The following is a 115,343-nucleotide window of genomic DNA, read 5'->3' on the forward strand; positions in this document are numbered from 1 at the left end:
AGGCTGGACCGTTTCGCGGCGGTCCGGCCTTGATTTTTTCTGTAATTGTTTTGCCGGCCGGTTAAAGATCCAGCGCCGGCCGGCTGCGTCGCTGTAAAAGAAAAAGCCGGATTGGTTCGCAGTGTTTTATAGGACTCTGCGATCTGAAACAGAAGAGAAAAACCGATTTCCCGCTTTGACGGAATTTCTCTTTTCCCCCGGCGGCCGGGATCCAATAAGTGCTTCTTGGCGACGCCGGTCTGCTTTATTGTGACGAAATTCAAGCTATTCCACAAATTTCTGCAAGAATTTTAGGTGAATCAGATCAATTGACAGACATTGAGACGTGTGTTATAGTAAATCCGATATAAATTTTATATTTAGTTTTTATATTCCATATATGGAACGAGGCGAAAAACAATGCTGACTGAGCAGCAGCAAGAATTTCAAAAAAAGCTCTCTTCTTACAGTTCTCTCAAGGTTCTGCAGACCCTGCTCGCGCTTTCCAGTTCAAATAATTATATGGGGATCAGCGAGCTGACTGAGATCACCGGTCTCAGTGCAAGCACGATGCACAGAATACTCCAGGAGCTTTTGGAGTGCGGCTTCGTGGCCAAGGACGAACAGCAGAAAAAATATCGCATCGGTTTTGAAGCGATGGTTCTGGCGGAGCACATGGAGGCCGCCAATTACCTGTTGGAGGCATCCAAGGAGGAGATGCGGCGCCTGAACGAACTGACTCAGGAGACGATCAATCTAATTGCGCTGGACGGTTTTCAGGGAATTTATATCGGGAAGCTGGAAGCTAGAAACCAAATCGCGATGCGTTCCAAAGTCGGGTGGAAAATCCCCCTTTACTGCACAAGCGGGGGAAAACTTCTCCTTGCTTATCAGAGCGAAGCATGGCTGGAGGATTATTTGGATGCCACGCCTCTGCAGAAACATACCGAATACACGATCACTGACCGGGAAGCCCTGAAGAGGGAACTCAAAAAGGTCCGGCAGGAAAACTTCTCGGTGGATAATCAGGAACATAATTCGGACGTTATCTGCGTTGCCGCGCCGATTTTTTCCAGAAATCATGAAATTACCGCCACAATTGGCGTTGCGGCCCCGAACTACCGCTTTTCCCTGCAAAAAGCCATCTCCTATAAGGATGAGATCATTGCAGCGGGAAAAGCGGTGACCGAGCTGCTTGTAAGATAATGTGCCGCGTCCATGACAGGCCGCCTATCTGTTTTGTTATAAACTGAATTTGAATAATTGGAGGAAAGGAACGAATATGAATCTGGATTACAAAGACCCTAAATACCGCAGTTCGCATGTGGTCAACGGCATCAGCATGGCCGGCCCGCGGGCGCATCTGCGGGGGATGGGGCTTCTCAACGAGGAGCTTTCCAAACCGTTTATCGGCGTCATTAACACTTACAATGAGATGCATCCGGGGCATGTCCACCTCAACCGCATCGGCGAGTTCGTAAAGGCGGGCGTGCGTTCCGCCGGAGGGGTCCCGTTTGAAGTCAACACGATCTCCATCTGCGACGGATTCGCGCAGGGGCATGTTGGCATGTGCAGCGTTCTTCCCAGCAGGGAAGTCATTGCCGATTCGATTGAGGTTTATGCGAACGCCCATCAGCTGGACGGCCTGGTGCTGATCGGCGGATGCGACAAAATCGTTCCCGCCATGCTGATGGCGGCCCTTCGAATCAATATTCCAGCGATTATCGTAACGGGCGGGCCGATGCTCCCTGCCGAATACAAAGGGAAAAGTTACGCCACCTACGAGCTGAAGGAAATGACCGGGCAGCTGATGCGCGGCGAGATCTCCAAGGAAGAGTACGAGTACATGGAGGGCCTGATGTCGCCGGTTCCCGGTTCCTGTGCGATGATGGGGACCGCGAACAGCATGTCGATCGTCGCGGAGGCCATGGGTCTCACCATGCCGGGTTGTGCCTGCGCTCACGCCGTGACGGGAAAAAAGAACCGGATCGCGAAGCAGAGCGGTTATGAGATCGTCCGGCTGGTTGAAAACAATATCTGCCCGCGCGACATCGTCACGCAGAAGATGCTGGACCTTGCCGTGACGGTTGCGATGAGCGTCGGCGGCTCCACGAACCTGAGCCTTCATATGCCGGCAATCGCGCGGGAAGCGCATCTGCATATGACGCTGGAGGACATTGAACGGATCTCCTCGTCGACCCCGTACCTTGCCAAAATCAAACCGTCCGGCAGCCATACATTGCTGGACCTGGACCGCGCGGGCGGAGCCGGCGGCGTGATGCGCGAGCTGGAACCGCTTTTGGATCTGGACCAGATGACGGTGAACGGAAAGACGCACCGCGAAAACGTCTCGCAGGTGATGGAACGGGATAACGGCGTCATTCATACCATCGAAAACGCTTACAGCAAACAGAGCTCTCTTGCCGTTCTCCACGGAAATCTCGCTCCGGACGGCTGCGTCGTCAAGCAGACGGCCGTCAGCCCCAAGATGCGCAGGCACACCGGGCCGGCGCGCTGCTTTGAATCGGAGGAGGCCGCGGTGAAAGCGATCTATGGGCAAAAGATCAGTCACGGGGACGTCATCGTTCTCCGCAACGAAGGGCCTCAGGGAGGACCTGGAATGCGCGAGATGCTGACCGCTACGGCCGCTCTGGTCGGCATGGGCTATTCCGAGTCGGTCGCCCTCGTGACGGACGGGCGTTTTTCCGGGGCGACGCGCGGGCCGTGCATCGGTCATGTTTCGCCCGAAGCTTCCCGCAGGGGGCCGATCGCGGCCGTGCGGGACGGAGACATCGTCGAGATCGATATCGATGCCCGGACCATTCACGTGAAGCTGAGCAAGGAAGAAATCGCGCAGAGGCTGGCACAGCTTCCGCCGTATACGCCAAAGGTCACCGAGGGATATCTTGCGCGCTATTCCCGCGAAGTTTCCTCCGCCAACGAGGGAGCGGTCCTAAAATAATCTGCCGGATCAATTGAAGGAGGAAATACATTGGCAAAATCCGTTACCATGAGGGGAATCACCGCGCCGGTTCTGACGCCGTTTCATCAGGACGGCACCGTCAACTACGAGGAGTACAAAAGGCTGAACCGCTATATCACGGAAAACGGGGTCGGCGGCGTCTTTGTCTGCGGCACGACGGGGGAATTCGTCAATCTCACGATTCAGGAGCGCAAGCTCCTGCTGTCCGCCGCGATGGAAAGTGTGAAGCCGGGGACCAATGTCCTGTTCAACACGACGGCGATGAATCTGGAGGATACGAAGGAACTTCTGGACTGGTCGAAAAAATGCGGGGCGGACGCGGTTTCCTTCACAGCTCCCTATTACCATAAATATGACCAGAAAGCGCTGATCTCCTATTTCCAGAAGACCGCGCAGCTGGCGGGGGAGCAGACCGTTTACTTATATAATATGGTCGGCATGACGCACAACGCGATCACCCCGGCGGTGCTGAAGGCGGTTGTGGAAAACTGCCCCAATGTCAGAGGAATCAAGGACAGCAGCATGGATTTTATGGTTCTGCTCAATTATCAATGCGTGATCGAGGACGATTCCTTTGAGATCATCACCGGGAACGATGCGCAGGTGCTGACCGCCCTGCAGGCGGGCGCGGCCGGCGGCGTGATTGCCGCGGCAAGCGTGTTCCCTGCGCTGTGCGCCGAGATCTGGGACAAGTTCCGGAAAGGGGATCTGGAGGGTTCGCGCGAGGCGCAGACAAAGGTCCTGAAACTGAGGGAACTTTTCCGCGCCGTCATGCCGGTCATGTCCCATAAAAGGGCGCTGGAGCTTCAGGGCTTCCAAATGGGCCCCGCCCGTTTTCCGTTCCGGGATCTGACCGAGGAGGAGAACAAGAAGGTCGAGATGACGATACGCGACCTGGGCCTGCTTTAAGGCCGGATCGCTGCAGGGAGCCTGAACCGCCAGATCCGGGATGGCTTGGAATGAGCAGGGCAGGCGGGTTACGGGCTTTACTGCAGAGCGCTTATTCGGAGGTCTTTGGGAAGCATCTCCAATCAACCGTTTTTATGCCGTTGGAATGGCATAACATAAACAACTTTAGGAGGAAGAGTTATCTATGAAAAAACTGTTATCACTGCTTTTGTGTGCAGGACTGTTGCTCACAACAGCCGCATGTTCCAATTCAGCCTCGTCCGGTTCATCAGCGCCGTCGGCGGGATCTTCCGCAGCCGGGGCGGCATCGGCCCAGAAACCCGCGAATTTCCCCAAAAAGCCGATTACCTTTATCGTTCCGTGGTCGGCGGGCGGAACTTCCGACGGACAGATCCGCGCGCTTTCCAGCCTGGGACAGAAGTATTTCGGCGTTGCCTGCACGGTTGTAAACCGTGACGGGGCGGGCGGGACGATTGCCACGACCGAGTTTGTCAACACAAAGGCCGACGGCTACACCCTCTGCCTGGAAGCCTGCGGCGTATTCACCACCCAGCCGTTTATCAAGGACGATATCAAGTACAGCATGGACGACTTCAAACCCGTGATCGGCACAACCGTCGAACCTATCATCATGGTGGCCAGCAAATCCTCCGGGATCAAATCCCTTGACGACCTGAAGAAAAAGGGGGGCACCATCAGCTACGGTTTCTCCGGCGCGGGCAGCCTGCCCCAGCTTTCCCAGCAGAGGTTCTTTGAAATGGCCGGCCTCAAGTCAAGCGCGGTTCCCTTTGACGGAGGCGCTCCGACCATCACGGCTCTGCTTGGCGCGCATATCGACGTCGCAGCGGCACATCCGGGCGAAATCGCTCAGTACCTCGCGTCCGGCGACGTTGTCCCGCTCGGCATTTTCTCTCCGGAGCGCGACTCCAGAGAAGCTCTGAAGAATATCCCGACGTTTAAGGAACAGGGTTACGATATCGACATGAGCGTCTGGAAATTCCTGATGGTTCCGAAAGACACGCCCGACGACATTGCAAATTATCTGACCGATACCCTGGCTCAGATGGAAAAGGATCCCGAGTTTACAAAGTACTGCGAGAACAATACCCTTGCCATTTCCGGGTACAAGCCGGATGAGATCGTGACAAAGATTAAGGATGAGGCGGCCGTCAACAAGGAACTGCTGAAAAAGTAAGCCGGTCGGGCGGAACCGTTTCCCCCACGGCGGGACTCGGTTCCAATTGCCCGGGTGAGCCGGATGGAAAACGGCGGAACGGTTCGTCCTGACGGCGAAACGGATCATGATGAAAGGAGTAATGGCCGGTGCGGCTTTGCCGCGGGCCATACACAGTCCCAATGAGCGATTATAAAAAGAATTTGGTTTCTTCTCTGATTTTTTTGGTTCTGGGGATCACCCTGATGATTTTTATCCCGATTACGATTCCTCTGAGCGAGGCCACTGAGGTAGGCCCCCGGGCGTTTCCGTATTTCATTGCGGCCGCGATGATTTTGCTGAGCGCGGTGCTTTTGATCTCCACTTTGCTCCAGCGCGGAAAACAGGGTCTGCAGGGGGAAAAACCCGAAGAGAAAGAACCGCAGTACCGGCAGAATGAATTGCGGGCTCTGGCTCTGATCGGAATCACCCTTCTGTACATTTTCCTGTTTGATAAAATCGGATACTTTCTTTCCACCCTGCTGAGCTCGACGCTGGTCCTGCTGCTGTTCCGGGTGAAAAAGATCTGGTATTATCTGGTCGTTTACGCCGTGGGCGCGGGGATTTATTTTGCGTTCACCAAACTGCTGTTCGTCACGTTACCCTAGCTGGGTGCAGAGGGAGGAATAAGTGAGATTATTATGATTTTAACTGTACTGTCCAGCTTGTTTACTTGGGAAAATTTTCTTTTTATGAATATCGGCCTTGCCGCCGGTATTATTGTGGGGGCTCTGCCCGGACTTACCGGGACAATGTGCATCGCGCTTTTACTGCCGATGACCTACGGGCTCAATTCCATTACCGGAATGATTCTGCTTCTGGGTGTTTACTGCGGAGGCATTTACGGCGGTTCCATTACAGCGATTCTGATCAATACCCCGGGAACGCCGGCGTCCGCGGCAACGGTGCTGGACGGTTATCCGATGGCGAAAAAAGGCCAGGCGGGCCGCGCACTAAACCTGGCGCTTTCCGCTTCGGAAGTCGGCGGCCTGTTCAGCGTGGCCGTTTTAATCGTAGCTGCTCCGCAGATCGCGAGAGTCGCGCTGGACTTTGGGCCCGCAGAATATTTCGCGCTTGCGCTGTTTGGACTTACCATTATCGCCAGTGTCGGAGGTTCCTTAATCAAGGGACTGATCATGGGCCTTGCCGGTTTGTTTGTCGCCACCATCGGGATGGACCCGGTCGGAGGAACAAACCGTTTCACATTCAATATCACAGAACTGTCCAGCGGGATCGACATTATTCCGGCTTTGATCGGTTTGTTCGCGATCACTGAGATCATGTACAAGGCGAGAGACATTTACAAGCCTGTCGGCGACGTCATCGAGATCAAGGGGAAAGAAAAGGTTTCCTTCAAGGACGTTCTACAATATAAAGCCACTCTCTTGAAATCATCGATTATCGGCACGTTCATCGGCGTCGTTCCCGGCACCGGCGCGGCAATCGCCTCGTTCCTCAGCTACAATGAAGCCAAGCGTGCCAGCAAGCACCCGGAACTGTTCGGAACGGGCTATGGAGAAGGGGTCGTCGCTTCTGAAGCGGCAAACAATGCCGTTACCGGCGGCGCGCTGGTTCCGCTGCTGACTTTGGGGCTTCCCGGTGACACCAACACCGCGGTTCTGCTCGGCGCGCTGACCATGCAGGGGATTATCCCCGGCCCGCAGCTTTTCGTGCAGCAGAGACAGTGGGTTTACAGCATCATGTTCGCACTGATTATCGTCAATATTTTCATGTACATTCAGGGCAGATTTTTCATTAAGTTCTTTGTAAATGTAACAAAGGTGCCCACACAGGTACTTGTCCCGATTCTGATCACCCTGTGCATCATTGGTTCCTACGCGGTAAACAACACGACGTTCGACGCATTGCTGATGATTTTGATCGGGCTGTTCGGATATTACATGAAGAAGCTGGATTTTCCGCTGACTCCGATGGTCATCGCGATTGTTCTGGGGCCTCTCGCGGAGTCGAATATGCGGCGCGCGCTGATTATTTCGCAGGGAAGCGCTCTGATCTTCTTCCAGAAACCGATCAGCTGCTTCTTCATCCTTCTCGCGGTCTTTATGCTGTTCTTCCCTTTGATCAAAAAGCAAATGGAGAAAAAGAAAGGCGCGGCGGCATGACAAAAAACAAGGCGATACAAATCAGCAGCGGGCGTTATTACCAAAGCAGTGGAGCGCTCGCCGTGTTTCCTGAAGAAGTGCGGGCGCACGGCAATTCCGTCCTGATCGTGACAGATCATACGGTATACCCGAAAGTGCGGGACCGTGTGGAACCCGCGCTCCGGAAGGCGGGAATCCGGTTTGAGATTTTCTGGTTCGAGGGTTTTTGCTCCGCCGGCAATTATGAAGCGGCCGCGCAGGCGGCAAGGCAGATGAAAGCGGCGGTGGTTGCCGGAATCGGCGGAGGCCGTATCATGGATACCGCGAAAATTGCGTCCGATCTGTGCCAGGTCCGGTCCATCACGATCCCTACTTCGGCTGCGACCTGCGCCTCTACCGCGCTGCTGGCGGTTCACTATACCGACGACGGGCACTTCCTCGGAAATTACTGGCCCGCTTATGTTCCATCAACCACGATCGCGGATCTGGACATTATTGTGTCGGACTGCCCCGTGCGCTACAATGCCGCGGGTATTGTCGACGCGATGGCGAAATTTCCTGAAATTACCTACAATATGCGCTATACCAAATTTTGGAGCGGAAATCTGTACTCCAGGCTCGCCTGTGCGGGAGCGGGTGAGACCTACCGTTTCTTATTAGAAAACGGGCCGCAGGTGCTGGATAAAATGCGGTCGAAAACCTGCGACCAGCAGGTCGAAAATGCCGTGTGTGCGGCTCTTTCCGCCACCGGATTGATTTCCTGCCTGGCGAGCGGCGGAAAACAGGCCGCGATCTCGCACTGCCTTTACAGCTTTTTCTGCGACTGCCGGCCGGAATTGGCACGAAGCTTTCTGCACGGCGAACTCGTTGGGGCTTCACTCCCTTATCAGCTCTTAGTTGACGGGAACGGTGAAAAACAGGCGGCGGAGCTGTCTGCGTTTCTAAAAAAGATGAATTTACCTGCGTGCCTCGATGATCTTGGATTTGCCTCCGACTCTTCCGGCATGGAGGAATTATATCAATATCTTCAAATGAAAATGCCGATTGAAAATGCTTCGGAGCTGGAAAAGGTAAAAGCGTTTGAAGAAGTCCTGCTGCATGGATGCTGAAATCAATCCTTTCGCTGAAGTTGCGAAAGATAAGTTTTTTGTGAAAAGATTCACGGGACGCCGATGGACACAACTGCATTAAAAATCCGCGCGAGAAAGCTGCATGCAATGATGTCCATCATCGCATGCAGCTTTCTGAATCTGGAGGGATTGGATGAGCGAAAAATACAGAGACAGTCAGTGGGATGGCAATCGTGTCATTGACAACCTGTTGAAAGAGATTGCATTGCCAAGGATGTTCAGGGTAAAGCAGGAATTCGACGATCATAGCATTAAAAATATTGCCGAAGCTGTCCACAAGGAATTTCAAAAGGAAAAAATCCGCGGCACGATCCGGCCGGGGATGCGAATTGCGATCACGGCGGGCAGCAGGGGCCTTGACCGGATTCAGGAGCTGCTGAAAGCAATTGTTGATGAGGTCAAAGCACTGGGAGGAAGCCCTTATCTGGTTCCCACGATGGGAAGTCATGGCGGGGGGACGGCGAAGGGCCAGAAGGAATTTCTGGCCGGTATGGGGGTCACGGAGGCGGCGATGGGCGTGCCGATCCGGTCAACCATGGAAGTGAAGCTGATCGGGCGCAACGAAGACGGAAACCCGGTCTATATTGACAGGTATGCGGCGGAAGCAGACGGCGTCATTGTTGTCAACCGCGTCAAACCCCATACGAATTTTCACGGTTCCTACGAAAGCGGGCTGATGAAGATGATGACCATCGGCCTGGGCAAGAATACCGGAGCCTCCGTTTGCCACAGTATGGGCTGGGACAATATGACGCATAATGTCGAGGCGTTTGGAACGGGCGTGCTGAAATACGCGAATATCCTGTTCGGCATTGCAACGATTGAGAATGCTTTTGATCAGACCTGTATGATTACAGGCCTTACACCGGAAGAAATTCCTCAAAGGGAACCGGAGCTTCTGAAGATGGCAAAAGAAAAGATGCCGAGGATTCTTTTCCCGGAGTTTGACATTCTCATCGTGGACCAGATCGGCAAGAATTTCAGCGGCAGCGGGATGGACCCCAATATAACCGGGGTATCCGGAAATCCGAAAGTTGGCGGTGATCCCAAAGTCGATCTCCGTCTCGTGCTGGACCTCAGCAACGGAACTCACGGAAATGCGACCGGTTTGGGATTGGCTGATTTTTCAACAAAACGCGTATTTGACAAAATTGACTTCGATGCGGGATATCCCAATTCGCTTACCTCCAGAACGACGGCCGGAGGGAAGATACCAATCATTTTAAAGAACGATCAAACGGCGATCAAAAGCGCGATCTTTACCTGCACCGGGATCGGAGAAAAAGGTCCCCGCATTGTGCGGATTCCGAATACTTCCCACATTCAGTGCATTGATCTTTCGGAAGCGATGCTTGAAGAAGCGCAAAGCAATCCCCGCATTCAGATTTTAGAGCAGCCTCATGAGCTTTGCCTGAATGCGGAAGGCAATCTTTTTTAAAGCTGGACAGCCCGGCGGTTGAAATGACCGCCGGGCTGTTCTTTTTGCGGAGAAGATCGATTTGTTCGGAAACGTCAAATGCCGTTGATGAACTGATCGATGTGCATCAGCGCCGCGCCCACGGCGATTGATTCGAGTTTATACTGACAGACTTCCACATAGCTGCTGTCTTTTTCGAAAGTGTTGCGCTGTTCGACAATATTTTTCAGCAAATCGATGTATTGATCCATGTAGCTGCCGACATAACCGCCGACAATGACTTTGCAGTCGAACAGCATCCTGAGATTGTTGATGGCGATGGAGAGGTAATAGAGATATTCCTGCCAGATGGCCTTGTGCGGTTCACTGCCCGCCCGGACCAGGTCGAAAAATTTGGAGAGGTTCCCGTCGGCGCTGTCCGACAGGATGTGGGCGGAGCAGTAGGCGTCCACGCAGCCTTTTTCCCCGCAGTAGCAGAGCCTTCCGTTCGGGACGATGGTCATGTGCCCGAATTCACCGCTGCGTTCGTTCTCCCCGGAATAAATTTTGTTGTCGATCAGAATGGAGCCGCCCACGCTGTCGCTGAGGGACAGATAGACGACGTTGGAAGCGTTGTTCGATTTCCATAATTCTGCAAATCCGGCCGCGTTTGCGTCGTTGCACAGGGTACAGCGGTAAGAGATATATTGGGAAAAGCAATCCAGCGTACCGCCGGTAAATCCGAGCACGGGGGAGTACACAACCTTCCTCATGTCTTTTGAGATGATCCCCGGCACGGCGATGCCAACGCCGTAGATTTTTTCAGGGTCGATTTTTAAAGAAGAGACCCGGTTGTCAATCAAAGCCCCCAGCTCCCTGAAATATTCCTCCGAGTTGCTGAATTTTTTCCGAAGCCTTTCGTGCAGAATCACTTCGCCGCCCAGATTCACCACGACGATCCCGATATGGTTTCTGGTGATATCCAGTCCGATGGAGAAGGTAGCATCCCGATTGAACGAAATGGCCTTTGCCTTCCTTCCGCCGGTGGAATCGAACAGGCCGTGCTCCACAATCAAATTTTGTTCGCTCAGTTCTTTCAGGTTTTGCGAAACGGTGGGCAGGCTCATTTGCAGGGAATAGGCGATATCCTGCTTGGAAAGCGGCTCATTATGATATAAGAATCGGAAAATCCGATTCTTATTGTGCTTTTTCAGGTCGATATTGTTTGACAGCTCAGTCACGCCGCTGCTCTTTTTCATTTCATTTATTCACATCTTTTATAAAAATATCATTTAAAACTATCTATAGTCTAATCTTATTTTGAGTCACTTTCAATAGGCAGTTCGAAAAAATCCGCCCATTTGTAAATATTTTAACAATTTTACAAAATTCCCAAAATGAAATGTTAAATAATTGCTAAAAACTTTCCGATATATTTTTGTGAATGTATTGACATTATACAGCGCGGGAGTTATACTGAAACTTGTTAAATTAGTTTTGCAAAATATTTTAAAAAAGATTGCGCCATTCGACTTGATTCGGCGCAGCGCGGTACGAAATCCGCAAGTGAGGGGGATTGTATTGGAACAGCCGGTCAAATTGAGAGTCTCCAATATCAATAAGTCTTTTCCCGGGGTAAAAGCGCTCGATCAGATCAATTTCACCGTGCGAAAGGGAACGGTCCACGTATTGTGCGGGGAGAACGGCGCCGGAAAATCTACGCTGATGAAGATCATCAACGGCATTTATCAGCCGGACTCCGGACAGATCTACATTGATGAACAGCCGGTCAAAATCCACAGCCCCATTCAGGCGGGCAGTTACGGCATTTCGATGATCCCCCAGGAGCTGGCCTATGTTCCGGAGATGACGGTCGAGGAAAACATGTTTCTTGGCAAATGGCCGAAGAACAGGATGGGGAGCATAGACTGGGGGAAAATCCGGCAGCAGACGAAGGCGCTTTTGGAACAGGAGAAACTTCCGTTTTCTCCGGCGACCAGGCTGAGGGACCTTTCGGTTTCAAACGTGCAGATGCTTGAGATCCTGAAGGCGGTTTCCAATAACGCTCAGATCATCATCATGGATGAGCCCACCTCCGCCATCACCAACAAGGAAGTCGCCGTTTTATTCGACAAGATCAGAAATCTGAAACGTCAGGGCGTATCGATTATCTACATATCTCACAAACTGGACGAAATTTTCCAGATTGCGGATGACATCACGGTGATGCGCGACGGCGCGGTGGTCCGGTCGGCCCCGAGCGAAGAATGGGATATCGACAGGATCATCACCATGATGGTCGGAAGAAAACTGGACAGCAACTACCCCAAAGAGGAGATCGCTCAGGGTCCGCGCGTTCTGGAAGCGCAAAACCTCAGCGGCGGCATTTTCCGGAATATTTCCTTTCACGTGAACGCGGGAGAGATCGTCGGCTTCGCCGGACTGATGGGAGCCGGGCGGACGGAAGTGATGCGCGCGCTGTACGGCCTGGACCCGCTTTTTTCCGGGACGGTGAAGGTGGACGGAAGGGAAATCCGGATCCGGAGCGTGAAGGACAGCATCCGGAAGGGAATCGTGATGCTGTCGGAGGACCGCAGAAGATACGGCATTATCCCGATGCGGAGCGTCAAGGAAAACACCACGCTGGCAAGGCTGGATTCCATTTTTAAAAATGCCCATCTGCATTCCCGCCTTGAAACAAAAATCGTGTCCGAAATGTTTGAAAAAATGCAGGTGAAGACCCCGACGCTCGATACCCCTCTCGAATCCCTGAGCGGGGGAAACCAGCAAAAGGTCATCCTTGCGAAATGGATCATCTGCGACCCGAAGATTTTGATCCTCGACGAACCCACCAGAGGGATCGACGTCGGCGCGAAGTACGAGATTTACAAGCTGATGACGCAGCTTGTAAAACAGAACCGGGCTATCATTATGATTTCCTCCGAGCTGCCGGAGCTGATCGGCATGTGCGACAGGATCTATGTCATGAACCAGGGAAATATCACGGGAGAAATCCGACGGGATACTTTTTCGCAGGAGCTTATCATGAAGTATGCCACCGGAATATTGAAAGAGGATGTGAACATCAGTGATCACCAAAGCGCGTAATTTTCGGTCCGCCTGGTCGAAAGCGACCAAACAATACAGCATTTTTCTGGTTCTGGCGGTCTTGTTTCTGATTTGTTCCTTTGCCAATGAAAATTTCCTTTCCTCCGGGAACCTGCTCAATATTTCGCGGCAGATATCGGTCACCACGATTCTGGCCTTCGGGCAGACGATTCTGATCATCTGCGGAATGCTGGACCTCTCCGACTCGGCGGTGCTCGCCCTTTCGGGCGTGTTCGCCGTTTCCGCCTATAAGGCGTCGCACTCCCTGCTGCTGGCTTTTGTGGTCGGCCTGCTGACCGGCGTGGCCTGCAACCTTGTCAACGCGGTGATGGTGGCGTCTTTCAGGGCGCCCGCGTTCATCGCGACTCTGGCGATGCAGGCGATGGCCAGGGGGCTGGCGCTGTTTTACACGAAGGGCCAGAATATTCTGAAGATTGACCGTTTCACTGTTTTCGGACAGGGTTCCGTGATGGGAATCCCCATTCCGGTGATCTTTCTCGTGATTACCCTGGCGATCACCTGGTACCTTTTGAACCAGACGGCGTTCGGACGGTCCATGTTCGCCATCGGCGGCAATGAGGAGGCGTCCATCGCCTCCGGGATCAACACGAAAAAGCAGAAATACATCGCGTTCATGGTCAACGGCCTGATGGTCGGCCTTGCGGGCATCCTGTTCATGTCCCGCGTGAACGCCGGCCTTCCGAACGGCGCCGTGAATTACGAAACACAGGCCATCACCGCCACGATCATCGGCGGAACGAGCTTCACGGGCGGCATCGGAACGGCTTCAGGCACCATCGCCGGCGCGTTCATCGTCGGTTTCCTGGACAACATCATGAACCTTTCCGGCGTGGATTCCTACATTCAGCAGATTGTCCGCGGCGCGATCATTGCGGTCGCCGTGATCTACGATATCCAGGCGAAAAACCGCAGGGTAAAAAGCCACCTTGGGAATATTTCCGAAAAATCTGAAAGCTGATCCAATTTATTACATATTAGGAGGAGTTTTTATGAAAAGGCAAGTTTCCCTGATCCTGTCACTGCTGCTGGTTGCAGCTACGCTGGGCGGCTGTTCCAGCGCATCCACCGCCGGCAGCGCGCCTCAGAACGCGCAGTCCGCCGCATCCGGCGCCGCTTCGGCCTCGAGCGCCGCGGCATCCGCCAAATACCGGATCGCCTTTGTGGCGAGGGCCCAATCCGATTCCTTCGCGGCCTGGCTGGCCAATGCCATGAAGAGCGAAGCGGAGAAATATTCCGACGTCCAGCTTGAAATTTTTGACGGCGAAGCAAACGACGACAAGGAAAACACCATGATCGAAAATGCCATCACAAACAAATTCGACTGCATCGTCGTCCAACCGAACAACGGAGAGGCCCAAAGACCTTATGTGGAAAAAGTTGTGGCGGCGGGAATCCAGGCCATCACGACAAATGCGGCGATCACCGGAATCGAAGGTGCGTCTTTCGTGGACGCCGACCCATACAAGCAGGCTTCCGTCAGCGCCGAGAGGGCCGTCAAGGAAGTCCCCAAAAACGCAAACGTCGTGGTCTTAAAAGGACCCTCCGGCAATTTTCACGCCGATCAGAGGCGCGTCGCGTGGAAGGAAGTTTTCTTTGACAAGCGCCCGGACGTCAAGATCGTCGGGGAGCAGATCGCCAACTGGAACAAGGATGAAGCCATGAACTACATGGAGGACTGGATCCAGTCCAACAGCAAGATCGACGCGATCATTTCCATGAACGACAACATGTGCGCGGGCGCGCTGGAAGCCGTCAAGGGCAACTCCAATTTCTCCAAGATCCTTGCCTACGGCGTCGACGGCACGGCAGAGGCCTGCCTGCTGATCCAGGACGGCAAAATGACCTCGACCTGCCTGCAGAACGCTTACACTCTGGCGGAAAAAATAATGTCGACCGCTCATGACCTGCTGACCGGCAAGGAAAAGAAGGTCGAGACAAGAATCGACTGCCCGCTCATTACAAAGGACAATGTCCAGCAGTATATCGATATGTACAAGAAGACGGGAGATATCAAGTAAACCGTTTAAGCCGTTTTTCAGCAGGCGTCTTCAGGAAATGCCGATTGAATCACAGCACGCACAAACCGGGGCGGCTCTTGTCCGGCAGGTTTGGAAAAGTGAAACCTGCCGGGCAAAAATTCGCTGGGCCGGCGTGGAATCCGACACCAATCACGGCCCCTGAAAAGATCTTATTATTGATTTGGAGGATACACTGGAGAAATGGAAAACAAAGCGTTTTACATGACCGGATTGAAAAAGATGGAAATGCGGGAGATTCCCGTTCCGGATCCGGCTGATGACGAAGTTTTGATCAAGCTGGAATATGCCGGGATTTGCGGGTCCGACGTGCATTACTACGAAAATGGCAGAATCGGCGATTTTGTTGTGGAGGGGGACTTTATCCTGGGGCACGAGTGCGCGGGCACGGTGATTGGGACCGGCAGTCAGGTCAATCACCTGAAAGCCGGCGACAGGGTCGCGCTGGAACCGGGCCGCACCTGCGGGAAGTGTATTTTCTGCAAAACCGGCCGATATAATCTCTGTCCCGGCGTCAGATTTTTGGCGACGCCTCCCTATCAGGGCTGCCTTATGAACTACATTGCTTATCCGGCAGACATGTGCTTTCGTCTGCCCGAAAATTTCAGCACGAAAGAGGGAGCGCTGATTGAACCGCTTTCCGTCGGAATTCACGCGGCGAGGCAGGGAAATGTCAGTCTGGGATCGTCGGTCGTGATCCTTGGGGCCGGATGCATCGGGCTGGTGACGCTGCTTGCCTGCAAAGCGCATGGAGCGGCGGATATTACGGTCGTGGATGTCATTCCGAAGCGGCTTGAATTTGCGCAAAAACTGGGTGCGACCCGCGTAATCAACGCAGCCGAAGAAGACGCGCGCGAAGTGATGGAGAAAATCACTGAAGGCGCGGGGACGGAAATTGTGATCGAAACCGCGGGGTCGGCCAAAACCGTTGCCCAGACGCCGTATCTGGTCAGCCGTGGAGGAAGAATCGTCCTGGTCGGCATGGCGCAGGAGGATGTGATTCCCTATAACTTCGCGAAAATCATGGCGAAGGAGGCGGAGATTCATTCCGTTTTTCGCTATCGGAACATCTATCCCCGGGCGATTCAGGCGGTTGAAACGGGGATCATAGATATTTCTCAGATTGTTACGCACGAATTTGAGTTTGAAGAAACAGCAAAAGCGTTTGATTTTGTCATTAGCCATAAGCAGGATGTTGTAAAAGCGGTTATTAAAATCGACTAGTGATTTTCAGGAGCATAAAATGGAGTATTTAATTGGTTCCGATCTGGGCACTTCAGGGGCGAAGACCGTACTGTTTGATTCTTCAGGGACGGCTGTTGCGTCAAAGACGCTGGAATATGCGCTTTACCAGCCGCAGAACGGATGGGCGGAGCAGGACCCGGAAGACTGGTGGAACGCGGTCCGCGACGGGATCCGCTCGGTCCTTTCCGAAAGCGGCGTTCCGGCGGGGAACATCCGCGGCATCGGGCTTTCCGGGCAGATGCACGGCCTGGTCATGCTGGACCGGGACGGGAATCCGCTGAGAAAGGCGATTATCTGGTGCGACCAGCGCACGGACCGGGAATGTGAGAAGATGAACACCCTGATCGGTCCGCGGAAGATGGTGGAGATCACCGCAAACCCCGCCATGACCGGTTTCACAGCGGCTAAAATTCTGTGGGTCAAAGACAACCAGCCGGAAATTTACGAAAAGTGCGCGCACATTCTTCTGCCGAAAGACTATATCCGGTACCGGCTGACGGGGGAGTTCGCCACCGATGTGTCGGACGCGGCCGGAATGCAGCTTATGGACGTCCCGAACCGGTGCTGGTCGGAGGAAATCCTTTCAAAACTTGACATCGACCGGTCGCTGATGGCGACGATTTACGAATCGCCGGAAATAACGGGCAGAGTTCATCGGACGGCGGCGGAACTGACCGGTCTGCCGGAGGGGACTCCTGTGGTCGGCGGGGCGGGGGACAATTCTGCGGCCGCGGTCGGGACCGGTGTGGTGGGGCCCGGAAAAGCGTTTACGACTCTGGGGACTTCGGGTGTGGTTTATACGATAGCCGACCGGGCCTCCATCGACCCCAAAGGACGCATCCACACATTCTGTGCTCCGATTCCCGGCAAGTGGACGCTGATGAGCTGCACTCAGGCGGCGGGGCTTTCGCTCAAATGGTTCCGGGACCAGTTCTGCGCACAGGAAATTTCAGATGCGAAAGGGGAACGGATTGATCCGTATGTTCTCATGGATCGGGAGGCGGAGGCCGTTCCCTGCGGTTCGGACGGACTTCTGTATCTGCCGTATCTGATGGGGGAGCGTTCTCCGCATCCGAACGCGGATTGCAGGGGTGTTTTTTTCGGCCTGTCCGCGATTCATACCCGCGCCCATCTGATCCGCGCCGTCATGGAGGGGGTTGCCTATTCCCAGTTGGAGTGCGTGGATGTTTTCCGCGAACTGAACTGCGAAATTGACAGCATGACGGTGTGCGGCGGCGGAGCAAGGAGCCGTCTGTGGAGGCAGATGCTTGCCGATCTGTATTCCTGCCCCGTGAACACACTGCAAACCGACGAGGGCCCGGCGCTGGGAGCGGCCATTCTTGCCGGAACGGGCTGCGGGGTATTTTCTTCCGTGGAAGAGGGCTGCGGCCGGATTATTCATCAGAAAGCGGTTCAGGAACCTGATCCGCTGCGGCACGCGGCATACGCTCCCTACTATCGGCTCTATCGAAAGATTTATCTTGATCTTTTGGATGATTTCAGCATTCTTCACCACATCCGGGCGAATGGGGAAGAAAGACTCTGAGTCCCGGGCGGTTTGTATCCCAAAACAGGAAAAAGCGGTTTTCTCTCAAACAAAAGGGTCGAAAGACCGGCGTTTGAAAGAAAGCCGCTTTTTTTAAATAAGGCGAGAGCGTTCAGCCGGCATTGACGTCAATCCGCCGCTGTCCCCGCAACCGCGGCGGAAGAGATCATCTCCAGTTCCGTAATCCGAATGCAGTTCGGGGCTTTCCCGTTTTTCACCATGTCGATGCACCTGTCCCAATCCATCCACAGGACGTCATCCACTTCCGATTTCTGCACCGTAAACTCTCCGGCTTCCTGATCTCTCCAGAGCGCGTAAACATTGCTGACCTGATTGTCCCAAAATTCCTGTCCGTGAAACATCTTACGGTACTCGAACTGACGGCGCCCGCAATAGATGAGTTCCTCTTCGGCCGCATCGACTCCGAGTTCTTCCTTCAATTCTCTCAGCGCCGACTCCAGAAAGCCTTGTCCGGAGGGGATATGTCCGGCGCTCGAGATATCGTAGCAGCCCGGATAGGAATCTTTGTCCAGACTCCTTTTCTGCAGCAATACCTGTGTCTGTCCGTTGTGTTTTCTGAGAATCCACACATGGGAGGTCCGGTGACGAATCCCGCACCGGTGTGCGGCTTCGCGCGTCACCGTTTTTCCCGTAGGCGTTCCGTTCTCATCCACGATGTCCAGCAATTCCATTTAATGCATTCTCCCGCCTTGGCCGTATGTGTATTTTCTGCGATTTTTGTTTACGATTGAAATCCGGGCTTGAGGGTTGCTATTTACTGAGCAGACCGTAATTCTTGAGCCAGCGGTAAAGCGTTTTTCTTGATATCCCCAAATATTTGGCCGTATTGGTTTTGTTGTACAGATTCTGACGGTTTGCCTCACTGATCTTTTCCTTTGAAGCCGCCGGCGTTTCGGGGGGATCATCGGCGGAAACAATCCGGGCTTCCTCAGCCTCCGCCTGGGTTTTATTGCTTGCCGTAGGACTGGAGTCAAAGCTGAAATCGTCCGAGAGGCCGAGATACTCTTTGATATGCATCGGTTCGATGACGTCGATCGGATACAGTTGCACAATCCCTTCTATCAGATTTTGCAGCTCCCTTACATTTCCTTTCAAAGGAAGCCTGCAGAGAAGGGCTTTGGCTTCGTCGGATAACGTCATGATGTTCGGCTTTTGCGTTCGCCTTGACACGGCATGGATAAAATGTTCCGCCAGCAGAATAATATCATTTCCTCTTTCGCGAAGAGGAGGAATATTTAAACGCAGTGTGCTCAGCCTGTAATACAGATCGGCCCGGAATTTTTTCTGGTCGATCAATTGCTGCAGATTTGCATTTGTCGCTGCGATAATTCTGACATTGACATTTGTCACCACATTGCTGCCGATGCGCATAAAGCTTTTCTGCTCGATGACCCGAAGGAGAGTGGCCTGCAGCTCAAGCGGCATGTCGCCGATTTCATCCAGAAAAATAGTGCCGTTGTTGGCAAGCTCGAATTTGCCGATGTTTCCGGATTTTTTCGCGCCGGTAAAAGCGCCTTCTTCGTAACCGAAAAGTTCGCTGGTGATGAGGTCGTGCGGAAACGCGGCGCAGTTGACAACGATGAAGGGCTTATTCCTTCTTTCGCTGGCGTTATGGATGGCCTGAGCGAACATGTCTTTTCCGACGCCGCTTTCGCCCAAAATCAGAACGTTGCTGTCACTCTTCGCGATCATCTTTGCCATCCGGATAGAGTTCTTGAATTTTCCGTCGTTGCCGAAAATGTTGTCGAAAGAAATAAAGGCGTTGTCGCCGACAGGTTTTGATATGCCGGAGGAAATTTTCTTTGAGGTGGAGATGAAAAATCGGATCCCGCGGAATCTCAGATGCTCCTGCCAGTATGTCTCCGTTGAGACGGTGTAGTTGCTCTCCCTGCCCCGGATGCCTCGGAGCTTATTTTTTTATTCTGCGCTATAATCTCCCAGAATTCTTTGTTTTTCGGCGGCGGATCAAAAAGCGTGTCAACGTCCCTGAAATACAGGTTTGAGTACGCAGTGTCGAGGACGCTGAAAATCTGTGAATTGTGATAGAGAATGTGGGGCTTTCCGTTTAAAGTATCTATATCGATGGATATGAGTCCTTTTGATTCGGTATAATGAAGCTCGTAAAAGCTGTTTCCCATATATAAATGCAGAGCGACGTCGTTTGCCGCCGCGACGGGCATCATCAGGTAATCCGGGTTGCTTTTTTCACGGGGGGCGATGAGCGCGATGCCTCCCATCAGGATGGCTTCGTGCGTTTTGTCGTCGTCCAGGATGAAAGGGGCGAAATAGACCGCGGTGCCGCAAAGGGCGCGGCAGTAATTTTCACTGCCGGCGACGGACACCGCTTTTCTCGTTTCAATGCCGATCGATACCGCGTTCGCGCCGATCGAATCCTCGTTCCAGCTGCTTTTCACCCTGATCTTCTGGTTGGAACACCAGTCCAGAAAATGGCTTCCTCCGTAGAGTTTCAGAAGGCAGCCCTTGCTGTCGAAAAGGGCGAATCCGATTTCCGAACTGACAAGGTATTGGGTGATCTGCAGAAGGAAGCGGTTCGAATAGGCATAAATTTTGATGGATTCGTCTTTGATTTTTTTAAAATCCTCATCGGAATAGATTTTGAAAGTATCGGTTTCCGGGTCGATTCCTTTTTCCAGACATCTTTTCCAGAAGAAAAGCAATGGCTCGGGAAGGCGGTTGACTAAATTGAAATCATGATGAAGGTTTTCCCATCTTTCCTGTTTCTTTTCCAATACAAAACACCCCCAATCGAAGCTTGGGTTCAGTATAGCACGGCAAACCTTTAATTTCAAACAGATCTCCATGTATCGATGTAACATCTCATGAGATACAGTTTGTATCATCCCAAACCATGCTACAATGACGGCTCTGACTTGATGCAGATTACTTAACAAAGAGACGGGCTGTGGATTGTACAATATCCACTAAGCGCAAAGAGGAATACTTGTGAAAGGACGATTTTTTCTTTCAAACCTTGTTTGGCATACAGATTGCTGTAAACTGAAGTGGTTAGCAGCATCAGCAATAATCCTTATCAGAGAAAGGGTGAGAACAGTGGAATACGAAGACATTCTTTTTGAGGCAAAGGACCGCGTTGCGTATATCACGGTTAACAGGCCGGCGGTGCTCAATGCTCTCAGAATGAAAACAAAACTGGAGCTCGAGGACGCGATCGACAAAATTGCGGCGGACAGCGATATTCTCGGGGTCATCATTACGGGAACAGGCAGGTCTTTCATCTCCGGAAACGATATCTCCGAGATCAGGGTGGACGTAAAAGGGGAAGAAACGGTCGCCATGTCTACACAGGCGCACCGGCTCTTCGACAAATTTGAAGCCGCCGGCAAACCGATTATCGCGGCTGTCAACGGTTTCGCAATGGGAGGGGGAACCGAGCTGGCTCTTGCCTGCGACATCAGGATCGCGAGTTCGAAGGCTGTCTTTGCTCTCCCCGAGGTTCATTTGGGAGTAGCCCCATGTTACGGCGGAACCCAGAGACTCCCAAGACTGATCGGAACGGGCATGGCGAAAGAAGTGCTGTTTACCGGAAGAAAGGTAAAAGCGGACGAAGCAAAGGCCATCGGACTTGTCAATAAAGTCGTCGAACCCGAAGAACTGATGAATGAAGCGGAGAGGATGATGCGCTCTATTTTGAGCAATGCGCCGATCGCGGTAAGAACCTGCAAAGAGCTTGTTAACAAAGGCATGACGATGAGTCTTGCCGACGGTCTTGTCTATGAAGCGGAATTAAACGGAAAGCTGGCCGAAACGCAGGACGCCAAAGAGGGGGTTCGATCGTTCTTTGAGAAAAGGGCCCCCGTATTTAAAAACAGATAATATTCCGATGCATCTGTCTTTCTTTTAAAAAAGAAACGAGGAGGATTTTTATATGTTTGATCAGCCATTGAAAGGAATCAGAGTAGTGGATTTCTGCACGCATGGAGCCGGTCCGGCTGCCTGCAAGATGCTTGCCGACTGGGGGGCGGACGTCGTCAAGATCGAGCCCCTCGAAGGCGAGGCCGGACGCTACACCAGCAAAGTCCTGGGAATGCGCGCCGATGAGGGCGACAATCCGCACTGTGAGCTTATCAACGCGAATAAGCGCTCGCTGCCCCTGAACCTTAAAACGGAGGGCGGCAGGGAGGCGATGGATCGGCTTCTGGCAACGGCGAATGTCTTTGTCTCAAATTACCGCATCAAAGCATTGTATAAGCTCGGCCTGGGCTATGAGGAAATGTCGGCGAAATATCCGAAGATCATCTGGGCGGTGCTGACTGGGTTTGGCCTGAACGGGGCCGCGGCGAATAACGCCGGGTTCGACACGGTGGCATTCTGGGCTCGCTCCGGGGCCATGATCGACCTGACGGAAAACGGTGAAATGCCGCTGACGCCTCCGTTTGCTCTCGGTGACTTCACAACCGCCTGTTCGCTCGCGGCTGGTGTCGCGGCGGCCTGTTACCAACAGGCTGTAACCGGAAAGGGGGAGAAGGTGATAACCTCTCTTTACGGACAGGGAATGTGGGTCAATTCCGCAATTCTTCAGGCGGTCTGCCACGGCAATCCGTGGCCGAAATCCCGCAAAAGACCCGACAGCCCCCTGCGCAACACCTATCAGTGCAAAGACGGCACCTGGGTCATGCTCGGGACCGTTATCTACGACCGCTATTTCCCTGTCATGTGCAGGATGATCGGACGGGAAGACCTGATCGACGATCCGCGTTTCAACACGGAAACGGCGGGAAAGGAAAATGCGGAGGCGTTCGTCGATATTCTAGACGCGGCTTTTGCCGCCAGGAATTTTGACGAATGGGACAAACTTCTGACGGAAAATGACATCGCTCACGACAGGGTTAATCATATTAAGGATACGGCAAACGATCCGCAGGCCTGGGACAACGGCTTTATTTACAAATATACCACGCGCGAAGGGAAGGAAGACCTCGTGGTCGGAACGCCCGTCAAGTTCGGCGCCTGCGAACCCGCTCCCCATAAAAACGCTCCGCTCCTGGGCGAACATACGGTGGAGATTCTGACGGAATTAGGTTACGGGAAGGATCAGATTGAGGAACTTGTCGATGCCGGTGCAACCGAAGTCCTGAATCATGGAGGAATCTGATGGAAGCGTTAAGTATTATCGGTATCATTGCCGCCTTGATATTAATGTGCTTTCTCATCTATAAGGGCACAAACATATTTGTTTCGGCAATCATAGCAGCAGTCATCATGGCGCTGACCGGCGGCGTCGGACTCAGCACCGCCTTAAGAACAAATTATATGGAAGGCTTTGTGGGTTTTGTGAAAAGCAACTTCCTCGTCTTTGTGTCGGGGGCCCTTCTCGGCAAGGTTTATGAGTCGACAAACGGAGCAAAGTCCATTGCGAGGATGATCGTTAAAGGAGCCGGGCCCAAGTTTGCCGCGGTTTCGATCCCGCTTGCGGTCGGCCTTATGACATACGGCGGCATTCAGGGATTTGTGCTTTGCTTTGCGATTTTCCCGATTGCGCTTGAGGTTTACAGAGCGGCGGATATCCCGAGAAGATTTATCCCCGCGGCAATCGTCATGGGGACCTGCACATGGTCCAGCTTCGGCCCCTACAACCCTCAGGTGCCAAACGTCGCGCTCGCGAACGCGATCGGCACGCAGCTGTCTGCGGGCGCCGTGATCGGCATGGTCGTGGTTGTGTTTGAAATTTTCATCAGTTTTCTTGTACTGAACTACCTGGTCAAAAAGGCAAAAGGCGCCGGAGAACATTTTGTCGCGAAAGATTTTGACAAGTTTGAGGACGATGCCCGGCTTCCGAACGGCTGGGCCGCGGTGCTTCCCCTGATTTTCATTCTTGTCATCATCAATATCAAAAGCGGCGGAAAGGCGGTCATGCCGGTCGAGTTCGGAGTGTTCCTCGGCGCCGTGCTTGCCTATCTGCTTATGTTTAAGTTCAGAACCGAAAAGAACGGTGAGATGAAGCAGGTGACCGAGGCGATCCAGAATGCCGTTACCGCGGCGGTCGCGACTTCTTCCGTTGTCGCCGTCGGCTCGGTCGCAAAAGGGGTCGCCGGATGGAATACCATCATCAATGGTCTCACAAACATTCCGGGGCCGCCCCTCATCTCTGCGGCGATCGGCTCCGTCCTGATCGGCGCGCTCTGCGCTTCCGCTTCCGGCGGCGCGGCTCTCATCGGACCGGTGTTCGCGCCTATCTATACGGCGCACGGCGTTGCCTTGGGCGCGCTGCACAGAACAATACTTACCGCCGCTCACGCCGGCGGGACTCTGCCGAATAACGGCACGGTCAATCTGAACATTCTTGGAATCGCGAAAGAATCCTATAAAAGCTCTTACGGCCCCATGTTCATAACCGTCACTTGCACGATCCTTGTCTCAACGGTCCTGTCCGTAATTCTGTTTACCCTGTTCCCCGGTCTGGCCTGATTGGGTTGATCCGTTTTCAATTAAAACAAATTCTGCAGCAGCGGTCCGAATCGCCTGGGTCAAAAAGCTGCTGCGGAATTGTGTAATTGACATCTTTGTTTTATAGAACAGAGAGGGGAAAAATATGAGTGTAGTAATTAGCGTGATCGGGATGCTGATTGCTTTGATCTGTCTGGCCCTTCTGGTTATGAAGGGCTACAATATCTACGTCATTGCAATCAGCATGTCGTTATTGGTCGCAATCACGGGCGGGATCGGCCTGTACAGCGCGTTGAAAGAAAATTACATGACCGGTTTCGTTGGATTTGTGAAAAGCAATTTCCTTATTTTCCTGGCGGGCGCCCTGATGGGAAAAGTCTATGAAATCACGGGGGGCGCAAAAGCGGTTGCCAGAGCCATGGTGAGGCTGTTCGGCACCCAGAATGCTCCGCTGGCCGTCGTTCTGGCGACGGGAATCCTGACCTACGGCGGCATTTCCGGGTTCGTCGTCTGCTTCTCGGTATTCCCGATCGCGCTCGAGATCTATCGCGCGGCGGATATTCCGAGGAGATTTACCCCGGGCACAATCATCTATGGCTGCTGCACCTTTTCCGCGATTGCTCCGGGCAATCCGCAGGTGGGCCAGGTGGTGCTGGTCAACGCCCTCGGGACCACGCTGATGTCCGGGGCGGTCATCGGGTTTGTCGCAACCGGCGTGACTCTTCTCATCGGGATTCTATGGCTGAACGCGATGGTGAAAAAAGCGAAGGCGAACGGCGAACACTTTATGGCAAAGCCGATGGACAATTTTCAGGACGACGCCGTTTTGCCCAATGCATGGCTTGCACTGTTTCCGCTGATCCTGACTTTGGTTGCCATCAATATTAAAATCAACGGCAGTTCGCTTGTCCCGGTTGAATACGGCGTCGCGCTCGGCGCCGCTCTGGCTTTTCTCGTGATGCGGAAGTACAGGACCGACTCGCTGCCCATCATGCAGCACGTCGGGGACGGGGTCAAGAATTCAATCACCGCGGTCTGCAATACGTCCAGCGTTGTGGGATTCGGCTCCGTTGTAAAAGCGGCGGTCGGATTTCCCGCCGTCATAAGCGCGATGACCTCAATGCCCGGACCCGATCTGATCGCCGTGGCTCTGGCGACAACGGTGATCGCCGGTGTCTGCGGGTCCGGTTCGGGAGGCCTGGGAATCGCCGCGCCTATTCTGGCGCCGATTTACACCGCGAGAGGCGTGACGCTGGCGGAGCTGCACAGGACGATGCTGGTTGCCTCCTCCGGACTTGACACGCTGCCTCATAACGGCTTTGTCGTAACCGTGATTAACGGTGTTGCGAATGAAACGCATAAAGACGCGTATATGCCGGTATTTTGGCTGACCGTCGTGATTCCTTTAATCTCGACGGCGGTGACGGTCCTGGGGTTCACTTTGTTTCCATACCTGCCGTAACCCTTATTTATTTTCAGCCTTTTGAAAAGCGTCCGCTGTGACGAAAGACAGCGGACGCTTTTATGCGGGAAAAAAACAGAAAGAGCGCATCGGTTTGCCCTATAAAGGCGGAACCAAAGCGCTCTTTTCTCATTTTTTTTCGTTCTTTGAAATCCGGGCTACTCCCAGTCGATTTCACCTTTCTCGAGTACCGGCCTTGAGTTCTGAAGGTCCATCAATCTGAAATAAGCCCTGCCGTCGCCGGCTTTCCAAAGGCTAAGCTCTATTTCTGTTCCCGGGAACAGGGGATTGCGCATCTGTGCTTCAATTGATTTGATGCGCTCCGGCTGGCCAGGAACGAGGTCCCTGACCGCAAGCCGGCAGGCAAAGCCGAAAGAGCAGAGTCCCTGCATGATCGGCCTGTCAAAGCCGCGCTGACGGGCTTCCTCGAGATCCACGTGCAGGCGGTTCGTGTCTCCCGACAGCCTGTAAAGAAGATGCTGGTTTGGGGCGACAAAATCCTTTTCAGTGAAATCTGGCTCCCTTTCAGGGAAGACGACGGTGCTCTTCGGGTAGGGAGGAGCGCTGGGCACGGAATAGGCGCCGAAGATGGTGTCACCGACGTTGGTGAAAACCTTTGCGCCGGACTCATCGTAAGCCGTGAGCTCGCTTCTTACAACCGCGCCCTTGCCGTTTCTGTCATAAACTTCCGTGATGATGTCCTCGATCGTCAGTCTTGCGCCCATGGGGGCGATGGGCTGATGAAGGATCAGCTTATGCGCCATGTGAAAGCTGCCCTCCTGGTCGAGATTCAGGGAGAAGGTGACATTGCGGGGCAGGTCCCTGTGCGGGGTGATGCCGAAGGTGCCCCAGTAGGGGACGACCCCATAGGTAGGCAGGGCTTTCAGCCCGACTTCGTACTGGTATTGCGTCTCGTTGTCCTTTGCGCCGACCCCGGCGGCGTAGAGCGCGATGTCGCGCCAGGCATACTCGAAAGTTTCTTTTCCGGTCGTGGTGCCGATAATGTTTCTGCTGAGTTCCTTCACGGAAAGACCTCCTTACTTATCCGATTTTGAAAGCAGGCCCGCGAGAACAACCTGCTGAATCTGATTGGTGCCTTCGAATATTTCAAAGATCTTTGCGTCGCGCATCAGCTTTTCAACGGGATAGTCCTTTATGTATCCGTAGCCTCCGAGGACCTGCACGGCATGGGAAGCCACCTGGGACGCGCTTTCCGAAATGAATATTTTTGCCGAGGCTCCCATTCCGTTCAGGGGCTGTTTTTCATCCAATAGCCTGGCGATGTACATCAGCGTGCCGTGTGAAACCTGCGTGAGCTTGAGCATGTCGGCAAGCAGAAAGGAAAGTCCCTGAAATTTGATGATGGGCATGTTGAAGGAGGTGCGTTCCTTTGCGAATCTGGTCGCCTCGTCGACGGCCCTCATCATGAGTCCGGCCGCAAAGGTCATCGTCTGGGGACGGACCGCCTCCATGTTTTTCATTACGATGGAAAAGCCCTTTCCCTCCCGGCCGATAATGTGGTCGGCGGGAACCCTGATTTCGTCGAAGATCACTTCGTTGGTGGGGGAGAGCCTGAGCCCCATTTTGTCCTCGTGTTTCCCGATCTGGACACCGCGCTCCTTTTCGACAAGAAAAAGCGTAATTCCTTTGTGCTTCAGGCTTTTGTCGATCGTTGCGGCCACAATGAAGTAATCCGCGATTTCCCCGCAGCTGATAAATGTTTTGTTGCCGTTAATGATGTATTCGTCGCCGTCGCGTTTGGCCGTCGTGGTGATTGCCCCCGCGTCGGACCCGGCCGCCGGCTCCGTCAGACAGAAGGCGAAAACTTTTCCGGCTAGGAGCTGCTCGGACGCCCATCGCTTTTGCTCTTCCGTGCCGCCGATGAAGATCGAGTCGGCGGACATGCTGCCCGCGTGAAAGCTGAACGCAAATCCGGTGTCGTAGTAGCCCAGCGTTTCGTTCAGAAGAAACTGAGTTTCAAAATTCATTCCCAGACCGCCGTATTCCTCCGGAACCTCTACGGCATATAATCCGGCCTTGAACAGACTCTGAAAGACATCCGTCGGGAATCTGCTGGTTTTATCGCATTCTTCAAGCTGCGGGACAAGCTCCTTCTCCAGAATTCCCTTTGCGAGGTCAACAATGTCCCGCTGTTCCTCGTTCATAATTCTATCAACCATTTGAACACCTCAGATCGTTTTTATTGGGTTCGCCTTGGGCTCAGGGCCCGAGGCCGCCGGAAAAATCGGGATAACAGGCTTTGGCCTCATCTCCTTTTTTGGTTTACAGTAGCATCAGCAACTGATATAAGAGCAAGTTGCATGCCACTTTCTAAATCAGGATAAAGAAAGAGAACAACCGGCACATAACATAAACTGATCGACGAAAACATGTTAATGTTGCATAATTCAAGCCTTGTTTCGTGAAGATCAATTTGCAGCAAATGTGACAGATTGTGTCTCAATGTTGCGGGGTTACAAGTATATGCAACAGATTACCCGACCGGGAGCGGGGGTGGCTGCAGTTCTGTGTCGGCGTAGATCTTTCGCAGCAGGACTTTGTCTATCTTGCCGGTGGCGTTCCGGGGAATCGTTCTGAAAAAAATCCTTTTCGGTCTTTTGAACTTCGGCAGTGCTTCGCAGAAATCCATCAGTTCGTCCTCGGAGCAGGCTGCTCCGGGAAGCAGTTCAACCACGGCGACCGCAGCTTCTCCCAGCCTGCAATGGGGAAGGCCGAATACGGCCACATCCTTTACGAGCCGTTGCTGCCGGATAAAATCTTCAATCTGTACGGGGTAAATGTTTTCTCCTCCGCTGATAATGACGTCTTTTTTTCGGTCCACGATATAATAGAAACCGTCCTGATCCTTTGTTGCGATATCTCCCGTATGAAGCCACCCGCCCTTCAGAGCCAGGGCGGTTTCTCGTTCCTCCTTATAGTACCGGCTCATCATTCCGCCGCCGCGCAGCAGAAGTTCCCCGGGTTCCCCAAATTCAGCAGGCTTTCCGTCCTTATCAATGATCTTTGCTTTCCAACCTTCGACCGGACGGCCGATCGAGCCCGCCTTCTGTAGATTCTCCCTGCCAAGATTGATGCAGCCCGGGCCGCCGGATTCCGTGAGTCCGTAGCTGATGTCAAAATCCAGTTTTGGAAAGTAAGCCTCCATTTTTTTCAGTACAATGGGAGGTATGGGCTGTGCGCCCATGTGGATCATACGCAGGTCGTCCAAAAAATAGTCGCCGAGGTTCATCCCGCCCAGTTCCAGCGAGCAGAGGATATCCTGTGCCCAAGGCAGCAGCAGGAATGCGATTGTTACCTTCTCCCTCGAAACGATTTCGAAGAAGGCGGGTACGCTGAAACCCAGCATCAGTACTCCTCTGCCGCCCGTCAGCAGATTGCCCATCCAGTGCATTTTCGCTCCGACATGGTACAGCGGCGGGATGAGAACGAAACAGTCGCCGTGAGTCTGTCCGTGATTCCTGCTTTCCTGTTCACATGCCAATTCCAGAGTGTGGTGGGTATAGACGACCGCCTTCGGGGAGCCGGTCGTTCCGGAAGAAAAATAGATTGCGGCATCGTCGCCGGTGGCGATGGTATTTCCCGGGTCATCTGTGCTGCTGATTCCAAACGTGTCATTGTAATGTTCCGCAAAGGCCGGGCATTCGGTTTTCCGCCCAACAAAAATGAAGGAGCGGATTCTGCGCATGCTGCCCAGTCCCTTTTGGACCTGCTGAACGCATCTTTGGTCCAGTACCATTGCGTCTAGATCGGCAAATTCCGCGCTGCGGACGATTTCCTGCGTTGTATAGCGGAAATTCAGGGGCACGACCATGGCTCCGGAGCGCATGATGCCGAAATAGACGGGAAGCCATTCGATTCTGTTCATCATGATCATGCCGACTTTATTTCCCCTGCCGATCCCCCTGCCGTTATAAAAATTTGCAACCCGGTTTGCATACTCGTCGAACACACGCCACGTGATCTCGCGGCGGCGTTCCGAATAGGAAGCGTCGTCGAAGGGGACAAGACCCTTTGATTCGACGGAGGTCAAAGCGGCTTCCTGTCCGTAAAGCACAGCGTTTTGCCTTAATATCTCTGTAACAAGCATGATACCCCTCCAATAAAATAGGCTGGTTTTTGGAAACTTATCACACCGGTTCCAATATCCAGATGGAATTACCCATTCGATATAATGAAGCAATTGCTGTGCCAATTTTTCGTTCTGCCTGCGCGCAGCGTTAATTTTAGTCGAAACCCGTCTAAAACAGGACAATATTTCACAAGCCCCATATTAATCCCTGTGTATTTCAAAATTCCGTGCGTAAATCAGGCGGTATTTGAGCGGATGAATCACAGATTGTGTCTTGTCAAAAGGAAACAGTCCCAACTTGTGTTGCGGTTGGACAGAGCGGTTTTTAATCAATGCGGATATCGTTTCGCGGAGGAACTCGCCTGAAAAGGGCGCAAAAATGCCGAAAAGCCCGGCAAGGCCGGACTTTTCGGCAGGATGGGATGAACCATTGATGTAATCGGGTTGGTTTGCTACGCCTTTTTCCTGTTCTTCAGCATATCCATGGTGACCGCGAAGATGATGAGCACGCCGCTGGTGATTTCAAGCACATGAGTATTCAGTCCGAACTGGACCCCGGCGTTGTTGATCAGAACCATGAGAATGGTTCCGAGCAGGGTCCCGCTGATCGCCCCGCGGCCTCCCGCCAGGGACGCGCCGCCGATCACGGCCGCCGCGATGGCATTCATATCGTAACCGTCGCCGCCGGTCGGGAGCGCGCTCTGTACGCGGGCCGCCAGCATGATTCCCGCGATGCCGTACAGCAGGCCGGCAAAGGCGTAGACAAAATAAGTCATTTTTCTCACCTTGATGCCGCTCAGCCTGGCGACTTCCATGCCGCTGCCGATCACATACAGATTTCTGCCGAACACCCGGTATCGAAGAATCAAAAACACGATCACGGAGACCACGAGCCAGATAATGGCCAAAAAGGGGAGAAAACCGCCGATGCTGTTGTTCCCCATACTCAGAATCCGCTGATCCAGCCCGCTGACCGTGAGGGCGTTGCTGATGATGAGAACGATTCCGCGGATAATGGTCGAAGTGCCGAGCGTGGCAATCATGGGCGGCACCTTGAAATCGAAAATAATGACGCCGTTTAATAATCCCGCCGCAAGAGAAACGACCAGAGCCACGGCCAGCGTGAGATAAAAGCTGACGTGCGTGTCCCTTTGCAGCAGAGCGAGTACCATGCAGGAGAGGCCGGTGATGGCGCCTCCGCTGATGTCGATGCCCCCGGTAATGATAATCATGGTCTGTGCGACGGCGAGCACGCCGATGATTGCGCATTGCTTCATCAGATTTGTGATATTGTAAAGCGTAAAGAAGTTATCCGTGCAAAAAGACGTAATGACGAACAGAGCGATAATGATGATGCCCAGTGTGAATTCCGTTTTTTGAAAGGTTTTGCTGATTGCGCCGGATCTTTTGGAAATTTCATTGCGCATGGTAATCCTCCTCCACCTAGCTTTCTATGGATGCTTTACGGAGTACGTCTTCTTCTTTCAGAGTTTTCAGTTCCTCGTTGCTGAACTGGGCGGTGATTCTGCCCTGCGCCATGACGATCAGCCGGTCGGACAGTCCCATCACTTCCGGCAGATAGGAGGAAATCAGAATAATGCTTCGCCCCTGTGCCGTCAGCGATTCCATGATTTTATAAACTTCCTCTTTCGCTCCAACGTCGATGCCGACGGTCGGTTCGTCAAAAATCAGGATTTCCGGGTCCCTGCAGAGCAGCTTTGCGATGACGACCTTCTGCTGGTTCCCGCCGGAAAGATTACCTGCCAGCTGCAGGACGCTGGGAGTTTTGACATTGACGCGCTTTGAATAGCTTTCCGCCCGTTCGGTCTCTTTTTTGAGAGAAATCACGCCATGGCTGCTGATCATCTCATAGGAATTCATATTGATGTTGGTTTTGATCGGCAGCTGAAGTGCCAGACCGTCCGCCCGGCGGTCCTCCGTCAGAAAGCAGATCCCGTGTTTCATGGCGTCGCTGGAATTTCGGATCGTGGCCTTTTCGCCGTGGAGATACACGTCTCCGGTCAGTCTTTTCTCCACCCCGAACAAAGCCCGCATGGTTTCGCTGCGTCCGGCGCCGACGAGCCCCATAAACCCGAGAATCTCTCCCCTGTGGAGCGAAAAGGAGACCTCCTTAAAGTGGTCGCTGTCGCTGAAATTTTCGACCCGAAGCACTTCTTCACCGATTTCCTGATGCTTTATATCGTAAATATCGGACATCTTTCTGCCCACCATCATGGTAATCAGGGAATCCTTTGTCACTTCGCCGACAGGCTTTGTGTCGACGTACGAGCCGTCTTTCAGGATTGTAACGCTGTCGCAGATTCCCATAATCTCTTCCAGCCGGTGGGAGATATAAATGATGCTTACCCCGCGGCTTTTCAATTCTTTGATAAACCGGAATAGAATTTCCACTTTTTCGTTTTCGAGCAGCGCGGTCGGTTCATCAAAAATAACAAGCCGGATGTCCTCATTTGTTGAAATCTTGCTGATGGTAACCATCGCCTGCATGGCGATCGGCAGCTTCCGGATCTGGTCTCCGGGATTGATGTTCATTTCAAATTGATCGATGATCTTCCTGCTTTCCTCAGACATTTTCCTCCAGTCGACAGCACCGAATTTTGTCCTCGGCTGTCTTCCCAGGAAGTAATTTTCGGCCACGCTGAGGTCCGGGGCAATCGTTACGCTTTGATAATTCGCATATACGCCGTGGCTCTGGGCTTCCAATGCATTGGAATTGCTGACCCACTGGCCGTTGTAATTCATGGAGATCCTGCCGCGGTCAGGCTTTTCAACGCCCATGATGCATTTGATCAGGGTGGACTTTCCCGCTCCGTTTTCCCCGACAAGCGCCCTGATTTCACCTTTTTCGATTTCAAAGCTCACATCGTCCAGCGCCGTGACGCCGGGATAGAACTTGCTGATGTGTTCGATTTTTAAAATAGCATCCTGCATTGTTTCCCCCACCTAATTAGGAAGGGGAGGGGCTGTGCAGCTTGACGCACGCGGCACAACGGCCTCCCTTTTCATGTTTACGTTCGGCTGAGTTCCCGTTCGTCTCTTATTTTTTCAGCCTGGTTGGGTCCAGCAGATCCTGCATATCGGAGTTGTTCATGTTTTTGCCGGTGATGATGACGGGCGGGCAGTTTACCTGCTTCTTTTTCTCTGGGTTCGAACCGGTGACCAGAGTCTGGATCGCGTTTTCCATGCATTTGTATCCCTGCGCATAAGCGTCCTGAACAATGATCGCGTCGAGAGACCCGTCTTTCAGGGAAGAAATCTCGGTGTCGTCGGAATCGACTGCTACCGACACGATCTTGCTGCCGATGCCGGCCGCTTTCACGGCAAGGCAGACGCCGTCGCCGGTGATGTTGTTGCCGGAGTACATGCCGACCAGCTTGGAGCCGAAGGTGGAGATGATGTTTTCAGCATTGGACTGAGATTTTTCAACCACATTGCCGTTGTAATAGGTATCCGTCAGCGTCAGCTTGGGCGCGTTCTTTGCTATGTAGTCGCGGAAGCTCTGGATTCTGTGGTTCAGGGCCTCGTTTTCGACGTTCATGTTGATGCCGACCGTCCCCTGGGCGATATCCATTCCCTTTGCCTTCATGGCGTCGAGGAAGGCCTGGCCGGCCATTTCGCCTATGGTATCGTTGGAGCAGAAGTAGAATTCATTGTAGGAGTCCTGATGCGCTCCGTCGTCTCCAACCCCCAGACCGCAGTTCACAAAGTTCAGAATAATGCCGTTTTGCGTCGCCTCCGCCGCCTTTGGAACGGTGGCGTCGATCGCCAGGGTCGCCGTGACGATCGCATCCGGTTTCTTTGCGATGGATTCTTCAAAGGCGGTCACATAGTCTTCCGTCTGACTTTCCTCGGCGGGGCCGACCGTGGAAAAGTTGATTTTGATGCCTTCCTTTTGTTCCATGTCCTTCATGGCGTTTTCAATTCCGATGCCCACGTAAGTCCAGAACTGGGAGGCGGTGGACGGGGTCAGGTAAACGATGCTGTAGGTTTTGCCGGACGCTCCGGCCGACGTGCCGCTTCCCGCCTGTGACGAGGCGGACGCCGCGCTGCCCGAGGACGCGGAACCGCTGCTTCCGCAGGCTGTGAGTGAACACACCATGACAAACGCCAGGAATATTGCCGTCAGTCTTTTCATCTTTGATAGCTCCTCCATTTCTATTTAATAAATTTGCCCTTTCGGCAAATCTATTTCTTACAAAACACCCTTTTGCAGAATAAAACAGCCGTACGGCCGCCGCTCGCTTGTGCAGACCGTCACACAGGCCCTGCCCGCCTTCTCATAGAATTTGCTCCGCTCGATCTCTCCGACGAATTTTGCGTCATATCCGTTTTTAACAACCGCGTCAATCGCCTCGTCCCAGACTTCCGGGCGGTCCATGCTCACGCCGGCGTCCTTGTCCGGAACCATATATTCCACCGGATGGGCGCAGTATTCGGTATCGAGCGGCATGAGCTGAAGAATCGCGTCGATCATTTCAGCGGCGCTGTTTCCCTTGGCCTGGATACTGACGCCGCCCGGCGTCTTGGAGAGCGGCGGGTAAAAATCATCCGCCACGATCAGGATATCCCCGTGGCCCATGTCCGCCAGTGCCTTTAACAAATCGGAACCAATTCTTGTCGGAATCCCTTTCAACATTTTGCTACACCCCTTTATTCATGCGCTTTTAAAAAAGCGTCAATTTCTTCCCTGCTCGGCATGGACGGCGTCGTTCCAAGCCGCTGAACCGAGATTGCCGCCAGCGCGCTCGAAAAGCGCACCGCCTCCCAGATGTCTTTTCCTTCGGCCAGAGCCGCCAGCAGACCGCCGCTGAACGCGTCTCCCGCCCCTGTGGTGTCTATGGCGTTCACCGGAAATGCCGGGATGATTTCCTCCCTGCCGTCGGAAGAAACAAACACGCCTTTCGATCCGAGCGTGATAATGACCTTTCCGACTCCTTTTTTGTAGAAAAAGTCCGCCGCCCGTTTGGCGGATGCAAGGTCCGTGACCGGAACGCCGGTCAATTCCTCGGCCTCGACCTCATTGGGGGTCACTATGTATGCTCTGGAAAGAAATTCGTCCGTCAGCGGAGCGTAGGGCGCGGTGTTGACGATTACCCGGCAGCCGTGCCGAACGGCCAGATCGGCGGCCATCTCGTTCGCTTCCTGGTTCACTTCCAGCTGAAGAAGAACGTAATCCGACTCCAGGAGCACGGGCTCGATCGCTTTCACTTCCTCCGGAGTGATCGTGCTGCAGGCGCCCGGGACAATGATGATTTCATTCTGGCTTGTTTTTTCATCGACCAGAATCAGAGCGATACCGGTTTCATTCTCTGCGGAATAAAAGAGATGGTTCTTCGGCATGCCAAGCCGTGACATCGTGTTCAACGCCACGTCCGCGAACACATCTTTCCCGAGCTTCGTGATCATTGCGACATCCGCCCCGGCCTTATGAGCGGCAACGCATTGGTTGAATCCCTTTCCGCCCGGACCCATCCGGAACATGGAACCTTTCACTGTTTCTCCCGCGACGGGAAGATGCGGGCTTCTCGCCATCAGATCGACCACGAAACTGCCGAATACAGCCACCTTGCTCATTGTTCTTCCCCCAAAACTGATTGTTTTTTTTCGGACCCCCGTTTGATCAGCCATGTTTTAACAAGATTTCTGTGGATGACCATGTGCCTGTCTGCCGCCGGGTCTTTTTGCTGAAATCTGCTTTCCAGAAGCCCCATGGCCTCGCAGCCCATTTCATAAACGGGCCTTGTTACAACCGTCAGGCGCACGTCCGTATATTCCAGTTCCTTGATGTCGTCGAAGCCGACCAGGGACACGTCCTTTGTCAGTTCCAGGCCCTTTTCCTTCATGTATCGCAGACAGCCCAGGGTCGTCATATTGTTCGAGGCGAAGACCGCCGTCGGCGGATGGTCCAGCTCCATCAGGGTTTTCATCGCCTGGTAGGACTCTTCTTCGCGAAAAAAGCCGTTCACGATATATTCGGGGTTCAGCTTGATATCATAGGCTTCCAGTGCTTTTTTGTATCCCTTCAGGCGCTCGTGCCCCGGTCTGGAGGTATCCGGACCCGTGATGATTCCGATCTCGCGGTGGCCTTCCTGGATCAGACTCTCAACGGCCAGAAAAACCCCGTTGGCGTCCTCTGAGAAGACGCCGTCAAAGCTGGAACCGGTGATATCGCGGTCGATCAGAACAACGGGGATGCCCTGTTCCTCGAATCGGTCCAGCCTCTTTTTGGTCTCTTCGTCGTGTTCCGAAACGGGAATGATAATTAGACCCTTAACCATTTCGGTCTTAATGGAATCCAGAATCTTGTGCTCCCTTTTGGAGTTTTCATCCGTGCCAAACATGAACACGTTGTAATCAAAGTCCAAGGCTTTGTCTGTAAGCCCGTGCAGGATTTTGCTGAAAAAAGGGTTTTCAATATCCGGGACCAAAAACGCGATATTCTGCGACCCTCCGACGCTGAGGTTCCTTGCAAGCGCGTTGGGAACGTAATTCGTACCCTCAATGACCTTAAGGACCTTTTCCCGCGTCGACCTTTTGACATTCTTATTGCCGTTCAATACCCTGGAAACCGTTGCCGGGGATACGCCGGATTCTTTTGCAACATCGTAAATATTCATATTACACATTACCGCTTAACTTGTATTTTTTGAAACCACTTTCATTACTTCTATGCCTATAAAATAGCACAGAAAAATACGAATGTCAATTAAAAAATTGATTTTTACCGTTAAAAAAATTAAAATTTTTTATCTGGCTTGTACTATTTTGTTTAATATTACAGATAAATTTTTTTATTTTTTTATTCTTTTGGAAGCGGTTTTACTTGAAAAATGTGCGCTGTCATGCTATAATCTGCATGTAATCGGGAGAGTGGTTTTCGTATTAACAGAAAGGGAGCAAGCGAAATGGGAATTGCAGGTAAAATCGATCATACGATGTTAAAAGCGGACGCGACGACGGAGACCGTTAAACGGTATTGCGCGGAAGCCAGAAAATACGGATTTGCCTCCGTCTGTGTCAACAGCTGTCATGTTCCGCTGGTTGCCTCGGAGCTGAAAGGCTCAAAGATCAACACATGCTGCGTGGTGGGCTTTCCTCTGGGCGCCATGCTGACTTCCGCCAAGGCTTTTGAAGCCGCCGAGGCCGTTAAAAACGGTGCCGCCGAGGTGGATATGGTGATTAACATCGGTGGAATCAAAGATCGGAACTGGGATTTCGTCCAAGCCGATATTGCGGCCGTTGTCAAAGCCTCGAAGCCGGCGATCGTGAAGGTGATCATTGAAACCTGCCTGCTGACGGAGGAGGAAAAGGTGAAAGCCTGCGAGCTGGCCGAGGCCGGCGGAGCGGATTTTGTAAAAACCTCCACCGGGTTTTCCGCGGGGGGCGCGACCCTGGAAGATATCAGGCTGATGAGGAAGACCGTTGGAAACCGGCTGCGGATCAAAGCCAGCGGCGGGATCAGAACGCCGGAATTTGCAAAAGAACTGATTGAGGCCGGCGCGGACCGGATCGGTGCCGGCAACGGAATGATACTGCTGTAAAAGCACGTTCCTTTTTGCGGCCGATTTCTGGCGGAAATCTTTTTGCGCTTCGCAGCTCGGAAATCGGCCCGTCTAAAATACGATTGGCATTTTTTATTTGCGCTCCAGGCTTCAGCCTGGGGCGTTGTTTTTTTGCGCCGAGTCCTTCAGGGGGGACGATATTGGCCGTGCCCACACGGTCCTGCCCTTTGCCGCGAGAGGTTGAATGCATCATTCTGAAATTTTTTTAACAATAATTTTAATCTCAGGCTGCATGAAAAAATATTCCTATTGTATCATCAAAAACATTATTAATCAAGAATATTTTCCATACAAAAATACTTGCATATGCAAGAAAAGATGCATAAAATACAAAAACATTATAAAAAATCTATATAAAAAAATAACGAAAATAATTTGACATACGAACAATTTGGTGCTATAGTTCTCTTCAGAACAGGAAGTTGGAAATACTCCCTGGATTTTGGGTAGGAAGAACAGATTATTATTTAAGGAGGATTCTGTATGAACAATCTACTTCTGGAAGTGGAAAACGGCGTTGCCCTGCTTACCATCAACCGGCCCAAAGCGTTGAACGCCCTCAACAGCGAAACTCTGGCGGAACTGAACCAATGTCTGTCTGAGCTTGAAGGGCGTGAGGATGTAAATGCGGTTATCCTGACGGGCTCCGGTGAAAAGTCCTTTGTAGCCGGTGCGGACATCTCCGAGATGGTGAACGCCACCCCGAAGGAAGGCCGCAGGATGGGTCTTCTGGCCCGCGAGGCTTTTGGGCGGCTGGAGAATATGCCTCAGGTCACCGTTGCGGCAGTCAACGGCTACGCTCTGGGCGGCGGCTGCGAAATCTCCATGGCCTGCGATATCCGCGTTGCTTCTGAAAACGCCAAATTCGGCCAGCCCGAATGCGGCCTCGGCATTCTCCCCGGCTTTGGCGGGACCCAGCGTCTGGCCCGCCTGGTGGGCAAGGGCCGCGCCAAGGAACTTATTTTCACCTGCGACATGATCGATGCCCAGGAGGCTTTCCGCATCGGCCTGGCCAACCATGTGGTGCCCCAGGCTGAGCTGATCGACTACTGCAGGAAGATGGTCGGGCGCATCATGAAGAACGGTCCCTTCGCCGTCTCTCTGGCAAAGCAGGCCATCAACACCGGCCTCAACACCGACTTGGACAGCGGCTTGAAGCTGGAGGCCAATCTCTTCGGCCTGTCCTTCTCCACCGAGGATAAAAAAGAGGGCATGACCGCCTTCCTGGAGAAGCGGAAGGAAAAGCACTTTATCGGGAAATGATTCCATTCCGGCAGCGCATAAAATCCGCTCTGATGGATGCTTTACATAATTGATACGCTCCCCCAAAGTGCCCGTCCGGGGTGCTTTCCGGTGTTCGCCTGTTTGAATTGCTTTCTGTAGAACGGGTTTATTTGGCGGATTTTTTTGTAGGGGCTTCCTGAAAGGAAGCCTGGAAAAAGGGGCGGTTCCATCAGCCGCCCCATATGAGACGGAGGTAAGACAATGGCAAAAAAACCGATTATCACGGCCGACGAGGCTGCGGCATTGGTAAAGGATAACGCGACCATCACGAACAGCGGCTTTGTGGCCACCTGCATGCCGGAGGCCCTCACCAAGGCTCTGGAGCGGCGTTTCCTGGAGACTGGATCACCTAAAAATCTGACTCTTTTTTACTCCGCGGCCCAGGGCAACCGGGACGGGAGCGGCGCCGACCACTTTGCCCATGAGGGAATGACCAAACGGGTCGTCGGCGGCCACTGGAATATGGCTCCCAAGCTGGGCGAGTTGGTCCTGCAAAATAAGATCGAAGGTTACAATTTTCCCCAGGGAACTCTGTCCCAGATGTTTCGGGACATCGCGGGCCACAGGGCTGGCACCTTGACCCATGTCGGCCTGAACACCTTTGCGGATCCCCGGATAGAGGGCGGGAAACTCAACCAGATCGCCACGGAGGACCTTGTGCAAGTGGTAAGCATCTTCGGTAAGGAACAGCTTCTTTATAAGACCCCGTCCCTCGACATCGGCTTTATCCGCGGCACCTATGCCGACGAAAACGGAAATGTTACCCTGGAGCATGAGGTTGCCTCCACGGAGGCAACCTCCATGGCCCAGGCGGTGAAAAACAGCGGCGGGAAGGTCGTTGTGCAGGTGGAAAAGGTCGTGCAGAGCGGCGTCCTTGACCCCCGGCTAGTCAAGATCCCGGGCATCTATGTGGACGCCATCGTCGTCTGCGAGGATAAGGCCGACCACACGCAGTGCGTTGGCTGCGAGTACGATGGGGCCATGTCCGGCGAGTTCAGGGTGCCTCTCGCCAGCCTGGAGTTTCCTCCCATGAGCGCCAAAAAGATCATCGGACGCCGGGCGGCTCTGGAACTGGAGCCCGACAAGGTAGTCAATCTGGGCATCGGCATTCCCGAATACATATCCATGGTTGCCAGCGAAGAGGGCATCGGCGACTATATGACGCTCACGGTGGAGGCCGGCCCGGTGGGCGGCGTTCCTCAGGGCGGGCCGAAGTTCGGCGGCTCCGTCAATGTGGAAGCCATCGTGGATGAGCCCTACCAGTTCGACTTTTATGACGGCGGCGGTGTGGATCTCGCTTTTCTGGGGCTGGCTCAGGCCGACAAGGACGGCAATATCAACGTCTCCAAGTTCGGTTCCCGGATCGCCGGCTGCGGCGGTTTCGTCGACATCACCCAGAACGCCAAACGGGTCTTTTTCTGCGGCACCTTTACCGCGGGCGGGCTCAAGACCAAGGTGGAGGACGGCAGGCTGGTCATTACCCAGGAGGGCAGGGAGCAAAAGCTGATCGACACCGTGCAGCAGATCACCTTCTCCGGTTCTTACGCTTCCAAGATCGGCCAGCCCGTCATGTACATTACGGAGCGCGCGGTGTTTGAACTCCGGTCCGACGGCGTCTATCTCACCGAGGTGGCTCCCGGCATCGATGTCCAAACCCAAGTGATCGACCTGATGGGCTTTGTCCCGAAGACGGACGGCAAGCCCAAGCTCATGGACCAGCGCATCTTCTCAGACGGCCTGATGGGACTCAGAAAGGACTGAGTCGCCTTACCCCCCGCGATCGTTAAAAGCTGGAAACAAACAATGAAGGAGTGGTAGCCTTTGAATATGAGCATTCTTATCCTGGTGATTGCCATCATCCTCTTCGGCGTTTTGGCATTCAAACAGTTCAGCGCACTCATCCTGGCACCCCTGGTCACCATTTTTGTGATCGTCGTCTCGGCGCTCCTTGTCGGACATCCGGTTGCCATCCTGACGGGCCTGAAGGAGCAGTTCATGCCGGCAGCTACCAGCTACATCACCCAGTACTTCCTGGTGTTTTTCGTGGGCGCGCTGTTCGGTGCCGTTTATCAGTTCACCGGCGCCGCCAAGTCCATAGCCAGAAGCATCACCGGCCTGTGCAAGGGGAAGCTGGTTGCCCCCATCATCATGACCATTACCGGCATCCTGACCTACGGAGGAATCTCCGGTTTTGTGGTGTTCTTCGTTGTCTATCCCATCGCGCTTCAACTGTTCCGCGAGGCAAACCTGACCCGCCGGCTTATCCCGGCCGCCATCTCAGCCGGCTGCTGGACCTGGTCCATGTACGGCCCCGGCTCCCCCTCCATCCAGAACGTCATCCCGATGACCTCTCTGGGCACCCCGGCCACCGCGGCTTTTCTGCCTTCCCTCATCATCACCATCGCCTCTTATGTGATGATCTTCGTGTGGCTGGAGTGGCGTTCCCGCTCCTTCACCAAAAGGGGTTTCCTGTTTGCCGACGACCGCCTGCAGACCCAGCTTTCCCCTGAGGAGCTCCAGGGCGAGGAGGACGAGGCCCTGCCCAACGTCATCGTGGCCGTCATTCCCATTATCCTGATCCTGTTTTTTTTCAATGCTCCTCTCTTTAACGGAAAGGGCCTGCCGGTTGAGACTTCCGTCATGATCGGCATCATCGTGGCGATGATCCTGATGTTTTCCCGCATCCGGGGCGGCATCAGCGCCTGGGTCAAGATTTTCAACAAAGGTGCCGCCGACTCCGGCGTGGCCATCCTGAACACTGCCATCGTGGTGGGGTTCGGCGGCGTGGTGAAGAACACGCAGGGCTTTACGGATTTGGTGGCCTCGCTGAAGAATCTGCACATGCACCCCCTGTTCTTCGTCATGATCACTGTGGCCGTGTGCGCCGGTGTCTGCGGTTCGGCCTCCGGCGGTATGGGCGTGGCCTTTGACGCGTTGAAAAAAACATACATAGCGCTGGGTGCCCCGCTGCCCTATGTCCACCGGATTGCCGCCATCGCTGCCGGCACTCTGGACAGCCTGCCCCACCAAGGCGCTCAGATTACCCTGCTGGGCATCTGCAAGCTTACCCACAAGGAAGCCTATTTCGATATTTTCATCACCCAGATCGTGGTTCCCTTCATCGCCTGCTTCCTCTTCATTGGTTTGGCTGTCTTGGGACTCTGAGACCCGGCTGTCTGCTCCCTCTTGCTGCGGAGCGCCCTTCATCAGACCCTCTGGAAGGACGCTTCCGCTTCCCTCCGATCTGAGCAAGGCCGGATCGTTGACAAAGAAAGCGGCCAATGGCAATGCGTAGTTTGTATATAAAATTATTTGCATTAGAACATACACCTATTTCATAATTTTACCCGTCAGGGTATCGACAGAAAGGATGAGTTTTCATGAATTTTGAGCTGACGCAAGAGCAAGAACAGATTCAGAAGATGGTGCGCGAATTTACTGAAAAAAAGCTGCTCCCGGGAGTGCGGGAGCGGGACGCCAACAGTGAATTTCCCCTGGAGGCATTTAAGGAACTGGGCAAGACCGGCCTCTACGGCCTGCCTTATCCCGAGAAGTTCGGCGGCCAGGGAGGCAGCTATCTGGCCTATATCCTTGCCGTTGAGGAGGTTTCCAAAGTGGACGCCGCATTCGGCATCTCCTTCTCCGTGGACACTTCCCTTTATGGCGGCAGCATCATGAATTCTTCCGCTCCGGACAATATTAAAAAGAAATTTCTGGAACCCATTGCCAGCGGCCGCTGCATCGGATCCTTCGGCCTCACCGAGCACACCGCCGGCTCCGACGCCGCCGGCCAGAAGACCGTGGCCACAAAAGACGGGGATTCCTACATTCTGAATGGCGGCAAGTGCTTTAATACGAACGGCCCGCTCGCCGACTACTCGGTGATCTACAGCCTTACCGACCCCGAGCTTGGCACAAAAGGGATGGCGGCTTTCGTCGTGGAGAAGGGGACCCCCGGCTTCACCGTCGGCCATATCGAGGACAAAATGGGCATCCGCAGCGCCCAGGTTTCCGACCTGCATCTGGACAACGTCCGTGTCCCGGCGGAAAACATGATCGCCAAACCCGGCGAGGGTTTCAAGCTGGCCATGAAGACGCTGGACGGCGGCCGCATCGGCGTGGGAGCCCAGGCGCTGGGCATTGCCAAAGGCGCCTTTGAAATCGCCCGTCAGTATATGAAGGAGCGTGAACAGTTCGGCAGGCCACTCTTCAAGCAGCAGTATCTGGCTTTCAAGATGGCGGAACTCCAGACCGACATCCAGAAGGCTGAGCTGATCCTCTACAGGGCCGCCATGTTCAAGGAGGAGGAGAAAGCCTACAGCGTCCCCGCCGCCATGGCGAAACTGACCTGCACCGACACCGCGATGAAAGTCACCACCGAGGCGGTCCAGCTCCTGGGCGGCAACGGCTACATGAAGGGCTACGATGTGGAACGCATGATGCGCGACGCCAAGATCACCCAGATCTACGAGGGAACAAACGAAATCCAGAAGCTGGTCATCAGCGGCTCTTTGTTCCGCTGAGAAACTTTGCTTCCATTGCCGTGCCGTTCAGCCGCGTCTCATAAGCCGCAGAAACTCCATTCCAATTTTTCTTCTGAGATGCGGCGGATTTGTTTCTGCGTGATAAAAAAGTGAAATATTTCGTATTCAGTATAGAATTTCACCAATAATTATGTTATAATGCTGCAAACGGTCTTTCCGGTCAGCGGAAGGACCGCTTACAGCTTAATTTTTTGAAACGGCGTTCTGCACAGGGTATCTTGTCTTCGGAAATGGCTGCGAAAACTTGCTTTGCCGGGCGTAAAATATGCCGGAAAACAGAGCGTTCTGAAGCAAGGCCCCGATCTTTGCTGCTCGTATGGCAGGATGGCGTGTTTAATTTCAAAACGGGATTGGTATATTATGGATTTTTCTTTTTGCATCAATTATCTTTTGACAGTCGCTCAGCACGAAATTTTTATGAACTTTGCCGCCGGCCTGGCACCTTATGGCATTACTCCCGGTCAGTATGGCGTACTTAACTGTCTGTGGACCTATGGGCCCTGCACCCCGAAGGAGATCGCCAAGGAACTTCGCCTGGAAAATTCCACGATCTCCGGCGTTCTGGACCGTATGCAGAAGAGGGGAGTGATCGACCGGGAATTGGACCCCAACGACCGGAGAAGTATCCAGGTTGTGCTGACCGAAGAGGGAAAGGCCATGAAGGACGATGTGCTTCGGGTCATCGATGATTTGAATGATGTTGCTCTGAGCCCCTTTACCCAGCAGGAGCGGGATACTCTCATCTATTGTCTGAGAAAAATCGGCAATGTGGAATCTCATGGGTCTCCGCGTTAAAGGGACAATGGAGTTCCGCGTTTCTTTTTGTTTGCCGCGCCGGGGTTCAGCGCGGTCTTTTGTAATCTTTATCTGACGGATTGTTGCGATAGAAAGAAAACCGCCGGCCTAAGCTGGCGGTTTTCTTTCGCAATTCTTAAACCGAAACGGCACGAAAAGGAAGGCTTCCGAATGACCCGTGGGTTACCATGGGGAACGATCCGGTCCAATCCGCCCTGATGGGATATTGTACGGGAAAGACCCTTAAAAATGCGTATAAGGAGCGACTTCATGAAGAAAAGATTGTTTACGTTGATTTTGACTGTGACGTTGGCTTTGGGAATTTCAGGATGCTCTGCCTTTCATGACACCGCCAGTCAGTTGTTCAGCCAAATGGAAAACGTTCCTGCGGCTCCGGTGTCAGCTGCGGTATCCGGATCGTCCGTCTCGGTGTATTTCCCGAGAGCGGGACAGGATGCGGAGGGGAAATTAATAGAGGAAATCGGCTCGGCGGAGAAGAGGCTGGATGTTGCCATCTACAGCTTCACAGACAAAAAAGTTGCGGACGCGATCGCGGGAGACAAAAAGCGCGGCGTGGCGGTCCGCTTGATTTCAGATAAAGAGTGCTCCGGCGCATCCAGCCAGAAAGCATGTTTGAAGATCGTAAAAAACGCGGGCATCCCCGTGAAAGTCAATTCCCATTCCGGTATCATGCATCTGAAAGTATCCATCATCGACGATTCGTCCGTTACAACCGGAAGCTATAATTATACCGCTTCCGCGCAGAAAAAAAACGATGAGAATCTGGTTGTTGTCGCCAACGAAACAATTGCGGGCGAATATGAGAAAGAATTTGACCGGATGTGGAACGATACGAAAAATTACACCTTTTTATCCTGATTTCGATAACAGTTCCGACCCGGTTCTCCCGCCGGCTCCACGGCAACCTGCCGCATAGATACGGGCGTGATTACACGGCGGCTGGTAAACAATGGCCGCCCCGCAAAGGGACGGCCATTCTGAAAGTGAAAATAAAAGACCAGTCCGTAAGGGCCGCTCTGTTCATTTACGGCGATATCTCGGAACGGTGTTCTTTTTTATCGGCCACGTCACGTAGAATGTTTGAGCCGGGCTGATCTCCCATCTGATCGGCAAAATCTCTTAAAATCTGAGAATAGGACTGAGCTTCGCCGTCAGCGCCCGTTCTTTTCGGATTTTTCCCGAAAGGCCGGCGTTCGTCGCTCAAGCGTTCGTGAAACCGGAATTCTCTGTCTTCGTCGCTGTCCTGAGAGGAATTCGGATCAAGTTGACGTTCGCTCTCAACGTCGCCGTTTTGTGCATTTTCAGAAATGGACTGAACTTCAATATGATCAGCGTTTTCTTGCAAACATCTTAAATAATAGGTGCGAGAGCAACTATAACTGCTCATTTTATCCCTCCGAAATACAGAATTGTTATATAATATGATGCAATGCCAATTTACGTCAATTTCGATTTACAGCAAGTTAAACCGTATTGGTTCTATTGACAGCGGCCGCCCCTTTGTGGGGCGGCCGCTGTTTCTTTAAGCTATATCGCCGTGAGAAATAAATTTCAGGTTCCGCTGGAACAGGCGGCGGAATTTCTGATTCGGACTGCAAAGCTGGAATAGTAAACTTGCGAATGCGCCGGAAGAACAGGAAGCCGGGCTTATTCCCAGGTTAAGACTGCCCGGAAACTACGCGGATGGAGGACCCGCCGGTCATGTCTTCGTAATAATTTATGATATGGTGCGCAAATTGCCCCGCGAGGCGCTGATGGGATTCGACCTCTTTTGGAATAACCAGAACAGTGTTGCGGGTAATCGGGGAATCCATCCGGATCGCAACCACGTTGTATTTCGTGGTTGCGATCCGTTTCGAGAGAAGGGATACGCCGAAATTTTCTTCTACCAAACCCAAAATGGTATCCACCTGGTCGCATTCAAAGACGATGTCGGGCCGCAGTCCGCACTGGCGGAAGGTTTCCCGGATTATGGTATTCAAGCTGTAGCTTTCGTTCAGAATCACCAGCCGTTCGGCGGCAAGCTCCTGCCAGGAGATCGTCTCGCGCTTCGCAAATTTGTGCTGGGGACCAATAATCACATGATATTCATCTAACAAAAGAGTGTAGAGACGGTACTGCCCTAACTGATATGCATCGATGTTTGAGGTTTTGGAAATGGGAGAAATGATGTGGGCTATAAAGGCCATGTCGATTTTTCCGGCCATCAGCTGATTCATCAGTCCCACGGTATCTCCTTTTTCAATGTCGATGGAGACGCTTTTGTCAGGATACTGTTTTAGAAACGAGGAAATCGGTGCAGTAAGGCCCACGCGGCCCATGTGTTCTACGCTGCCTATATGCAGGTGGCCGCTCGTGGAGAACCGCTTGACTGCCGAAAGCAAAGCGTCGTAATCGGTCTGAATTTTTCGGGCGTAAGATTCAAATTCATGACCTGCCGGAGTCAGGGTGGCTAACCGTTTGCTGCGGTCGAAAAGCTGGATGCCCAGTTCCTTTTCAAGTTTACTTATATTTTTGGACAGCGCGGACTGGGAGATCGATACTTCAAAAGCTGCCTTGGTAAAGCTCTTTTGATCTACGATATGAATAAAGCATTTTATCTGAAACAAATCCATCAAGCCACGCCCTCCTTGTACGTTATGCTGTAACGATTTAATAATAGCACGTCAAAAAAAGAAAGACAACGGAAGTCCAAAACAAACCTTCCGGAATTGGATATCAAATTGGAAATGTTATTTTCCAATTTGATATCCGATTCCAAAATGGAATCCATATTGCGAGAATCTATGTACTTATTCAATTTTCAAAACACAGGATTCCAAATTGAAATTGCGTTGGCCAGGTTTCTTGGCTAAACTGATAATCATAGGCGGCCTTGAAGCCCGCGAGCAAAAAATCAGGGGCGCCTCCCGGAGGAATACGCCAGGAAATGGGAAAAACACGGCGGATGCCGTGCCAGTCATCAAATCATAATCCTAGGAGGGATTAAGTGGAAATCAAAAATACATTTGACGTGATTGTGGTAGGCGGCGGGACCGCAGGAACCCTCAGCGCCATCGCGGCGGCCCGGGAGGGGCTGAGCGTGGCGGTGGTTGAAAAGGGCACCTGCTTGGGCGGAATGGCAACGAGTTCGGGCCTTACAGAAATGAATGCAGCCGGTTTCCATGGCGCGCCGCTCTATCGGGGGATTGAGCGGGAAATCTTCGAACGGATGATCCGGAGCGGATATGCGGCATACTATTTCGCCGTCCCCATGTCGTCCAATAAGGACGTGAAGGTCGACCGCCTGCGCTATAATCCCGAAATGCTCAAACTGCTTTTGGAGCAAATGGCAGTGGAAGCCGGTATCACCCTGTTTTATGAAACAGAACTGACCGGCGCGCGGGAGAAACAGGAAACATGTACTATCGCCGCCAGGGGCGCTTATCAAACCCTGGAACTAACGAGCCGCTATCTGATCGATGCAAGCGGAAATGCTGCGCTGATCCGTGCCCTGGGGGGTGAAACGGTGGCGGTCCGGGCGGAGAACAGAATGATAGCCACACTGATGTTTCGTATTTCAAACGTGGACCTGGAGGCGGTGGATGCCTTTGTACACAGCGATCGGCTGGATGAGACTATCCGGCGGGGCCGTGAAGAAGGAATTCTGAAGGGCAGCATCCTGGCGTTCACTCCTATCCCGGGAACGAAGGATGTGAGCTTGAATGTCACGCGGACCAAATTCGACTACGAGGACACGGCAGACTCCACACGGGGTATCATTGAAGCCCGCGCTCAGATCGAACCCATTTTTCACTTCGTCCAGCAAAAGGTTTCCGGCATGCAACAAGCGTACATTTCCGGTATTGCCTCCAGTGTGGGGGTGCGGGATGCCCGCAAAATCTGCGGCGTATACACTTTGTCCATCCGGGATCTGGAGCAGATGACCCGTTTTGACGACCGGGTGGCCTGCGGCTGCTATCCCATGGACATCCACGATCCGGCGACCAATTCGGTCGTATGGAAAATGCTGCCGGGCGTGTATTACATCCCCTACCGCTGTTTGCTGCCCAGGGGACTTCACCGGACTATCGTTGCGGGCAGGTGCCTCAGCGCGGACACCAAGGCGTTTGGGGCGATACGCGTAATGCCTATCATGATGAATGTGGGCGAGTCAGCCGGCTACGCGGCGGCTCTGGCCATACGGGAGGGCAAAAACCTGGATGAGCTCGCTGTGGATGCTCTCAGGGACTGCCTGAAAGAAGAATACGGCGAATAAGGCAATCAATAGGGAAGAGGAGTTGCAATGAAAAAGAATCAAAGCAAACTGATCATGATGATCCTGTCTTTGGCGTTTATCCTGCTGTTTCAATTTGTTCCGGCACCGGCCGGCCTGACTTCCACCAGCATGCAGGTAATCGGTATTTTTATCGGTATCATGTTGATGTGGAACTTTATTGGCATTGACTGGCCCAGTTTTCTATGTATGGCGATTCTGGCGGCGTTTCAGATTATGAAACCTGCCGAAATTTTCAAAAGCGGATTTGGCAACGCCACCATTGCATTCCTGATGGTATTCTTCATGATGAGCTACACGCTGTCTCAGGTAGGACTCTCCCGCCGGCTGGCCGTGTGGTTTTTCACCAATAAACTGGCGCAGAAGAGCCCGTGGATGTTTGTGACCATGTTCCTTTTCGGCGCGATGGTTATGGCTTCTTTCATGTCTCAAACAGCTGCTCTGTTGATTTTCCTCCCGATTGCAGAACAGATTTTTAAAGAGCTTGAGTATGAAAAGGGCGACCGTTTCCCCCAGATGTTGGTACTGGGCCTGGGGATTTCCGTGGGTATTGGCTCCGCCAATACCCCTTTGGGCCACGCCATCATCCTGATTCCCATCCAGCTGTTGCAGGAACAAACCGGTTTGAGTGTAAACATCATTGCCTACAGCGCCTTCGGCATAGCAACCGGCCTTCTGATTTTTACGGCACTGATTTTGGTTTACCGCTTTCTGTACCATCCCGATCTGAACAAGCTGGCCAACTATGATGCAACCAAGCTGCGCAATGATTTGCCGCCCATGAGCAAGCAGGAAAAAATAGCGGCCGGCCTGTTTGCCGGCGTTATCGCCGTCTGGATCCTGCAGGGCTTCCTGAAGAACATTATACCTGCGGCGGGGGGCTACCTGGCTGGTTTGGGCAACGCAGTGCCCGTCATGATCGCAATCATCATCATGTGTGTGATAGAAGTGGATGGCAAGCCCATTATGAACTATAAGGACGCCGCTACCCACGGTGTGCCTTGGAGCGCCCTGATCTTCAACTCCGCCGTGCTGGTCCTTAGCGGTGCATTGGTCCTGGACAATGTGGGCATCTCCAAATTCCTGATTAAAAATGTGACTCCTCTGGTTTCCGGCATGAACCAAACCGTATTCATCCTGGCCATTGCTACCCTGTGTATCGTCATGACCAACTTTGCCTCCAATACTGTATGCGCCACTGTTTTCTACACCATTTCCGCCCCAATTGCTCTCGCTATGGGCAACATCAACATGGTTGCTCTGGCCTCCTTAATTGGCGCAGCGGCTTCTTATGCATTCGCTACTCCGCCCTCGACCATGCCGATGGCCGTTGTGGCCAGCAGCGGCTGGGTGGATATGAAAGTCATGTTCAAGTACGGCGGTCTGATAGCCCTGATCAGCATTGCGATGCTGGCCTTTGTAGGTTACCCCATTGCCGCTGCCGTCCTGTAAACTGGTCTGCTTACAGGCCGGAGTTCAGCCGGTGGGGCCTTCGCACAGGCCGGTCGTGCTGCCACAGCCTGTCGGGTTTCTCCCTGTGCCGGCTAGCTTTCGAAGTAGACGGAACATACCTTTTGGGGCGGAAAACCGTCTACCGAGACATAAATGCCGCTTCTCACAGCCGGAGAAATCCTGCCCTGCATGGGATCCGCCCCCCAGCCGCCAACGGTGAAATAAAAGTCATCGCCCGACCGTCCGGTGCCGGCCACTTTAACACGATTTCCTGCGCCCGCCGTGAGATCTACTGTTTTTGCACCCGGCGCGGTGATTTTAAAAGTGTAGGAACAGCCCGCCAACAGGTTGAAATCCTGATTCGTATCCGAAATGAAATAGCCCCGCTGGCAAACGGAGGCGGTACATATTTTCTGTGCGGGCTCTCCCGCAACCGACATGTATAGCCCTGTAACGGAGCCCGGGTTCCCCAACGCCGCTATTTTGTAATAGTAATCGTTGCCGGAACGCTTCGTCAGCAGTGTGCTGAAAACGCCGGAAGTACCTGCGGTGAACCGAACAGGCGCGCCGGTCAGTGATGTGATCCTGAACTGATAGCTGGAACCCTGGAGGATCGCCAAGTCGCGGGTCGTGTCTGACCGGAGGAGCGGGTCGGGCAGCCTTGGTCCTACGGTCACCGTGCAGATTTTCTTCCTGCCCTGCCCGGTCAGATAAGCGTAAATCCCTGCGCTTTGGCCCGCTTCCCCTGTGGCGGCGATACGGAAATAGTAGTCGTCGCCATCGGTGACTTTTGCAATTCTCTGAGTGCTGACAACATTGGGAGAGTCCGTTTCAAACATCAGCGTATTACTCGACGGATTATACGGGGACGTGATTTTAAACTGGTATGTAAGACCTTTCGCCAGAGTGAAATCGCCTGTGGTGTCAGACTGTACTTTGACTTTTGCGCTGTTGGGGTCCTCGGCTACGGTGAGGATACAGAACTCTTGCGCAGGTTTCCCCGGAACTAACAGATAAAGCCCCGTAGTGGAGCCGGGATCCCCGATCGCGCTGAGGCTGTAAGTATGCTTGCTTCCCGTCCAGCTGCTTAGGCAGGAACTGACAACATTGGAAGTCCCCGCCACGAAGGTGGCGTCCCCGGTAATTGTAAACTCAAGGCCTTTGCCCGGATAGACGGCGATATTACCCGATAAGTCGACCGATACATCCCCGCCGGTGGAAATCGAATCTGCAAGAGCCGATTTTCCACCGATGAGGAAGAAAGCGAAAAAAATTAGAAAAAGTCCGGCAAGACAAATCGTTTTTTTCATTCGAAATACCCCTCTGTTACATGGAAATTCTTAGTATCAATGATAGAGAATTTTTGGGTCTTCATTTGTAAAAAAAAGAATATATTCGATTCCAATATATTCCATCGCTCCTACAGGCCGAAGCCGAAAAGGAATATTTTCAGCCGCTGTTACCCGTTTTCCTAATGTAAAGATGATAGCGCCTTTGCTGTACCGATGCGGAAAGACCAGGCGACGGCTTCCGGGGCGGCAACACTCTGTTTGGAAACTGATAACATAATTTTGATTTGAAATGTATATAAAATAATATCCTATATATTATTAAATTTGTGAGTAGACTAAAATTTGAAAACGTGTTATTCTTTATTAAAACTTAAAACTTTTAATTAATTGAGAGAGAAAGTTGAAAACTCTATGGAAGAAAAAGGGTATGGCCTGCTGGAAATCAAAAGGCTGAACCGGGTCCGCATTAAAAAAGTGATCTACAAATACGCTCCGATCACCAGAATCCAGATCGCGGAGGCTTTGGGATTGACGTTGCCGACCATTACAACAAATGTCGCTTCCATGCTTTCGGATGGCTTGCTGAAAGAAGCCCCCCTGTCGGATGAAACGCCGGTCAATCCCCAGAGCGGGCGTAAGCCGTCTGTGCTGAGCTTCAAAGCGGATGCGGCCTATGCGGTGGGTGCAGAACTTGGACCATATTGTACCACGGTCTGCGCAACAGACCTTCTTGGCAAGATTGTCTTTCAGAGAGAATATCCAATTGCTCCCCAGGAATATGACAGGATGCTTCCCGAATTGGCGGGAGAAATCAGAGACATTGCCTCACATTTGCCGCAACACAAATTGTTGGGGGCCGGTGTCGGGCTTCCCGGTTTTATTGAAAGCGAAAAGGGCGTCATTCGGAGCAACTCCAGACAATCCTGGAACGGGAAAAACCTTATGGAAGATTTGAGAAGGGAATTAGGACTGGGAGTCACGATAGACAATAATGTGCGTATGAGGGCGATTGGGGAAGAACTGCTTGTGAGAAAATTGCGCCCTGACATTTTTGCCTATTACTATATATCGAAGGGAATTGCTTGCCCTTTGATGATTCAGGAGAATGTAATTGCCGGTTATACGGCGGGCGCCGGAGAAATAGGACATACGCTTGCGCAGCCAGACGGACCGATCTGCCCAACCTGCGGCCATGCCGGGTGCCTGGATGCGGTGGCGAGCGAAACTGCGATTTTAAATTTTTGCAGAGAAGCCTGCAAAGAGGGGAAGGCTCCTGTTTTAAGGAGCTTGCTTTCCGAAGAAAAGGCAGATGCCCTAGATATAAAAACAGTTTTGCGCGCACAACAGATGGGGGATCTTTCTGTCTGTGAAATTGTGGAACACGCCGTGGAATATCTTGGAATCTCACTGGCGAACCTGATCAATTTAATTAGCCCGGGATTAGTGGTGGTGGATGGGTATCTGATGAAACAGGAGTGCAACCGAAAGAAGCTTCGGGATGTAATCGCCAAGCATTTGTACGGGCTGAATGAGAAGGAAGTCGGCATTGAGTTTCTTTCTTTCGACCTGTACCGCGGCGCGAAGGGCAGTGCGGCGAAGGTACTGCGGAAATTTTTATTGGAGTAGTAATATACGTTTTTCTGTTTGTACCCTATGGAAAGGAAATAGCACGCAATTAATTAAAAGCTTTAATTAATTGGCCGCTTTCCTTCTGTAAATAAAATATTTAGGGGGTTATCAGATGGAGATTTACAAAGACAGCTTGCAGCCGGTGGAAAAACGCGTGGAAGATTTGCTTTCCCGTATGACGCTGGAAGAAAAAGCGGCGCAGCTGTGCGGGGATTTGCCGGGTTCCTTTATTGCTAACGGCGTGGTGGACCGCGCAAGGCTGAGGGAAAAGTTTCCGGACGGATTGGGCCGCTTCACCCAGTATTCTCTGGTTGGGCTGATTGACCCGGCGATGATTGCCCGCGCAACCAACGATATTCAGCACTTTTTTATGGAGGAGACCCGCCTGGGGATTCCGGTCGCGCTGCAGTCGGAAAACCTCTGCGGATATCCGGCTAAAGGCGGAACGATTTTTCCGGCGATGCTCAATGTCGCCTCCACATGGATGCCGGACCTTGCGGAGAAGATGAGCGCCGTGATTGGGAAAGAATCGCACGCGGTTGGAATCAACTCAGCAATGAGCCCCGTTGTGGATGTTTCAAGAGACCCCAGGTGGGGCAGAACTTATGAGACGTTCGGGGAAGACCCCTATCTGATCAGCCAGATGGGAATTCATTATGTGCGCGGAATGCAGAATACCGGAGTCAGCTGCATTGCCAAACATTTCCTCGGTTACGCAGAGACGCAGGCCGGGTTGAACACCGCGGTGACCCGGATAAATCCCCGTGAGCTGTACGAGGTTTTTGCGACCCCCTTTGAGGCTGTTGCCAAGGAGGCCGGTGTGGGCGGAATGATGGCGTCTTATTCTGAAATTGACGGGCTTTGTGTCGGAGCCAACAGGGAAATCGCTCATAAGCTGCTCCGCGACACCATGGGCTTTCAGGGGATGCTGACTTCGGACGGAGGGGCGATCTGGAAGATGTTTGACTGCTTCCATCTTTCCGCCACCTATCAGGAAGCCGGGCTCCTTGCGAAAAGGGCGGGGCTTGACACCGAGATTCCTGTAGGGGAGGCGTTCCGCAGCTTGCCGGACTATGTGCGGGATGGGCAGCTGGAGGAATCTTTGCTGGATGAATCCGTGCGGCGGATCCTGACGATCAAGTTCAACTGCGGCCTGTTTGAACATCCTTATGTAGAGGAAGAGAAAGCCGCCGTTTCCATGACGGCACCGGAAAAGCAAAACATAAGCGAAATAATTGCCGAAAAGTCAATGATTCTGCTAAAGAACGAAACTAGAACTTTGCCGCTGAAAAAGGGTGCAAGACTGGCGGTGATTGGACCGCATGCCGACAGCCTGCGCTATCCGGTTAGCGGATATACATACCCGGCTTATGTCGAGATGATTGAAAACAGTAAAAACACCGAGCGGGCAGAGCAGATCTCTTTTAACGGGATCATGGACGAAAGGAAAAAATCCAAACTGGAAAACAAAGAAAAAGCCGCAGGCCCGTTCGATGCCGTTTTCGCGATGTTCGACAGCAAAGACGTCGCTCGGATAAGCGATATGAATGCCGTTCTCCGTGAAGAGGGAAGCCGTTCCCTTCGGGAGGTTTTGAACAGCCGCTTTGAAGTCCGCTACGCACAGGGCTGCGGGATCATCGATCTTTCTAAGGACGGGTTCCCGGAAGCGGTCGAAGCTGCCCGTCAGAGCGACGTTGTCATCATGGCGCTCGGCGGAAACTGCGGATGGGTCAATGTGACCGGCGGGGAAGGAAAGGACCGTTGTCACCTTGACCTCCCGGGCGTCCAGGAGGAATTACTGGAGACGGTCACTGCCGTCGGCAAACCTGTCGTATTGGTTCTGTATGGGCCCGGGTGCTTCTCGGTCGGATGGGCGCAGAAACATGTGCAGGCCATTGTGCAGGCATGGCTTCCCGGCCCTTATGGAGCGAGAGCGGTTGCCGATGTTCTGGACGGTACGGCCAATCCGGGAGGGAAATTGCCCGTTACCATACCGCGAAGCGTGGGACAGGTGCCCTTATATTACAACCACAGGACGGGCAGCGGCTATGCCGACACCGGTGACGAACAGTTTTGTTCAGATATTTTTTCCGGGGGCTATGTTGATGAAGACAATACTCCCCTTTATCCCTTCGGTTACGGCCTCAGTTATACCGATTTTCATCTGTCGGATTTTTCTGTGGAAGAAAAGCAGATGCCAACGGATGGGGAAATTCATATCAGCTGCAGCGTCTCCAATACGGGCGGGTGCCCAGGGGACGAGGTTGTACAGCTCTATACTCATTTTAACGGTGCGCATATTGTCCGTCCAAATAAACAGCTTGCCGGTTTTGTGAGGGTTTCCCTGAAAGAAGGTGAGAGAAAAACGGTAAGGTTCACGCTCGATACCGCGCAGCTTGGTTATTACAACGAGGACATGGCTTTTGTCGTGGAGCCGGGCGTACTGGACCTTATGGTTGGCACGAATGCGCATGATCTGCCGCTCAGGGGGCAGGTCGCACTGACGGGAAAACCCGCTGACGTCTTGGGAAGGCGCAGCTACACCTGCAAGGTCACAGTCCAATAAACGACATTTGGAGGAGAGTGTAAAATGGATTCTAGCTCAAAGGCTGAAATGATGGAAGCACCCGAAAAAAATATTTGGGAGTACAGTGTCGGGAACCTTGCCAATAACCTTATTTTTCTTTTCGTCGGCACCTATGTAATGTATTTTTACACCAACATCCTGGGGGTCTCCGCGCTCGTGGCGGGCACTATTTTTATGGTGGCCCGTTTAATTGACGCCGTCACCGATCCGCTGATGGGCATGATCGTTGACCGGACCAATACAAAAAGATTTGGAAAATACCGTGGATTTATCATTTTTGGCTCGCCTTTTCTCGGCATAATCTTTGTGCTGATGTTTACGACACCCAACCTCAGCGTCACAGGTAAAGTGATTTACGCTTACATCTGCTACATCATGTACAGCTTGGCATGGACGGTCGTGCAGATCCCGCAGCTTGCGCTGCCGATTATTCTTTCTAATGATGTTGCGAAACGCACGAGAATTCAGGCGATTTTCCAGGCGTTCGGCTCTATCGGCAACCTTGTCATCACTTCTTTTGTCCTTCCGCTTCTCGACCTATTCGGAGGTCAGGACAATTCGCGGTCATGGTTCGTCGTGAGTATCATTATCGCCGTGATTTCTACCGTTCTGTTCATTGTTTCCGCTCAGTCCGCGAAGAGGCTGGACGTTTACAGGCCGTATGTGGCGGTTCAAAAAGAGAAAGAGAAGAAGCACACGCTAAAAGAAACATTTTCCGTCATCACCCAAAACCGCGCCCTGATCTGCGTGCTGATTGCCTATGGCACCGATATGTTTGCCTATCAGATTTCCACGGCCCTCCGTATGTATTTTTTCAAGTACAACATGGGCGGACGGACAGATCTGATCAACTGGCTCGGCTATGTCGGGCTTGTCGTTTCCTTTGTTCTGGTTCCGGTCATCAAACCGATGGTAGCCAAAGCCGGCAAACGGAAGCTGATTATCGGAGTTGAGTCCCTTGCGATTCTTTTTACGCTTCCTCTGCTGTTCGGAAGCCCGAATGTCGCCGCAGTCATGTTTACTTATATCGCCATTACCATTACGTTCAATTTCAATAACCTGGTGAGCCGTTCCGCCGTCCTCGATTCAGCCAACTATGCTCAGTTAAAGACAGGCCGCGACGGTTCCGCGCTTGTCAATTCCACCTTTACTTTTGTCAACAAATGCTGTCAGGCGTTCAGCATGTTTTTTGCCGGTGCGATCCTGAGTTCCACCGGATACAATGCCAAGCTGACGCAGCAGGGAAGCGGGACCCTGCAGGCGATTCTGTATTTGACGACGCTCCTCCCTATTGCGGGTTACATCTGTTCTCTGATCGCCATGAAATACTACCCCATGGACCGGGCGGGAGAATTGAAAATGGAACAGGAAATCAAGGCACTGCGTTTAAAGGAGAAGGAGGTTGAAACGTCCGAATAATTGATTGGTATTTCCATTCCCAAGGTCTGCCGAGTGCAAATTCGTTTGTGCATTCGGCAGTACGGGATTTTTTTCAATGAAGGGGGACTGTATGTATGGATCGGCGACCGGACATCATTATATTCAATCCGGACCAAATGAGGGCCGACGCCCTTGGACATTTGGGAAATCCCGCGGCGATTACTCCGAATCTGGATCGATTCGCTCAAAGGGACGCGGTTTCTTTTCGCAATGCCTTTTGCCAGAATCCGGTCTGTGTTCCAAGCCGCTGCAGTTTTGCGACCGGCCTTTACCCGCATGTGAGGGGCCACAGGACTATGCAGTATCTGCTCCGGGAAGGAGAGCCATCGCTTTTCAGCGAACTGAAGGACGCCGGCTATTATGTCTGGATGAATGCCAGAAACGATCTGGTCGCCGGTCAGATTCCGGGACTTTTGGAACAACACGCAAGTGAAATTTTTTACGGCGGAGACGCGCCCGCGGCTCCGGGACCGGAACAGCCAGACCCGCGAGGAAAACCGGGTGACAAAAATTATTACTCGTTCTACCGAGGCAAATTAAAAAAGGATCGGGACGGCAGAAATTATTCTTCGGATGACGAGGCGGTCGACGGTGCGGCAAAACGAATTCTGTCCTTCCATTCGGACCGCCCCCTCTGCCTGTTTCTCGGCCTGATGGCACCGCATCCGCCCTATGCGGTAGAAGACCCCTATTTTTCGGCAGTCGACAGGACAAAGCTCCCGCCAAGAGCGCGGGTGCTGCCAAAGGCGGGCAAACCACCAATGGAAGAGCGGCTGCGCGAGTACATGGCCTTAGGTCGCTATACGGAACGGGACTGGACGGAACTTCGGGCCTGTTACCTTGGCATGTGCATAAAAGTCGACGAACAGTTTCAGAAAATCTGCGATGCCTTAAAAGCTGCGGGCCGCTATGATAATGCCGCGATCTTTTTCTTCAGTGACCATGGAGATTACACGGGTGATTTCGATCTGCCGGAAAAAGCGCAGAATACGTTTGAAAACTGTCTGACCAACGTACCGCTTCTGATTAAGCCGCCAAAGGGAGTACCCGTCGACCCAGGCGTCACAGAGAGCGTAGCGGAACTGGTGGACTTTTACGCCACGGCGATGGATTTCGCACAGGTGAGTTCCTCTCACGATTCTTTCGGAAAAAGCCTGCGGACGATTTTGGCGGACAGAAGCATTCAAATAAAGCAATATGCCTTCTGCGAGGGTGGGCGCATGCCGTACGAGCGGCAGTGCGACGAATACCATGCCTATGGCGGCGATCCATCGGACAGAACACGTGAATACTGGCCCAGGCAGCAGGCCCAGCTTGACTCTGATGCTCACGAAAAGGGAACAATGATCTGCGACGGGCATTATAAATACGTTCTGAGAACCGGCGGCAGGGATGAATTTTACAATTTGAAGGAAGACACGAAAGAAGAGAGAAATCAGATCGACCGGCTGGAATACAGACCAATTGCGGAGAAAATGCGTTCGGCAATGCTGCTGTGGTATCAGAGCACCTGTGATCTTGTTCCAAGAAATTATGACAAAAGATTCAGCGATGAAATGATATGGCATCGCGTCAAGAATATCTGCCCTCCGCAGCATGAGCAAGCGGTTAAGGAAAAAATTAAGGAAGGCGCCGCTTTTATGGAGGTCATTGCCTTCTGCCGGTCACTCGGCGGCAGATAGACGCCGGCCCTGCTTTCCTGTCATTTATGTTTGTGTGTTTACAGTGATCCCCGATCTTCATTACAGGAGGAAATCATGTTAAGATTCAATTTTGAAAACGCAGTTGATTTTATTGGAAAAGCGAAGGTGGATTCCTATATAGAAAGCAATAAAAATTTGCTTCAGCAACTGTTCAAAGAAAAAGAAGAAGATCCGGAACGGGTATTTGGCTGGTTTGATGTTGAAAAGTGGACCGCGCCGGACCTTGTAAACCAGATAAAACGCAAAGCCGGGGAGATTCAAGAAAAAGCGGACGCGTTTGTGCTTGTAGGTGTCGGAGGCTCCAACAACGGGGCGCGTGCGGTGGTCGAGGCCCTTGCAAAAAACTCCAAAGTGGAAGTGGTCTATGCTGGGAACAACCTTTCCAGCATTCGCGTTCACGAGCTTTTGGAAAAGCTTAAAGGGAAATCCGTTTATATTGATGTGATCGCCAAAAATTTTGAAACGCTGGAGCCGGGTCTTTCTTTCCGAATCCTTCGCAGGTTTCTACGGGAGCAGCACGGAGAAAATTTTTCAGAAAGAATTGTTGCGACCGGAACGCAGGGCAGCAGCCTGAACCGTCTTGCAGATGAAAACGGATATCTGTTTTTGCCGTTCCCCGCAGACATCGGAGGGCGGTATTCCGTGCTGTCACCGGTCGGCCTGCTTCCTGTCGCCGCTGCAGGGATCGATATTGACCAGATGATCCTTGGCGCTAGGGAAATGGAACTGGAGATCAAGAAGGCTCCCTTTCACAACAACCCTGCCGTGACTTATGCGGCAGTGCGCAGCTGTCTGGAAAAACAGGGCTTTGCGATGGAGTTTCTGTCCTTCTTTGAACCGGATCTGGAATGCTTTGCAAAGTGGTGGGTTCAGCTTTTCGCGGAAAGCGAGGGAAAAGATCACGAAGGTCTGTATCCGGTCGCGTGTTCTTTTTCGGAAGACCTTCATTCCGTCGGGCAATATATTCAGAATGGGAAAAGGGACCTTTCGGAGCTTTTCCTTCAGGTTGAAGCAGTAGAGCAGGATTATGTGGTAAAGCCGGATGATAGATTCAAAGACGGTTTTGATTATCTCGACGGAAAAACAGTCAAAGAAATCAACGATATTGCTTTCCGTGCCACAGTGAAAGCTCACATCGATGGAGGAATCCCGTGCAGTGTGATTACACTGCCCAAGCTGACGCCTTATTATTTTGGACAGCTGTTTTATTTCTTCCAGTTTGCCTGCTATCTCTCAGGAACGTTCATCGGCATAAATCCTTTCGATCAGCCGGGTGTGGAAGCCTATAAAAACGAAATGTTCTATAATTTGAAAAGCAGGTGAGTCCGGCGGGAAATACACAAAAGTATAAATAGAGGGCTCTGTTTTGCTTTCGCAAAAGAGAAAGGGTACTCCTGTGCCGGCGGCGGGAGTACCCTCTTTTTAATAGTTTGACTACACGCTTTGTGTTGAGCCCGGGTATAGCAATAGCAGTGATCTTATGCAACCGTTTAAGCCCGGTTGGTATGATGGCCCCAACGGGGCCGTTATTCATACCTCGCGCACTGCACATCAACTGTTTGACGATAAGAAAATGTTTAAGAGCAATCAAAAATCGCACATGTAGGCAATATTATGAACATATTAAGGCGATGTTTAAAAAATATTTAAAAATTATGCCTATAATTTCTGATACGAATCTAAAAAAAGCAATAAATATATATAATTGAATCTGAAATTAATCAATAGTTTATCAAAATTAATTCATATATTCATCATGGGAGGAAATCATTATGTCCGAAGCAAAAACTCTGCAGTGCTTTATTAACGGGGAATTCATCGAATCAAAAACGGACGTTTACAGCGATGCTTATGATCCGAGTACCGGAGAAGTGATCGCAAAGGTCCCGCGCTGCACAAAGGAAGAAGTGGAGCGGGCCATCGCAAGCGCGAAAGCGGCTTTTCCCGCGTGGTCCTCGACTCCGGTTCCAAAACGCGTTCAGATTCTGTACCGCATGCGGGAGCTGATCGTAGAACATATGGATGAACTTACCTATCTTGTCGCGAAAGAAAACGGTAAGAATTGGAAAGAAGCGGAAGGGGACGTTCTAAAAGCTAAGGAAGGAACGGAGCAAGCTCTGTCGGCTCCGTCGCTCATGATGGGAGACAGCCTGATGAATGCCTCCAGCGGGTATGACACGGTGAATTACCGCATCCCGCTCGGCGTTTGCGCCGGTATTATTCCCTGGAATTTTCCCTCCATGATCCCCATGGGATGGATGACGCCAATTTGCATTGCCTGCGGCAATACGATGGTTTTAAAAGCGGCCACCTTTACCCCGCAATCCGCGCTTCGCTTTGCCGAATTATATAAAGAAGCCGGCCTGCCCGACGGAGTCATCAACGTGGTGACCTGCTCGCGCAATGAATCCGAAATCCTTTTGAGACATCCGGACATTAAAGCCGTTACGTTTGTCGGTTCCACCGAAGTCGGGCTGCATATTTACTCCACTGCGGCGGCAAACGGGAAACGCGTGCAGGCCCTGTGCGAAGCGAAAAACCATGCCTTGGTTTTAGGCGACGCACCCATTCAGAGGACGGCTGCCGGAATTATCAACGCATCCTTCGGCTGCGCGGGAGAGCGCTGCATGGCGCTGCCTGTCGTCGCTGTACAGGAAAACGTCGCGGATGCTCTGATTGCCGAGGTTGTCAGGCAGGCAAAAGGCATTAAGGTCGGGCCGGCCTATGAGAAAGCGACGAAGCTCGGACCCGTTGTCAACGAAGGCCACCGCAAATTTATTCTGGACTGGATCCAAAAGGGCATCGACGAAGGCGCCGAGCTGGTTTTGGACGGGCGCAATGTCAAAGTAGAGGGCTATGAGAACGGTTTTTACCTTGGGCCTACTATTTTCGACCGCGTTGAGCCGGGTATGACGATCGGCGACCACGAGGTTTTCGGCCCCGTTCTCTGCTTCAAACGCGTCCGGGACTTTGAAGAGGGACTGGCCGTTATGAACGCGAACCCATTTGCAAACGGCTCCGTTATTTTCACCCAGAGCGGGCATTACGCGCGTGAGTTTGCAGCCCGCACGGACGGCGGAATGGTCGGCGTCAACGTCGGGATTCCCGTCCCCGTCGGATATTTCACTTTCTCCGGACACAAACAGTCCTTCTTTGGTGACCTGCACGTGCTGGGCAAGGACGGTTTTCGCTTCTATACGGATACCAAAACGGTCACGACCCGCTGGTTTGACGAGGAGGAAGGAAAATCGACGAACGTTTCCACCTGGGACGGCACCATTTAATTGCTCCGATCATTCCTCATAGAAGGGCAGCGGCGAAACATTTCTGATCTCCTTATTCTCCTTTTTGCAGCGTGCAATTACATAGTCAAAACGCTGCCCTTTTATTTCGCTGTTTATTTCTATTCTCCGCTTTTCTTATATCCGCGGGAACCTATTTGGGAACTTTAACTTGAATTCCTCAGGAATTCTGCTTCTGTGGCAGACGAATCCGCAGAGAAACGATCTTTGTTCCGAACCGTCAAAGAGGGCCCCATAAGTATTAGAAATAAAAGGAGTGTATTGAAAATGAAGATGAAAAGGTTTTTGGCAGCAATCCTGACCGCCGCAATCTGCATTGCCCTGACGGCGTGCGGAGGAAGCGGTACCGCCTCTCCCACAGCCGGCTCAGCATCGGGCACATCCTCCTCCGCAGGCGGCAAGACGCGGGAACTGACCCTCTCCTGCCACGTTACCGAGGACGACAGCAACATGGTCCTGTTTAAAAAATTTGCAGAACTGGTGAATCAGAAAACCAACAACGAGATCAAGATCACCATTTACCCGAACGGGCAGCTCTATGGACAGAAGGATGCCCTGGAAGCGCTGAAGCTCGGCACGCTCGACCTGGCGATGTCCGACACTTCCCTGTGGGCGAATTATGACGCCTCCTGCGGCCTGCTGGACCTTCCTTACGTTTTTGACACCAGGAAGCAGGCGATCGACGTCAGTTCCTCCGACATTATTCAGCCGCTGAAAGACCGGCTGGTAAAGGCTTCCGGCATCCGTCCCATTACCATAGAATGCCTGAACTTCCGTAACTGCCTGGTCAAAAAAATGAACGTCAATTCCATCGACGGTTTTAAAAATCTGAAGATGAGGACTCCCGAAGCCCCGACGATCATCAAATTCTTTGAGCTGATCGGCGCAAATCCCAGCGTCATTTCTTCCGGAGAAGCCTACACGGCAGTGCAGACCGGCGTCGCCGACGGGTTGGAGGGCCACGCGGAATACATGGTCCTTCAAAAGTTCTATGAGGTTGCGAAAAACTATGTGCAGACGGAGCATGTGATGACCTTCACCGCGCTGAACATGAGCGAAAAAGTCTATGAATCGCTGACCGATTCCCAGAAAACGGCTTTCGAAGAAGCCAGCAAGGAAGCGCTTACTTACTTTTACAAGTACACGGACAAGCTTTTTGACGAGAAATACGCCGAGCTGGAGAAGGACGGAGTGAAAATCACGAAAGTGGACAAAGCGCCCTTCAAAGCGGCGGTGAAGCCCTACGTCGACGATTTCGTCAAGCAGAACAATTGGGAGGATCTTTACAACACGATTCAGAAAACCGCCTGAGAGCGGCATGTTTCCGCCGGTCCGTACTTTTTCCGGGCCGGCCCGGCGGAACAATTTCTGTAAAGGGGAGAGAGCCATAGATGAACACTAGATTTTTCAACGGCATCCGCAAAACGGTGGACGCGTTTGTGACCGTTTTGTTTATTGTGCTGGTTATCATTGTTTTCATTCAGGTATTGTTCCGGTACGTTTTTCAAAATGCTTTGCCCTGGGCGGACGAAGCTTCCCGCTACTGCTTTATCTGGCTGATCTATGTCGGCGGCAGCATTACGGTTCGGAAGGGTATGAATATCACCTTCGACATCCTGCTGGATTCCCTTCCGGAAAAAATATGGAAAATCACTTTTTCGGTCGTGAACCTGTGCTGCATAGCCTTTCTGGCGGTGGTAATTTACCTTGGAATCATTCTGTGCCAGACAAACTTGGTCCAGTCTTCTTCCATTCTGCATTTGAACATGGGCCTGGTGATGCTCGCGATTCCTCTCGGTTCCGTCCTGATGCTGATTGAGCAGGTCTTTTACTGCATCAATAAATTGAAAGAAGGAAAAAACCCGGCTGTTTCCGAGACGGATGAGTAAAGTGAGATTGAAAATTAAACGATCGGGCGGCGCGGTCCAAGGGCCGCGGTTTCTGTTCCGCCCATACCGTGATGGAGAGGAAAAACTATGCTTGCGATTGCATTCATTATCTTTTTCATATTGCTCGTTTTAGGCGTGCCGATCGCCTTTTCGATGGGATTGGGCTCGGTTATTGCCATTTTTAATACCGGCACGATCAATCCCGTTCTGGTCGGCCACAAACTGTTTTCCGGCGTGGATTCCTTCAGCATGATGGCGATTCCGTTTTTCATGCTGTCGGGGGAGCTGATGGAAAGCGGAGGAATCTCCAAAAGAATCGTGGATTTCGCACAGTCCCTGGTTGGCCATATCACAGGCGGCCTCGGCTTGGTGGATGTTCTGACCAGCACGATCTTTGCCGGCATCTCCGGTTCCGCGGCCGCCGATACGGCGGCGGTCGGCAGCATGATGATCGGACCGATGAAAAAAAGGGGTTACCCGGCCGGCCTGGCTGCGGTCATTCAGGCGTCGGCGGGTTCTCTGGGACCGATCATCCCGCCGAGCCTCACCATGATCATTTACTGTTCCCTGACGAACACCTCGATCGGTGAAGTGTTCATGGCCGGTGTGATCCCCGGCATTCTGATCGGGCTGAGCCTGATGTTCATCACCTATCTGTACGCCAAGAAATACAGGATCCGCTCAGAAAGAAGGGCGTCCTTTAAAGAGATCCTGCATGCGTTAAAAAAGGCTTCCCTCGCGCTGATCATGCCGCTTATTATCATCGGCGGCATTGTGGGCGGCGTATTTACGGCGACGGAAGCGGGAGCGGTCGCCTGCGTGTACGCGTTCATTGTAGGCTGGCTTGTCTACAAGGGCTTCAAGCTGAAAGATATCCCCAGAATCGTCCTGAACGCGGCGTCGATGACCGGCATGTCCCTGCTGATCGTGGCGGCGGCCTCCATCTTCAGCTGGCTGGTCGCTTACGCGAAACTTCCGCAAATGGTCATCTCCTTCCTGACCTCCATTACAAGGAATCCACAGATGATCATGATTCTGCTGGTTCTGTTCCTTCTGTTTGTCGGCATGTTCATCGAGACGCTGTCCGCCACGATTATCGTCGCCCCGATTCTGTTTCCGGTCATCGCCCAGTACGGGATCAACCCGATCCAGTTTGCGCTGGTCATGATCGTCGTTCTGGTTTACGCGGGCGTGACCCCTCCGGTCGGCGGTGTCCTGTTCATCACGATGGGCATTTCCAAATGCAAGCTGAAGGATACCCTTCCCTATCTGCTTCCGTATCTGGGAGCGGTGCTGGCGGTTGTCCTGCTGTGCATCTTCATTCCCCAGATCTCGACCGCGCTGCCTGGACTGATTTTCTCAAAATAGCAACGCCGGGCCCAAATTTTCAACAGCTCAACATTTCATTTTAAAGGAAGCTGATTCATGATGAAACAAAATCCCTTTTCCCTTGATCTGGAGGGAAAAACCGCTGTCGTGACGGGCGCGGGCGGCGTTTTATGCGGCGAGTTTTCCCGGGTCATCGCGGCCACGCACGCAAAAGTCGCGCTTCTGGATATTAATCTCGACGCCGCCAGAAAAACCGCAGATGAAATCCGCAGGGACGGCGGCCGGGCAGTCGCCGTGCAGTGCGACGTGCTGGACAAAGCCTCCATTCATTCGGCGCATGAAACCGTGCTGAAGGAGTTCGGAAAATGCAGCATCCTTCTGAACGGCGCGGGCGGAAACAATCCCCGTGCGACGACGACAAGCGAATACTTTGAAAAAAATCTGCCGGAAAGCGACCTGACTTTTTTTGACCTGACGCCGGAAGGTTTCCAGTTCGTCTTTAATCTTAATTTTATGGGGACGCTCCTGCCGACTCAGGAATTCGCCAGGGATATGCTTGACGGCGGGGACAATACCATCGTCAACATTTCCTCCATGAACGCATTCCGCCCGCTTACTAAAATTCCCGCCTACAGCGGTGCGAAGGCGGGGATCAGCAACTTCACGCAGTGGCTGGCGGTCCATTTTTCCAGAATGGGGATTCGTGTCAACGCGCTGGCCCCCGGTTTCTTTGCGACCGGCCAGACGCATGTTCTGTTTTACAACCCGGACGGGACGCCGACTGCAAGATACCAGAAAATACTGGCCCATACCCCGATGGGACGGCTGGGCACTCCGGAAGATCTGGACGGAACGCTTTTATGGCTGTTGAATTCCAAGGCGTCCGGATTCGTCACAGGGGTTGTGGTTCCCATCGACGGGGGGTTCGCCGCTTACAGCGGAGTCTAAGTAACTGTGAAAAGAGTGACATAAAATATGAAAGCAATCCAGATTCGGGAGCCGCACAAAATCGGCGTCATACAGATGGAAGCTCCGGAGCTGAGACCGGGACAGGCAATCATCCGGGTAAGGTCCATGGGGATCTGCGGCTCCGATGTGGCAGCTTACCGCGGAACAAGCCCCAACGTGACTTATCCGCTGATCATCGGGCATGAAACCGCCGGGACCGTATACCGGATCGCGGAGGACAATCCGCAGGGGTTCAAAGCGGGCGACAGGGTCGTTCTGGATCCTTATATGTTCTGCGGCCATTGCTACCCCTGCTCCAAGGGCAGGACAAACTGCTGTGAAACCCTGAAATGCCTTGGAGTCCAGACCGACGGTTCCATGTGCGAATATTTTTCCCATCCGGTCAGCCAGCTCTGCCGGATTCCGGAAGGCATGACCTGGGAGCACGCCGCGATTGCGGAGCCGCTTACCATCGCTCTGCACGCCATCCATACCGTCGAGCTTCAGGCGGGCGAACATTTCGCCATTATCGGTTCCGGCCCGATCGGTTTGCTCGCGGCAATGGCCTGCAGGGAATACGGCGGGATCCCCGTCGTGCTGGATGTCGACGACGGGCGTTTGGAAACCGCAAAGAACTGCGGGGTGGAGCGCGTCGTCAACGTTGCCAGCCAGAACGCGGCCGCAGAGCTGAAAAAGATCACGGGAGGAAGAATGGCCGAGTGCGTCATGGAAGCCTCCGGCTCCATCCCGGCCGTCGCCGCTTCCCTGACCTACGCGGCGCGAACGGGCAGAATCGCTTTGACCGGATGGCCCAAAGGGAAAGTGGAGCTGGACACGGCCACGATTACCCGAAACGAGCTGCAGATCAGAGGCTCCCGCACCAGCGTCGGAGAATTCCCGGAAGCGATCAGGCTGATCCACTCAGGGAAAGTCGACGTCCGCAAGGTTTTAAGCAAGGTCGTCCCGTTCGATGAAATTCCCCAGGCAGTCCGCGATCTTGACGAACATCCCGGAGAATTTATAAAGGTCGTCGGCGTCATGGATTGATTCACGGAGTTAATCCGGACAGATTAATTTCACTTCAAGCCTCTGAAAAAGGGTTCTGAATTTTTCGGAAGGCTGTTTGTTGGTGACAACCGCAGTGAAATCGCCGGCTTGAGCATAGGTCATTAGGGAAACCGCATCGAACTTACTGTCGTCAATCAGCAGAAATCTCATCGAGCTTTTCTTCATAGCCATCTTTTTGATGCCGCACTCCAGTTCCGATGAGTTTGTGACACCGGCTTCCAAGGAAATCCCTGCGGTTGCCATAAAAGCTTTTGAGATATTGTAGGTACTTAGAATATCCGCCGCCTCGGAGCCGACCAGCGAGAGAGTCTTTCGGTTCAGAACCCCTGGCAGTATGATCAGGTTGATGTTTTCATTCGGGATCGAGCGGATTGCAATGTCCAGGTTGTGAGTGATGATCGTAACATTTTTGCGGTCCGTCAGATAGTCCACGATGCGTGATGTTGTGGTGCCCGAATCAATAAAAACGATATCTCCGTTGCAGATCTGCTTGGAGGCCAGCCGGGCGATGCAGTCCTTTTCCTCCGGGTTCACGACGTGGCGCTCCGTAAACGAAATCAGGCTGCGTTTTTTGCTGGCGGATACCCCTCCATACACCTTTTTAATGGTACCGCGCCGCAGGACTTCATCTATATCTCTACGAATTGTGCTTTTTGATACATTAAAATGTTCGCAAAGTTCCTCAATGGAGACCACGGTTTTCCCCATGACATACGCTTCTACGGCTTCTATTCTGGATGCTTTCATGTTCAATCTCCCTTAACTGAATCTTGTTGACTTCATTATAAAGGGAACGCTGACAATATACAATACTTTATCAAAATCAAATCAAATATTAATCAAGACCATTTTAAAAGCATTCTAATCTCCTTCCAAGCGTATCATTTTCTGTAATTCCATTGAGAATTTTGGCAAGAACCGAGGAGGTATTTTGTTTGGCTATTGTAAATATGAGGACCCTGCTGACCGACGCGAAACGCGGCCGTTATGGACTCGGCTGCTTTAACGTGGCAAATTTGGAAATGATTCTGGGAACCGTTCGGGCCGCCGAGGCGCTCCATTCCCCAATGATGATGCAGATTGCGGAATCACGGCTCGTCCATTCTCCTCTCGAGGTGATCGGTCCGCCGATGGTGGAGGCCGCGCACAAGGCGGAAGTGCCTGTGGCCGTCCACTTTGACCATGGCAAGACGGAAAGCGTCATACATAGAGCTCTTGACTACGGTTTTACTTCCGTGATGTTTGACGGCTCCAGCCTGCCGTTTGAAGAAAATGTTAAGAAAACACTGCAGGTTAAAAAACTGGCCGAACAATACGGCGCCGCGGTCGAAGCGGAAATCGGCAGCGTAGGGGGAAGCGAAGGCGGGACCGGATCCTCCGGCATCGTGTACAGTGACCCGGAGACGGCCAAACGCTTCTACGAGGAGACCGGCGTGGACGCTTTGGCAATCGCCATCGGGAACGCGCATGGTTTTTATGTTGGAAAGCCAAATCTGAGGTTCGATATTCTGGAGAGGATCCATAACGCGACTCCCGTCCCGCTTGTCCTTCACGGCGGATCGGGGCTGACCGATGAAGATTACCGTGCCTGCATCAGCAAGGGAATGGTCAAGCTCAACATCGCGACCGCAACGTTTCAGAAGGTCTATGAAGCCGTGAAACACGGCATACTAAGCGAAGAAATCGCCAGTTATTACGACCTGCATGAAAGTGAAATTCAGGGTGCTTACGAAAACGTGAAAAGACACATCGAGGTATTCGGAAGCGGGGGAAAGGCTCCAATCGCTTAACCGGCCAAAATGCGTGCACATAAAAATCTTATCAACCACAAAACGAGGAGGATTCTGATGTCATACATTAATTTTGACGCCGACAGGCCGCTGGATCTGATCGCACTCGGCAGAATTGCCGTTGATTTCAACCCTGTTGACATGAACCGGCCGCTTTCGGAAAGCCTGACTTTTAAAAAATATCTGGGCGGATCCCCCGCAAATATTTCCGTCGGCCTGGCGCGTCTGAAAAAGAAAGTCGGTTTTCTGGGGCGAATCTCCGATGACCAGATGGGCGATTTTGTAGAAGGAATTTTTAAGAACGAAGGCATTGATACTTCCCATGTGGTCCGCTGCACCAACGGGGAAAAAATAGGCCTTACTTTTACGGAAATCCTCAGCCCGATGCAAAGCAGCCTTCTCATGTACCGGGATCATGTGGCGGACCTGCAGCTCAATGTCGATGATATTGATGAGGGCTATATTGCTTCCGCCAAGGCGCTTCTGATTTCAGGAACCTCACTTTGCGAAAGCCCTTCCAGGGAGGCTGCCTTGAAAGCGGTTGGGCTGGCAAAGAAAACAAATACAAAAATTATATTCGATATCGATTATAGGCCTTATAACTGGAAAAACAAGGATGAAATCGCCATTTATTATTCGTGCGTGGCGGAAAAAAGCGATATCGTCATCGGTTCCCAGGAGGAATTCGAGCTGACGGAAAAGATCATGGGCGTTTGTGAAAACGATGAGGCCCGGGCAGAGTGCTGGCTCGGCTTCAATAATAAGATTGTGATTATCAAGCACGGCAAACAGGGTTCGACTGCTTACACCATTGACGGGCAAAGCTATTCCGTAAAGCCCTTTCCCGTGCAGGCCATGAAAGGATTCGGCGGCGGGGACGGATATGCCTCCTCGTTCCTGTTCGGTCTTTTTAACGGCTGGGAAATGATTGACTGCCTTGAGTTTGGCAGCGCGTCCGCGTCCATGCTTGTGTCCAAGCACAGCTGCGCGGCGTCCATGCCCACGGAGGAAGAAGTGCGCCGGTTCATTACCGACGAGAAAAAACAATATGGGGAGATGGTGGTCAGGGACTGACAGAGCAGCGGCAATTCAATTCTCACAATTTTACACCCCGAGGCGATAAAGAAAAGGAGGCGCCTCCCGGGCGAGAGGTGCACTCCATGAAGCAGACAGAAGAAATGATATGGAATTCAGAAACGGTTCCTCACGAAAGCGGGGAACCGTTTTTATGGTCATACAGTAGCTTTTCAAGTTCATCGAATAAAATGCTGTTTGGGAAACAGCGCTTTGACGAACCAACGGCTCTCTTCCGGCCAAAGGTCCTTTTCACGCCCTTGAATCCGGCAGGCATCAGCGGTCGAAGTCTTTTCAGATTGCCGTTATGAATGGCTTCCTGTGAGAAGTTCACGGTTGATCGGATTCAGCGGCGGAAGTCCCTGCAAAACGCGGACGACTTCCTCGGCGACTTTTCTCTGCAGCGTTTGAATGGCTTCCTCCGTATACCACGCGGAATGCGCGGTGGCAATTACATTGGGCAGGTTTAGCAGCTCGCTGTCTGCCGGCAGAGGTTCCTTTTCGTACACGTCCAGCGCAGCCCCCGCAATTTGCTTCCGCTTCAGCGCGTCGATCAGGTCGCTCTCGCAGATGATGCCGCCGCGCGCGGTGTTGATCAGACATGCCGTGGGTTTCATTTTCTCTATAGCGGCCGCGTCGACGCAGTGTCGGGTTTGGGCTGTCAGCGGGCAGTGGCACGAAATATAGTCGCTTTCTTTCAGCAGCGTGTCGAAATCGACCTGCTCCGCACCGGCGCCATGGACGGCTTCCTCCTTCTGATAGGGGTCATAGGCCAGCACACGCATGCCGAATGCCTGTGCTTTGTTGCAGACCTGCTGCGGGATGCGGCCGAAGCCGATCAGGCCTAAGGTGCAGAGACTGAGGCGGTTGGCAGGTACAGCCCCGGAATACCCCCACACGCCGTCTTTTAATCCCTGCGTCATCTGCGGCAGCTTTCTTGCAAGGGCAAGCAAAAACGCCATCGTGTGGTTTGAAACTTCTTCCACTCCGTAGTCCGGCACGTTCGCGACAAAAATCTTTTTTTTCGTTGCCGCCCGGACGTCGATGTTGTCCACGCCGATGCCGTATTTGATGATCAGTTTGCAGTGCTCCAGATGACGGATCACGTTTTCCGTCGCGTTGCAGTACTGAACGACCACCGCGTCGGCGTCGTGGGTCGCGTCGATCACTTCATCTTCCGTCCTGCAATGGCAGTCGACCAGTTCGGCGCCGGTTTCCGTAATGAGCTTTCTTTCCGTCTCCACATTTTCATATTGATAATCGGTAATGACCGCTTTCATTTTCCTCATCCTTCATAGTAAATTGCATTTCTGCGCCACAATGTGGCAGCCCATGGCGGAAAGCGGCAAATCCCCTTCCGGCCGGAATGATTGCACCTGAGCGAAATACCCGTCTTTATTCAGGATGTCGGCCATCGCCGTTTCTAGCACGCCGCTGCCGGCGACAATGACGTCCGTTTCATGACTGACTTTCAGAGCGTCCGAATTTTTTACGGCAGTTATGTCGCTCTGCAGCGCCACTCCCAGAATGTAGTTTGCGACTTTCTGCTTGTCGGACAGGACGAATTGGTTCAAAATGCGCCCGGAGAAACAGGCCCTTCCGATTCCGGATTTCTGTGCGGTGGCAAAGCCGAGCAAAACCATGCCGCGGTCGTATTGGCCGGGCCGTACAAATTCGCGCCCGACCGCATCCGCAATGATCGTATGCCGTGTGATCGCGTCCAGGATTTCACCGTTGATGCTGGTCAGGCATCCGGTTATTTTTCCATCGGAGTTAATGGAGACGAATTTTGTGTGAGAGCCGGGGAGAACCAGCAGGTAGTCCTTCTGCGCGGGAAAGCGGCTGAGAACCGCAATGCTCTCCACTTCCTCGCCGCGCATGATATCCATGGCCTCAAAATTCCGGAGATCGATCGGCCCGGCGGAGTTTTTCACTCCCGGGATAAAGTAGATCGGCAGAGGGCATACGTCGTCGAGAAGGACCGCCTTGGTTTTCTCCGCCAGGTCCTGAAGGCCCACGGGGACAACCAGATGAGGAATTTCCAGCAAACCTACGTTGGAGGTGATCATTCCGCTGGCGATCACGCGTTCGATGTCGTCGTAGGTCAGACCGTTCTCTCTCAGAAGATTTTCCAGGCAGTCCTTGACCGCGGCCTTGATCTTCAGATTGTTGCCGTCGATCGCCGTGTCCCGAACGCCGGCCTCCACCTTTTTGCTTCCGACCGTCTGATATTCACTGGTAAACAGAACAACGCGGGTGTTGGTCGTGCCCGTATCGATTGTAAAAAAATATTTCATCATTTTCCCCCTATTTGTCACCACTCGGCGATGGTTCCGTCATAGTTCCGCCAAACCGGATTTTTCCATGCGGAGCTGTTCCGGGAAGCCTCCTTCACCGCCTCTTCGTTGACGGAGATACCGAGTCCCGGTCCGTCCGGAAGTTTCAGAAAGCCTTTCTGGTACTGATAGACCGTCGGATCATTCAGATAATCCAGCAGATCGCTGCCCTGATTGTAATGAATGCCGAGGCTTTGCTCCTGGATAAACACATTTGGCGTGCAGGCGTCCAGCTGAACGCACGCGCCGAGCGCGATGGGGCCGAGCGGGCAGTGGGGAGCTACGGCGACATCGTACGCTTCCGCCATCGAAGCGATTTTTTTACATTCGCTGATTCCTCCCGCGTGGGACAAATCGGGCTGAATGATGTCGGCGTATCCGTCCTGCAGCAGGGATTTAAACTCCCAGCGGCTGAACATCCGTTCTCCCGTCGCGATCGGCGTGGCGGTGACGCGCGCGATTTCCCTGAGCGCTTCGTTGTTCTGCGGAAGGACGGGTTCCTCCAGAAACATCAGATGAAACTGGTCTATTTCTTTTGCCAGGGCTTTTGCCATGCTTTTGTGAACACGCCCGTGAAAATCGACGGCGATGTCAAGCTTCATCCCCAGAGCGTCGCGGATGCTCGCCACGCGGTCGCAGACCGCCTGTATTTTTGCAAAGCTGTCTATGTAATGCATCTCTTCGGTGCCGTTCATTTTCACGGCGGTATACCCTTGACCGTAAGCCTGCAAGGCTGCTTCCCTGACGTCGGACGGGCGGTCTCCGCCGATCCACCGGTACACTTTCAGCGACTGCCGGCATATGCCGCCGAGCAGTTCGTAAACAGGGACGCCGAGCGCCTTTCCCTTGATGTCCCACAGGGCCTGGTCGATCCCGGAGATCGCGCTCATCACCTCCGGGCCGCCCCGGTAAAAGCAGGCGCGGTACATGGTCTGCCAGAGGTCTTCAATTGCGAACGGGTTCTTTCCGGCCAGCATCGGGCGGTATTCCTCTACGGCGGCCCGGACGGTATCGGCGCGGCCTTCCACAATCGGCTCTCCCCAGCCGGCAATCCCTTCGTCCGTGCCTATTTTCAGAAAAAGCCAGCGCGGCGGCACGCGGTAAAGGGTCAGATCCGTGATTTTCATATTTCCCCGCCCGCTTCATCCGGAACCAGCTGCGAGGTATATCGCTTTGCCAGGGCAGTCAGCTCCTGATATTTTCTTTCCTGAATGAGCAGAGGCTTTACGATGGCGGAACCGATCCCCACACATTCCATGTGGGGAAGACTGAGAAATCGGGTCAAATTGTTTTCGTTGATTCCGCCCATCCCCAGAAGCGGGATATGGTCTAACGGCGAAGTGACTGCCCTGACGTATTCCGTGCCCAAAACGCCGCAGGGGAACAGTTTGACCAGCGCGGCGCCGGCTTTCCAGGCCGCGGCGATCTCGCTGGGAGTGAACGCGCCGGGGACGGCGGGCAGGCCGAGCTTCCCGCATTCCGAAAGCACCTCCGGATCCACGTTCGGCGCGAGAATGTATTCCGCGCCGGCTTCCGCGGCGGCCCGTACCTGCGAACGCGTCATCACGGTCCCGGCACCGATTTTCATTTTGTTTCCCATCGCCGCGCGGATGCTCCGGATTCCGCGCACGGCGTCTTCTTCCGCCGTTTCGGAGCTCTGCCGGAATGTGACCTCCAGCATCCGGATCCCTCCGTCGAACAGTGCCGCGGCGGCCGCGGCCATCTGTTCTGCCGGAATCCCGCGCAGAGCCACCACGATTCGGAAACGGCGGACTTCTTCCAATAGATTCATTGCCCCGTCCTCCTTTTTCATCAATGTGCCACCCGTTTCAGAAGCACTGTTCAATCAATTCACGGAACAGTTCCCTGTTTACGGGGCGCGGGTTGGTTTTGATGTGCCCCATGGAAGTCTGAATATTGTCAAGCATCATTTCCATGTCGAATTTGCCGCGGCTCACGTAGGGAGTCAGGCTGACAGGCGCGCCGATATCGCGGCGGATACGGTCCAGGACGTCGATCCCGGCGAGCGCGAGCTCCTCGTCGGTTTTGCCGGAGGGGTTAACACCCAGAACCTTCGCGACGTCGCAGTAACCCTGCGTGCAGTATTTGAGATTCAGCTTCATCGACGGGATCAGAAAAATCGTGCAGGAATCCCCGTGCGGGATATGGTACACGGCACCGAGCGGCTGGCCGACGATATGGGCGAGCGTCGTGCCCGCGGAAATCGCGCAGCCCGCAAAATAGCTGCCCAGCAGCATGTTGGCGCGGGCCTCCAGATTTCCGGGCTCGCGGTAGGCGGTCCTGATGTTATCGGCCAAGAGCTTCAGCGCCTTGAGCGAATACATGCGGGAAATGACGTTGGCATTATTGGAAACGTAGGACTCGACCGCGTGCGTGATCGCGTCCATGCCGGTGGCGGCCGTCACGCGGCCCGGCAGCCCGACTGTTGTCTCCGGGTCCAGAATCGCGACCTCCGCGATCATGGAATTGTGGTAAAGCGCCTTTTTAAAGCCTTTTTTCGCGTTGTAGATGACACTGACTTTTGTCGCCTCCGCACCGGTCCCGGCCGTTGTGGGAACTGCGACGAACAGCAGCGGAATCTGCGTGACCGCTTTGCCGTTCAGTTGGTAGTCCTCCGTGCAGCCGCCGTTTGTCGCCAGCATCGAAATGGTTTTGGAGGTGTCGATCACGCTTCCGCCGCCGATTGCCACCACTGCGTCACAACCGGATCCTTTACAGAGGGAAGCACCCTGGTCGACTACGTCCAGATCGGGTTCGGAAACGATCTTGTCGTAAAGTACAAATTCAAAGCCGGCCTTGCCGAGCAGTTCCGTCACCTTTTTGACACATGCGGCGTTCCGGTCAAAAACAGAAAGAAAAACCTTGGATTTCCGATACCAGCTCAGCACGTCTGGAAGTTCCTGCAATGCACCTTCGCCGACTAAAATCCTGCGATTCGTTACAAAATCAAGCATAAAATTTTCTCCTTTGATTACTTTGCTCTCCATAATCCCATTATCCCGTTCACTCCAAAGTCCCAGTGGAAACTTTTCCGATTCCGGCAAGCCCGGCGGAGATTTCTTCTCCGCCTCTTTTCATCCTCAGCTCCGCCGTTTCCCGCTGAATCGGATAAGCGCCCTCCGCCGTGCAGCCGGGAAAGCCCGTTTCAAAGGGCGGAAGGGCATACCCGTCCCCGGCCGCCCGGACAAGACCCCGGGCGGCGGACTGTATGTCAGCCTGTTCCGTCATTTTGATGACAGCTTTTCGATCTGCTTCCGAATCAGTTCGGCGCGTGCCCTCAGTTCCGTGTCGTCGAAATTGTCCGGATTGCCATTCATATCGAACATCCCGCCCCAGCAGAATTCCCCTTTCCTTTTGGGGACGACGTGGCAATGCAGATGGGGGACGCCGTCTCCGAAAATGCCGTAGTTGATCTTATCCGCATGGAACAGTTCGCAGACGGCCTGGGAAACGACGGCAACGTCGTCCGTAAAATCGTGCCGCTGTTCCGGCGTCAGCTGAAACAGCTCCGTCTTGTGGTCCTGATAGACGACTGCGCACCTGCCGGGAAAATTCTGGTTCCGGACCAGGTAAACGGTCGAAACCTTCAGGTTACAGACCGGCATCATCAGGTCGTTCAGCTTTTGGCCCCTTTCACAATAAAAACAATCCATAAGCAGCTCCTTTCAGAAATCATGTGTTTGCTTCGGCCGGTTTCTTGTTCTTTTCCTTTATTTGCTTGGTGATTGCACTGACCAGAGTAAAGACGGCAAGCAGAATCAGAATGAGAGAAATTGGTTTGGTGAAAAAGATGCCGTAGCCTCCCAGCGGGATCGCGCGGCGGAAGTTCGACTCCGCCATCTCGCCCAACAGCAGTCCCAGAATGATGGGGCCGAGCGGCACGTCCATTTTCCGGAACAGAAATCCGGCCAGTCCGCTGACAGCCATGATGAACAGATCGGTATAGGAAGAATTCATGGCGTACGCGCCGATCGCGCAGAGTATAATCACCGTGATCCAAATAATCTCGTTCGGGATGTTCAGCAGCGCGGTGCTGTATTTCGCGGTGACAAGACCGACGACCAGGATGACGACATAGGCCAGCATCATCAGCGCCATAAAGGTCAGAACGAACTGCCTGTTGTCGGTAAACAGGGTGGGGCCGGGGTTCATGCCGTACATCATCAGAGAGCCGAGCAGGACCGCGGTAATGGATTCACCGGGGACGCCGAGCGTCATCATGGTGACCAGAGCGCCGCCCATGCAGGCGTTGTTTGCAAGACACGAAGCGGCTACGCCCTCAATGGAACCGTGCCCGAACTCTTCCGGATGCTTCGAGATTTTTCTCGACTGATCCCAGCCGATGATGCCCGCGATGTCGCCGCCCGTCCCGGGAATGGCCCCGACAATCACGGAAATCACTGTCGTGATGATGACGGCACCGGGAATGCAGCGCTTAAACTCCTGCCAGGTGGGCACTACCCGCCCCATGGATTTCAGCTTCTCCACCTTTTCACGGTGCTCGCCGTTATAGATCTGCGACAGCACCTCGCCGAGGCCGAACAGGCCGATCATGACCGGAATAAAGGAAATGCCGTCCATCAGGTCGACGAGTCCCATGGTGAACCTTGGAGTGGCGAACATGGGGTCGGAGCCGATCGTGCCGATCAGCATGCCGAGCAGCCCCGTCATTACGCCCTTCAAAATCGACTGCTGTGAAACGCTGACCATCATGGTCAGGCCGAACAAGGCCAGCGCGAAGAATTCCGCCGGACCGAACTGAAGGGCAAAGTGCGCCAGCGGAAAGGCGACGAAAATCAAAATCAGAGTTCCAAGCCAGCCGCCGATGCAGGAGAAAATCGTATTCAGGCCCAGGGCTAACCCCGGCTTGCCCTGCTGCGTCATGGAGTAGCCGTCAAAAGTAGTCGCGATGGAGGCCGGCGTTCCCGGAGTATTGATCAAGACCGCGGAAATGCCGCCGGAAAAGATGCCGGAGTTAAACACGCCGATCAGCATGGCAAAGCCCTGGTCCGCGGGCAGCCAGAAGGTCAGAGGGGTAAGCAGCGCCACCCCCATTGTTGCGGAAAGTCCGGGCAAAACGCCTATGATGTACCCCGCGACGGTTCCGATGATCAGGTATAAAAGGACCATAGGCTGAAAGCAGGAGATAATCGCGTTAATCCAATCCATAGTCTCTGTCCTTTCGTCAGTTCAGGATGATTTTAAATACACTTGCAAACAGGTAGAACAGCCCGACAGAAAGAATCGTGGAATAAATTACTGCGAACTTTTTACCGATTTTCAGCAGCCAGCACATTCCGAGGAGGAAAATCTCGGTGATGATAATGAAATGAACATATTTCCACAGCATGACGTAAACGCCGAACATCAGCACCGTTCCCCAGAACTTTTTCAGGTTTTCCCGATCCGAATTGACGGCAAAATAATTTTTGGGATGTACGGCCGATATTACGATCAGGGCGGCCGCCATGCAGCCGATAATCACAGCGAGCATTCTGGGGAAAAATCCGGCGTCCATACGGCCGGCGACGGCGGCCGTTTCCAATTGCGTTCCCATGATGAAAAACCAGACGCAGATCCCGAGGATGAAGGTCCCGAACAGGATGTCTGCGCTAAAAACCTTTTTGAGCGATTTCATATGTTTGCCCCTTCCTGAAACGGAACGACCTTACTTAATCCCGAGTTTTGGAATCATCTCTTCATATGTCTTGAAGTTTCCATCAACGAATTCCGTGAATTCATCGGCACTGCGGTATTTTACGGTCAGCCCTCTCTCCTTGGCGAATTTTGTGTAAGGCTGAGCTTCCACGCCGGCCTTCACTGCGGTTTCCAGCGCTGATTTTATATCCGCCGGCAGTCCTTTGGGCGCGTAAAAGCCAACCCAGGTGGTGTATGTAACGTCAAAGCCTTGTTCCTTCGCGGTCGGGATGTCAGGATATGCCGTGCTGCGTTCATCGCCCAGAATTGCGAGAACCTTCAGATCTCCGGAGGTAACACCGGCGGACGCCGCCATGACGCCAATCACCGCCACATCCGCATGTCTGCCCATGACCGCTGTCAGCGCCGGGCCCGAGCCGTCATAGGGAGTGTAGGAAAACTGGATGCCCGCTTTTTGAGCAAAGACCTCGGAGCCGACATGCATGGTGGAGCCGGCGCCGGAAGTCGCATCGACAACCTTTCCGGGATTTGCTTTGCAGTATTCGACAAATTCTTTCAGTGTTTTGTAGGGTGCTTTTCCGGAAACAATAATTGCCGACGGCGTCTCGCAGGCCCCGCCCAGGAAATCCATGTCGGAAGGCTGAACGTCGGACAGCCCCAGTGCGTGTACCATGGAAATTTCAGCCGGGCAGATTCCGATGGTGTATCCGTCGGCCTTTTGGGTTCGTACATACTGGAAAGCCACGGCGCCGGACGCGCCGGTTTTGTTGGAGCAGACGACAGGAACGCCAAGTTTTTGTTCCATTGTCTGTGCAATCAGCCTTCCGGTCGAATCGGATTCGCCTCCGGCCGCCGCCTGAATGATCAGATTGATCTGCTTGGATGGGTAATTTCCTTTGGATGCCGGTGCGTTGGAAGAAGCATTGCCGGCCGAAGTTGAGGACCCTCCAGCGGAACTGCATGCAGAAAGCGCAACCATGCCGGCTGCCAAAAGAACGGTCAAAAATCTTTTCATAAACATCCTCCGAATCTGATAATAAAATTTAATTAAGAGCGAAATGCCCATAATTATTGAGATGTGGGTTGGGCCGGTCACGGCCCCGGTGTACTGCTGCGACAAAATAGAACCGGTTATAGTCCTGTTGAAAAACTGATTAAATTCCAGGATAAAAAAATAGACATATTTTATTGATCATTACAAACTATTTAGACAGGTTCTAGACCGGTATAATCATTATAGACATCTTGGCTTAAGTTTGTCAATTAGGACATTATTATGAAACTATACGAATAATTCTGTTGAAATTGAACATTTATCAATTCGGATGAGAAGATTTCCTTTCTGTTTGTTGCGAACCGGCCGGAAGATATAGTATACTATACATATTCTAAACATGTAGTACATTCAAAATAGAGAATGATAAAGAAAGGGATTTGTTCCGTATGGAAAAGGGCGAGCCAGTTTCAACCAGCCAGCCGTTATACCTGCAAATATACACCATTCTGAAAAAAAGGATTTTCGATGAAAATTATGGGGAAGGGGCATTCCTGCCATCAGAGCGGGAGTTAAGCGAAGAATTCCAGGTGGAGCGCGCTACGGTACGCCGCTCCCTGAAGTTGCTGTCCGACGAAAATCTGATTCGGAAGATCCCGGGGACCGGGAGCAAGATCCTTTTCCCTTCCCCAAACAGCTCTTTACCGAAAACGATAGATACAGACTGGATTTCCTTTGTGCTGCCGGGCAACAGCGTGACAAAAATCAGCGAACCGTTTATGGCTCTTCTCTTTAACGACTTGGAGACTGAATGCCGTAAACTGGGGTATTCTCTTTTTTACACCAATGCCACCAGTTACGAAAACCTTCCTGCGCTGATTCGCGAACATGGCGTTAAAACGGTGATTTGGGTGAGTGACGTTGAAAGAAGCATTCTGGACCTTGCTTACAAAAACAAGATCAATTCCATTGTTTTCGGAAATGAGTATAAACATTTTCCCTCGATTGCCGTCGACTATTTCGGAGGCAGCCAGATCGCACTCCGCCATCTCATTGAAAACGGACATCAAAAAATTGCTTTGATTAACGGAATTCCCAATTACTACACAGCCAGGATGAGGCTGGACGGCTACTATACCGCCATGTTAAGAAACAAACAGCCCATTGTCCAGGACTATGTCGTGAACGGCGACTGGGGATTTGAAAGCGGATATAGCTGCATGAGAAGGCTTTTGGCTTTGTCTGCGCCGCCCACCGCAGTGTTTGCCGCGAACGACATGATGGGTTTAGGTGCATTGAAAGCGGCGACCGACCTGGGCTTGTCTGTTCCCGAAGATGTTTCGATCATCGGTGGCGACAATATCAAGCAGTCCCAGTACTCTTCTCCCACTCTTACGACTGTGGGCCCAAGTATTCCTCAGCTTGCGGCCTTGCTTGCCCAGTATGCCGTAGCTTCCGAACAGAACTCACCTGCTGAAAAGGGAGTTCCTCCCTTTAAAATCATTGTTCCAGTGGTTCTCTATCAGCGCGCTTCCGTAAGGACACTTTCCGGTTCGGGCAATTCGTGAATCGGAGCGTAAGCTGGCTAAATTCTCGATACGGATGTCCCATCAATGCCCGATGTTCCCGCTCCGTCTCGCCTCAATACGGTTCGCCTGAGACGAGACCATATCCGGAATCAAATCCGTGGGCCGATTCCGATGTCCCGGGCCGGCTTTGTCCATCGGGTAATTTCTGCGACCGGTTTCCCGCGGATCTCCGGCCGGTACAGGCAGCCTGCGGAGGCGCACAAGCGCAGAACATGCATTCTAATATATCAATGGGAATTTTGGGGAATCCGAACCCTGCAACCCGGCCTTTTTCCAACAGAGGAAGAGCAGAGAAAAACGGTTGCCCGATCCAAGGCGGAGGTAAGTACCCCCGCTTTTCTTTATGCCGAAATAACCGATCGCGTTGTCGCCAGGATTTCAGTGAAGGGGGAAAGTTAGGAGCCGATGACTTGTGCCAACAAAAAACAGGAAGTATTACGAAGCCCTGTTTCGCTCGTATTCAGATTTAGTAACGCTTGGCCAATTTCAAAAGATGAATTCCATTTATTTTACCATTGTTGTTCTGCTTTTCCGGCTATACATCAAAGATAGAAATTACAAACAGCAAATTAATATTTTATCTATAACACATAATAATTTAAAAGTAAATGCAAGTATTATACCAATTTACAATTCCTATGTGACGGGTTATAATTTCTTTGTGAACATGAATTCAATAAGTCAACACCCACATGGAAACAAGAGCGAACGCTGTTTCAGCAATGTGTAATTTAGATTTTCTCGCAGATACGGACCTGATTTATGCGGCGAAGTCGTGAAGCTGAATCATTGTGATTACATAGAAATCGATTGGCGGGGGGCGTCGGGTATTGGAAGCTTTAGAAAATGAACTGTATATTGATATTCAGGAAAAGAGCCGCAAAAAAATTCTTGAGGTTTTTGAATTGGCCAGAGCGATCCAACTGCCGGTGGTCGATCGGAAAAAGGTAGTGGGCATTTTGGATAGTTCTACCCTCAATGCCAGTTTTTACTCCTTCTTTTATAAAGAAAGTGTTTCGTATAGCATAGACAGATTTGTTTACGATTATCGTCAATCGATCAAAATCGATATCTTGCCACGTGAGAGGGATAAGTTCTCCTCTCCTTAATCCTGCAAACATCATAATTATTGCGGACAAGCGAGCTCTGTGAGGGGTTTTAAGAATCCATTGTTGTTCCTCATTTGTTAAGGCTCTCCTGCGCCTTTGAGGAGCTCTGCGAGGGATTTCACGACCTTTAGCTGAATTTTTACATGATACATCGTTCTCGATAGCCATTTCAAAGATAGCAGAGGCAGTGTTTCGAATGTCCTTTAAGGTTTTTTTCGCCATTGGCTTTTTAGTTACTGGATTTTCTTGAGCTAAAGATGTAAGCATTGCATCAATACTACGAGGCTTTATTTCCAATATGCTATCATTCCCGAGAAACTCGTAAATGTGTTTAAGCTGACATCTGAGATTCATTGCTTGACGAATTGATACACGACCTTGCCTGTATAGATACAATTGTTCGCCCCAATAGCGAAATGTTACGGAATCATTTGCGTCATTCATTCAAAAACCTTCTCTAATAATGTGATGTATTCGCTCGCGAGCATTCAATAGTACTAATATAGCACATTGTCAAACAATTGCATACGGAAATTTCAAAGCTATCCTTTAGGGACGGCTTTTATTATGCCTCAAATAAAAAAGGAGCTGAAAAGCATGAAAAAACTTACCATGTCAAGAGCACGCCAACTGATTGAACGGGAGTTAGGAATTAAAGCAAAAGAGCTTACTACTCCGGAGAGCATGAACAGGAACCCGGAGTTTCCCTGGTATGAGTTGCACGCCGGCAGTCAAACAATCACGGTCAGCACTTCCGGTTACGGCTCTAACACAAAAGGCAGCGAATTAATCAATCTTTCCGTTACTCATGACAACAGCCTGTCTTATATTAGCGAATACTTTTACACTGACACGCTGGAGTACTGCGATGAATACACCCAAAAGAGAAAATATGAAGTCCTCTGCGAAAAAATGGGGATCTCCGACAATGACCCGAAATACAAACGTTTAGGTGCTGAAGCATCCGATGCCATATTTCGCCATTATCATCAGCCGAAGCAACATTCCCAGTATAAGCCTCTAGCTTTAACCGCCGGTACTCTGCTGCATATAAATAATAATGCAGCAATATATAACACATACTCCAAGTTTTTCGATTTCAATCCTCACTTTCAGGCATTTGCTTCTCAATTCGTATCTGGTGAATTACCTCCAAGAGGAACAACCTTCAAATATGTTGGTTACGGGAAACATGAAAAGACGTCTGATGCGATCTTTGTTCTTCAAGATATAAAAACAGGCCATGTGTATCTTTATAATGCGGCGGGCTGCGAAAAAGATATAATCATTCTCAATGACGCGGAAACGCATAGTAACAGCACTGATTTAAAGAGCCGATTAAAAGAGGCCAGCAGGGACACAGACGGAAAGTCTGATCATGGATACCGAAAACACCACTCTGATTTAATGTTGTAGGAGGGTCTACAATTATGGAAAAGGAAGAATTTCAGAAAGCGTTTGTTCTTGCCTGCCGTTTTCTTTCTGATACAATCGGCTGCCCCAAAATCTATACCGAAGAAGAGGATATTCAGGGCTGTACTTCCGATGGCGAGAATTGCGAGAAAGAAGATCAATGGGAATGCTGGCAACATTATTTTTTGGAGCGCGTATCCACAGAGGAGGTTTGCCGGATCTGCGGCTGCACTCAGGACAATGCCTGTCCTGGTGGCTGCTGGTGGATCAAAGAGGACCTGTGCAGCTCCTGTTATGAAAAATTGAAATCACAATCAGCTTCTTGATTTATTTGTCATGGAAGATTATAATGAAATGCACACGGGAGGTATGGACATGGGAAACGAAGAAATGCTCGCTGCGATTAAGAAAATGTTTGTTGAAGAGCGCGCGATTACAGATACCAAGCTGGAGGCTATGCAGAAAGCTACGGATTCCAAGCTGGAGTCCATGCAAGCAGATACGGACAGCAAGTTTGAGGCTATGCAGAAAGCCACAGACGCGAAGATCGAGGCCGCTCAGAAAGAAACCATCCAGCAAATTAAGGCCCTCTTGGAAAACGGAGTCGAAAAGCAGATCCAGCTTTTGGCGGAAGGTCATGCGCAGATCCTTGCCCGGCTGCCCGATGCAGAAGAGCAGGGAGAAATCAAAGCCCGCGTCACTACGCTGGAACATGTCGTTTCCGATCATACACGGCAGATTAACGAACTACGTCAGGCCCAATAAGGCTTAAATACATACACCATCAGGGCAGTCGGATATCCCGGCTGCTTTTTTGATGCCATTGACAAACTTTTCCAAAAGAGTTATTTTATGAATGGAGGGAATCTTATGAAAAATTTATCGCCTAAAGTAAAAAGGGCTGTTATGTTCGTAGGCATTGGCCTGGTATGTGTCGGTTGCCTGTCTTTGGTCATGATTCACGCCAATGCCGGGGAAGAGACAGAATCAGCGTCCAGTGAATCCAGCGCGGAAATCATCCTCGGAACGCCGAATCCGGTTTCCATTCCAGAGATCAGTTCGGAAGCCGGAACCGGTTCCGCTTTTGCGCCGTCTTCCGGTGCTCAGGCCAGCGCGCCGCTGACGACCGTCTCAAAGCCGACGTCCACGCCGTCGAAACCGGCGCCGCCCGCAAGCTCGGCTCTAACCGATAAAAGCAAAAAGCCGACCTACTCCAGCAAGCCGACCGCTTCAAAAAGCACCACCACAAAGCAAAAATCAGCTGCTGGATATAGCGACCCTGTGTTCGGGAACCAGGTTGGAACCGGAGGGCAAGCAATCAGCGTACCTGATTACGGCGGCGATATTCACAAGCAGGTCGGAACTATGGATTAATTTTCAGAAGGTAATTGAATATTTTCGGAACACAGTTTGTTGAAAAACAGGCTGTGTTTTTTATGTTTAGGGGGACAGATATGAAACGGTTAATCGCTATGATTCTTTTTGTTTTCACCGTTGCGTTCAGCGTGAACATCATTGCTTATGCAGGCGACGGGGAAGGAAATATGAGTGGCGGGGGAGGCGGAATGGGAAGTGGTTCCGCTCAGAATATCTGGCACAATGGTGACGACGGCGTCAGAGTCACCGTTGTGCGGGCAAGCGATAACAAGCCGGTAACGACGCCGATTGATCTGACAAACAAAAACGAAAGCAATGTCGTTCGGTCATTCAAGAAGAAATGCAAACTACAATATAAAAACGGGGCATCCCTTGAGGGGAATCTGTCAACTTATACTTACATTAATCCAAGTCAATCGCTTCCGACGGTTATTACGGGGAACAGCAGCAATAACATAGCGGCAATCAAGGCCTACTTTTGCGCTGAATGGGCTGCAAAACAGATTGCTGGATGGACTGGCATTTCATACGACAAATTGACTGACGGGACCTACAAGCTCCTTTTGGAGCCTCTCGCTTACTTCACGTTCGAAGGTTTTAAAATGGCCATGACGGCAACTGAGGCGGCGAAATACGATCAAATGTTGAGCGGCGGGCTACGGTCAAAGATGGTGTCCCTTTCGCATCAAAATCTGCCGCTCTCCATGTTCCTGCAAACGGCGGATATGGGATATCCCGCCTATTCCGGTTCGACCAGCAAGCCTCAGTCTGATTCGACGATCATTAAGCAGCTCGGCCTGGGCATTGTCAAGTTCAAGGACGATGGTTCCGATCCGATTCCCCCCGCCAGTTCCACGGCAACCTATCGCACGGATACGGACGTGATCACTTCCGTCACGCTCAGCACGGATGACGAAATTGATCCCGATCATACTGCTAAGGTTACATTCCATATCAGCGGCGGCAGTTTCACCATGTCCAACGTTGTTATTCCTGAAGGGGAAAGTCAACTGGTGTGGTGCAAGTGGCATACGCCGTCCACGCCGCAGACGGTGAGCATTTCCGTGTCGGCCTCAAAAGGATCTCTCGATGTTGACAGCATCACGGCCAATATTGTATCGGTTGACGGCCATGAGCCGCCCGATCCGACAGCCAGCGACCGCAACGACACCTTCTCAACCCCGACCGTTCCTTCCCCTGCAGCGACTACATCCAACACATGGGGAGTGTGGTCCGGCTATTGGGTCCCCAATTGGGTATGGCATGAAGACTGGCATTGGGTTTCCGATTCCAGCTCACCGAACGGGGGCCACTGGAAGGACAAAGGGAAATGGGTCGATGAAGGCTCCTGGCATTACGATTTTACGTCCTATCACGCGAAGCTCTCGGCCAGCATGTCGCTGATGCCCAGCTCACATGATTGGAGCGCCAAAGGGAAAGAAATGAAATCCGGATACGGAGTGACCGTCAGCGTTACCAGCGTCAACGGTTCCAACGCGCCCCTGTCCCATGTCACCGCGCCGCAGACGGGCCTGGCTTACTTCCCGGAGTTCGACTATAAAACGTACTGGCGGCACCTGGACTGTACAATTTCCGGTACATCGGCATCATTGGAATTTGCAAAAAATAAATACTCGACCTATGAAGATCGAGTACAGTTTACACCGCTTTGGTTCCCTGACGGGACGTACACTGTTTACACCTTCCTGGAGGACGCATGGACTCCGGCCGGGATGCTTTCAGAGAATCTGACGGACTATGTAAAGATCAATGGAAACGTTTATCAGGATTGGCATATCGGGCCGAAGCTGGTGGAGTAAGAATATGGTGACAATGTTCAATCAGCAAGCGGTACTAAACCCTATACTGATAGCTTTTCTATTTGCACCAGCCTATAGTTTGTTTTCCTGTTTTTACAGACAAACATTTCAAATCATCTTTTTACTATTACAAATTTCTATTTGGGCGATCTATTGGATCACATTATATCTGGAATTCGGTTGGTTGTCTTGTGCAAGCCTTCTAATTGCAATCATTATAAAGTCAATTGCAATACGAATCATTCACAGGCTTAATTTGTCTGTAGGCGAACGATATATATTTATCTCAAGTAGTATGTTGATTGGATGGACAAGCGAGGCCCTGGCTGCTTCTTTGTCGGAAAAGGGCTGCGTCGATCTAGGATATATGGCGTCCCTGCTGGGCGGATCTGAGCGGATCGAATCCATCAAAACCGATTTGCAGGGAGTCATTTTCAAAGACCCGGAGGCCGGGACAGACCCGTTTTTCGGCTGGAAGCCTGCGGATGAATACTTGTCCGGCAATGTCCGGAAAAAACTCGATGCCGCACGGGAAGCCGCAAAACAGAATCCGGCCTACGCCGGAAACGTTGCAGCGCTGGAAAAAGTCCAGCCGAAGGAGCTGACCGCGACGGAGATCAGCGCCCGCCTCGGCGCGAACTGGATTAAGCCGGAATACATTGACCAATTCCTGTACGAGACCTTCGACACGCCGATTTCTTTACAGAATGAAAAAGGAATCCGGACGCAGTATTCCCCGGTTTCGGGCGTCTGGAACATCAGCGGAAAAGGCTTGGACAGCGCAAATAATGTTCAGGTCTACACCACATACGGAACAGGCCGGGCCAACGCTTATCGGATTCTGGAGGATACGCTAAATTCCAGGACGGTTCAAATTTATGACATCAAAACCGATTTGGACGGAAAAGAGCATCGTGTGCCCAATGTGGAGGAAACGGAGAATGCCCAGCAAAAACAGGAGGCGATCAAGGAAGCTTTCCAGAACTGGATCTGGAAAGATCAGGCTCGGCGGCAGGACCTCTGCCGGACCTATAATATCAGGTTCAACTCCAACAGACCGCGGGAGTACGACGGCAGCCATTTGACTTTCCCCGGCATGAATCCGGAAATCAAGCTGAAGCCCCACCAGCTCAACGCCGTCGCGCGGGGATTGTACGGAAAAAATGCGCTGTTGGCCCACTGTGTCGGTGCTGGAAAGACCTATGAAATGATCGCGATTGCGATGAAATCCAAGCAGATCGGCCTGTGTCAGAAAAGCATTCTCGACGTGCCGAACCACCTCACGGAACAGTGGGGCGGCGATTTCCTGCGGCTTTATCCCGGCGCGAAAATCCTTGTTTCGACCAAAGCGGATTTTGAGCCGGCAAACCGTAAAAAATTCTGCGCCCGGATTGCGACCGGTGATTATGACGCGGTCATCATCGGATTTTCTCAGTTTGAGAAAATCCCGGTATCCAGAGAGCGCCAGATCATGATGATTCAGACACAAATGAATGACATTGAGTTCGGCATCGAACAAGCGAAAGAGGACAACGGCGAAAATTTCACGATCAAACAGATGGAAAAGACCAAAAAATCACTGGAGGCCCGTTTGGAACGGCTGAACGACGACAGCCGGAAGGATGATGTTGTCACATTCGAGGAACTCGGCGTCGACCGGCTGTTTGTGGATGAGGCGGACAACTACAAAAACCTGTTTCTCTACACAAAAATGCGGAATGTGGCCGGCGTCGGCCAGACGGAAGCTCAGAAGTCCAGCGACATGTTTATGAAGTGCCAGTATATGGACGAGCTGACGGACGGGCGCGGCATCACGTTCGCCACCGGGACGCCTGTTTCCAACAGTATGACGGAATTGTATACGATGATGCGCTATCTGCAATACAGAATGCTTCAGGAAACAAGTCTACTGTTCTTTGACAGTTGGGCGTCTACTTTCGGGGAAGTCGTCACAACAAACGAGCTGGCCCCGGAAGGCACCTCATTCCACAGCAAAACGCGGTTCGCGCGGTTTTTCAATTTGCCGGAGCTGCTTAGTCTCTGGAAGGAAGCCGCGGACATTCAAACCGCCGACATGCTTAAGCTTCCCGTGCCGGAAGTGGAATACGTCAACGTAGTCACACAGCCATCGGAATTCCAACGGGAGGCGGTACAAGACTTTGGCGAAAGGGCTGAAGCCGTCCGAAACCGGGAAGTTGACCCTTGGGTGGACAACATGCTCAAAATTACGAGCGACGGGAGAAAGCTGGCGCTGGACCAACGGCTGATGAATCCCCTGCTGCCCGATGATCCGGACAGCAAGGTCAATACGTGTGTAAATAACATCCTGTCTGTTTGGCGCGAGTCCGCTCCGGTGAAAGGAACGCAGCTGGTATTCTGCGATCTCTCCACTCCAAAAGGGACACAGGAAATTCAAATGGAGGTGGTCGACGGCATCGCACAAATGCTACCAAATCAATTTGACGATCTCGCGTTTACCGACGTTTACAACGACATCCACGCAAAACTGATCCGGCAGGGCGTTCCGAAACCGGAAATCGAATTTATCCACAACGCCAAGACGGAAATCCAAAAGATGGAATTATTTACAAAAGTGCGGAGTGGTCAGGTCCGCGTTCTGCTCGGCTCGACCGCAAAAATGGGGGCCGGGACAAACGTACAGGACTGGCTTATTGCGGAACATCATTTAGACTGTCCCTGGAAGCCGCGCGACATTGAGCAGCGCGAGGGACGCATCCTGCGGCAGGGAAACAACAACCCAAAGGTAAAGATTTTCAGGTACATTACTAAAAACACATTTGATTCATATAACTGGCAGATCATCCAGAATAAGCAGAACTTCATCAGCCAAATCATGACCAGCAAGTCACCGGCGCGCAGCTGCGAGGATATTGACGATACCGTCCTCACTTACGCCGAGGTTAAGGCCCTCGCTACCGGCGACCCCCGCATCAAGGAAAAAATGGATCTCGACATTCAGGTAACAAAACTTAAAATGCAGAAGTCCGGATTTCTGTCCCAGCATTATGCGCTGGAGGACAGGTTGACAACCTTTTATCCGGAGGCAATCCAGGAAAAAACGACGCTGATCTCCGCGCTGGAGGCCGACCGGAAATTCCTTCAGGAGCATCCGTTACCGGATGCGGAGCATTTTTCCATCACCGTCCGGGGAATGGGCTATACCGATAAAAAGGAGGCCGGAACGGCGCTGATCAAGGAGTGCGGAAAGCTCAGCTGCAAAAACGACAAAGCCGAAATTGGCGAATACTGCGGATATTCTATACAGATCCGGTATGATTGGCTGAACAATAAATTCCATGCCATTCTCAAGCGTCAAGCGAATCATATGGCGGAGTTGAGTCAGGATCCAATTGGTACGAAAGAGCGCGGAAACGTCTCGGACGGATCGGTGTGGAAAAGATGGCCATGCTGCATAAGATCGGCTCCGGAACCCGGACGCTGGATAAGCTGCAACGTCTATCGCTGCTCCGTGAAATCTATCGTCCGGACGATACCTCTGAAATCAGCTATGAAAAAATGGCTGAAAGCGGAATTTGCGATAAAGATCTGATTGCGCCGTTCTCAATGGATACCAGCCATGACGATTATATTAAGCTGGGCGACTATTATACACAAACGCTGTTCCTGACCGACCTGCCCGAAGAAATGTCCGATACGCTGATCAAAGAGATCACGACCATAGATAAGAGACTGCTGCTGACAATCAACATCGCTCCGCAGAATCCGCGGGAAGCCATAAAGAATGTGATTGCCCGCCTGAAAAGCCTGGATCGTGAGGAAGAGGACAGCCTGGAGCGTCAGGTCAAGCAGGGGATTCAGCATCCCAAAGCTCCCCGCGAGCTGAAACAAACCATTGAAAAGACAGATCAGTTTCAAAAGGATCTTCAGGCGCGGGATGAAAAAATGTTTCTGTTCAATGGCCTGATTTTAGTCAGCGCAAAATCTCTGGAGGAAATGGATGCCATTGTCGACGCCATCGACGACAAGGTTTCAAAAGCCGGCTGCACGATCAGGCCGTTTACGTTTGCCCAGGAGGAAGGGTTGAATTCCGTAGTCCCGCTTGGAAGAAACGACACCTTTGTGAAACGGATCAACACAACGACCGGGCTGGCAGCTTTTATCCCATTCAACGTAGTGGAAATCGTTCAGCGCGGAGGACTGTGCTACGGTCGGAATAAACTTTCCCACAACGTCATTTTCATGGACCGGAAAAGCCATATCAATGCCCATGGTTTCTATTTCGGCGCTTCCGGATCCGGCAAAACGATGGGCGCGGAGCTTGAGATCTGGGAATGTTTTTTCCGGACCCACGACGATATGATTATCATCGACCCGGAGGGCGGCTTTACTAAATTGGTCGAACTTCTCGGCGGTCAGGTCATTGAGGTGTCGAACGCAGCGAAAACCCGGTTTAATCCTTTCGATATCAATGAGTACTATGGAGGCGACGAAGAACCCAATCCGATCCCGTTCAAATCCGATTTCATTATTTCCCTGATCGAGGTCATCATGAATTACCGGGAAGGAATTGACCCGACCGCCCGTTCCGTGATCGACCACTGCGTTCGCGAAGCGTATCGGGAATATGTGAAAAAACCCTGTGAGAAAAACATCCCGACATTCCGCGATTTTTACAACATTCTCAGAAATCGTCCGGAACAGGTTGCAAGATACCTCGCAAGCGGACTCGAAATCTATGTGGAAGGGAGCCTTAACATTTTTGCTGGGAAATCCAACGTCGATATCAGGAACCGCTTGATCTGTTTCAACACTAAAAATCTAGGCAAACAGCTCCAGGTCATGGGGATGTCCATTATTCAGGATTTTTGCTGGAACCTGATCTCGAAAAATCAGGCGTTGCACAAGTACACATGGCTCTGGAACGACGAGGTTCACCTTTCCCTGCGGAATGAACAAACCGCAGAGTGGCTCACAAACAGCTGGAAGCGCGGCAGAAAATACGGACTGATCGCGACGGGCATGACACAGGAGATTCGCGATGCCGCCCGCAGTTCAGGCGGACAGGCCATGATTGCAAACTCCGAATTCATCATGCTTTTCCGGCAGAAGAAAACGGAGATCGATTCCATTTCTCAGCTGATGGGACTTTCCGAGCAACAGATCAGCGACCTTCAGCTCTGTGATTCCGGCGTTGGACTGTTCAAGGCGGGAAACAGCATCGTGGAGTTTGACAACCGGTTCGATGAAAAACTAAAACTGTTTGATTATATCAGGTCGGACCTGAAAGGAAAGAATAAAGATCCGGGTGATGCTGTTGCTGGATAAGGAAGTAATTCAGTTTACCCGGAACGGCGTGGTAAAAAGGAATCTTGCGACCGGACAGTCGCGTCTGGTTGCTCCCAACGAACGCGCCAAGGAACGGCATCTTTCCCTTCATCGGGAGGGAAGATACCGGCCTCTTCCTGAAAAGCTGAATCTGCATGAGGAAACCGACAGGGCCGCGGCCGTACCAAGGAACGTAAATGACGGCCGTCCGCCCGGTAAAACCGAGAGAAAAGAAAATCGGCCGTTAAAGGTAAGGAGTATCCGGAAGGCCAGTCCCACTGAGCAAAATTCTGATTGGACCGACCAGGAATTCGTTTTTCAGCCATCCGAGGTTAACCATTCCGGCCACCGCCCTAATCGCTCGCGCCCTCGTTTTGCATACGGCCGTGAAGACGCCCGTTCCGGTTCCGGTTCTTCTTCCTATTCATGGGAACGGAGAAACATCAGCTGCGAGGCTGGGCGTTTTTCGAAAGGACCTGTCAAATTCAGAGCCAAAAAGCAGTTGTTTCATTTTCCCGGAAGCCGTCTGGCGAACGGGGATGCGCGAAAAGATGATAATCCTGCCGCCCAGCCGGTGAAAGCTGGATTCTGGCTTATCTGGCATCGTGAAGGAATGAAGAAAAAAGTGCTCTCTTTTGCCCGGGACCGTCTTTTAAAAAAGCTCGACGAGGAAGATGATAACCTGGGAACTCAGGCGGTCAGAGGCAGCGTCAAGACCACCTGGCGAGTCCGGTCCGGTATCGAAAACGCGAAAAAAGTCAAAACGATTCTAAGTAAGCCAGCAGTTTCCAGAAGCCTTTTATTAATCATCGGTATTTTTATCGGAATGCTTTTTCTCTCCATACTGATTGGAGGAATTGCCGAAAGTCTGATGGGCAGCACGACGGAGCATCCGGAGCTGACAGCCTATGTCCGGCAACTCGACGATCAATTCACCGAGCAGATTGAAAACCTGCGGAAAAACTATGAAAACAAAAATGATTATGACGTCACCATTCAGGGCAGCGACGAGATCAACACAGACCCGAACGCTTTAGCTATTCTCACGACCGGCAACTGGACAGACATTGAGCTGACTGAGGAAAACAAGAAAAAGCTGAAGGACTGTTATGATGTTCTCAATACATACAAAGAAACAAAAACCGATGAAAAGGTCAAGAGAAGATCCGACACAGGCGAGGAATCCACTGATATCAAACATCATATCACGATCACCATCATTACCTCTTCCGCAAAGGATAAGATAGATGATTTCGGATTTACGGATGCTCAGAGGAAAGACGTTTTGGATCAGCTGGAGCTTCTGGAGCAGATTAGTGGACTCGGAATTAACGATCTTGTCAATCCGGGCGCTGACGGCGAACCGGGTCAGGCGTTCGATGATCCCCAGGTTCAGGCACTATTTACGGAGGCCAATCAGTATCTTGGTTACCCTTACGTTTGGGGAGGTTCCACTCCGGCCACTTCCTTTGACTGCTCCGGCTTCGTCTGCTGGGTATTCACACATTCTCGTGTACACAGCCTTTCCCGGACAACGGCGCAGGGCCTCTTTGACGAATGCACGCCTGTATCCTCTTTGGAGGCAAAGCCGGGGGACTTGGTCTTCTTCACGAAAACTTACCCAACCTCAAGTACGGTTACCCATGTCGGGATTTATGCCGGAAACAATCGGATGATCCACTGCGGCGATCCGATCCAGTACACAACACTGGACAAATCGTATTGGCAGGAGCATTTCTATTCTTTCGGAAGACTATCGGGTTAAAGATTCCGCTATGGTTATGAAGGGCGGTCAATAAAATCAAACGATCGGAGGGAAGGTGTTTTACCTTCCTTTTTGTTTGGAGGAATTTCATGAGTGAACGAACGGAAACATTGAAGCGGTCTTTAAAACGGGATGAACAAAAGGTCATAAAATTGCAGGAGGGAATAAAATTCAAAAAGGAAAAGCTCCGCGATCTGGAAAATACGGAGATCCTGAGCAGCCTCAATTCACTATCCGCGCGGGGGTTTCCAATCAGCGAAATTATCGACGCAATCGGAGACCGGGATACCGACGCCCTGACGCGTCTGATGGCAGAAAACGAATTATCGGAGAAAGAAAGCGGAACGGGTTCCGCTTCTCAAATAATAAAGGAGGCCACAAGAAATGAATAATCTATTGGACATGCTGGCAGAAGCCGGCTATGAGGTCAACAGTATCGGAAACGATGTACTGCCCTGCACGTTAAGAATGGGAGATGAGCCGATTGGATTCCTTTTGGAAGATCTTTCGATCAGGCTTCTTCCGGAGCAGGAAAAAGAACGGGAAAGACTTCAGCCGGTCATCGAATTTGCGGCGGAGAACCAGGGCCTTGAGCAAGACCAGGGAGAATACAAGCTATCCCAATACCGGAACGTCATTCTGACTGCGTCGTTCGACTATGACAGTTGCCGGCCCGTGTATAACATCTATTCGGAAGGTCAGGACAAGGAATGGACCTTATTAAGCTCTTCTGAAGTAAAATCCGAGGCCACACAGGATTTTGCCGCGCGTTCCGGCCTGGTTTCCAATGAAATCCCCGTTTTGACATTCCAATTGACCCACATGCATCAGTTTATGAAAGCAGTCCAGGAAAAAGGCTATCAGTTCCGCGAGAATCGGAGGGAAGCCCACCGCAGTTACGATATTACGGACCGGAACGGCAATGTGGTGGGTTATATCGGGAAGGACAAAAAAGTTTCAATCGTCTCGGATGACAAGCGGATAAAGCGATCTCTGTCCGGCGCCTATTTTGACACGAATCCAGACAACAGAAATTTATTGCCCGGCTTTTTCGAAAAATTAAAGGAGGGGCTAAAGGGAATTGGAATGGCCTTGAAAGTGGTTTTTACGCCAAAGGGACGCCACTATGCCATTCATAACCGGCGTGACCAGGAAATTGCAACAGTCAACGAAAAGCACAGGGTTTTTTACAACAAGTACGCATCCGCGGAGGAGAGGGCCAGGATTGATGAGATGGTGGAAGAATTGAACTCGGCGCTCGGATTCAATGAGCAGCCGGATTTAAAACAACAAAAAGAACCCATTTCAGAGGCGAAAACGTCTGAGGTCCCCAAGCATTCCTTTACCGAGGAAGAAGTCAGTCATGTTGCCGACGAGGTTCTGAATGATCCGGCGATGGCCGAAATGTTTTTTCAAAAGGTCCTGTCAAATCCTGATTTTGCCGCAAGGATGAATGAAAGAATGACGGAAACCTCCAGAGCTTCAAGGCCGGACAAAGAACCTCCCGCCGCAGAGCAGAAAAAGTCTCCGACCCAAGAAGCGAAAAATCCGGAAAAGGAGAAATCCGTTACGCCAAGGGCAAAATTGAAGAAATATCATTTTGACAAGGATTATAGTCGCCTGCAGACCCTGTCCGGGTTTAACCAGGAAAGATACGATAGCTTAAAAGAAATCATGCTCTTTCGGTATGGCACCATCGATCCGAAAGAATTCCAAGCTATGATGGAAGAGGGCAGATATGACAATGACAGGCCAAGCACGCTGCATGAAAGATTGGATTTCTCCCAGCGCGCCGCAGAGTTCAGCAACAGCCGCGCAGCCGGATCGCGGGAAAAAGCGCAGGAAAAGGAGAGAGCGTAATGTTTCAAAAACTGATCGCCTATCTGAGCGGGCTGGGCTATACGGTGGAGGAGCAGGGAAAGCTGGAGAAGTACCTTGTGGTGTTCCGGAGCGGACGTCCCCTCGGATTAATCTTGTCAGATCTTTCCGTTCGGATGATAGCTGATGCCGAAGGGAAAGAGAACATCGCGGAAATGATCCGGTTTATGAAAAAGAATCAGAGTCTTCCGAACGTCGGCGGCAGCGAATTTCAGATCGCCTGTTATCGCGGAAATCAGCTCACGACTTTTTTTGATCCCAAAACGATGCTGATAAAGTACACGACCTATATTCTCGATCCCAAAACCGGAGAAACAGCCAGCACCATCTATGAATCCCCTGAGACGGCGGCGTTTCGGTTCGTGACGCAAACCGGCTTTGTGGATGTGAAAAGGCTGCTGCCTCAGCGCGAAGGGTGGACCGACCGGATGAGAACCAGGCTGATCCGGTATCTGGTGTCGAAATCAAACAGACCGGCGGAACAGTGATGAGCTGCTCCGCCTCCGCCTTTTTCTACACTGTGGAGGAAAACTATGGATAGAATTCACCCGGATATACCCGCCTTGAAGAACTGTGTTCTTGCTTTCTGCATCAACGCAAAAAAGCAAACCGAGAATGTTCTTATCGGAGAATTACAGGAAATCAGACAAGCAGCCAAAGGTTTAGATCCCGCTTCAACAATCATTGATATAGAAAGACCAATAGGTTCTTTTGTAATTGATTGTTGTCATCAAATAGCTCCTGTTACAATGAATCAATTAAATGATCTGTATAAATCTGATAATCTCTGTTTTAAATTTTTTGCACTGAGAATCTGGCAAGAGTATATGTCTTACCAAGGAAGTGAAAAGCATCCCTGTATTAAGAATCAAGACACAGCTTCAGCGCCGTTTTTAAATGGTTTCATTCAGAATTTGACTCTATTAGTTCATTTGTCGTTGGAAAGTATCATCCAAAAAGGACAAAGTGTGTTGAGCGATTCCCCGTTAGATTATTTCGATAATACGCTTCTGAATGGAAGTGCAAAGCTTTTCTATAACAATAAAAATGGTGTTCAAGAATACATTGTTGCAGATGCTGATTTAATGCCGGTTGTGCTTTATTCTCTAAGGTATCTATACGGCAACCATCAATATTTTCAACGCTGCAAGATTTGTAACAGGCTGTTTTTGGCTCATACCGCCAACATACCAACTTTATGCAGCGATGAATGCAGACGTACGCAACGCCGATTAAATAAAAGAAAGTATGACAGCATCAAAAAAGACATTTGGTATGAGAAAGATTATAAAAACAGCTATATGTATTGGTACAACAAGCTGGGAAAGCTCAAGAAAACAGGCGCAGTGAATTATCAGTCTTTTGAAAAAGCGTTTCACATATTTTGCATGGATGCCAGGGCAAAAAAAAGAGCCGTTAAAAATGGCGGCCTTTCTGCCTTGAGTTTTAATGACTGGATGATCACTCAGAAAACCAAGGCAGATCAATTAGTTTCTCAAATATTAGAAGAACAATCCCGCAGTATCGGATCAAAATCAAATAGACCGGCGGAACAGTGATGAGCTGCTCCGCCTTTTTTATGGAAAAGGGGGAATGCGAAAATGTCCGTCAGCCGAAAAACAGGTGAGATCTATTATACGAAGGAAGAACAGCAATCCGCGCTGCAAAACAATAACGCGCTCCGATACGCTCTCTCAAGGCATTATAAACTTATCAAGAGTAGCAGAAATACATACACCATGAAAGAGCATGATAGCATGGTTTTTACTTTGGACGGCAGGTGGTACTGGAATTCTCAGGGAATTACGGACGCGAGCGGCCATGCTCCCCACGCTCTGGATTTTATCCAGAACTATGAAGGCAAAAGCTACAGAGAGGCCGTCTGCATTCTGGCAGGAACCATCGACCTCCCGGCCCTGGCCGGGCCAGTACAAAACATAAAGCTCCCGCCTCCGGAGGAAAAGCAGGAATTCATCCTTCCGGAGCGCGCCGGCAATTTCCGGAACCTGTTTGCCTACCTGGTCAAAGAACGCGGGATCGATTCGGCACTTGTCAAAGCCATGGTTGAGCGTCACCAGGTCTACCAGGGTATTACATACAACAAGCTGAAGATCGTCGGCTACAGCAGGGACAGGACGGCGCGATATAACTTCAAAGAGAAATTCGAGGATGAATTCGCAAAGATGCCCCGGATCAGGGAAAGTATCAATACCGGCGCGGACGGAGCGCCGTACCACACGGAAAAATGTCTGGATCCGGAAACCGTGCTGAAGCTGCTGGGGACCGGTCAGATTCGGATGTATCAAAACCTTGTTATGGTCGGCTACGACGAAAAAAGGACTGCCCGGTATGCTTCCATGCGGTCGATGAATTCTTCCGGAAAACCCGTGAAAGTGGACGTTGCCGGTTCCAACAAAAGTTATCCCTTTACTCTGGAAGGATCTTCCGGCAGCGATACCGTCTGCGTCTTTGAAAGCCCGATTGAAGCCATGAGTTACCAAACGCTGTGCAAAATCACCGATAGTAATCGAATTTCCTGCCAGATGATCTCCCTTGGCGGTGCCGCGGCCATCCAGGCTCTTGACCGGTATCTCCGGGAGCATCCGAAGATTCGCAGTATCGTGTCCGGACTGAACAACGACAGCAATGCATTCGGGCATGACATCAACGCCGGTCGAAACGGCACGGAGAAAATCATCGAAAAGTACGGTCCTACTTACGCCGTCACTGCGCACACGCCGTTTCTCAACGACTGGAACGACGTTTTGAAGAACTACCGGAAGGAGTTGGAAGGAGAGCCGCCTGAACAGGTTCGGCCGGTCCGCAGCCGCCAGAGCGGCCCGAAAGCAAAACAGATGGGAATGGCAATATGACAGATCTGCAGGCGGCCGGGAGAGACCGCAGCCGCCTGCAGCAATTTTGGAAATCAAAAAAGAAAGGACGTGATCAGAATGGCAAACAAAAAGGGATTTCCCACAACTTTGGACAGCCTGACTTACATCGACTCGGCGGAAGGAATGGCCAGGAGGGTCCTTTCAGACCTCCAGAAAAGCGGCCTGTCCAAAGAAGAACTGGCCGCAGCCTATCAGGTCGGCCTGGAAAGGGGAGGATTTCAGTACCCAAATCTGATCCGTCTGGGGAGCCTATTACAGGAAATCAAGAGTCTTTCGGTATCTGTGAAAGCAAAGTAACCAAACAGAATATTGAATTTGCGGCGCAGGAAAGAGGAAGTTCCCTGTGCCGTTTTTTATAGATTAAGGGAGGAAAACAAGATGGAGCCGTTCTATCTGTGCAGCACCGAGCTTTTTGGCCTGTCCAACTCCACGGCCGTCGTATATAGTTTCCTTTGCAGGGTCAACAATGTTTCTTCTGGCAAAAGTTACTATAAACGTTCCAACATTGCCAAGGCCTGCCATGTCAGCGTTTCCACGGTTGTTCGTGCGCTCCGGACTCTATGTTCCAAAGGCTTGCTGGAAATCAAACGGAATTTCGATCACGGCCGCCAGATCCCCAATGACTACATTATAATCGATAATCCGCAAATGAAATTCTCCCAGGACAAGCCATCGACACAGAAGCCAAAGGATATGAGAACTGATGCAAAAGACTTGAATAACGTTTCGGACCGCCCGCACCTTTTCCCGTGCCGTCTGGATCTCGGCCAGTATCATTTGACCGCAAGGGAAGTCAAAGTCTATTCCTATCTGTCGCTGCGCGCCGGAGAGGACGGGTCGTGTATGCCCTCAAAAAAGGAAATAGCCGCCGACTGCGGGATCAGCATGTCCACTGTCGGCCGCGCGATCAAGGCCCTGAAGGAAAGCGGCCTGATTGAGATCTTGCCGCAGACCCGCCTTGATGTGTTTGGAAACAACGGAACCAGCGTGAATCAGTACGTGCTGAAAAAGCCGGAGCAAGGGAAGCCTTCAGGAATCGGCTCAGATGCAGCCGAGAGCGAAAATCAACAACCCCGTGTTGCGACGGAAGCGCCTGAGAAGCCAGCAGAGGCAGCTAGCGAAGCCTTGCAAGAAGAAATGCCATTTATCCATAAGAGAAAACTGCCTGTACCACACAACCCGATTTTCAGTTCCTTTCGTCTGCCCCCGTTCCAAATTCGCTTTTTTGACTGCCTTGATGACACCCTCCCCCATATCAGCCGCGACACCCCAAGAACTAGGTCCAGAAAGAAGGCTACGGTTAACTTTAGGGAATTAAGACCTTTTACCAGGATAACTCAGTGGTATGATAGAGCAGTCTCAAAACTTGCAGGATGGCTGATTCGACCTGCAAAACTGGAATAGAAAATTCGCGAACGCGCTTGAAAGAATAGAAGACCGGACTTATTTCCTCAAGTTAAAACAGTCCGGAAACTACACGAATGGAGTAACTAAATGGAACACAGCAATACAATCATCGGCCTGCCCGTCCTGATTTCCGCACGATACCGAATTGTGCTGGACCAGGGACTTTGCAGAAAACGCGGCATCCCGGAGAACGGGCCGGTTCTGACGAAGATTGAAAAGGAATCCATTTTTATTTATCCTGATGTTTCGGAAATCCCCGAAACGGAGCGGAAATACGTTACGATCGGCCGGTTTAATTTACCGGCGCTTTGGGCGAAACAGAACCGGGCGAGGATTGGGCGGTATGCGTTCCTGACAGTCACCGAATCCGGTCTTCAAGTGCGGATGCTGCCATCAACGCCGCGGCAGTGCCTGCAAAACCGCGTTTACGGAGTCCCAATCCGGATTTACGCAGGAAATTTTATTTATATTCCAAAGGCGTTCTGGTTTCATTATGGCATTCAGCCGGATGGCGGGAACGTTGTTCGGGAGGAAGCCGACGAACTGCTGCTTTTCCGGAAATTCCGGTCGGAGCTGTTCCCGGATATTTTATCCCGACAAATTCACATGGGAAAGATTCATGTCAGGGCGAAATGGATGAGGAAAAGCAATCTTGCCGTTGGGGATGCCCTCTGGCTTTACGGAACTTCCGAAGGTCCTGTCGCATCCGCTCGGCCTGCTTACGAGAATTTGGGAGACCCGTTGACATAAAATTGGGCATGGAGTCCGCTCCTTTTCCTGTCCAACTTACCGTTCCTTCGAGTCTTCCCTGTCCCGACTTCCCTGCTGCCGGTTAGCGTCCATCGCTTTCTGTTCAGCCGTCCGTAATCTTTCCGTCAAGGTTTTGGCATGCTCTGTTTGATTTTGTAGTTCATCCAACATCAGCTTCTCAATTCTGATGACATTCGGCTGCGTCGGCGTAAATTTTATGCCTAAGCGGAGCAGCCTGATCACTTTCTTTGCCGTTTTCTCCAGCGACTCAATAAGTTTCGGGTCAGCGATGCGTACCGGCTGATTCCCGCGTATGTACGGTTCTACAATATACGCTTTTGTTGTGGGGAACATGTCCTGAAAGAGAAGAACGGTTTTTTTATCCTGAATTTTTACAATCCTGATCGTGTCCGTTGGCTTATGCTGGGATTGTTTATATTCGATAATTTTCTCAAACTTCTCCACTTTTGAACTGCACGGAACGAGCCAGAAAAGATCAATCTCCGTATCATGAAAAGCAAAATAGTGAGGACGTTTGGTCTTTTCGTAATTTATCTTGAGAAAAGGATCGTTGACCTTCCTGAAAAAATCATCCGACACAAAATAGAGATGTCCGGTTTCAATCAGCATAAACTCCCTCCTCAAGAAATCAAGCCTCCTGCGTAGCGGCAGGAGGCTCAAAACTTTTTCACGGCGTATTTATTCTCCGCGTTGCCGGGAGCGGACCACGTTTTCACGGCATATTTATTCTCCGCGTTGCCGGAAGCGGACTACTTATTCAGGCAGTTTTCTGCCTTTCAATAGTATTATACTCTTGGCGCTCGATTATGTCAATAAAAACGGAACCAGTTCCGCTTCTTTCCAAAATTCAGTTTTTCACGCCGGTTTCTTCATTAGCTCCGGCGGCACATGGTTCAGCATCTCCATTGCGCCCTGCATGTCCTCGAGCCAGCGACTTTTCCCGTTCGCGTCCAGCACCACCGGCATACGGTCGTGGACGTCCTGCATAGAGAAATTGGCGGCAGTGGTCAGAATCACAAACCGGCGCTCTCCCTGAAATTCATTGTACAACCCAGCCATATATAGGACATCGGTACCGGGTAGGTTGAACCGGTATTTGACTTTGTTGGCGTCGTGCGACCATTCAAAAAAGCCGGTCGATGGAATTACACATCTTCGGGCGGAAAGACAGTTACGGAACATGGGACGCTCTTGTACCGTTTCCACTCGTGCGTTGATGATGACGCCCTTGTTGTAATTATGCGGAAAGCCCCAGGCAACGGCTTCCGGCGTAACGCGGTTCTGTTTTTGGATTAGAATCGGTGCCTTGTCCGTCGGGAAGATCTCTCCGGTCTTGAAGGTTTCGTTTTTTCTTTGGACTTCCTCAATGATTTCCTGGATTTCCTTTAAATCCCAATCTGCAAATAACACATATCTTCCGCACATATTTCTCACCCCACGTTTTGTTTGGCTTCGACGAACCATCGGTCCTCTTCGCGCCAAAGGTATTTTTTATGTCCCTGAATCCGGCAGGTGTAGCGCATTCCCGCGCCTCCGGCCTTGAGCGACGCGGCGGGCCGCGCATCCAGCACACGATCAATTTCATACATTTCCCCGTCTGCCCACCAGATCGCGAGGGGAACCAGCCTTCCGTCCTCATAGAAACGGGCGATCACATCGACATATCGTTTACAGGACATCCCGATTCCCTCCCGTCAAAAGTATCCGACCGGATGAATCGTGTGATCCTTTTTCGGATCGAATCCGGAGAGTTGCCGGTCCGTCAGCAAAACGGCCGGCTGTATCGCATAGGTCCCAAATCGATTTTTTAGCCAGTCTACGGTCTGATCCAGCCGTTCCCGGCGCTCTCTTTCCTTCTCGTCGCAATACAGGTTCGCCTGGGAAGGAACCGCATCCGGAACAAGGTCCGTGATGCTGATTCCGATGCTCCGGATCGGTTTATACCATCGATAATGCCGCCGAAACAGGTCCAGCCCCGCAACTGCAATCTCCGATGTAATGTTAGTATAACTGCCAAGCGTATGCTGCCGAGTAAAGCCAAAGAGCTGGTTATCTCGGACACCGATACATATTGTCCGTCCCTTGAATCCCTGCTCTCTCAGCCTTCTGGCGATACTGTCGGCCAGAACATACAGAATAATCTTGACATCCTCGTTGTTTGCCAGATCGCGCGGTGCCGTCGTGCTGTTGCCGATGGATTTGATAGTCGGCTGGTTGTCGTACTGCGCCACAGGTGACTGATCCAATCCGTTTGCAAAGGTGTACAACACTTCGCCCCATTTGCCGAACCAGCCGCGCAAAGCGCGCTCCGGCGTCCCGGCCAGGTCCCCGATGGTATGAATCCCGTACCGCTCCAGCTTCCGCTTTGTTGCGCTTCCGACGTACAGTAAATCGGAGGCGGGAAGAGGCCAGGCGATTTTCTTGTAGTCGCTCCTGCCGATCCGGGTAACGGCATCCGGTTTTTTGTAGTCGCTGCCGAGCTTTGCAAAAATCTTGTTAAATGAGACTCCAATCGAAACGGTGATCCCTAATTCATATTTGATACGTCCGCTGATCTCCCGCGCGATTTCCATTCCATCTCGCCCATTGGCGTCGCCTGTGACGTCTAACCAGCACTCATCTAAACCAAAAGGCTCGACCAAATCAGTATAATCAAGATAGATCCGCCGGGTAAGTCGGGAAAAGCGCTCGTACTTGGGGAAGTCGGGCGGCACAATGACGAGATCCGGGCACTTCTGCCGCGCTTGCCAGAGAGCTTCCCCGGTCTGAATATGATATCGCTTTGCAATCTGATTTTTCGCTAAAATGATCCCGTGCCGCTGTTCCACATCGCCGCCGACCGCAACCGGCTTGTCGCGAATTTCCAGCCGGTACAGGCATTCCACGCTCGCGTAAAAACTATTGCAATCGCTATGCAGGATTACCCGATCCATTTCATCACCACCGAACTCATGTTCTATCCTATGCAATGATATCACCGAACATGCGTTCTTTTCAATGGTAATTTGTGGCGCGTGAATAAGCCCCTTATTCTTTGGTGGGTTCCTGTTGTCTTCTCTTTACCCTCTCATCTTCCAAGAATCATATTGACGCCAAACCTCATACACGGTTACCCCGTTATTCTTAGCATAATCCCTCCAAATTTTGGTTTGTGTTGAATATCCTGCTCCGAACGGGTCCTGAATTTGCCGCAGTTGCTTATCCAACCTCTTGAGGCCGTCGGCTACCATATCCTCTCCCTCCTGAAATGTAATGTAAATACAATAATTATATTACAGAATCCGGCATGAGTACATGACAATTATCCATAATAAGCGGATCGAACATTATTTGGAACCAGAGCATATTATTTTATTGTGCTCAATCAAATCTCCTGATTATATAAAAGCTACAAGATAGGACCCTCTGAATAAATCGGCCCTGCCATCCTCCGGCGGGGCCTTGCTATATCAATCCGCTTTCCCAACGTCTTGCTTCCTCTTATATCTTCCGCGATCTCCCTGTTATAATTTATAGCCTTTTTCGATACTGAACTGCTTCAGAGCAATCCGGGTGTCCATGTCTTCAATGCGTTTTGTTTCCATACAAGCACCTCTGCGGATATTATACCACGCGAGTTTACAGGATAATAGGAACGCGATATAATAGTGGCCGTGTACGCAATTTGGAGGGAGTTTATGAAAACAATTGATTGGCATAGGCAGGGATATATCCCCATACTGATTGATTTTCAAAATGGTAACACTTTCATTGGGAGCGTGTCTGAAAAAGGCAAAAAAGAATTCCGCTACAGGCTCTCCCCGGCTGAAGAAAAAATCCGTGCCGAAGTCTGGTACGGGCCCTATTGCTATGAGAAAAGCGAAACGCTCGATCAGTCCGAATTTAGCATGGATATGGAAGGGCGAGAAAAAATGGTCGACTGGCTGAAAAGCAAGTATGAAAGTATGATAGAATAAAAATAAGGGCATCCGGAATATTAACCGGATGCCTTCGCCATGCTTGTTCAGTTGTCAAAATCAAGCTGCTTTCGTGATAATTTAACACCAACTTTGATGTAAAATTTTATTTCGCACCTGTGGAGGCCGCTGCGGGTACGTCCGTGCTGACAATTTCACCGGTTGGCATCAACGCCGCATTGCCGTTGGTCGTGACATCGGAACTGGTTCCGCTTTTCATAATATTGCCAATTATCAAATATAGTGATAAAATTGTCACAATATGCATAATAGCGAAAAGGGAGAGCTAATTATGGATTATTATGAAATCTTAGGAATTGATGAACACGCAACACAAGAACAAATAAAGGCGTCATATAGAACATTAGCAAAAAAATATCATCCAGATGTTAATGATGCACCTAATGCTGCGGCTTTTTTTAGATTGATTCAAGAAGCATATGAGACGTTAAGCAATCCGGCTCAGAGAAAAGAATATGATGAAAGCAACTTCAATACTACAAATGCTGAATATTCAGACAGTGAGGAAGATGATGACTATATAGATGAAAATTATAACGAGGATTCAGAAAATTCATATGGTGAGTCTTATTCTGAGAAACTAAAACATATTGAAGAGATGATTCATGAAGGTGGAAAAAATGTAGCAGCATACCAAACGTATGTCAAGCTAAGATTTATGCAGCATAATCTCTTTGTTAGATTGTTATTAATTTTAGTGCGAATAATTTTAGCACCGCTCATTCCAATATTGAAAATCATATTGCTAATTCTAAAATTAATGACTCAAATTTCACGCATTCTATCATGGATTATTATAATAGGGAGCGCTATTTGCATAGGCTATATTATTATTCATGATAAATTTGCTTACAAAGGAGAAGCAGTATTCTGCGCTGGTGTTTTCGTGACCGGCGTGATTGCATTTTGGCTACCCAATATTTTAGATTGGTTATCCGACAACTTTGAAGATAGAATTGATCAATTTGAAGAATTTATCTTTCAGCTCCGCATTATATTTTTTAAAAAGGTTCCCGAAATTAATGCGTAAAATGAACTTGCTTTTTTCCGAAATTTGGTATATACTTTTTGTATGTGGATAAAGAAAATAGCATCCACAGAGGACTAACCATCTTCTAAATGATTAGTCCCCATCCGCCATAAGGGTACACCAGACCCATATGACTTGTGAATGCCGATTGTACGTGGTTCATTTTACCGCGTTTTTCGGATAGATGTCAAGTCTGTACCCTTATTGGCAACTGAGGGGTGCAGACTTTCTTTTTTCTGCAACAATTCTCCCACAGGAATAAGTCCTGTGTATTCCTTATCCAACCATTTTTGGCTCCTCCGAAATTTCTGAAAAGCTTCACCGTTGGGAAACAGGGAATCCAATCAGACTTCAGGGTAAAACCGAATTAATGTTTAAGCATGGCGGTAAGGAATTGGGGTACTTTGAAAATATTTCTACCAATCGTTCTGACCGATTGGGGAAATTACAAAAACGTTTCTTGCTGGGGGCGGACACATCAGAAACCGTGAAGCCGACACAGGCGCTCTTGCGACCAACTGCATGTCGCGCGACGATCCCGGCAAGTGATAATGATACTTCTGCCTTGAACGCATCACCGCATTGGGCAGGCCCCGACGAATGAAGGGCTGGGACTGATTATCCCAATGAAGCTTTGTAATATATTTTTTATGATAGCCCCCGTTGCGATCAAACCTTCGGGGGATTTATCATAAAATCAAATGCTCACATGCTGAACACTTGATTTTATGATAACCGGGGAAGAAAATCTTCCCCGAATTATCCTTGGAGCGGGAAACGGGATTCGAACCCGCGACATTCAGCTTGGGAAGCTGACGCTCTACCACTGAACTACTCCCGCATGCGTTTAATTTTAACATATTCAGCTTCTATTTTCAAGTGCTTTTTTGATTCAGCATATCCAAAAACAATTTTTCCTCGGCCGATGCTGCGCTTCCAACCGATACTAGCACGTAACGGCCTTTATGAGAAATCAAAACATTTTTTAAAGCATTGTATTGGGTCGGATTCAGGTTTCTGAACCCAGTAGCCTTTGCGTTGATGTGAGCGTTAATGGACTGCTCCAGCTGATCGTATTTTGAAGCGTCGGTTAGCAGGAAACAGGCGAGCTCAGATGCGCTTTCAGTGGATTTGCTCATATAAAGGGAGCTTGCTTCCACAATTCCCTCCGGAATATCATAGTGCTTTGAAACCTGCCCTGCTTCCACTTTAACAAGATCCTTCGGTTCCAGGTTTTCCATGATATGCTGGGTAATCTCATCCGGCGAGTAACGCGCATAATTTTCTCGGATATGATGAATCACCAGAAAGGCGCCGATCAGTACGGCGATGGTGCAGATCAAGGTTATAATGGTAAATATCACCCATTTCTTTCCGATCTGCTCCGTCTGGTTCATTCAAGATATCTCCTTCCTTGTATTGTAATAAATACCACTGTATTTTACATTATTTTCTGAATCAAATAATTGCAATTAGGAAATTATGGGGCCGGATGAGACACATGTGGAAAGAATTTCAGAAACAAGTGCCAGTTGGTTACTTATGATTTACATAAACCCTGCCTGCGTTTTCAATAGAGGATTCGACCGGAGGCGATTCAACACTTTCCACACGGTTTTCAACCAAAACAGGTCTGTGCGGATGCCGAAACCGGCGCTTTTCAACAGAGGACGAAAATGTGTTGAAATGACCCGGTTGAAATTCAAAGCGGAGAGCTTGTTGACATAATCTGAAATTATGCGCTTTTCCCCATATTCGGACTGCTGAAAGGAATGTGCCGATCTCAAAACGATTGTCGCGGTCTGCCGCTTTCCGCCATGGGCTGCCGCCTGTGGCCCAACAGCTTTGAGGAAAATTTACAGTATAAATCAAAAACTCCCTGCGGCGGAATCGATGGACTTCCGGCATGGAGTTTTGAAATACATAATGATTCAGGGTGCACCGACGGGAAAGCATTGAAGAAAACAACGGCAAAACGCCCGCGCCCTTATGCGGCCCGGTTCAGCTTTTCATAAAGGAAATGATAGGACGGATTCAGCATGGAAGAGATGGAGCCATAGGGGATCGTGAATTCCTGGATTCCGGCGGCGTAAGGGAAATATTGATATTGCTGAAAATAGAATGCGATTCCCGCGTCGGAAAGGTAAAAATCGGGATTGCTTCCCAGTGTCTTAAACGGACTGTTTGCTATTTCGACAAGAGCCCCGGATTTTTCTCTTTCGTCGATCCCCGATCGGATTTTGGCATCAAACTCCTGTTGGTAGCCGCTCCCGTTTTTCATCAGGCTTCCCAGCGAAAGCTGTTTTCCCGTATTTAGGTCGAATGTATACGCGGTCTGAATGGTTCCGCCGTGCGCTCCGCCCTCGTATTGGTAATTGCTCAGGACGATGCTGAACAGGCCGTTCTGATTGTATTTTACCTCGTAATCGAAATAAGCGGCGCACTGCAGCGACCCGTCGTCTTCCAGACCGGAAGCCTTGCGGAGGCTGGCCGTCTGCTGCATTTCCTGCGCGTTCTGACGGCCTTGGGAAAGCGCGGCGTCGGCCGCCTGTTTCAGGGCGGTGTTGATGGCGTTCAGGCTCTGCCCGCTCCACGGGCCGGACAGGACCGGGTATTGGATCGTCGCGCTCAGCAGGCCATCGGACAGGTCGCTCCGTCTGGTCTGAACCGAAAGAATGTTTTGAATGATCCGCAGGACCGTCACGGTCTTGGCGGTTTCGTCGGTCTGCACATCCAGCCCAAGCAATTGGGACAGCAGGTCCGCGCGCATATAAAGCGTGCCGCTTAGGCGGAGACAGCCACCGCCCAACAGATCCTCCTGCGAGAGGCCTGCAACGCCGATGGTGTGTCCGTTCTGAACGACCTGATTGTCGGCCGGGTCGATTTGGATCACGTCAGATGGTCCCGTCAGACGAATGTCGCTGTCGCTGCCCGCGTTGGAAACCTGATAGCTCAGCGCCCGGCAGACCGGTTCCAGCTCCAGATAGAGAACTCCGTCGTTGACATAGGCGCCGGACGATACCGTGGACTGGCCTATTTTCAGATTCATTGTTCCGTTTGCTGCGGCGAAGCAGTTTGCCGGCGGCAAGACAAGCATTACGGCGGTCAAGGCCGCAAGCAATTTTCGCATCATATCCTGTCCTCCTAACATTTTGTAGCACATAACCTTATTCTATCAGCGGAACAAAGGCTGCGCAAGGGGAAGAGGGAAAAAGATCCATTCTGTTACCTTTTTGCGCGGGGCACCGCATGGATCGCGCCGCCAAGCGCGTCCTCGGCCGCTTCGGTTACGGCTTCCGAGAAGGTGGGGTGGGGGCGGATGACGGAAACAAGCTCCCGCGCCGTCAGGCGCTGATCGATCGCCTGCGTGAGTCCGGCGATCAAATCCGTTGCACGCCCGCACATCAGCTGCGCGCCGAGCAGCATGCCGGACTGCTTTTCAAACACCAGCTTGACGAAGCCGCGCTCCTCCCGCTCGATCAGAGATTTTCCAAGCGCGGCGGTCAGCGCCTTGCCGACGGTCACTTCCAGCCCCTGCTGCTTCGCCTCGTCCGCCGTCAGTCCGGCGCAGGCGATTTCCGGGCTGGTGTAGACGCAGGCGGGAACCGCGCGCGAACGGACTGGCTCCTCGCCCTGCGCCATGAATTCCACCGCCTCGATCCCCTGGGCGGAGGCCGCGTGAGCCAGCTGGATTCCCCCGGCGACGTCCCCGACGGCGAAGACGCCGGGCAGGCTGGTCTCATGGTGCCCGTTGGTCGCAAGGAATCCTTTTTCCATTTTGATATCGAGACCTTCGGCAAACAGTCCCGTAATGTTTGGCTTTCGTCCGACTGAAATCAGGATACAGTCGGCTTCCACGGAACGCTCCGTCCCTTTTTCCGTAAAAGTGCAGGAAAGCGGCGCTCCTTCCGTGATTTTTTCCACGAGGGAAGAAGTATGAATTTGAACCCCGCGCTTTTTCAGAATCATGGAAAGGCTTTGCGAGATTTCGCGGTCCATGGTCGGCAGGATTCGCTGCATGGCCTCGATGACCGTCACTTCGCAGCCGAGATCGGAAAAAGCGGTGGCGAATTCGGCGCCGATGACCCCGCCCCCGACGATGACGAGACGGCGGGGGAAGGCATTCAGTTCGAGCAGCCCGTCGCTGGTCACGACGCCGGGCAGGTCCGCGCCGGGGATCGGGGGAACGGCTGGGACGCAGCCGACTGCCAGCAAAATCCGTGCGGTGTGAATTTCCTGCGATCCGGATTCATCTGTCACGGCGATGACGCCGGCTTTTTGCAGCGTCCCTTTGCCTCGGTAAAGGTCGACGGCGTTTGCGTGCAGAAGCTGTTCGATTCCGCCGCGCAATTCGGCGACCACCGCGTTTTTTCGCTGCATGACGGCGCTGAAATCGAAGGAGAGACCGTCTGCGGAAAGGCCGATTTCCCCAAACCGTTTCGCTTCGCGGTACAGACCGGAAGAGTGAAGGATGCTTTTGGTTGGAATACAGCCCCGGTTCAGACAGGTTCCGCCCACTTCCCTGTTTTCGATCAGTGCGGTCGAAAGCCCGAGCTGCGAGGCGCGGATTGCGGCTTCATAACCGGCGGGACCGCCGCCGATGACCGCCAGGTCATATGCTTTCTCCATGTCTTTCTCCTCTTTCAGGATAAAACCCGCAGGTTTTTACGTGCCTGCGGGCCGTTTTAAAATTGTTGTTCATAAAGCAGCCGCTCAATATCTTGCGCATATTGCTGCCGTTCTTCGCTGTCTGCGGCAAATTCCGCCTGAAGACGTTTTGCCGCTACTTCAGAGGAAAACGGGCATCCGGTCAGGCAGGGGGCGACTCGGCGGATGAATTCCTCGTCCATCGCGTCGGAATCGACCTGTGAGGCGGCGATTAAGCCGCCGCGGACCTGAAGCCCGATCTCAACACCGCCCCAATCGAAGCGGCTGGAAAATTCGCAGTTGAACGGGATATTTTGCCCGTAGATCCAGGCCGGATCGGCAAATTTCCGGCGAAGCTCTTCCACTCGGCTTGCGTCAACCGACTCCGCTGGAAGCAGCTCCGGCTTTATCCCGTACACCCTCCCAAACGCTTCGCACAGTTCCCGCTCCATGCGATCCACCGTCAGGCCGGGGCTGAATTCGTTCAGATTCGCAATGCGCGACCGGACGGAATCGACTCCCTTTGAGCGGATTTTTTCGGCGGAGACGCTCAGGTATTTCCCCGCCTTTTCCTTATCCACGTCAATCAGGATGGTGCCGTGATGGTAAGCGCTTTGCCCGCTGAAATAGAACGCATTCCCGGAAAATTTGCGTCCGTCGACCGTGACGTCGTTGCGTCCCGATTTTTCGGCGTGAATTCCGCAGGCGGAGACGGCGTGCAGAATAACATCCAACTGGCGGGATACGTCGTAATCCGATTTGCGGACCAGAAATGTGAAATTCAGGTTGCCCAGATCGTGGAAGACCGCGCCCCCGCCGGAGAGGCGGCGGACCAGATGCCCGCCGTCGGCTTCCAGCTCTTTGACCCGGCATTCCTTCCAGCAGTTCTGGTTCCGCCCGATCACCACGGTGTTCTGATTTCGCCAAAGGTACAGGATGCAGGTCTTCTCCGGAACGGTGTCCATCAGGTATTCTTCCAAAGCGAGGTTCCGGTAGGGAATCAGATTTTCGGTCGTGCAGATCAGCGCTTTCTCAATCATATTCGTATTTCACCACGGGGTGCCTTGCGGCCTCCACCTCGTCCGGGCGGCCGATCACACGGGTCTCCGGCGCGCGGCGCATGGCTTCCGGGTCGGCGAGCGCTTTCTCGTACAGGGCCAGCAGAACTTCCGCGGCCTGGTCCAGCGTCTCTTTCGACTCCGTTTCAGTCGGCTCGATCATCAGCGCCTCATGGACGATGAGCGGGAAATACATGGTCGGCGGATGCATCTCAAGGTCCTGCATCGACTTTGCGACATCCATCGCGGTGACGCCGCAGGAATTCTTGAGGTCTTCCAGGGAAAGAACGAATTCGTGCATGCAGGGGACGTCGTAAGCCACGTGATAGCGTTTTTTCAGCAGCGCCATCAGGTAGTTGGCGTTCAGCACGGCGTTTTGAGCCACCTGCGGAAGCCCCTCTTTCCCGAGCGTCAGAAGATAGGTCAGAGCCCGGACGATAACGAGGAAGTTGCCGTAGAACGACTTTACGCTTCCGATGCTCTGCGGGCGGTCGTAGTCGAGGGCGAAGGCGCCGTCCCGCTTCACGGCGCGGGGGACGGGCAGGAACGGGACGAGCGGAGCTTTGCATCCGACCGCCGCGCCGCCGGGCCCTCCGCCGCCGTGCGGGGTGGAAAAGGTTTTGTGCAGGTTCAGATGGATGACGTCGAAACCCATGTCCCCGGGCCTTGCGATGCCGACGACCGCGTTGAGGTTCGCGCCGTCGTAGAAGCACAGACCCCCGGCCTCGTGGACGATCTTCGTAATTTCCAGGATGTTTTTATCGAACAGGCCGAGCGTGTTCGGATTCGTCAGCATCAGACCGGCCGTATCATCCCCGACGGCGCTTTTCAGCGCTTCCAGATCGACGCAGCCGTCCGGGCCGGACGGGATATTTACAATCGTGTAGCCCGCCATGGCGGCGCTGGCCGGATTCGTGCCGTGCGCGGAGTCCGGAACGATGATTTTGGTGCGTTTCCGGTCGCCGCGGGAATGATGGTATGCCTTAATCAGGAGCAGTCCGGTGTATTCGCCGTGGGCGCCCGCCGCGGGCTGGAAGACCATGCCGTCCATCCCGGTGATTTCCGTCAGCATTTGTTCGGCAAGATACAGGACCTTCAGGCACCCCTGCGCCGTATGGGCGGGCTGCAGCGGATGGATTTCCGTAAAGCCCGGCAGGGAAGCGATTTCCTCATTGATTTTCGGGTTGTATTTCATCGTGCAGGAACCGAGCGGATAGAATCCGTCGTTCACCCCAAATGAGCGCTTTGCCAGCGCGCTGTAATGCCGGCTCAGATCGTTTTCCGAGAGCTGGGGCAGGCGCGGCGGCGTTTTGCGGGCAAATTGTTCCGGCAGGGAGGCTTCGGGCACGTCGCACGCCGGGAGGATGGAACAGCCGTGTCCCGCGCGGCTTTGTTCAAAAATCAATTTCATTTGAATCCTCCTCCAGCAGACCGGCCAGCCGGTCGATCTCTTCTTTTGTGTTCAGCTCCGTCACGCACCAGAGCAGTCCGCCGTCCGGCAGCGGCAGACCGCCGAGAATGCCCTGCTGTTCCAGCATTTTAAGCGTTTTTTCCGGATTCGGGCAGCCGGTGACGAATTCGTGGAAGAATTCGGATTTGTTTTTCAACTCGAAGCCCTTGACCGCGCTGATCTTTTCGGCGGCGTAATGCGCTTTGGAATAGCACTGCCGCGCCGCGGACTGGAACCCGTCCGGGCCCATCACGCTCAGATAGACGGAGGCGGTGAGCGCGCAAAGCGCCTCGTTGGAGCAGATATTGCTCAGCGCCTTTTCGCGGCGGATGTGCTGTTCACGCGCCTGAAGCGTCAGGACGAACGCACGGTTTCCGGCGGCGTCGGAGGTCTGGCCGACGATCCGGCCGGGCAGGCGGCGCATCATCGCTTTTTTGCAGGCCATAAAGCCGAGGTACGGTCCGCCGAAGCCGAGCGGCATGCCGAGCGGCTGCCCTTCGCCGACCGCGATGTCGGCGCCGCACTCCGCCGGGGTTTTCAAAACGGCAAGGGAGACGGGATTGCAGCCCATCACGAATTTCGCGCCCGACGCGTGGGCGATTTCCCCCAGAGCCTGCGCGTCCTCGATGGTTCCGAAGTAATTCGGCTGCTGTAAAAAGAAGCAGGCAGCGGTTTTGTCCTCCGACAACAGAGTTTTCAAGGCGTCGGCATCGGTCGCGCCGTCTTTTATGGGAACAAGGCGGACTTCCGCGTTTGCGCCGAATGCGTAGGTCCGAACGGTCCGGATGGTGTCTGGATGCGTTGCGGCGGAAAGGTAGACCGTCGTTCTTCCGCGGTCGCGGCACATTGCGGCGGCTTCCGCCGCGGCGTTTGCGCCGTCATAAACCGAGGCGTTGGAAACGTCCATTCCGGTCAGTTCGCAGATCATGGTCTGGTATTCAAAGATCGACTGCAGAATTCCCTGACTGATTTCCGCTTGATAGGGGGTGTAGGCGGTCAGAAAATTTTCTTTTGCCGTAATGCGGGTGACGGCGGCGGGGATGTAATGGCGATACGCGCCCGCGCCCCGGAAGACGGTGGGGAACACCTTGTTTTCCGCAGCGATCCCGCCCATTTTGCGGCGGACCTCCAGTTCGGAAAGGCCCTGGGGCAGATCGAGCAGACGGTTCAGACGGACCGATTCTGGAATTTGGGAGAAAAGACCGTCAAACGAGTCAAACCCTGCGGAGGAAAGCATTTGGTTCTGTTCTTCCTCGGTGGATGGAATATAAGACCCCATGACTCAGTCTCCTTCTTTTCCGGACAGGAAGGTAAGATATTCGGAGGCGGATAGCAATTCTTCCGTGGCGGAGATTTCGCCGACCTGCACCATCCAGGAATCGTAGGGAGCTTTGTTCAGCTGCTCGGGTGCGTCGAGAAGTTCCTCGTTGACCGCCTGAACGGTTCCGGTCACGGGGCTGTAAACGTCGGAAACGGCTTTGACGGATTCCACGTCCGCAAACGCCGCTCCGGAATCCACAGAGTCACCCTCCTGCGGAAGGTTGATAAAAACGATATCGCCGAGTTCCTTTTGAGCGAAGTCGGTCAGGCCGATCCTGGCGCTGCCGTCCGGCTGGTGGGCGACCCATTCGTGGGATTTTGTGTATTTCAGTTCCTCTGGCAGATTCATGACTGTTCCTCCTTAAATTCAACCGTTAAAGTCTCTGGGCTTTAGAAACATAATGTAAGAAAGCTCAATGGATCATTTTGCAAACTGCTTTTCAGGATCTTTTATAAAATGGAAGAGCCGTGATCTTTGCGGCGACACAGCGGCCGCGGATTTCCAGTTCCACTTCGGCTCCAACCTTCGTTTGGGAACTGTCGACCAGGGCCATGGCGACCGCCTCTTTCAGATAAGGGCAGAAGGTGCCGGAGGTGGTTTTTCCGATTTCAGATCCATTGGTCAGCACGGGTTCGCCGCCGCGCGCGATGCCGCGCCCGGTCACCGTCAGGCCGATCCGCACACGGGAAGGGTTCATCTTTTTGGAAAGGACTTCTTTTCCGATAAAATCATGGGAGTCCATTTTGACGCCGAAGGAAAGGCCCGCCTCAAACGGATTGACGGTTTCATCCATTTCATGGCCGTAGAGAGGCATGGCCGCCTCCAGCCGGAGCGTGTCGCGCGCGCCGAGCCCGCAGGGAATCAGGCCATACTCCTTTCCGGCTTCCAGAAGAAGGTCCCAAAGCCGTTCCGCATCCTGCGGCGCGCAGTAAAATTCATAGCCGAGTTCGCCGGTGTAGCCGGTGCGGGAGACCAGACAGGAAACGCCGCCCACGGTCCCTTTTTCCACAAAAGTGTAGTATTTCTGCGGAATGGAGGATTCCTCCGCGAGCTTTTTCAGGATTTCAGGTGCCTTCGGGCCTTGCAGGGCGATCTGGGCGACGCGGTCGGAGACGTCCTCAAAGCGGACTTCTCCTGTCAGGTGGGTTCTGATCCACTCCGCGTCTTTCCTGCGGTTTGCGGCGTTGACGACCAGCAGGTACTTTGTCTCGCTGATCCGGCATACGACCAGATCGTCCACCACTCCGCCGTCCTCGTAACACATCAGGGTGTAGCGCACGCGTCCGTCGTACATGCTGGTAAAATCGTTCGTCAGCAGGTGGTGCAGGTTTGCAAGCGCATCTTTGCCCTCAAGGATGATCTCACCCATGTGGGAGATGTCGAACAGGCCGGCGGCGGTGCGGACCGCCATGTGCTCGGCGATCACGCCGGAGGGGTACTGAACGGGAAGCAGATATCCCGCGAACGGAACGATCTTTCCGCCTGCGGAGACATGTCGGCTGTAAAGAGGGGTTTTGAGTTCCATTAGTCTTCTCTTCTTTCCAAAGTGGAATCATAAAAAATACGGAGGCATACGGCAGATACTTCTGCCGTATGCCTCCGTTTCATAACCTGAAAGATTCTTCCCCAAACAGGGAATTGCCTCTTCGGTGCCCAAAGGGCTTTCCGGAGTTTCGTCGGATCCCGGTTTTTTTGCCTGAGAGTTTTTGCATTCCCCTTCGGCGCCGCCGCGGCGGGCGGTCTCTCCCGGAATCTTCAACCGAATATTCAGTTTCTGAGGGACCGAACATTTCCTTCCCTTTGAAAGCCGGTAAAATGCAGGAAGAAACGAACCCTGATTCAAACATG

The 115,343-nt window shown here is 52.0% G+C and carries 98 protein-coding genes, 1 tRNA gene, 1 pseudogene and 2 riboswitches; of the genes and pseudogenes, 59 read left to right on the top strand and 41 right to left on the bottom strand.

Annotated features, from left to right (window positions below; genetic code table 11):
- Positions 1-399 precede the first annotated feature (399 nt).
- The 8 genes from EQM14_RS04410 to EQM14_RS04445 all read left to right on the top strand — a co-directional run bounded on the left by EQM14_RS04410 (position 400) and on the right by EQM14_RS04445 (position 9,754).
- Complete coding sequence (locus tag EQM14_RS04410; RefSeq protein ID WP_128741812.1) at positions 400-1,185, top strand: IclR family transcriptional regulator; 786 nt, start codon at positions 400-402, stop codon at positions 1,183-1,185.
- A 76-nt stretch (positions 1,186-1,261) separates the two neighbouring features.
- Complete coding sequence (ilvD, locus tag EQM14_RS04415; protein ID WP_128741813.1) at positions 1,262-2,941, top strand: dihydroxy-acid dehydratase; 1,680 nt, start codon at positions 1,262-1,264, stop codon at positions 2,939-2,941.
- A gap of 30 nt (positions 2,942-2,971) precedes the next feature.
- Positions 2,972-3,871 carry a dihydrodipicolinate synthase family protein gene (locus EQM14_RS04420; protein ID WP_128741814.1) on the top strand — a complete coding sequence of 300 codons (900 nt, stop codon included), beginning with the start codon at positions 2,972-2,974 and terminating at the stop codon, positions 3,869-3,871.
- 184 nt (positions 3,872-4,055) lie between these two features.
- Positions 4,056-5,066 (top strand): tripartite tricarboxylate transporter substrate binding protein, encoded by a 1,011-nt coding sequence (locus EQM14_RS04425; protein WP_128741815.1) that lies wholly within the window; start codon positions 4,056-4,058, stop codon positions 5,064-5,066.
- Positions 5,067-5,227: 161 nt separating this feature from the next.
- On the top strand, positions 5,228-5,692 hold the full coding sequence (locus EQM14_RS04430) for a tripartite tricarboxylate transporter TctB family protein (protein WP_128741816.1): 465 nt from the start codon (positions 5,228-5,230) through the stop codon (positions 5,690-5,692).
- Between the two features lie 84 nt (positions 5,693-5,776).
- A complete protein-coding gene (locus tag EQM14_RS04435; RefSeq protein ID WP_243112626.1) occupies positions 5,777-7,207 on the top strand; it encodes a tripartite tricarboxylate transporter permease in 1,431 nt (476 codons plus the stop codon).
- A complete protein-coding gene (locus tag EQM14_RS04440; protein WP_128741818.1) occupies positions 7,204-8,295 on the top strand; it encodes an iron-containing alcohol dehydrogenase in 1,092 nt (363 codons plus the stop codon). The genes EQM14_RS04435 and EQM14_RS04440 overlap by 4 nt, the downstream gene beginning before the upstream one ends.
- 154 nt (positions 8,296-8,449) lie before the next feature.
- Positions 8,450-9,754: a lactate racemase domain-containing protein gene (locus EQM14_RS04445; protein WP_128741819.1), complete on the top strand. Its 1,305-nt coding sequence runs from the start codon at positions 8,450-8,452 to the stop codon at positions 9,752-9,754.
- Between the two features lie 74 nt (positions 9,755-9,828).
- Here EQM14_RS04445 and EQM14_RS04450 read toward each other — a convergent pair whose 3' ends face one another.
- The gene (locus tag EQM14_RS04450) at positions 9,829-10,971 is read right to left on the bottom strand and encodes an ROK family transcriptional regulator (RefSeq protein ID WP_128741820.1); all 1,143 of its coding nucleotides are present in this window, start codon (positions 10,969-10,971) and stop codon (positions 9,829-9,831) included.
- Between the two features lie 322 nt (positions 10,972-11,293).
- Between EQM14_RS04450 and EQM14_RS04455 the strand changes: the two genes are divergently transcribed.
- The 5 genes from EQM14_RS04455 (at position 11,294) to xylB (ending at position 17,668) form a co-directional block, all read left to right on the top strand.
- Positions 11,294-12,820: a sugar ABC transporter ATP-binding protein gene (locus EQM14_RS04455; protein ID WP_128741821.1), complete on the top strand. Its 1,527-nt coding sequence runs from the start codon at positions 11,294-11,296 to the stop codon at positions 12,818-12,820.
- Positions 12,801-13,799, top strand: a complete 999-nt coding sequence (locus EQM14_RS04460) for an ABC transporter permease (protein ID WP_442861473.1) — start codon at positions 12,801-12,803, stop codon at positions 13,797-13,799. The genes EQM14_RS04455 and EQM14_RS04460 overlap by 20 nt, the downstream gene beginning before the upstream one ends.
- A 31-nt stretch (positions 13,800-13,830) precedes the next feature.
- Positions 13,831-14,859: a sugar ABC transporter substrate-binding protein gene (locus EQM14_RS04465; protein ID WP_128741822.1), complete on the top strand. Its 1,029-nt coding sequence runs from the start codon at positions 13,831-13,833 to the stop codon at positions 14,857-14,859.
- A 201-nt stretch (positions 14,860-15,060) separates the two neighbouring features.
- Complete coding sequence (locus tag EQM14_RS04470) at positions 15,061-16,101, top strand: NAD(P)-dependent alcohol dehydrogenase (protein ID WP_128741823.1); 1,041 nt, start codon at positions 15,061-15,063, stop codon at positions 16,099-16,101.
- 19 nt (positions 16,102-16,120) lie between these two features.
- On the top strand, positions 16,121-17,668 hold the full coding sequence (xylB, locus tag EQM14_RS04475) for a xylulokinase (RefSeq protein ID WP_128741824.1): 1,548 nt from the start codon (positions 16,121-16,123) through the stop codon (positions 17,666-17,668).
- A gap of 128 nt (positions 17,669-17,796) precedes the next feature.
- Here the strand turns inward: xylB and EQM14_RS04480 are convergent, their stop codons facing one another.
- The 3 genes from EQM14_RS04480 to EQM14_RS04490 form a co-directional block, all read right to left on the bottom strand.
- On the bottom strand, positions 17,797-18,360 hold the full coding sequence (locus EQM14_RS04480) for an NUDIX hydrolase (protein ID WP_128741825.1): 564 nt from the start codon (positions 18,358-18,360) through the stop codon (positions 17,797-17,799).
- Between the two features lie 79 nt (positions 18,361-18,439).
- Entirely contained in the window at positions 18,440-19,588 is a 1,149-nt protein-coding gene (locus EQM14_RS04485) for a sigma-54 interaction domain-containing protein (RefSeq protein ID WP_442861487.1), read from the bottom strand.
- Complete coding sequence (locus tag EQM14_RS04490; RefSeq protein WP_128741827.1) at positions 19,528-20,439, bottom strand: hypothetical protein; 912 nt, start codon at positions 20,437-20,439, stop codon at positions 19,528-19,530. Before EQM14_RS04490 ends, EQM14_RS04485 begins: the two co-directional genes overlap by 61 nt.
- 322 nt (positions 20,440-20,761) lie before the next feature.
- Here EQM14_RS04490 and EQM14_RS04495 point away from each other — a divergent pair, with 322 nt between their 5' ends.
- From EQM14_RS04495 to EQM14_RS04510, 4 genes are all read left to right on the top strand, one after another.
- Positions 20,762-21,544 (top strand): enoyl-CoA hydratase/isomerase family protein, encoded by a 783-nt coding sequence (locus EQM14_RS04495; protein ID WP_128741828.1) that lies wholly within the window; start codon positions 20,762-20,764, stop codon positions 21,542-21,544.
- Between the two features lie 52 nt (positions 21,545-21,596).
- On the top strand, positions 21,597-22,823 hold the full coding sequence (locus tag EQM14_RS04500) for a CaiB/BaiF CoA transferase family protein (RefSeq protein ID WP_128741829.1): 1,227 nt from the start codon (positions 21,597-21,599) through the stop codon (positions 22,821-22,823).
- The gene (locus EQM14_RS04505) at positions 22,823-24,136 is read left to right on the top strand and encodes a GntP family permease (protein ID WP_128741830.1); all 1,314 of its coding nucleotides are present in this window, start codon (positions 22,823-22,825) and stop codon (positions 24,134-24,136) included. Before EQM14_RS04500 ends, EQM14_RS04505 begins: the two co-directional genes overlap by 1 nt.
- A 124-nt stretch (positions 24,137-24,260) precedes the next feature.
- Positions 24,261-25,577 (top strand): GntP family permease, encoded by a 1,317-nt coding sequence (locus EQM14_RS04510; RefSeq protein WP_128741831.1) that lies wholly within the window; start codon positions 24,261-24,263, stop codon positions 25,575-25,577.
- 158 nt (positions 25,578-25,735) lie between these two features.
- Here EQM14_RS04510 and EQM14_RS04515 read toward each other — a convergent pair whose 3' ends face one another.
- From EQM14_RS04515 to EQM14_RS04555, 9 genes are all read right to left on the bottom strand, one after another.
- Positions 25,736-26,602 carry a MaoC/PaaZ C-terminal domain-containing protein gene (locus EQM14_RS04515; protein WP_128741832.1) on the bottom strand — a complete coding sequence of 289 codons (867 nt, stop codon included), beginning with the start codon at positions 26,600-26,602 and terminating at the stop codon, positions 25,736-25,738.
- A gap of 12 nt (positions 26,603-26,614) precedes the next feature.
- Positions 26,615-27,757, bottom strand: a complete 1,143-nt coding sequence (locus EQM14_RS04520; RefSeq protein ID WP_128741833.1) for an acyl-CoA dehydrogenase family protein — start codon at positions 27,755-27,757, stop codon at positions 26,615-26,617.
- 314 nt (positions 27,758-28,071) lie between these two features.
- On the bottom strand, positions 28,072-29,685 hold the full coding sequence (locus EQM14_RS04525) for a class I adenylate-forming enzyme family protein (RefSeq protein WP_128741834.1): 1,614 nt from the start codon (positions 29,683-29,685) through the stop codon (positions 28,072-28,074).
- A gap of 434 nt (positions 29,686-30,119) precedes the next feature.
- Entirely contained in the window at positions 30,120-31,094 is a 975-nt protein-coding gene (locus tag EQM14_RS04530; RefSeq protein ID WP_128741835.1) for an ABC transporter permease, read from the bottom strand.
- Positions 31,095-31,110: 16 nt separating this feature from the next.
- On the bottom strand, positions 31,111-32,619 hold the full coding sequence (locus tag EQM14_RS04535) for a sugar ABC transporter ATP-binding protein (protein WP_128741836.1): 1,509 nt from the start codon (positions 32,617-32,619) through the stop codon (positions 31,111-31,113).
- 106 nt (positions 32,620-32,725) lie between these two features.
- The gene (locus tag EQM14_RS04540) at positions 32,726-33,823 is read right to left on the bottom strand and encodes a substrate-binding domain-containing protein (RefSeq protein ID WP_128741837.1); all 1,098 of its coding nucleotides are present in this window, start codon (positions 33,821-33,823) and stop codon (positions 32,726-32,728) included.
- 57 nt (positions 33,824-33,880) lie between these two features.
- Positions 33,881-34,324 carry an RbsD/FucU family protein gene (locus EQM14_RS04545; protein ID WP_128741838.1) on the bottom strand — a complete coding sequence of 148 codons (444 nt, stop codon included), beginning with the start codon at positions 34,322-34,324 and terminating at the stop codon, positions 33,881-33,883.
- Between the two features lie 14 nt (positions 34,325-34,338).
- Positions 34,339-35,262 carry a ribokinase gene (gene rbsK, locus EQM14_RS04550; RefSeq protein ID WP_128741839.1) on the bottom strand — a complete coding sequence of 308 codons (924 nt, stop codon included), beginning with the start codon at positions 35,260-35,262 and terminating at the stop codon, positions 34,339-34,341.
- The gene (locus EQM14_RS04555) at positions 35,259-36,305 is read right to left on the bottom strand and encodes a LacI family DNA-binding transcriptional regulator (RefSeq protein ID WP_128741840.1); all 1,047 of its coding nucleotides are present in this window, start codon (positions 36,303-36,305) and stop codon (positions 35,259-35,261) included. The genes rbsK and EQM14_RS04555 overlap by 4 nt, the downstream gene beginning before the upstream one ends.
- Positions 36,306-36,593: 288 nt before the next feature.
- On the opposite strand from EQM14_RS04555, the gene deoC reads away from it, so the two are divergent.
- From deoC to EQM14_RS04590, 7 genes are all read left to right on the top strand, one after another.
- The gene (gene deoC / locus EQM14_RS04560) at positions 36,594-37,229 is read left to right on the top strand and encodes a deoxyribose-phosphate aldolase (RefSeq protein WP_128741841.1); all 636 of its coding nucleotides are present in this window, start codon (positions 36,594-36,596) and stop codon (positions 37,227-37,229) included.
- A gap of 504 nt (positions 37,230-37,733) precedes the next feature.
- Positions 37,734-38,513, top strand: coding sequence for an enoyl-CoA hydratase-related protein (locus tag EQM14_RS04565; protein WP_128741842.1), 780 nt, complete (start codon positions 37,734-37,736; stop codon positions 38,511-38,513).
- A gap of 222 nt (positions 38,514-38,735) precedes the next feature.
- The gene (locus tag EQM14_RS04570) at positions 38,736-40,295 is read left to right on the top strand and encodes an acyl CoA:acetate/3-ketoacid CoA transferase (RefSeq protein ID WP_128741843.1); all 1,560 of its coding nucleotides are present in this window, start codon (positions 38,736-38,738) and stop codon (positions 40,293-40,295) included.
- Positions 40,296-40,361: 66 nt separating this feature from the next.
- Positions 40,362-41,699, top strand: a complete 1,338-nt coding sequence (locus EQM14_RS04575) for a GntP family permease (protein ID WP_442861474.1) — start codon at positions 40,362-40,364, stop codon at positions 41,697-41,699.
- A gap of 215 nt (positions 41,700-41,914) precedes the next feature.
- Complete coding sequence (locus EQM14_RS04580; RefSeq protein WP_128741845.1) at positions 41,915-43,057, top strand: acyl-CoA dehydrogenase family protein; 1,143 nt, start codon at positions 41,915-41,917, stop codon at positions 43,055-43,057.
- Between the two features lie 381 nt (positions 43,058-43,438).
- Positions 43,439-43,873 (top strand): MarR family winged helix-turn-helix transcriptional regulator, encoded by a 435-nt coding sequence (locus tag EQM14_RS04585; RefSeq protein ID WP_205703202.1) that lies wholly within the window; start codon positions 43,439-43,441, stop codon positions 43,871-43,873.
- A gap of 270 nt (positions 43,874-44,143) precedes the next feature.
- Positions 44,144-44,752: a phospholipase D family nuclease gene (locus EQM14_RS04590; RefSeq protein ID WP_205703203.1), complete on the top strand. Its 609-nt coding sequence runs from the start codon at positions 44,144-44,146 to the stop codon at positions 44,750-44,752.
- A gap of 166 nt (positions 44,753-44,918) precedes the next feature.
- Here EQM14_RS04590 and EQM14_RS04595 read toward each other — a convergent pair whose 3' ends face one another.
- Both EQM14_RS04595 and EQM14_RS04600 read right to left on the bottom strand, forming a co-directional pair.
- Entirely contained in the window at positions 44,919-45,281 is a 363-nt protein-coding gene (locus tag EQM14_RS04595; RefSeq protein WP_128741846.1) for a hypothetical protein, read from the bottom strand.
- A gap of 271 nt (positions 45,282-45,552) precedes the next feature.
- Complete coding sequence (locus EQM14_RS04600) at positions 45,553-46,509, bottom strand: LysR family transcriptional regulator (RefSeq protein ID WP_243112752.1); 957 nt, start codon at positions 46,507-46,509, stop codon at positions 45,553-45,555.
- Between the two features lie 374 nt (positions 46,510-46,883).
- On the opposite strand from EQM14_RS04600, the gene EQM14_RS04605 reads away from it, so the two are divergent.
- Positions 46,884-48,152: an FAD-dependent oxidoreductase gene (locus EQM14_RS04605; protein WP_128741848.1), complete on the top strand. Its 1,269-nt coding sequence runs from the start codon at positions 46,884-46,886 to the stop codon at positions 48,150-48,152.
- A 27-nt stretch (positions 48,153-48,179) separates the two neighbouring features.
- The gene (locus EQM14_RS04610; RefSeq protein WP_128741849.1) at positions 48,180-49,622 is read left to right on the top strand and encodes an SLC13 family permease; all 1,443 of its coding nucleotides are present in this window, start codon (positions 48,180-48,182) and stop codon (positions 49,620-49,622) included.
- 92 nt (positions 49,623-49,714) lie between these two features.
- Here EQM14_RS04610 and EQM14_RS04615 read toward each other — a convergent pair whose 3' ends face one another.
- Complete coding sequence (locus tag EQM14_RS04615; RefSeq protein WP_128741850.1) at positions 49,715-50,932, bottom strand: hypothetical protein; 1,218 nt, start codon at positions 50,930-50,932, stop codon at positions 49,715-49,717.
- Positions 50,933-51,325: 393 nt separating this feature from the next.
- Here EQM14_RS04615 and EQM14_RS04620 point away from each other — a divergent pair, with 393 nt between their 5' ends.
- The 11 genes from EQM14_RS04620 to EQM14_RS04670 all read left to right on the top strand — a co-directional run bounded on the left by EQM14_RS04620 (position 51,326) and on the right by EQM14_RS04670 (position 66,788).
- Positions 51,326-52,540: an ROK family protein gene (locus EQM14_RS04620; protein WP_128741851.1), complete on the top strand. Its 1,215-nt coding sequence runs from the start codon at positions 51,326-51,328 to the stop codon at positions 52,538-52,540.
- Positions 52,541-52,655: 115 nt separating this feature from the next.
- The gene (locus EQM14_RS04625) at positions 52,656-55,109 is read left to right on the top strand and encodes a glycoside hydrolase family 3 N-terminal domain-containing protein (protein ID WP_128741852.1); all 2,454 of its coding nucleotides are present in this window, start codon (positions 52,656-52,658) and stop codon (positions 55,107-55,109) included.
- Between the two features lie 24 nt (positions 55,110-55,133).
- Positions 55,134-56,549: an MFS transporter gene (locus tag EQM14_RS04630; RefSeq protein WP_128741853.1), complete on the top strand. Its 1,416-nt coding sequence runs from the start codon at positions 55,134-55,136 to the stop codon at positions 56,547-56,549.
- 95 nt (positions 56,550-56,644) lie between these two features.
- Entirely contained in the window at positions 56,645-58,252 is a 1,608-nt protein-coding gene (locus EQM14_RS04635) for a sulfatase-like hydrolase/transferase (protein ID WP_128741854.1), read from the top strand.
- A 75-nt stretch (positions 58,253-58,327) separates the two neighbouring features.
- The gene (locus EQM14_RS04640) at positions 58,328-59,596 is read left to right on the top strand and encodes a glucose-6-phosphate isomerase (protein ID WP_128741855.1); all 1,269 of its coding nucleotides are present in this window, start codon (positions 58,328-58,330) and stop codon (positions 59,594-59,596) included.
- 449 nt (positions 59,597-60,045) lie between these two features.
- On the top strand, positions 60,046-61,557 hold the full coding sequence (locus EQM14_RS04645) for a CoA-acylating methylmalonate-semialdehyde dehydrogenase (protein WP_128741856.1): 1,512 nt from the start codon (positions 60,046-60,048) through the stop codon (positions 61,555-61,557).
- Positions 61,558-61,842: 285 nt separating this feature from the next.
- Positions 61,843-62,886: a TRAP transporter substrate-binding protein gene (gene dctP, locus EQM14_RS04650; protein ID WP_243112628.1), complete on the top strand. Its 1,044-nt coding sequence runs from the start codon at positions 61,843-61,845 to the stop codon at positions 62,884-62,886.
- Positions 62,887-62,966: 80 nt separating this feature from the next.
- On the top strand, positions 62,967-63,464 hold the full coding sequence (locus tag EQM14_RS04655; protein ID WP_128741857.1) for a TRAP transporter small permease: 498 nt from the start codon (positions 62,967-62,969) through the stop codon (positions 63,462-63,464).
- Positions 63,465-63,551: 87 nt separating this feature from the next.
- The gene (locus EQM14_RS04660) at positions 63,552-64,832 is read left to right on the top strand and encodes a TRAP transporter large permease (protein ID WP_128741858.1); all 1,281 of its coding nucleotides are present in this window, start codon (positions 63,552-63,554) and stop codon (positions 64,830-64,832) included.
- 60 nt (positions 64,833-64,892) lie between these two features.
- A complete protein-coding gene (locus EQM14_RS04665; RefSeq protein ID WP_128744233.1) occupies positions 64,893-65,741 on the top strand; it encodes an SDR family oxidoreductase in 849 nt (282 codons plus the stop codon).
- Positions 65,742-65,768: 27 nt separating this feature from the next.
- Entirely contained in the window at positions 65,769-66,788 is a 1,020-nt protein-coding gene (locus tag EQM14_RS04670; RefSeq protein WP_128741859.1) for a zinc-dependent alcohol dehydrogenase, read from the top strand.
- A 9-nt stretch (positions 66,789-66,797) separates the two neighbouring features.
- Here EQM14_RS04670 and EQM14_RS04675 read toward each other — a convergent pair whose 3' ends face one another.
- On the bottom strand, positions 66,798-67,556 hold the full coding sequence (locus EQM14_RS04675) for a DeoR/GlpR family DNA-binding transcription regulator (protein ID WP_128741860.1): 759 nt from the start codon (positions 67,554-67,556) through the stop codon (positions 66,798-66,800).
- Between the two features lie 188 nt (positions 67,557-67,744).
- Between EQM14_RS04675 and EQM14_RS04680 the strand changes: the two genes are divergently transcribed.
- The 3 genes from EQM14_RS04680 to EQM14_RS04690 all read left to right on the top strand — a co-directional run bounded on the left by EQM14_RS04680 (position 67,745) and on the right by EQM14_RS04690 (position 69,984).
- Positions 67,745-68,599, top strand: coding sequence for a class II fructose-bisphosphate aldolase (locus EQM14_RS04680; protein ID WP_205703204.1), 855 nt, complete (start codon positions 67,745-67,747; stop codon positions 68,597-68,599).
- Between the two features lie 57 nt (positions 68,600-68,656).
- Positions 68,657-69,673: a 5-dehydro-2-deoxygluconokinase gene (gene iolC / locus EQM14_RS04685; protein WP_128741861.1), complete on the top strand. Its 1,017-nt coding sequence runs from the start codon at positions 68,657-68,659 to the stop codon at positions 69,671-69,673.
- 86 nt (positions 69,674-69,759) lie between these two features.
- A complete protein-coding gene (locus EQM14_RS04690; protein ID WP_128741862.1) occupies positions 69,760-69,984 on the top strand; it encodes a hypothetical protein in 225 nt (74 codons plus the stop codon).
- Here EQM14_RS04690 and EQM14_RS04695 read toward each other — a convergent pair.
- The 10 genes from EQM14_RS04695 to EQM14_RS04740 are packed head-to-tail and all read right to left on the bottom strand — an operon-like array spanning position 69,979 to position 78,703.
- Positions 69,979-70,953, bottom strand: coding sequence for a C-terminal binding protein (locus tag EQM14_RS04695; protein WP_128741863.1), 975 nt, complete (start codon positions 70,951-70,953; stop codon positions 69,979-69,981). The two genes, EQM14_RS04690 and EQM14_RS04695, sit on opposite strands and share 6 nt — an antisense overlap.
- A 12-nt stretch (positions 70,954-70,965) precedes the next feature.
- Complete coding sequence (locus EQM14_RS04700) at positions 70,966-71,970, bottom strand: 2-dehydro-3-deoxygalactonokinase (RefSeq protein ID WP_243112630.1); 1,005 nt, start codon at positions 71,968-71,970, stop codon at positions 70,966-70,968.
- A gap of 17 nt (positions 71,971-71,987) precedes the next feature.
- Complete coding sequence (dgoD, locus tag EQM14_RS04705) at positions 71,988-73,136, bottom strand: galactonate dehydratase (protein WP_128741865.1); 1,149 nt, start codon at positions 73,134-73,136, stop codon at positions 71,988-71,990.
- Positions 73,133-73,801, bottom strand: coding sequence for a bifunctional 4-hydroxy-2-oxoglutarate aldolase/2-dehydro-3-deoxy-phosphogluconate aldolase (locus EQM14_RS04710; RefSeq protein ID WP_164918967.1), 669 nt, complete (start codon positions 73,799-73,801; stop codon positions 73,133-73,135). The genes dgoD and EQM14_RS04710 overlap by 4 nt, the downstream gene beginning before the upstream one ends.
- Positions 73,802-73,838: 37 nt before the next feature.
- Positions 73,839-74,984, bottom strand: a complete 1,146-nt coding sequence (locus EQM14_RS04715) for an iron-containing alcohol dehydrogenase (protein WP_128741867.1) — start codon at positions 74,982-74,984, stop codon at positions 73,839-73,841.
- Positions 74,985-75,033: 49 nt separating this feature from the next.
- The gene (locus tag EQM14_RS04720) at positions 75,034-75,258 is read right to left on the bottom strand and encodes a hypothetical protein (RefSeq protein WP_128741868.1); all 225 of its coding nucleotides are present in this window, start codon (positions 75,256-75,258) and stop codon (positions 75,034-75,036) included.
- Entirely contained in the window at positions 75,255-75,683 is a 429-nt protein-coding gene (locus EQM14_RS04725) for an HIT family protein (protein ID WP_128741869.1), read from the bottom strand. The genes EQM14_RS04720 and EQM14_RS04725 overlap by 4 nt, the downstream gene beginning before the upstream one ends.
- Positions 75,684-75,702: 19 nt before the next feature.
- Complete coding sequence (locus EQM14_RS04730; protein ID WP_128741870.1) at positions 75,703-77,199, bottom strand: tripartite tricarboxylate transporter permease; 1,497 nt, start codon at positions 77,197-77,199, stop codon at positions 75,703-75,705.
- A 16-nt stretch (positions 77,200-77,215) separates the two neighbouring features.
- Positions 77,216-77,668: a tripartite tricarboxylate transporter TctB family protein gene (locus EQM14_RS04735; protein ID WP_128741871.1), complete on the bottom strand. Its 453-nt coding sequence runs from the start codon at positions 77,666-77,668 to the stop codon at positions 77,216-77,218.
- Between the two features lie 30 nt (positions 77,669-77,698).
- A complete protein-coding gene (locus EQM14_RS04740) occupies positions 77,699-78,703 on the bottom strand; it encodes a Bug family tripartite tricarboxylate transporter substrate binding protein (protein ID WP_164918968.1) in 1,005 nt (334 codons plus the stop codon).
- 428 nt (positions 78,704-79,131) lie between these two features.
- On the opposite strand from EQM14_RS04740, the gene EQM14_RS04745 reads away from it, so the two are divergent.
- Complete coding sequence (locus tag EQM14_RS04745) at positions 79,132-80,250, top strand: GntR family transcriptional regulator (protein WP_128741873.1); 1,119 nt, start codon at positions 79,132-79,134, stop codon at positions 80,248-80,250.
- An 860-nt stretch (positions 80,251-81,110) separates the two neighbouring features.
- On the opposite strand, the gene EQM14_RS16290 is transcribed toward EQM14_RS04745, so the two are convergent.
- Positions 81,111-81,824, bottom strand: a complete 714-nt coding sequence (locus EQM14_RS16290; protein ID WP_164918969.1) for a hypothetical protein — start codon at positions 81,822-81,824, stop codon at positions 81,111-81,113.
- A 153-nt stretch (positions 81,825-81,977) separates the two neighbouring features.
- On the opposite strand from EQM14_RS16290, the gene EQM14_RS04755 reads away from it, so the two are divergent.
- The 16 genes and pseudogenes from EQM14_RS04755 to EQM14_RS04825 all read left to right on the top strand — a co-directional run bounded on the left by EQM14_RS04755 (position 81,978) and on the right by EQM14_RS04825 (position 99,991).
- Positions 81,978-82,796, top strand: coding sequence for a hypothetical protein (locus EQM14_RS04755; protein WP_128741874.1), 819 nt, complete (start codon positions 81,978-81,980; stop codon positions 82,794-82,796).
- 14 nt (positions 82,797-82,810) lie between these two features.
- Positions 82,811-83,119 (top strand): hypothetical protein, encoded by a 309-nt coding sequence (locus EQM14_RS04760; protein ID WP_128741875.1) that lies wholly within the window; start codon positions 82,811-82,813, stop codon positions 83,117-83,119.
- Positions 83,120-83,168: 49 nt separating this feature from the next.
- Complete coding sequence (locus EQM14_RS04765; RefSeq protein WP_128741876.1) at positions 83,169-83,558, top strand: hypothetical protein; 390 nt, start codon at positions 83,169-83,171, stop codon at positions 83,556-83,558.
- Between the two features lie 105 nt (positions 83,559-83,663).
- Entirely contained in the window at positions 83,664-84,167 is a 504-nt protein-coding gene (locus EQM14_RS04770; protein WP_128741877.1) for a hypothetical protein, read from the top strand.
- Between the two features lie 80 nt (positions 84,168-84,247).
- Positions 84,248-85,990, top strand: coding sequence for a hypothetical protein (locus EQM14_RS04775; RefSeq protein ID WP_128741878.1), 1,743 nt, complete (start codon positions 84,248-84,250; stop codon positions 85,988-85,990).
- A gap of 2,443 nt (positions 85,991-88,433) precedes the next feature.
- A pseudogene (locus tag EQM14_RS16950) lies at positions 88,434-88,727 on the top strand (helicase-related protein); the annotation flags it as partial.
- Between the two features lie 674 nt (positions 88,728-89,401).
- Positions 89,402-91,297 carry a VirB4-like conjugal transfer ATPase, CD1110 family gene (locus tag EQM14_RS16625; RefSeq protein ID WP_442861475.1) on the top strand — a complete coding sequence of 632 codons (1,896 nt, stop codon included), beginning with the start codon at positions 89,402-89,404 and terminating at the stop codon, positions 91,295-91,297.
- A 613-nt stretch (positions 91,298-91,910) separates the two neighbouring features.
- Positions 91,911-93,062 (top strand): C40 family peptidase, encoded by a 1,152-nt coding sequence (locus EQM14_RS16870; protein WP_330546239.1) that lies wholly within the window; start codon positions 91,911-91,913, stop codon positions 93,060-93,062.
- An 89-nt stretch (positions 93,063-93,151) separates the two neighbouring features.
- Entirely contained in the window at positions 93,152-93,454 is a 303-nt protein-coding gene (locus tag EQM14_RS04790) for a hypothetical protein (RefSeq protein WP_128741881.1), read from the top strand.
- Entirely contained in the window at positions 93,447-94,922 is a 1,476-nt protein-coding gene (locus EQM14_RS04795) for a hypothetical protein (protein ID WP_128741882.1), read from the top strand. Before EQM14_RS04790 ends, EQM14_RS04795 begins: the two co-directional genes overlap by 8 nt.
- Positions 94,922-95,428 (top strand): hypothetical protein, encoded by a 507-nt coding sequence (locus EQM14_RS04800; protein ID WP_128741883.1) that lies wholly within the window; start codon positions 94,922-94,924, stop codon positions 95,426-95,428. The genes EQM14_RS04795 and EQM14_RS04800 overlap by 1 nt, the downstream gene beginning before the upstream one ends.
- Positions 95,429-95,473: 45 nt before the next feature.
- Positions 95,474-96,499: a hypothetical protein gene (locus EQM14_RS04805; RefSeq protein ID WP_128741884.1), complete on the top strand. Its 1,026-nt coding sequence runs from the start codon at positions 95,474-95,476 to the stop codon at positions 96,497-96,499.
- A gap of 42 nt (positions 96,500-96,541) precedes the next feature.
- On the top strand, positions 96,542-97,813 hold the full coding sequence (locus EQM14_RS04810) for a toprim domain-containing protein (protein ID WP_128741885.1): 1,272 nt from the start codon (positions 96,542-96,544) through the stop codon (positions 97,811-97,813).
- A 78-nt stretch (positions 97,814-97,891) separates the two neighbouring features.
- Positions 97,892-98,131 (top strand): hypothetical protein, encoded by a 240-nt coding sequence (locus EQM14_RS04815; RefSeq protein WP_128741886.1) that lies wholly within the window; start codon positions 97,892-97,894, stop codon positions 98,129-98,131.
- Positions 98,132-98,212: 81 nt separating this feature from the next.
- Positions 98,213-99,238 (top strand): helix-turn-helix domain-containing protein, encoded by a 1,026-nt coding sequence (locus tag EQM14_RS04820; RefSeq protein ID WP_128741887.1) that lies wholly within the window; start codon positions 98,213-98,215, stop codon positions 99,236-99,238.
- A gap of 90 nt (positions 99,239-99,328) precedes the next feature.
- Positions 99,329-99,991 (top strand): hypothetical protein, encoded by a 663-nt coding sequence (locus EQM14_RS04825; RefSeq protein ID WP_128741888.1) that lies wholly within the window; start codon positions 99,329-99,331, stop codon positions 99,989-99,991.
- Between the two features lie 36 nt (positions 99,992-100,027).
- Here the strand turns inward: EQM14_RS04825 and cptIN are convergent, their stop codons facing one another.
- From cptIN to EQM14_RS04845, 4 genes are all read right to left on the bottom strand, one after another.
- Positions 100,028-100,621 carry a type III toxin-antitoxin system CptIN family toxin gene (cptIN, locus tag EQM14_RS04830; RefSeq protein WP_128741889.1) on the bottom strand — a complete coding sequence of 198 codons (594 nt, stop codon included), beginning with the start codon at positions 100,619-100,621 and terminating at the stop codon, positions 100,028-100,030.
- A 246-nt stretch (positions 100,622-100,867) separates the two neighbouring features.
- Complete coding sequence (locus EQM14_RS04835; RefSeq protein WP_442861488.1) at positions 100,868-101,476, bottom strand: SOS response-associated peptidase; 609 nt, start codon at positions 101,474-101,476, stop codon at positions 100,868-100,870.
- Positions 101,443-101,691, bottom strand: a complete 249-nt coding sequence (locus EQM14_RS04840) for a hypothetical protein (protein ID WP_128741891.1) — start codon at positions 101,689-101,691, stop codon at positions 101,443-101,445. Before EQM14_RS04840 ends, EQM14_RS04835 begins: the two co-directional genes overlap by 34 nt.
- A gap of 15 nt (positions 101,692-101,706) precedes the next feature.
- Complete coding sequence (locus EQM14_RS04845) at positions 101,707-102,945, bottom strand: Y-family DNA polymerase (RefSeq protein WP_128741892.1); 1,239 nt, start codon at positions 102,943-102,945, stop codon at positions 101,707-101,709.
- Between the two features lie 744 nt (positions 102,946-103,689).
- Here EQM14_RS04845 and EQM14_RS04850 point away from each other — a divergent pair.
- Together EQM14_RS04850 and EQM14_RS04855 are read left to right on the top strand one after the other, a co-directional pair.
- Positions 103,690-103,968, top strand: a complete 279-nt coding sequence (locus EQM14_RS04850; RefSeq protein WP_128741893.1) for a hypothetical protein — start codon at positions 103,690-103,692, stop codon at positions 103,966-103,968.
- Between the two features lie 292 nt (positions 103,969-104,260).
- Complete coding sequence (locus EQM14_RS04855; protein WP_164918970.1) at positions 104,261-105,019, top strand: DnaJ domain-containing protein; 759 nt, start codon at positions 104,261-104,263, stop codon at positions 105,017-105,019.
- A 766-nt stretch (positions 105,020-105,785) separates the two neighbouring features.
- Here the strand turns inward: EQM14_RS04855 and EQM14_RS04860 are convergent.
- The 9 genes from EQM14_RS04860 to gcvT all read right to left on the bottom strand — a co-directional run bounded on the left by EQM14_RS04860 (position 105,786) and on the right by gcvT (position 115,020).
- Positions 105,786-105,860 (bottom strand) — tRNA-Gly (locus EQM14_RS04860).
- A gap of 34 nt (positions 105,861-105,894) precedes the next feature.
- Positions 105,895-106,416: a DUF4358 domain-containing protein gene (locus tag EQM14_RS04865; RefSeq protein ID WP_128741895.1), complete on the bottom strand. Its 522-nt coding sequence runs from the start codon at positions 106,414-106,416 to the stop codon at positions 105,895-105,897.
- Between the two features lie 590 nt (positions 106,417-107,006).
- Positions 107,007-108,152 carry a DUF3298 and DUF4163 domain-containing protein gene (locus EQM14_RS04870; protein ID WP_164918971.1) on the bottom strand — a complete coding sequence of 382 codons (1,146 nt, stop codon included), beginning with the start codon at positions 108,150-108,152 and terminating at the stop codon, positions 107,007-107,009.
- Between the two features lie 92 nt (positions 108,153-108,244).
- Positions 108,245-109,648, bottom strand: a complete 1,404-nt coding sequence (gene lpdA, locus EQM14_RS04875; RefSeq protein ID WP_128741897.1) for a dihydrolipoyl dehydrogenase — start codon at positions 109,646-109,648, stop codon at positions 108,245-108,247.
- 56 nt (positions 109,649-109,704) lie between these two features.
- Positions 109,705-110,706, bottom strand: coding sequence for a lipoate--protein ligase (locus EQM14_RS04880; RefSeq protein WP_128741898.1), 1,002 nt, complete (start codon positions 110,704-110,706; stop codon positions 109,705-109,707).
- The gene (gcvPB, locus tag EQM14_RS04885) at positions 110,699-112,135 is read right to left on the bottom strand and encodes an aminomethyl-transferring glycine dehydrogenase subunit GcvPB (RefSeq protein ID WP_128741899.1); all 1,437 of its coding nucleotides are present in this window, start codon (positions 112,133-112,135) and stop codon (positions 110,699-110,701) included. The genes EQM14_RS04880 and gcvPB overlap by 8 nt, the downstream gene beginning before the upstream one ends.
- Complete coding sequence (gcvPA, locus tag EQM14_RS04890) at positions 112,119-113,453, bottom strand: aminomethyl-transferring glycine dehydrogenase subunit GcvPA (RefSeq protein ID WP_128741900.1); 1,335 nt, start codon at positions 113,451-113,453, stop codon at positions 112,119-112,121. The genes gcvPB and gcvPA overlap by 17 nt, the downstream gene beginning before the upstream one ends.
- 3 nt (positions 113,454-113,456) lie before the next feature.
- Positions 113,457-113,843, bottom strand: a complete 387-nt coding sequence (gene gcvH, locus EQM14_RS04895; RefSeq protein ID WP_128741901.1) for a glycine cleavage system protein GcvH — start codon at positions 113,841-113,843, stop codon at positions 113,457-113,459.
- 91 nt (positions 113,844-113,934) lie between these two features.
- Positions 113,935-115,020 carry a glycine cleavage system aminomethyltransferase GcvT gene (gene gcvT, locus EQM14_RS04900; protein WP_128741902.1) on the bottom strand — a complete coding sequence of 362 codons (1,086 nt, stop codon included), beginning with the start codon at positions 115,018-115,020 and terminating at the stop codon, positions 113,935-113,937.
- Between the two features lie 72 nt (positions 115,021-115,092).
- Positions 115,093-115,166, bottom strand: a riboswitch (glycine riboswitch).
- 3 nt (positions 115,167-115,169) lie between these two features.
- A riboswitch (glycine riboswitch) is annotated at positions 115,170-115,254 on the bottom strand.
- Positions 115,255-115,343: the final 89 nt, after the last annotated feature.

Source organism: Caproiciproducens sp. NJN-50 (assembly GCF_004103755.1).
In the GTDB taxonomy this organism is placed as follows: domain Bacteria; phylum Bacillota; class Clostridia; order Oscillospirales; family Acutalibacteraceae; genus Caproicibacter.

Bases quoted from the DNA above. Each gene is read 5' to 3' on its own strand.
- deoC (WP_128741841.1), top strand. From the start codon at position 36,594: ATGGGAATTGCAGGTAAAATCGATCATACGATGTTAAAAGCGGACGCG.
- ilvD (WP_128741813.1), top strand. From the start codon at position 1,262: ATGAATCTGGATTACAAAGACCCTAAATACCGCAGTTCGCATGTGGTC.
- EQM14_RS04535 (WP_128741836.1), bottom strand. From the start codon at position 32,619: ATGCAGGATGCTATTTTAAAAATCGAACACATCAGCAAGTTCTATCCC.
- EQM14_RS04730 (WP_128741870.1), bottom strand. From the start codon at position 77,199: ATGGATTGGATTAACGCGATTATCTCCTGCTTTCAGCCTATGGTCCTT.
- EQM14_RS04820 (WP_128741887.1), top strand. From the start codon at position 98,213: ATGGAGCCGTTCTATCTGTGCAGCACCGAGCTTTTTGGCCTGTCCAAC.
- EQM14_RS04445 (WP_128741819.1), top strand. From the start codon at position 8,450: ATGAGCGAAAAATACAGAGACAGTCAGTGGGATGGCAATCGTGTCATT.
- EQM14_RS04725 (WP_128741869.1), bottom strand. From the start codon at position 75,683: ATGGATTGTTTTTATTGTGAAAGGGGCCAAAAGCTGAACGACCTGATG.
- EQM14_RS04765 (WP_128741876.1), top strand. From the start codon at position 83,169: ATGGGAAACGAAGAAATGCTCGCTGCGATTAAGAAAATGTTTGTTGAA.
- EQM14_RS04700 (WP_243112630.1), bottom strand. From the start codon at position 71,970: ATGAAATATTTTTTTACAATCGATACGGGCACGACCAACACCCGCGTT.
- EQM14_RS04575 (WP_442861474.1), top strand. From the start codon at position 40,362: ATGAGCATTCTTATCCTGGTGATTGCCATCATCCTCTTCGGCGTTTTG.
- EQM14_RS04805 (WP_128741884.1), top strand. From the start codon at position 95,474: ATGGATAGAATTCACCCGGATATACCCGCCTTGAAGAACTGTGTTCTT.
- dctP (WP_243112628.1), top strand. From the start codon at position 61,843: ATGAAGATGAAAAGGTTTTTGGCAGCAATCCTGACCGCCGCAATCTGC.
- EQM14_RS04610 (WP_128741849.1), top strand. From the start codon at position 48,180: ATGAAAAAGAATCAAAGCAAACTGATCATGATGATCCTGTCTTTGGCG.
- EQM14_RS04760 (WP_128741875.1), top strand. From the start codon at position 82,811: ATGGAAAAGGAAGAATTTCAGAAAGCGTTTGTTCTTGCCTGCCGTTTT.
- gcvT (WP_128741902.1), bottom strand. From the start codon at position 115,020: ATGGAACTCAAAACCCCTCTTTACAGCCGACATGTCTCCGCAGGCGGA.
- cptIN (WP_128741889.1), bottom strand. From the start codon at position 100,621: ATGCTGATTGAAACCGGACATCTCTATTTTGTGTCGGATGATTTTTTC.
- EQM14_RS04450 (WP_128741820.1), bottom strand. From the start codon at position 10,971: ATGAAAAAGAGCAGCGGCGTGACTGAGCTGTCAAACAATATCGACCTG.
- EQM14_RS04695 (WP_128741863.1), bottom strand. From the start codon at position 70,953: ATGAAAGCGGTCATTACCGATTATCAATATGAAAATGTGGAGACGGAA.
- EQM14_RS04480 (WP_128741825.1), bottom strand. From the start codon at position 18,360: ATGGAATTGCTGGACATCGTGGATGAGAACGGAACGCCTACGGGAAAA.
- EQM14_RS04825 (WP_128741888.1), top strand. From the start codon at position 99,329: ATGGAACACAGCAATACAATCATCGGCCTGCCCGTCCTGATTTCCGCA.
- EQM14_RS04440 (WP_128741818.1), top strand. From the start codon at position 7,204: ATGACAAAAAACAAGGCGATACAAATCAGCAGCGGGCGTTATTACCAA.
- EQM14_RS04710 (WP_164918967.1), bottom strand. From the start codon at position 73,801: ATGAATCTATTGGAAGAAGTCCGCCGTTTCCGAATCGTGGTGGCTCTG.
- EQM14_RS04425 (WP_128741815.1), top strand. From the start codon at position 4,056: ATGAAAAAACTGTTATCACTGCTTTTGTGTGCAGGACTGTTGCTCACA.
- EQM14_RS04570 (WP_128741843.1), top strand. From the start codon at position 38,736: ATGGCAAAAAAACCGATTATCACGGCCGACGAGGCTGCGGCATTGGTA.
- EQM14_RS04520 (WP_128741833.1), bottom strand. From the start codon at position 27,757: ATGGTTGATAGAATTATGAACGAGGAACAGCGGGACATTGTTGACCTC.
- EQM14_RS04835 (WP_442861488.1), bottom strand. From the start codon at position 101,476: ATGGTTCGTCGAAGCCAAACAAAACGTGGGGTGAGAAATATGTGCGGA.
- EQM14_RS04410 (WP_128741812.1), top strand. From the start codon at position 400: ATGCTGACTGAGCAGCAGCAAGAATTTCAAAAAAAGCTCTCTTCTTAC.
- EQM14_RS04665 (WP_128744233.1), top strand. From the start codon at position 64,893: ATGAAACAAAATCCCTTTTCCCTTGATCTGGAGGGAAAAACCGCTGTC.
- EQM14_RS04720 (WP_128741868.1), bottom strand. From the start codon at position 75,258: ATGACGGAACAGGCTGACATACAGTCCGCCGCCCGGGGTCTTGTCCGG.
- EQM14_RS04585 (WP_205703202.1), top strand. From the start codon at position 43,439: ATGGATTTTTCTTTTTGCATCAATTATCTTTTGACAGTCGCTCAGCAC.
- EQM14_RS04465 (WP_128741822.1), top strand. From the start codon at position 13,831: ATGAAAAGGCAAGTTTCCCTGATCCTGTCACTGCTGCTGGTTGCAGCT.
- EQM14_RS04580 (WP_128741845.1), top strand. From the start codon at position 41,915: ATGAATTTTGAGCTGACGCAAGAGCAAGAACAGATTCAGAAGATGGTG.
- EQM14_RS04670 (WP_128741859.1), top strand. From the start codon at position 65,769: ATGAAAGCAATCCAGATTCGGGAGCCGCACAAAATCGGCGTCATACAG.
- EQM14_RS04615 (WP_128741850.1), bottom strand. From the start codon at position 50,932: ATGAAAAAAACGATTTGTCTTGCCGGACTTTTTCTAATTTTTTTCGCT.
- EQM14_RS04625 (WP_128741852.1), top strand. From the start codon at position 52,656: ATGGAGATTTACAAAGACAGCTTGCAGCCGGTGGAAAAACGCGTGGAA.
- EQM14_RS04510 (WP_128741831.1), top strand. From the start codon at position 24,261: ATGAGTGTAGTAATTAGCGTGATCGGGATGCTGATTGCTTTGATCTGT.
- EQM14_RS04740 (WP_164918968.1), bottom strand. From the start codon at position 78,703: ATGAAAAGATTTTTGACCGTTCTTTTGGCAGCCGGCATGGTTGCGCTT.
- gcvPA (WP_128741900.1), bottom strand. From the start codon at position 113,453: ATGGGGTCTTATATTCCATCCACCGAGGAAGAACAGAACCAAATGCTT.
- EQM14_RS04795 (WP_128741882.1), top strand. From the start codon at position 93,447: ATGAATAATCTATTGGACATGCTGGCAGAAGCCGGCTATGAGGTCAAC.
- EQM14_RS04525 (WP_128741834.1), bottom strand. From the start codon at position 29,685: ATGCTTGTTACAGAGATATTAAGGCAAAACGCTGTGCTTTACGGACAG.
- EQM14_RS04715 (WP_128741867.1), bottom strand. From the start codon at position 74,984: ATGCTTGATTTTGTAACGAATCGCAGGATTTTAGTCGGCGAAGGTGCA.
- xylB (WP_128741824.1), top strand. From the start codon at position 16,121: ATGGAGTATTTAATTGGTTCCGATCTGGGCACTTCAGGGGCGAAGACC.
- EQM14_RS04755 (WP_128741874.1), top strand. From the start codon at position 81,978: ATGAAAAAACTTACCATGTCAAGAGCACGCCAACTGATTGAACGGGAG.
- EQM14_RS04530 (WP_128741835.1), bottom strand. From the start codon at position 31,094: ATGCGCAATGAAATTTCCAAAAGATCCGGCGCAATCAGCAAAACCTTT.
- EQM14_RS04620 (WP_128741851.1), top strand. From the start codon at position 51,326: ATGGAAGAAAAAGGGTATGGCCTGCTGGAAATCAAAAGGCTGAACCGG.
- EQM14_RS04775 (WP_128741878.1), top strand. From the start codon at position 84,248: ATGAAACGGTTAATCGCTATGATTCTTTTTGTTTTCACCGTTGCGTTC.
- EQM14_RS04660 (WP_128741858.1), top strand. From the start codon at position 63,552: ATGCTTGCGATTGCATTCATTATCTTTTTCATATTGCTCGTTTTAGGC.
- EQM14_RS04790 (WP_128741881.1), top strand. From the start codon at position 93,152: ATGAGTGAACGAACGGAAACATTGAAGCGGTCTTTAAAACGGGATGAA.
- EQM14_RS16870 (WP_330546239.1), top strand. From the start codon at position 91,911: ATGAAGAAAAAAGTGCTCTCTTTTGCCCGGGACCGTCTTTTAAAAAAG.
- EQM14_RS04505 (WP_128741830.1), top strand. From the start codon at position 22,823: ATGGAAGCGTTAAGTATTATCGGTATCATTGCCGCCTTGATATTAATG.
- EQM14_RS16290 (WP_164918969.1), bottom strand. From the start codon at position 81,824: ATGAATGACGCAAATGATTCCGTAACATTTCGCTATTGGGGCGAACAA.
- EQM14_RS04840 (WP_128741891.1), bottom strand. From the start codon at position 101,691: ATGTCCTGTAAACGATATGTCGATGTGATCGCCCGTTTCTATGAGGAC.
- EQM14_RS04675 (WP_128741860.1), bottom strand. From the start codon at position 67,556: ATGAAAGCATCCAGAATAGAAGCCGTAGAAGCGTATGTCATGGGGAAA.
- EQM14_RS04635 (WP_128741854.1), top strand. From the start codon at position 56,645: ATGGATCGGCGACCGGACATCATTATATTCAATCCGGACCAAATGAGG.
- EQM14_RS04810 (WP_128741885.1), top strand. From the start codon at position 96,542: ATGTCCGTCAGCCGAAAAACAGGTGAGATCTATTATACGAAGGAAGAA.
- EQM14_RS04640 (WP_128741855.1), top strand. From the start codon at position 58,328: ATGTTAAGATTCAATTTTGAAAACGCAGTTGATTTTATTGGAAAAGCG.
- lpdA (WP_128741897.1), bottom strand. From the start codon at position 109,648: ATGGAGAAAGCATATGACCTGGCGGTCATCGGCGGCGGTCCCGCCGGT.
- gcvPB (WP_128741899.1), bottom strand. From the start codon at position 112,135: ATGAAATTGATTTTTGAACAAAGCCGCGCGGGACACGGCTGTTCCATC.
- EQM14_RS04545 (WP_128741838.1), bottom strand. From the start codon at position 34,324: ATGTTGAAAGGGATTCCGACAAGAATTGGTTCCGATTTGTTAAAGGCA.
- EQM14_RS04540 (WP_128741837.1), bottom strand. From the start codon at position 33,823: ATGAAAAGACTGACGGCAATATTCCTGGCGTTTGTCATGGTGTGTTCA.
- dgoD (WP_128741865.1), bottom strand. From the start codon at position 73,136: ATGAAAATCACGGATCTGACCCTTTACCGCGTGCCGCCGCGCTGGCTT.
- EQM14_RS04590 (WP_205703203.1), top strand. From the start codon at position 44,144: ATGAAGAAAAGATTGTTTACGTTGATTTTGACTGTGACGTTGGCTTTG.
- EQM14_RS04770 (WP_128741877.1), top strand. From the start codon at position 83,664: ATGAAAAATTTATCGCCTAAAGTAAAAAGGGCTGTTATGTTCGTAGGC.
- EQM14_RS04855 (WP_164918970.1), top strand. From the start codon at position 104,261: ATGGATTATTATGAAATCTTAGGAATTGATGAACACGCAACACAAGAA.
- EQM14_RS04565 (WP_128741842.1), top strand. From the start codon at position 37,734: ATGAACAATCTACTTCTGGAAGTGGAAAACGGCGTTGCCCTGCTTACC.
- EQM14_RS04600 (WP_243112752.1), bottom strand. From the start codon at position 46,509: ATGGATTTGTTTCAGATAAAATGCTTTATTCATATCGTAGATCAAAAG.
- EQM14_RS04555 (WP_128741840.1), bottom strand. From the start codon at position 36,305: ATGAATATTTACGATGTTGCAAAAGAATCCGGCGTATCCCCGGCAACG.
- EQM14_RS04690 (WP_128741862.1), top strand. From the start codon at position 69,760: ATGAAGCAGACAGAAGAAATGATATGGAATTCAGAAACGGTTCCTCAC.
- EQM14_RS04870 (WP_164918971.1), bottom strand. From the start codon at position 108,152: ATGATGCGAAAATTGCTTGCGGCCTTGACCGCCGTAATGCTTGTCTTG.
- EQM14_RS04800 (WP_128741883.1), top strand. From the start codon at position 94,922: ATGTTTCAAAAACTGATCGCCTATCTGAGCGGGCTGGGCTATACGGTG.
- rbsK (WP_128741839.1), bottom strand. From the start codon at position 35,262: ATGAGCAAGGTGGCTGTATTCGGCAGTTTCGTGGTCGATCTGATGGCG.
- EQM14_RS04630 (WP_128741853.1), top strand. From the start codon at position 55,134: ATGGATTCTAGCTCAAAGGCTGAAATGATGGAAGCACCCGAAAAAAAT.
- EQM14_RS04865 (WP_128741895.1), bottom strand. From the start codon at position 106,416: ATGAACCAGACGGAGCAGATCGGAAAGAAATGGGTGATATTTACCATT.
- EQM14_RS04745 (WP_128741873.1), top strand. From the start codon at position 79,132: ATGGAAAAGGGCGAGCCAGTTTCAACCAGCCAGCCGTTATACCTGCAA.
- EQM14_RS04435 (WP_243112626.1), top strand. From the start codon at position 5,777: ATGAATATCGGCCTTGCCGCCGGTATTATTGTGGGGGCTCTGCCCGGA.
- EQM14_RS04850 (WP_128741893.1), top strand. From the start codon at position 103,690: ATGAAAACAATTGATTGGCATAGGCAGGGATATATCCCCATACTGATT.
- EQM14_RS04845 (WP_128741892.1), bottom strand. From the start codon at position 102,945: ATGGATCGGGTAATCCTGCATAGCGATTGCAATAGTTTTTACGCGAGC.
- gcvH (WP_128741901.1), bottom strand. From the start codon at position 113,843: ATGAATCTGCCAGAGGAACTGAAATACACAAAATCCCACGAATGGGTC.
- iolC (WP_128741861.1), top strand. From the start codon at position 68,657: ATGTCATACATTAATTTTGACGCCGACAGGCCGCTGGATCTGATCGCA.
- EQM14_RS04815 (WP_128741886.1), top strand. From the start codon at position 97,892: ATGGCAAACAAAAAGGGATTTCCCACAACTTTGGACAGCCTGACTTAC.
- EQM14_RS04595 (WP_128741846.1), bottom strand. From the start codon at position 45,281: ATGAGCAGTTATAGTTGCTCTCGCACCTATTATTTAAGATGTTTGCAA.
- EQM14_RS04430 (WP_128741816.1), top strand. From the start codon at position 5,228: ATGAGCGATTATAAAAAGAATTTGGTTTCTTCTCTGATTTTTTTGGTT.
- EQM14_RS04655 (WP_128741857.1), top strand. From the start codon at position 62,967: ATGAACACTAGATTTTTCAACGGCATCCGCAAAACGGTGGACGCGTTT.
- EQM14_RS04735 (WP_128741871.1), bottom strand. From the start codon at position 77,668: ATGAAATCGCTCAAAAAGGTTTTTAGCGCAGACATCCTGTTCGGGACC.
- EQM14_RS04470 (WP_128741823.1), top strand. From the start codon at position 15,061: ATGGAAAACAAAGCGTTTTACATGACCGGATTGAAAAAGATGGAAATG.
- EQM14_RS04880 (WP_128741898.1), bottom strand. From the start codon at position 110,706: ATGATTGAGAAAGCGCTGATCTGCACGACCGAAAATCTGATTCCCTAC.
- EQM14_RS04645 (WP_128741856.1), top strand. From the start codon at position 60,046: ATGTCCGAAGCAAAAACTCTGCAGTGCTTTATTAACGGGGAATTCATC.
- EQM14_RS04500 (WP_128741829.1), top strand. From the start codon at position 21,597: ATGTTTGATCAGCCATTGAAAGGAATCAGAGTAGTGGATTTCTGCACG.